Annotated in this window: 104 protein-coding genes and 2 pseudogenes (1 of these 106 cut by a window edge); 52 read left to right on the top strand and 54 right to left on the bottom strand. The window is 67.8% G+C overall.

The genetic code is table 11. The annotated features are described in order from the left end of the window. Positions 1-129 carry the start of a DUF427 domain-containing protein gene (locus HWX09_RS06005; RefSeq protein ID WP_027782710.1) on the bottom strand. The gene continues 279 nt to the left of window position 1, outside the view, so 129 of the gene's 408 nt are visible here — the first part of the coding sequence; it begins with the start codon at positions 127-129; the stop codon falls past the left edge of the window. 372 nt (positions 130-501) lie between these two features. Here HWX09_RS06005 and HWX09_RS06000 point away from each other — a divergent pair, with 372 nt between their 5' ends. Next, positions 502-2,163: an ABC transporter substrate-binding protein gene (locus tag HWX09_RS06000; protein WP_027782711.1), complete on the top strand. Its 1,662-nt coding sequence runs from the start codon at positions 502-504 to the stop codon at positions 2,161-2,163. Between the two features lie 43 nt (positions 2,164-2,206). Here the strand turns inward: HWX09_RS06000 and HWX09_RS33520 are convergent. Next, positions 2,207-2,405: pseudogene (locus HWX09_RS33520) on the bottom strand (TauD/TfdA family dioxygenase); the annotation flags it as partial. 120 nt (positions 2,406-2,525) lie between these two features. On the opposite strand from HWX09_RS33520, the gene HWX09_RS05995 reads away from it, so the two are divergent. After that, a complete protein-coding gene (locus tag HWX09_RS05995) occupies positions 2,526-2,900 on the top strand; it encodes a phage protein NinX family protein (RefSeq protein WP_027782712.1) in 375 nt (124 codons plus the stop codon). Between the two features lie 29 nt (positions 2,901-2,929). On the opposite strand, the gene HWX09_RS05990 is transcribed toward HWX09_RS05995, so the two are convergent. Together HWX09_RS05990 and HWX09_RS05985 are read right to left on the bottom strand one after the other, a co-directional pair. Then, positions 2,930-3,916, bottom strand: coding sequence for an ABC transporter substrate-binding protein (locus tag HWX09_RS05990; protein ID WP_027782713.1), 987 nt, complete (start codon positions 3,914-3,916; stop codon positions 2,930-2,932). A 163-nt stretch (positions 3,917-4,079) separates the two neighbouring features. Then, positions 4,080-4,958 carry a LysR family transcriptional regulator gene (locus tag HWX09_RS05985; RefSeq protein ID WP_027782714.1) on the bottom strand — a complete coding sequence of 293 codons (879 nt, stop codon included), beginning with the start codon at positions 4,956-4,958 and terminating at the stop codon, positions 4,080-4,082. 100 nt (positions 4,959-5,058) lie between these two features. On the opposite strand from HWX09_RS05985, the gene HWX09_RS05980 reads away from it, so the two are divergent. Then, complete coding sequence (locus HWX09_RS05980) at positions 5,059-6,630, top strand: MFS transporter (RefSeq protein WP_027782715.1); 1,572 nt, start codon at positions 5,059-5,061, stop codon at positions 6,628-6,630. A gap of 87 nt (positions 6,631-6,717) precedes the next feature. On the opposite strand, the gene HWX09_RS05975 is transcribed toward HWX09_RS05980, so the two are convergent. The 5 genes from HWX09_RS05975 to HWX09_RS05955 form a co-directional block, all read right to left on the bottom strand. Beyond that, complete coding sequence (locus HWX09_RS05975) at positions 6,718-7,149, bottom strand: DUF1090 family protein (RefSeq protein ID WP_027782716.1); 432 nt, start codon at positions 7,147-7,149, stop codon at positions 6,718-6,720. A gap of 164 nt (positions 7,150-7,313) precedes the next feature. Beyond that, positions 7,314-8,498: a LysR family transcriptional regulator gene (locus tag HWX09_RS05970; protein WP_027782717.1), complete on the bottom strand. Its 1,185-nt coding sequence runs from the start codon at positions 8,496-8,498 to the stop codon at positions 7,314-7,316. A 61-nt stretch (positions 8,499-8,559) separates the two neighbouring features. Further along, positions 8,560-9,288 (bottom strand): aspartate/glutamate racemase family protein, encoded by a 729-nt coding sequence (locus tag HWX09_RS05965; RefSeq protein WP_027782718.1) that lies wholly within the window; start codon positions 9,286-9,288, stop codon positions 8,560-8,562. Positions 9,289-9,309: 21 nt separating this feature from the next. After that, the gene (locus tag HWX09_RS05960) at positions 9,310-10,860 is read right to left on the bottom strand and encodes an NCS1 family nucleobase:cation symporter-1 (RefSeq protein WP_034185280.1); all 1,551 of its coding nucleotides are present in this window, start codon (positions 10,858-10,860) and stop codon (positions 9,310-9,312) included. 253 nt (positions 10,861-11,113) lie between these two features. Then, positions 11,114-11,362 carry a hypothetical protein gene (locus HWX09_RS05955; protein ID WP_230469084.1) on the bottom strand — a complete coding sequence of 83 codons (249 nt, stop codon included), beginning with the start codon at positions 11,360-11,362 and terminating at the stop codon, positions 11,114-11,116. 187 nt (positions 11,363-11,549) lie between these two features. Between HWX09_RS05955 and HWX09_RS05950 the strand changes: the two genes are divergently transcribed. Beyond that, a complete protein-coding gene (locus HWX09_RS05950) occupies positions 11,550-12,101 on the top strand; it encodes a DUF3005 domain-containing protein (protein ID WP_027782721.1) in 552 nt (183 codons plus the stop codon). A gap of 75 nt (positions 12,102-12,176) precedes the next feature. Here the strand turns inward: HWX09_RS05950 and HWX09_RS05945 are convergent, their stop codons facing one another. Then, positions 12,177-12,938 carry a DUF4397 domain-containing protein gene (locus HWX09_RS05945; protein ID WP_027782722.1) on the bottom strand — a complete coding sequence of 254 codons (762 nt, stop codon included), beginning with the start codon at positions 12,936-12,938 and terminating at the stop codon, positions 12,177-12,179. Positions 12,939-13,239: 301 nt separating this feature from the next. On the opposite strand from HWX09_RS05945, the pseudogene HWX09_RS05940 reads away from it, so the two are divergent. Both HWX09_RS05940 and HWX09_RS05935 read left to right on the top strand, forming a co-directional pair. After that, positions 13,240-13,565: pseudogene (locus tag HWX09_RS05940) on the top strand (c-type cytochrome); the annotation flags it as partial. 224 nt (positions 13,566-13,789) lie between these two features. Beyond that, positions 13,790-14,122, top strand: a complete 333-nt coding sequence (locus HWX09_RS05935) for a hypothetical protein (RefSeq protein ID WP_027782724.1) — start codon at positions 13,790-13,792, stop codon at positions 14,120-14,122. A 115-nt stretch (positions 14,123-14,237) separates the two neighbouring features. On the opposite strand, the gene mmsB is transcribed toward HWX09_RS05935, so the two are convergent. From mmsB to HWX09_RS05920, 3 genes are all read right to left on the bottom strand, one after another. Continuing rightward, entirely contained in the window at positions 14,238-15,128 is an 891-nt protein-coding gene (gene mmsB / locus HWX09_RS05930; RefSeq protein WP_027782725.1) for a 3-hydroxyisobutyrate dehydrogenase, read from the bottom strand. A 23-nt stretch (positions 15,129-15,151) separates the two neighbouring features. Continuing rightward, entirely contained in the window at positions 15,152-16,678 is a 1,527-nt protein-coding gene (locus HWX09_RS05925) for a CoA-acylating methylmalonate-semialdehyde dehydrogenase (protein ID WP_027782726.1), read from the bottom strand. A 119-nt stretch (positions 16,679-16,797) separates the two neighbouring features. Beyond that, on the bottom strand, positions 16,798-18,117 hold the full coding sequence (locus tag HWX09_RS05920; protein ID WP_027782727.1) for an MFS transporter: 1,320 nt from the start codon (positions 18,115-18,117) through the stop codon (positions 16,798-16,800). 158 nt (positions 18,118-18,275) lie between these two features. Here HWX09_RS05920 and HWX09_RS05915 point away from each other — a divergent pair, with 158 nt between their 5' ends. Beyond that, complete coding sequence (locus tag HWX09_RS05915; protein WP_027782728.1) at positions 18,276-19,235, top strand: LysR family transcriptional regulator; 960 nt, start codon at positions 18,276-18,278, stop codon at positions 19,233-19,235. A 90-nt stretch (positions 19,236-19,325) separates the two neighbouring features. Here the strand turns inward: HWX09_RS05915 and HWX09_RS05910 are convergent, their stop codons facing one another. Together HWX09_RS05910 and HWX09_RS05905 are read right to left on the bottom strand one after the other, a co-directional pair. Continuing rightward, positions 19,326-20,207 carry a hypothetical protein gene (locus HWX09_RS05910; protein ID WP_230469085.1) on the bottom strand — a complete coding sequence of 294 codons (882 nt, stop codon included), beginning with the start codon at positions 20,205-20,207 and terminating at the stop codon, positions 19,326-19,328. Positions 20,208-20,379: 172 nt separating this feature from the next. Continuing rightward, the gene (locus HWX09_RS05905) at positions 20,380-21,102 is read right to left on the bottom strand and encodes a haloacid dehalogenase type II (protein WP_027782730.1); all 723 of its coding nucleotides are present in this window, start codon (positions 21,100-21,102) and stop codon (positions 20,380-20,382) included. Between the two features lie 478 nt (positions 21,103-21,580). On the opposite strand from HWX09_RS05905, the gene HWX09_RS05900 reads away from it, so the two are divergent. Then, on the top strand, positions 21,581-23,830 hold the full coding sequence (locus HWX09_RS05900) for an EAL domain-containing protein (protein ID WP_027782731.1): 2,250 nt from the start codon (positions 21,581-21,583) through the stop codon (positions 23,828-23,830). Positions 23,831-23,853: 23 nt separating this feature from the next. Here HWX09_RS05900 and HWX09_RS05895 read toward each other — a convergent pair whose 3' ends face one another. The 4 genes from HWX09_RS05895 to HWX09_RS05880 all read right to left on the bottom strand — a co-directional run bounded on the left by HWX09_RS05895 (position 23,854) and on the right by HWX09_RS05880 (position 26,896). Further along, the gene (locus HWX09_RS05895) at positions 23,854-24,906 is read right to left on the bottom strand and encodes a PleD family two-component system response regulator (RefSeq protein ID WP_027782732.1); all 1,053 of its coding nucleotides are present in this window, start codon (positions 24,904-24,906) and stop codon (positions 23,854-23,856) included. 67 nt (positions 24,907-24,973) lie between these two features. Beyond that, positions 24,974-25,978, bottom strand: coding sequence for a chemotaxis response regulator protein-glutamate methylesterase (locus HWX09_RS05890; RefSeq protein WP_027782733.1), 1,005 nt, complete (start codon positions 25,976-25,978; stop codon positions 24,974-24,976). A gap of 199 nt (positions 25,979-26,177) precedes the next feature. After that, positions 26,178-26,519 carry a hypothetical protein gene (locus HWX09_RS05885; RefSeq protein ID WP_155257316.1) on the bottom strand — a complete coding sequence of 114 codons (342 nt, stop codon included), beginning with the start codon at positions 26,517-26,519 and terminating at the stop codon, positions 26,178-26,180. Between the two features lie 152 nt (positions 26,520-26,671). Next, a complete protein-coding gene (locus tag HWX09_RS05880) occupies positions 26,672-26,896 on the bottom strand; it encodes a hypothetical protein (protein ID WP_027782734.1) in 225 nt (74 codons plus the stop codon). A 267-nt stretch (positions 26,897-27,163) separates the two neighbouring features. Between HWX09_RS05880 and HWX09_RS05875 the strand changes: the two genes are divergently transcribed. From HWX09_RS05875 to HWX09_RS05865, 3 genes are read left to right on the top strand one after another with little or no spacing between them, the layout of a single operon-like run. Beyond that, complete coding sequence (locus HWX09_RS05875; protein WP_027782735.1) at positions 27,164-27,853, top strand: DUF969 domain-containing protein; 690 nt, start codon at positions 27,164-27,166, stop codon at positions 27,851-27,853. Then, positions 27,850-28,800: a DUF979 domain-containing protein gene (locus HWX09_RS05870; RefSeq protein ID WP_027782736.1), complete on the top strand. Its 951-nt coding sequence runs from the start codon at positions 27,850-27,852 to the stop codon at positions 28,798-28,800. The genes HWX09_RS05875 and HWX09_RS05870 overlap by 4 nt, the downstream gene beginning before the upstream one ends. 19 nt (positions 28,801-28,819) lie before the next feature. Continuing rightward, on the top strand, positions 28,820-29,842 hold the full coding sequence (locus tag HWX09_RS05865) for a DUF2891 domain-containing protein (protein WP_027782737.1): 1,023 nt from the start codon (positions 28,820-28,822) through the stop codon (positions 29,840-29,842). 109 nt (positions 29,843-29,951) lie between these two features. Here the strand turns inward: HWX09_RS05865 and HWX09_RS05860 are convergent, their stop codons facing one another. Next, on the bottom strand, positions 29,952-32,171 hold the full coding sequence (locus HWX09_RS05860) for a TonB-dependent receptor (RefSeq protein WP_027782738.1): 2,220 nt from the start codon (positions 32,169-32,171) through the stop codon (positions 29,952-29,954). A gap of 321 nt (positions 32,172-32,492) precedes the next feature. Between HWX09_RS05860 and HWX09_RS05855 the strand changes: the two genes are divergently transcribed. Then, positions 32,493-33,554, top strand: coding sequence for an asparaginase (locus tag HWX09_RS05855; protein WP_027782739.1), 1,062 nt, complete (start codon positions 32,493-32,495; stop codon positions 33,552-33,554). 58 nt (positions 33,555-33,612) lie between these two features. Here HWX09_RS05855 and HWX09_RS05850 read toward each other — a convergent pair whose 3' ends face one another. Next, complete coding sequence (locus HWX09_RS05850; protein ID WP_027782740.1) at positions 33,613-34,587, bottom strand: LysR family transcriptional regulator; 975 nt, start codon at positions 34,585-34,587, stop codon at positions 33,613-33,615. Positions 34,588-34,728: 141 nt separating this feature from the next. On the opposite strand from HWX09_RS05850, the gene aspA reads away from it, so the two are divergent. Both aspA and HWX09_RS05840 read left to right on the top strand, forming a co-directional pair. After that, positions 34,729-36,135 carry an aspartate ammonia-lyase gene (aspA, locus tag HWX09_RS05845; RefSeq protein ID WP_027782741.1) on the top strand — a complete coding sequence of 469 codons (1,407 nt, stop codon included), beginning with the start codon at positions 34,729-34,731 and terminating at the stop codon, positions 36,133-36,135. Positions 36,136-36,248: 113 nt separating this feature from the next. Next, positions 36,249-37,754, top strand: a complete 1,506-nt coding sequence (locus HWX09_RS05840) for an amino acid permease (RefSeq protein ID WP_027782742.1) — start codon at positions 36,249-36,251, stop codon at positions 37,752-37,754. Positions 37,755-37,828: 74 nt separating this feature from the next. Here HWX09_RS05840 and HWX09_RS05835 read toward each other — a convergent pair whose 3' ends face one another. Further along, positions 37,829-38,512: a phospholipase gene (locus HWX09_RS05835; protein ID WP_027782743.1), complete on the bottom strand. Its 684-nt coding sequence runs from the start codon at positions 38,510-38,512 to the stop codon at positions 37,829-37,831. A 259-nt stretch (positions 38,513-38,771) separates the two neighbouring features. On the opposite strand from HWX09_RS05835, the gene vapB reads away from it, so the two are divergent. Together vapB and HWX09_RS05825 are read left to right on the top strand one after the other, a co-directional pair. Then, positions 38,772-39,014 carry a type II toxin-antitoxin system VapB family antitoxin gene (gene vapB / locus HWX09_RS05830; protein WP_027782744.1) on the top strand — a complete coding sequence of 81 codons (243 nt, stop codon included), beginning with the start codon at positions 38,772-38,774 and terminating at the stop codon, positions 39,012-39,014. Then, on the top strand, positions 39,011-39,418 hold the full coding sequence (locus tag HWX09_RS05825; RefSeq protein WP_027782745.1) for a type II toxin-antitoxin system VapC family toxin: 408 nt from the start codon (positions 39,011-39,013) through the stop codon (positions 39,416-39,418). Before vapB ends, HWX09_RS05825 begins: the two co-directional genes overlap by 4 nt. Before the next feature lie 116 nt (positions 39,419-39,534). Here HWX09_RS05825 and HWX09_RS05820 read toward each other — a convergent pair whose 3' ends face one another. Continuing rightward, on the bottom strand, positions 39,535-39,762 hold the full coding sequence (locus HWX09_RS05820; protein ID WP_080681244.1) for a hypothetical protein: 228 nt from the start codon (positions 39,760-39,762) through the stop codon (positions 39,535-39,537). Positions 39,763-39,819: 57 nt separating this feature from the next. Between HWX09_RS05820 and HWX09_RS05815 the strand changes: the two genes are divergently transcribed. From HWX09_RS05815 to HWX09_RS05780, 8 genes are all read left to right on the top strand, one after another. Next, positions 39,820-42,207 carry an MCP four helix bundle domain-containing protein gene (locus HWX09_RS05815; protein WP_027782746.1) on the top strand — a complete coding sequence of 796 codons (2,388 nt, stop codon included), beginning with the start codon at positions 39,820-39,822 and terminating at the stop codon, positions 42,205-42,207. Between the two features lie 22 nt (positions 42,208-42,229). After that, complete coding sequence (locus HWX09_RS05810; protein WP_034185365.1) at positions 42,230-42,958, top strand: methyl-accepting chemotaxis protein; 729 nt, start codon at positions 42,230-42,232, stop codon at positions 42,956-42,958. After that, on the top strand, positions 42,955-43,536 hold the full coding sequence (locus HWX09_RS05805; protein WP_027782748.1) for a hypothetical protein: 582 nt from the start codon (positions 42,955-42,957) through the stop codon (positions 43,534-43,536). The genes HWX09_RS05810 and HWX09_RS05805 overlap by 4 nt, the downstream gene beginning before the upstream one ends. A gap of 22 nt (positions 43,537-43,558) precedes the next feature. Further along, on the top strand, positions 43,559-44,518 hold the full coding sequence (locus HWX09_RS05800) for a chemotaxis protein CheX (RefSeq protein WP_027782749.1): 960 nt from the start codon (positions 43,559-43,561) through the stop codon (positions 44,516-44,518). 36 nt (positions 44,519-44,554) lie between these two features. Further along, the gene (locus HWX09_RS05795) at positions 44,555-44,920 is read left to right on the top strand and encodes a response regulator (RefSeq protein WP_006486240.1); all 366 of its coding nucleotides are present in this window, start codon (positions 44,555-44,557) and stop codon (positions 44,918-44,920) included. 209 nt (positions 44,921-45,129) lie between these two features. Next, positions 45,130-45,582 (top strand): DUF3592 domain-containing protein, encoded by a 453-nt coding sequence (locus HWX09_RS05790; RefSeq protein WP_027782750.1) that lies wholly within the window; start codon positions 45,130-45,132, stop codon positions 45,580-45,582. 148 nt (positions 45,583-45,730) lie between these two features. Continuing rightward, a complete protein-coding gene (locus HWX09_RS05785) occupies positions 45,731-46,681 on the top strand; it encodes a hypothetical protein (protein WP_027782751.1) in 951 nt (316 codons plus the stop codon). Between the two features lie 114 nt (positions 46,682-46,795). Beyond that, on the top strand, positions 46,796-47,590 hold the full coding sequence (locus tag HWX09_RS05780) for an enoyl-CoA hydratase (protein ID WP_027782752.1): 795 nt from the start codon (positions 46,796-46,798) through the stop codon (positions 47,588-47,590). Positions 47,591-47,747: 157 nt separating this feature from the next. On the opposite strand, the gene alr is transcribed toward HWX09_RS05780, so the two are convergent. Continuing rightward, on the bottom strand, positions 47,748-48,869 hold the full coding sequence (alr, locus tag HWX09_RS05775; protein ID WP_027782753.1) for an alanine racemase: 1,122 nt from the start codon (positions 48,867-48,869) through the stop codon (positions 47,748-47,750). A 304-nt stretch (positions 48,870-49,173) separates the two neighbouring features. Here alr and HWX09_RS05770 point away from each other — a divergent pair, with 304 nt between their 5' ends. From HWX09_RS05770 to HWX09_RS05735, 8 genes are all read left to right on the top strand, one after another. Next, positions 49,174-49,545: an MAPEG family protein gene (locus HWX09_RS05770; RefSeq protein WP_027782754.1), complete on the top strand. Its 372-nt coding sequence runs from the start codon at positions 49,174-49,176 to the stop codon at positions 49,543-49,545. A 372-nt stretch (positions 49,546-49,917) separates the two neighbouring features. After that, entirely contained in the window at positions 49,918-50,670 is a 753-nt protein-coding gene (gene glnH / locus HWX09_RS05765) for a glutamine ABC transporter substrate-binding protein GlnH (protein WP_027782755.1), read from the top strand. Between the two features lie 66 nt (positions 50,671-50,736). Continuing rightward, positions 50,737-51,393, top strand: a complete 657-nt coding sequence (glnP, locus tag HWX09_RS05760) for a glutamine ABC transporter permease GlnP (RefSeq protein WP_027782756.1) — start codon at positions 50,737-50,739, stop codon at positions 51,391-51,393. Beyond that, positions 51,390-52,118 (top strand): glutamine ABC transporter ATP-binding protein GlnQ, encoded by a 729-nt coding sequence (gene glnQ / locus HWX09_RS05755; protein WP_027782757.1) that lies wholly within the window; start codon positions 51,390-51,392, stop codon positions 52,116-52,118. The genes glnP and glnQ overlap by 4 nt, the downstream gene beginning before the upstream one ends. A 20-nt stretch (positions 52,119-52,138) precedes the next feature. Then, positions 52,139-53,188 (top strand): C45 family peptidase, encoded by a 1,050-nt coding sequence (locus HWX09_RS05750; protein ID WP_027782758.1) that lies wholly within the window; start codon positions 52,139-52,141, stop codon positions 53,186-53,188. Between the two features lie 15 nt (positions 53,189-53,203). Continuing rightward, positions 53,204-54,538: an aspartate aminotransferase family protein gene (locus HWX09_RS05745; protein WP_027782759.1), complete on the top strand. Its 1,335-nt coding sequence runs from the start codon at positions 53,204-53,206 to the stop codon at positions 54,536-54,538. 25 nt (positions 54,539-54,563) lie between these two features. Then, positions 54,564-55,118, top strand: coding sequence for a carboxymuconolactone decarboxylase family protein (locus HWX09_RS05740; protein ID WP_027782760.1), 555 nt, complete (start codon positions 54,564-54,566; stop codon positions 55,116-55,118). Positions 55,119-55,280: 162 nt separating this feature from the next. Then, complete coding sequence (locus HWX09_RS05735; protein WP_027782761.1) at positions 55,281-56,081, top strand: hypothetical protein; 801 nt, start codon at positions 55,281-55,283, stop codon at positions 56,079-56,081. Positions 56,082-56,176: 95 nt separating this feature from the next. On the opposite strand, the gene ahpF is transcribed toward HWX09_RS05735, so the two are convergent. The 4 genes from ahpF to HWX09_RS05715 all read right to left on the bottom strand — a co-directional run bounded on the left by ahpF (position 56,177) and on the right by HWX09_RS05715 (position 59,811). Further along, the gene (gene ahpF / locus HWX09_RS05730; protein ID WP_027782762.1) at positions 56,177-57,775 is read right to left on the bottom strand and encodes an alkyl hydroperoxide reductase subunit F; all 1,599 of its coding nucleotides are present in this window, start codon (positions 57,773-57,775) and stop codon (positions 56,177-56,179) included. Positions 57,776-57,894: 119 nt separating this feature from the next. Further along, complete coding sequence (ahpC, locus tag HWX09_RS05725; RefSeq protein WP_027782763.1) at positions 57,895-58,458, bottom strand: alkyl hydroperoxide reductase subunit C; 564 nt, start codon at positions 58,456-58,458, stop codon at positions 57,895-57,897. A gap of 137 nt (positions 58,459-58,595) precedes the next feature. Continuing rightward, the gene (locus HWX09_RS05720; protein ID WP_027782764.1) at positions 58,596-58,805 is read right to left on the bottom strand and encodes a CopG family transcriptional regulator; all 210 of its coding nucleotides are present in this window, start codon (positions 58,803-58,805) and stop codon (positions 58,596-58,598) included. Between the two features lie 109 nt (positions 58,806-58,914). After that, positions 58,915-59,811, bottom strand: a complete 897-nt coding sequence (locus HWX09_RS05715) for a LysR substrate-binding domain-containing protein (protein ID WP_027782765.1) — start codon at positions 59,809-59,811, stop codon at positions 58,915-58,917. Between the two features lie 177 nt (positions 59,812-59,988). Between HWX09_RS05715 and HWX09_RS05710 the strand changes: the two genes are divergently transcribed. Genes HWX09_RS05710 through HWX09_RS05700 form a run of 3 tightly spaced genes read left to right on the top strand, consistent with a single transcriptional unit; the run spans position 59,989 to position 62,941 of the window. After that, complete coding sequence (locus HWX09_RS05710) at positions 59,989-61,155, top strand: branched-chain amino acid ABC transporter substrate-binding protein (protein WP_027782766.1); 1,167 nt, start codon at positions 59,989-59,991, stop codon at positions 61,153-61,155. Positions 61,156-61,173: 18 nt separating this feature from the next. Continuing rightward, entirely contained in the window at positions 61,174-61,698 is a 525-nt protein-coding gene (locus HWX09_RS05705) for an L-2-amino-thiazoline-4-carboxylic acid hydrolase (RefSeq protein WP_027782767.1), read from the top strand. Then, positions 61,691-62,941 carry a Zn-dependent hydrolase gene (locus tag HWX09_RS05700; protein ID WP_027782768.1) on the top strand — a complete coding sequence of 417 codons (1,251 nt, stop codon included), beginning with the start codon at positions 61,691-61,693 and terminating at the stop codon, positions 62,939-62,941. The genes HWX09_RS05705 and HWX09_RS05700 overlap by 8 nt, the downstream gene beginning before the upstream one ends. Positions 62,942-62,970: 29 nt before the next feature. On the opposite strand, the gene HWX09_RS05695 is transcribed toward HWX09_RS05700, so the two are convergent. The 7 genes from HWX09_RS05695 to pgaA form a co-directional block, all read right to left on the bottom strand. Then, positions 62,971-63,807, bottom strand: coding sequence for a cytochrome c (locus tag HWX09_RS05695; protein ID WP_027782769.1), 837 nt, complete (start codon positions 63,805-63,807; stop codon positions 62,971-62,973). A gap of 279 nt (positions 63,808-64,086) precedes the next feature. Next, entirely contained in the window at positions 64,087-65,355 is a 1,269-nt protein-coding gene (locus HWX09_RS05690) for a hypothetical protein (RefSeq protein WP_027782770.1), read from the bottom strand. After that, a complete protein-coding gene (gene glmS, locus HWX09_RS05685; RefSeq protein WP_027782771.1) occupies positions 65,352-67,175 on the bottom strand; it encodes a glutamine--fructose-6-phosphate transaminase (isomerizing) in 1,824 nt (607 codons plus the stop codon). Before glmS ends, HWX09_RS05690 begins: the two co-directional genes overlap by 4 nt. 119 nt (positions 67,176-67,294) lie before the next feature. After that, positions 67,295-67,783: a biofilm PGA synthesis auxiliary protein PgaD gene (locus HWX09_RS05680; protein ID WP_027782772.1), complete on the bottom strand. Its 489-nt coding sequence runs from the start codon at positions 67,781-67,783 to the stop codon at positions 67,295-67,297. Next, the gene (gene pgaC, locus HWX09_RS05675) at positions 67,761-69,032 is read right to left on the bottom strand and encodes a poly-beta-1,6-N-acetyl-D-glucosamine synthase (RefSeq protein WP_027782773.1); all 1,272 of its coding nucleotides are present in this window, start codon (positions 69,030-69,032) and stop codon (positions 67,761-67,763) included. The genes HWX09_RS05680 and pgaC overlap by 23 nt, the downstream gene beginning before the upstream one ends. After that, positions 69,029-71,122, bottom strand: coding sequence for a poly-beta-1,6-N-acetyl-D-glucosamine N-deacetylase PgaB (gene pgaB, locus HWX09_RS05670; protein ID WP_027782774.1), 2,094 nt, complete (start codon positions 71,120-71,122; stop codon positions 69,029-69,031). The genes pgaC and pgaB overlap by 4 nt, the downstream gene beginning before the upstream one ends. Positions 71,123-71,135: 13 nt before the next feature. Beyond that, the gene (gene pgaA, locus HWX09_RS05665) at positions 71,136-73,010 is read right to left on the bottom strand and encodes a poly-beta-1,6 N-acetyl-D-glucosamine export porin PgaA (RefSeq protein ID WP_230469086.1); all 1,875 of its coding nucleotides are present in this window, start codon (positions 73,008-73,010) and stop codon (positions 71,136-71,138) included. 166 nt (positions 73,011-73,176) lie between these two features. On the opposite strand from pgaA, the gene HWX09_RS33515 reads away from it, so the two are divergent. Then, entirely contained in the window at positions 73,177-73,533 is a 357-nt protein-coding gene (locus HWX09_RS33515; RefSeq protein WP_230469087.1) for a hypothetical protein, read from the top strand. 349 nt (positions 73,534-73,882) lie between these two features. Here HWX09_RS33515 and HWX09_RS05660 read toward each other — a convergent pair whose 3' ends face one another. From HWX09_RS05660 to HWX09_RS05650, 3 genes are all read right to left on the bottom strand, one after another. Continuing rightward, on the bottom strand, positions 73,883-74,641 hold the full coding sequence (locus HWX09_RS05660) for a hypothetical protein (RefSeq protein ID WP_027782776.1): 759 nt from the start codon (positions 74,639-74,641) through the stop codon (positions 73,883-73,885). A gap of 62 nt (positions 74,642-74,703) precedes the next feature. Next, positions 74,704-75,129: a hypothetical protein gene (locus HWX09_RS05655; protein ID WP_027782777.1), complete on the bottom strand. Its 426-nt coding sequence runs from the start codon at positions 75,127-75,129 to the stop codon at positions 74,704-74,706. A gap of 633 nt (positions 75,130-75,762) precedes the next feature. Beyond that, on the bottom strand, positions 75,763-76,758 hold the full coding sequence (locus HWX09_RS05650) for a LysR substrate-binding domain-containing protein (RefSeq protein ID WP_027782778.1): 996 nt from the start codon (positions 76,756-76,758) through the stop codon (positions 75,763-75,765). Between the two features lie 353 nt (positions 76,759-77,111). On the opposite strand from HWX09_RS05650, the gene HWX09_RS05645 reads away from it, so the two are divergent. The 8 genes from HWX09_RS05645 (at position 77,112) to HWX09_RS05610 (ending at position 88,589) form a co-directional block, all read left to right on the top strand. Continuing rightward, on the top strand, positions 77,112-77,360 hold the full coding sequence (locus HWX09_RS05645; protein ID WP_155257317.1) for a hypothetical protein: 249 nt from the start codon (positions 77,112-77,114) through the stop codon (positions 77,358-77,360). Further along, positions 77,344-78,759, top strand: coding sequence for a circularly permuted type 2 ATP-grasp protein (locus tag HWX09_RS05640; RefSeq protein ID WP_027782779.1), 1,416 nt, complete (start codon positions 77,344-77,346; stop codon positions 78,757-78,759). The genes HWX09_RS05645 and HWX09_RS05640 overlap by 17 nt, the downstream gene beginning before the upstream one ends. A 64-nt stretch (positions 78,760-78,823) precedes the next feature. Beyond that, the gene (locus tag HWX09_RS05635) at positions 78,824-79,765 is read left to right on the top strand and encodes an alpha-E domain-containing protein (RefSeq protein ID WP_027782780.1); all 942 of its coding nucleotides are present in this window, start codon (positions 78,824-78,826) and stop codon (positions 79,763-79,765) included. A gap of 8 nt (positions 79,766-79,773) precedes the next feature. After that, entirely contained in the window at positions 79,774-80,769 is a 996-nt protein-coding gene (locus tag HWX09_RS05630; protein WP_027782781.1) for a transglutaminase family protein, read from the top strand. Positions 80,770-80,862: 93 nt separating this feature from the next. Beyond that, the gene (locus tag HWX09_RS05625) at positions 80,863-84,291 is read left to right on the top strand and encodes a transglutaminase family protein (RefSeq protein WP_027782782.1); all 3,429 of its coding nucleotides are present in this window, start codon (positions 80,863-80,865) and stop codon (positions 84,289-84,291) included. Between the two features lie 202 nt (positions 84,292-84,493). Continuing rightward, positions 84,494-87,100 (top strand): circularly permuted type 2 ATP-grasp protein, encoded by a 2,607-nt coding sequence (locus HWX09_RS05620; protein ID WP_034185366.1) that lies wholly within the window; start codon positions 84,494-84,496, stop codon positions 87,098-87,100. Beyond that, complete coding sequence (locus HWX09_RS05615; RefSeq protein WP_027782784.1) at positions 87,094-88,140, top strand: transglutaminase family protein; 1,047 nt, start codon at positions 87,094-87,096, stop codon at positions 88,138-88,140. The genes HWX09_RS05620 and HWX09_RS05615 overlap by 7 nt, the downstream gene beginning before the upstream one ends. Before the next feature lie 176 nt (positions 88,141-88,316). Next, complete coding sequence (locus HWX09_RS05610) at positions 88,317-88,589, top strand: hypothetical protein (protein WP_027782785.1); 273 nt, start codon at positions 88,317-88,319, stop codon at positions 88,587-88,589. A gap of 57 nt (positions 88,590-88,646) precedes the next feature. Here the strand turns inward: HWX09_RS05610 and pip are convergent, their stop codons facing one another. Together pip and HWX09_RS05600 are read right to left on the bottom strand one after the other, a co-directional pair. After that, a complete protein-coding gene (gene pip, locus HWX09_RS05605) occupies positions 88,647-89,579 on the bottom strand; it encodes a prolyl aminopeptidase (protein ID WP_027782786.1) in 933 nt (310 codons plus the stop codon). Positions 89,580-89,721: 142 nt separating this feature from the next. Then, complete coding sequence (locus HWX09_RS05600) at positions 89,722-89,916, bottom strand: hypothetical protein (protein WP_155257318.1); 195 nt, start codon at positions 89,914-89,916, stop codon at positions 89,722-89,724. Between HWX09_RS05600 and HWX09_RS05595 the strand changes: the two genes are divergently transcribed. Next, positions 89,908-91,059, top strand: a complete 1,152-nt coding sequence (locus HWX09_RS05595) for an acyltransferase (protein ID WP_027782787.1) — start codon at positions 89,908-89,910, stop codon at positions 91,057-91,059. The genes HWX09_RS05600 and HWX09_RS05595 overlap by 9 nt on opposite strands. 18 nt (positions 91,060-91,077) lie before the next feature. On the opposite strand, the gene HWX09_RS05590 is transcribed toward HWX09_RS05595, so the two are convergent. After that, complete coding sequence (locus HWX09_RS05590) at positions 91,078-91,902, bottom strand: multidrug ABC transporter ATPase (protein WP_175888562.1); 825 nt, start codon at positions 91,900-91,902, stop codon at positions 91,078-91,080. 178 nt (positions 91,903-92,080) lie between these two features. Between HWX09_RS05590 and HWX09_RS05585 the strand changes: the two genes are divergently transcribed. Then, positions 92,081-92,884, top strand: coding sequence for a hypothetical protein (locus HWX09_RS05585; protein ID WP_027782789.1), 804 nt, complete (start codon positions 92,081-92,083; stop codon positions 92,882-92,884). A 194-nt stretch (positions 92,885-93,078) separates the two neighbouring features. On the opposite strand, the gene HWX09_RS05580 is transcribed toward HWX09_RS05585, so the two are convergent. The 8 genes from HWX09_RS05580 to HWX09_RS05545 all read right to left on the bottom strand — a co-directional run bounded on the left by HWX09_RS05580 (position 93,079) and on the right by HWX09_RS05545 (position 100,787). Beyond that, a complete protein-coding gene (locus HWX09_RS05580; protein WP_027782790.1) occupies positions 93,079-94,143 on the bottom strand; it encodes a 2-aminoethylphosphonate aminotransferase in 1,065 nt (354 codons plus the stop codon). Beyond that, complete coding sequence (aepY, locus tag HWX09_RS05575; RefSeq protein WP_027782791.1) at positions 94,143-95,336, bottom strand: phosphonopyruvate decarboxylase; 1,194 nt, start codon at positions 95,334-95,336, stop codon at positions 94,143-94,145. The genes HWX09_RS05580 and aepY overlap by 1 nt, the downstream gene beginning before the upstream one ends. Continuing rightward, the gene (aepX, locus tag HWX09_RS05570) at positions 95,333-97,021 is read right to left on the bottom strand and encodes a phosphoenolpyruvate mutase (RefSeq protein ID WP_027782792.1); all 1,689 of its coding nucleotides are present in this window, start codon (positions 97,019-97,021) and stop codon (positions 95,333-95,335) included. The genes aepY and aepX overlap by 4 nt, the downstream gene beginning before the upstream one ends. Then, positions 97,018-97,785: a phosphocholine cytidylyltransferase family protein gene (locus HWX09_RS05565; RefSeq protein WP_027782793.1), complete on the bottom strand. Its 768-nt coding sequence runs from the start codon at positions 97,783-97,785 to the stop codon at positions 97,018-97,020. Before HWX09_RS05565 ends, aepX begins: the two co-directional genes overlap by 4 nt. Positions 97,786-97,820: 35 nt before the next feature. After that, on the bottom strand, positions 97,821-98,822 hold the full coding sequence (locus tag HWX09_RS05560; protein WP_027782794.1) for an HpnL family protein: 1,002 nt from the start codon (positions 98,820-98,822) through the stop codon (positions 97,821-97,823). After that, the gene (locus HWX09_RS05555; RefSeq protein ID WP_027782795.1) at positions 98,819-99,634 is read right to left on the bottom strand and encodes a 2OG-Fe(II) oxygenase; all 816 of its coding nucleotides are present in this window, start codon (positions 99,632-99,634) and stop codon (positions 98,819-98,821) included. Before HWX09_RS05555 ends, HWX09_RS05560 begins: the two co-directional genes overlap by 4 nt. Then, on the bottom strand, positions 99,631-100,326 hold the full coding sequence (locus tag HWX09_RS05550; RefSeq protein ID WP_027782796.1) for a CDP-alcohol phosphatidyltransferase family protein: 696 nt from the start codon (positions 100,324-100,326) through the stop codon (positions 99,631-99,633). Before HWX09_RS05550 ends, HWX09_RS05555 begins: the two co-directional genes overlap by 4 nt. Positions 100,327-100,394: 68 nt before the next feature. Further along, entirely contained in the window at positions 100,395-100,787 is a 393-nt protein-coding gene (locus HWX09_RS05545; protein WP_080681246.1) for a hypothetical protein, read from the bottom strand. 196 nt (positions 100,788-100,983) lie between these two features. On the opposite strand from HWX09_RS05545, the gene HWX09_RS05540 reads away from it, so the two are divergent. After that, entirely contained in the window at positions 100,984-102,498 is a 1,515-nt protein-coding gene (locus HWX09_RS05540) for an acetyl-CoA hydrolase/transferase family protein (protein WP_027782797.1), read from the top strand. Positions 102,499-102,528: 30 nt separating this feature from the next. On the opposite strand, the gene HWX09_RS05535 is transcribed toward HWX09_RS05540, so the two are convergent. After that, positions 102,529-104,058, bottom strand: coding sequence for a DHA2 family efflux MFS transporter permease subunit (locus HWX09_RS05535; protein WP_027782798.1), 1,530 nt, complete (start codon positions 104,056-104,058; stop codon positions 102,529-102,531). 134 nt (positions 104,059-104,192) lie between these two features. On the opposite strand from HWX09_RS05535, the gene HWX09_RS05530 reads away from it, so the two are divergent. From HWX09_RS05530 to HWX09_RS05520, 3 genes are all read left to right on the top strand, one after another. Next, entirely contained in the window at positions 104,193-104,633 is a 441-nt protein-coding gene (locus HWX09_RS05530) for a MarR family transcriptional regulator (protein ID WP_027782799.1), read from the top strand. Next, positions 104,630-104,902, top strand: a complete 273-nt coding sequence (locus tag HWX09_RS05525; protein WP_027782800.1) for a hypothetical protein — start codon at positions 104,630-104,632, stop codon at positions 104,900-104,902. Before HWX09_RS05530 ends, HWX09_RS05525 begins: the two co-directional genes overlap by 4 nt. A 183-nt stretch (positions 104,903-105,085) precedes the next feature. Next, positions 105,086-105,511 carry a helix-turn-helix domain-containing protein gene (locus HWX09_RS05520; RefSeq protein ID WP_027782801.1) on the top strand — a complete coding sequence of 142 codons (426 nt, stop codon included), beginning with the start codon at positions 105,086-105,088 and terminating at the stop codon, positions 105,509-105,511. 148 nt (positions 105,512-105,659) lie between these two features. Here HWX09_RS05520 and HWX09_RS05515 read toward each other — a convergent pair whose 3' ends face one another. Both HWX09_RS05515 and HWX09_RS05510 read right to left on the bottom strand, forming a co-directional pair. Beyond that, the gene (locus HWX09_RS05515; protein ID WP_027782802.1) at positions 105,660-106,541 is read right to left on the bottom strand and encodes a helix-hairpin-helix domain-containing protein; all 882 of its coding nucleotides are present in this window, start codon (positions 106,539-106,541) and stop codon (positions 105,660-105,662) included. 182 nt (positions 106,542-106,723) lie between these two features. Next, complete coding sequence (locus HWX09_RS05510; protein ID WP_027782803.1) at positions 106,724-108,259, bottom strand: sigma-70 family RNA polymerase sigma factor; 1,536 nt, start codon at positions 108,257-108,259, stop codon at positions 106,724-106,726. 295 nt (positions 108,260-108,554) lie between these two features. Between HWX09_RS05510 and HWX09_RS05505 the strand changes: the two genes are divergently transcribed. Next, positions 108,555-108,977, top strand: a complete 423-nt coding sequence (locus HWX09_RS05505) for a hypothetical protein (protein WP_027782804.1) — start codon at positions 108,555-108,557, stop codon at positions 108,975-108,977. Positions 108,978-109,010: 33 nt separating this feature from the next. Next, positions 109,011-109,865, top strand: a complete 855-nt coding sequence (locus HWX09_RS05500; protein ID WP_027782805.1) for an SH3 domain-containing protein — start codon at positions 109,011-109,013, stop codon at positions 109,863-109,865. Positions 109,866-109,985: 120 nt separating this feature from the next. Here HWX09_RS05500 and ilvD read toward each other — a convergent pair whose 3' ends face one another. Both ilvD and HWX09_RS33445 read right to left on the bottom strand, forming a co-directional pair. Then, positions 109,986-111,845, bottom strand: coding sequence for a dihydroxy-acid dehydratase (ilvD, locus tag HWX09_RS05495; RefSeq protein WP_027782806.1), 1,860 nt, complete (start codon positions 111,843-111,845; stop codon positions 109,986-109,988). A gap of 199 nt (positions 111,846-112,044) precedes the next feature. Continuing rightward, on the bottom strand, positions 112,045-112,296 hold a 252-nt coding region (locus tag HWX09_RS33445; RefSeq protein WP_208456037.1), incomplete at its 5' end, for a hypothetical protein.

Here is a 112,296-nt window from a genome sequence, read left to right as displayed (position 1 = left end):
GCGCGTATCGGCGACAACCTTGCCGGCGACCTTCACGACCACGCGCGACGAGTGCGGCTCGATCAGGATCGGATGATCGGGGCCCGGCGACTTCACGGGACGAGAGGGCGTATCGGGGTTGATCGACATCGTGGGTCCTCCAGGAACGGGCGGCGCACCCGCGGGCGCGCCGTGCCGGCACGCGTGCGCCGGCGGATTCCCGCGCACCGGTGCCGGCGTTGGCCAACCGATACGATGCGCCAATTTCGCGGAACCTGCAGGGGGCCGGAAGGACGCCCGCCGCCGTCAGCGAATGGCGCTGCGTCATGACGCAGCGCCGGGCGCGTCGCGGCGGTGTTCGCGAGCATGTCAGCGGCGCTCGCATGGACATTCTCATGCAGGGGCAGCGGGATGCATCCGTGACGATAAGCAACGCGGAATTAATTGGTAAGCGATCGGCGGGATGCGCGCGAAGATCGACGGTCGTCATTCGCATGGCACCCTTTCTTCCCCTCCGCCACCATGAAGAATCCTTTCGTTTCGTCAGCCGCGCGCCGTACGCGCGGCGTATCGCATGCCGGCGCCGCGTTGCGCTGGATCGTCGCGTCGCTGCTGCTGGCCGGCGCCGCGACGCACGCGCTCGCGGCGCCCGCGGGCAAGACGCTCGTGTACTGCTCCGAAGGCAGCCCGGCCGGCTTCGATCCCGGCCAGCACACGACGAGCACCGATTTCGACGCGAGCACGTACACGATCTACAACGGGCTCGTGCAGTTCAAGCGCGGCACGCTCGATCTCGTACCGTCGCTCGCGACGAGCTGGGACGTGTCGCCCGACCAGCGCACGATCACGTTCCACCTGCGGCGCGGCGTGAAATTCCAGACGACCGCGTGGTTCAAGCCGACCCGGCCATTCCAGGCCGACGACGTCGTGTTCACGTTCCGCCGGATGCTCGACGCGGACGATCCGTTTCGCAAGGCCTATCCGGTCAGCTTCCCGTATTTCAGCGATCTCGGCTTCGACCGCAACATCGAGCGCATCGAGAAGGTCGACGACTATACGGTGCGCTTCTCGTTGAAGTCGCCCGACGTCGTATTCGTGCGCAATCTCGCGATGGCGTTCGCATCGGTGCTGTCGGCCGAATATGCGTCGCAGCTCGCCGCACGCCATCGCGAGTCGGACATCAACCAGTTCCCGGTCGGCACGGGGCCATTCCTGCTGCGCACGTATCAGAAGGACGCGCTGATCCGCTACGACGCGAATCCCGACTACTGGAAACCGGACGACGTGAAGCTCGCGCGCCTCGTGTTCGCGATCACGCCCGATCCGGCCGCGCGGTTGCAGAAGCTCGTGGCCGGCGAGTGCCAGGTTTCGGTGTTTCCGCGGCCGGCCGATCTCGAGACGGTGCGGCGCGACCCGAGGCTGACGCTGTTTTCGGGGACGGGCTTCAACGTCGGTTTCGTCGCGTACAACACGCAGCATCCGCCGCTCGATCGCGTCGACGTGCGGCGCGCGCTCGACATCGCGATCGACAAGACGGCGATCGTCAAGACCGTGTTCAACGGCGATGCGACGATCGCGACGAACCCGATGCCGCCCGCGCAATGGTCGTACAACCCGCGCCTGAAGGACGCGCCGCGCGATCCGGCCGCCGCGAAGGCGCTGCTCGCGCAGGCCGGCTTTCCGAACGGCTTCGATCTGACGCTGTGGGCGATGCCCGTGCAGCGCCCGTACAACCCGAATGCACAGCTGATGGCGCAACTGATTCAACAGGACTGGGCGAAGATCGGCGTGCGCGCGAAGATCGTCAGCTACGAATGGGGCGAATACAACCGCCGCGCGAAGCACGACGGGCAGCACGACGCGATCCTGTACGGCTGGTCGGGCGATAACGGCGACCCCGACAACTGGCTCGGCACGCTGCTCGGCTGCGACGCGGTGCACGGCAGCAATCTCGCGAAGTGGTGCAACAAGGACTTCGAGCAACTGGTGACGGCGGCGCGATCGAATGCGGATGTCGCGAAGCGCACGGCGCTGTACGAGCAGGCGCAGGTGGTGTTCAAGGACCAGGTGCCGTTCACGCCGATCGCGACGTCGATCGTGTCGCTGCCGATTTCCAAACGCGTACACGGGCTGACGTTCTCGCCGCTCGGCGGACACCGGTTCGACGGCGTGTGGCTCGATTGATGGGGAAAAACCGGCGCGCCCTTGCGCGCCGGCGTTCGCCGCGTCAGTCGAGCGCGACGGCCGCGGCCGTTTCGACCGGCGTGCCTTCGAGCGCGACCGACGGCCGGCCGTCGGGGCCGATCGGGACGTTGCCGGTGTCCGTCGTGCGATAGCGCTGGCGGTCTCAGTCGAGATCGAAGAGGCCGACGGGGTGCGAGATGCGCGGCCGCAAGGTTGTCCCGGAACGCGATGCCGCGGGGTTGAATTATGCTTATCGCAGTGCGACGGGGGACGAAGCCATATCGCGCATGGGACGCAGTCCTCGCCGTAGCGCACGCGACAGCCAGGATGTCGTTCAAGAGAACGGACATACGGAGACAGTCATGCAAGTCCAGGACCTGACAGGCGCGACGCTCGACTACTGGGTGGCGATGGCGCACGACCTCGTCGACCCGCGCATCGACACGTCGGCATGCACGGTGATTCGCGAACCGGGCGGCGTGCCGACGCCGTTCGCGCCATCGTCGTCGTGGGCGGACGGCGGCCCGATCGTCGAGCGGCTGCCGTTCGCCGCGTTCGAGCGCGACGGCGGGCGGGGCGCCTGGCGCGCGGTGCTGCACCGGGCCGTGCCGGCCGCGGGCGAGCGCTGCACGTTCAACCAGTCGGGGCCGACGTTGCTGATCGCCGCGATGCGCACGCTCGTCGCGTCGACGTTCGGCGACGACGTGCCGGACCTCGATATGGCGCGGCCGCGCTGAACGCGCGCGCCCGCACCGCGTGGCGCCACTCAGGCCGCCACGTTCCGGATGGCGATCGACGCGACGTCGACGCGGCGCGGCAGGATCGCGTCCGCCGCCGCGCGATCGGCGACGCGCTGCAGCACGTCGATGTCGGCGCCGCTGAGGCTGCGCTGCTCGAGCGCGGCCCGGCGCGCGATATCGGTGGCCGCGTCGGGCGGCAGGCGCGTGAGCGAGGCATAGACGCTCGCGTAGTCGGCCGGGTGCGCGAGCGCCCATTGGCCCGCACGGGCGAGCCGCGCGAGGACGTCCGCGAGCGCCGCGCGCTTGCCGCGATCGTCGAGGGTTTCGACCGGCGACGTGAGGAACGCGAGCCCCGAATTGATGCCGCTGCCGTCGCGGACGATGCGCGCGCCGCGTCGCACCGCATGCCCGTAGTACGGATCGAACGTGGCCCAGATGCCGATCCGCTTCGCCTCGAACGCGGCGAACGCGTCGACCGGCAGCACGAAGCGCACGTCGACGTCGCGCGGCGCGAGCCCGTGTTCGCGCAGCGCGCCGTACAACTGGTATTGCGAGATGCTGCCGCGCGCCGACGACACGATGACGGTTTGCCCTTTCAGGTCGGCCACCGTGCGAACCGGCGAGTCGGGCTGCACGACGATGCCGAGCGACGTCGGCGAGCCGACGCGCGTCGCGACGATCCGCAACGACGGATCGCCGAGCGCGGCCGTCAGGACGGGGAGGTCGCCGGCCGGCGCGAGATCGATCGCGCCCGCGCGCTGCGCTTCGAACAGCGGCGCGGCGCCCTGGAAGTTGGCCCAGCGGAACCGGTACGGCGTGCCGTCGAGCACGCGCGCCGCTTCGGCCAGCGCCCGCAGGCCGCCGGCCTGGTCGCCGAGCACGAGCGTGACGCCCGAGAGGTCGGCGCCGGCCGCGCGGGCGGGCAGTGCGAGGCCGCCCGCGAGCGGCGCGGCGGCGAGGGCGACAAGGCGCTGCAGCGCGCGGCGGCGTGTCGTGGCGAAAGCGTGATTCATCGGCGGCGTGTCCTCGGTGATCCGCGCGCGGGCGGCGCGGCTGCCGGGCAGGTTACGGAATCGGTTTCCGGCCGACAAACATCGAATCGTGAAATGCATATTCGCACGGGGCGGTCGGTGCGGCCCGATGGCGCGCCGACGCCCGGGCGCTTGCGCGGCCGCCTTACGCGGCCGGCGCGATCGTGCGCAGGAAGGCCCGTACGGCTGGCGCCTTTTCGAACCGCCGGTGCGCGAGCGCGAGTTCCGACTTGATCGGCTTGCCGGCGATCGGCCGGTACACGACGCCCGGCAGCGACACGCAACCGGCGAGCGCATCGGGAATCACCGCGACCCAGCCGTTCACCGATACGCACGCGAGGACCGCGAGCAGGCCGCCCGGCCGCGCGGCGACGACCGGCGCGAAGCGGCCGCGGCGCGCGACTTCGAGCGTGCCGAGCTCCTGTTCGGGCACCGCGAAGCGCGCGTCGGCGAGGTCAGCCGCGCGCACGGCCGCCATCGCCGCATAGCGCGAGTCGGCCGGCACGGCCGCGACGAACACGTCGCGCTGTAGCGTGACGATCCGCAGCCCGCCCGGTAGCGGCAGCGGCGGGCGCACGTACGCGAGGTCGAGCCGGCCCGCGTCGAGCTGGTTCGAGACGTCGTCCATCGGCACTTCGCGCAGGTTCAGCTCGATGCGCGGATGCGCGGCGCGGAACGCGCCGACGGTGCGCTGCAGCGTGCCCGAATAGACGGCCGACGACACGTAGCCGATCTCGATCCGGCCGAGTTCGCCGCGTTCTGCCAGCACGGCGAGTTCGCGGCCGCGCTGCAGATGGTCGAGCGCGGCGCGCGCTTGCGCGAGATAGGCCTCGCCGGCCGCGCTCAGCGTGACCGCGCGGCGCGACCTGTGAAAGAGCCGCACGCCGAGCACGCGCTCGGCCTCCTGGATCTGCCGCGTGAGCGCGGGCGGCGCCATGTCGAGCGCTTCGGCCGCGCGCGCGAAATGCAGGTGTTGCGCGACGCTCAGGAACGCGCGTACGTGACGGAATTCGAGCTGGCCCATGGTTGCAATTTTCGTCAATAAAACAGCGTTGAAGCATCAATGACAGGCAATACCGGGCAAGCCTAGCATACGGCTCGTTCATCCTGTTCCGGAGTGGCCGATGTCCCAGTCTTCACCGGCGTCGCGCGCGAGCGCGGCTGTCGCCCCGCACGCGCGCACCCGCCTGCCTGCGGCCGCGACCCTTGCCGTCGCATCCGCGACCTGCTCGCTGATCGTGCTCGATACGAACGTGGTGGCCGTGTCGCTGCCGAGCATCGCGCGCGGCTTCCACGCGAGCTTCGCCGACATCGAATGGGTCGTGAGCGCGTACATGACCGCGTTCGCCGCGTGCCTGCTGCCGGCCGGCGGGCTCGCCGACCGCTTCGGACGCAAGCGGATGCTCTTCGCGGGGCTCGCGCTCTTCTTCGTCGCGTCGCTCGGCTGCGGCATCGCGACGTCGGCCGGCTGGCTGATCGCCGCACGTGCGGTGAAGGGCGGCGGCGCCGCGCTGCTGCTGACCGCGGCGCTCGCGGTAATCGCGAACCGTTTCCCGGACGGACGCGAACGGGCGCGCGTGTGGGCGATCTGGGGCATGTGCATGGGGATCGCGACGGCCATCGCGCCGCTCGTCGGCGGCGCGATCACGCAATGGATCGGGTGGCGCTGGGTGTTCCTGCTGAACCTGCCCGTCTGCGTGCTGCTGGCGGCCGGCGCACGCGTCGCGATCGACGAATCGAACGATCCGCATGCGAAACGCGTGGACGCGGCCGGCAGCCTGCTGTTCGGCGCGGCGCTCGCCTGTGCGATCGCGGCGCTGATCGGCGCGCCGTCGCACGGCTGGCTGTCGGCCGCGACGCTTGGTCGGCTCGCGCTCGCGGCCGCGCTGCTGGCGGCGTTCATCGGCGCGGAGCGCTGGCAGGCGCGGCCGATGATCGATCTCGCGCTGTTCCGCCAGCCGCGCTTCGTCGGCGCCGTGCTCGCGATGTTCGGTTACGCGGCGTGCGCGCAGGTGATGATGACGTTCCTGCCGCTGTACCTGCAAAACGCGTTCGGGATGTCGGCGATCGACGCGGGGCTCGGGATGCTGCCGTTCGCGTTCGCGATGATCGCCGGCCCGTCGCTCGGCGCGGCGCTCGCCGCGCGCGTGTCGTCCAGCGGCGTGCTGGCGGGCGGGCTCGGGCTGATCGGCGCAGGCAACCTCGCGACCGCGGCGCTGGCCGCCAGCAGCGACTACCGGCTCGTCGCGCTCGGCATGTTCGTGACGGGGTGCGGCGCCGGCGTCATGAACGGCGACACGCAGAAGGCGATCATGGCGTGCGTGCCGCCGAATCGCACGGGCATGGCGTCGGGCATCAGCACGACGACGCGCTTCTCGGCGATCGTCACGGCCGTCGGCGTGCTCGGCGCGGTGCTGGCCGCGAGTACGCATGCCCGGCTCGTGAGCCTGTTGTCCGCGACCCCCGGCCTGCGCGCGTTCGCCGATGCCTCCTTCATGTCGAGCCTGCTGGCCGGCGACCTCGCGCAGGCGCTCGGCCGCGTGCCGCCGTCGGCTGCCGGTGCGCTCGCGCAGGCGGCGCCGGTCGCGTTCGCAAGCGGGTTCGCCGCTGCGCTGACGGTGAGCGGCGTGCTGGCGCTCGGTGCGGCCGTCGTTGCATACAAGTTGCTTGCGCAACCGGTGCGCGGAGGGGCGTGACGTCGCACACGCTCTGCTGCCGACGTTCGGGTTGAGCGTGTCGCTATCGGTGCTGCCCGCACTCGCGCGGCACGTCGTTTCGATCCGTCAGCCTTTCAGCGCGTCGCGATCGATCCGCGCGTCGTGCAGGTCACGTGTGGCGTTGCGCAGTTTCGCCTGCTTGTCGGCGAGCTTGCGTTGCGCGTTGTTCAGCTTCTTTGCGTCGCCGAGTGCTTCGGCTTGGTGGACGCGCGCCTCCGCGTTGCGTACTTCGTCTTCCGCGTTGCGCAGGTCACGCGCCTTGTCGGTCAGCTTGCGTTCGGCGCGTGCGAGCTGGCCGGCGTCCGTGCAGTTGGCCTTGATCCGGTCGAGCGCGGCCTGCTGGTGCATCGCCTGCTGCGTGTTGCCGAAGCGCTTCGCGTTGTCGATCTGCGTGTGTAGCGCGCGGATGCGCGTCGCGCAGTCCTGAGTGCCGGCGAATGCGCCGGTGCTCGCGAATAGCGCGACCGGGACGGCCAGCGCGATGAGTGCGTTCTTCATGTGGATTTCCTCGATTCGATACGGCGGCTACGGGCGTTCGCGAGGCGACGTCCGTCGGTACGTGTTCAAGGCGCCATTCTGACGAGTCGACGCGGCGCGGGTAAATAGGACCGGTCTGACATGCAGAGGTCGAGCGCACGCTTTCGGCCCAGGTGTGGCGCCGGTCAGTGCGACTTCGTCGCGATGCGATGGATGCGTGCCGCCTGCGCGACGCGCGCCGTGTGTGATGCGTGGCAATGCGCGGCCGGCCCGCGGCGCGTGCGGCGGGTAGGCTCGGGCGGCTCGGCCACGGCCGGCACGGTCGTCGGGGTGTCCGCATCGGCCCGGGAAGCGACGACCGCGGCGAACGCTGCGACCGCCGGCAGCATCGCCTCGGCGTCGAGCCATGCGCGCGTCGCTTCGGCAATCAGTGCGCGCAGCCACCGACCGCCTTCCGCGCACGATCCCGATTCGTTCCACGTCATCCGGTACACGATGTCCGGCGGCTCGGTCGGCAGCGCGACCGCGGCGAGCGGCAGCAGCTTCGCGTAGTGCCGCGCGAGCCGGTACGTGGTGGTGAGGATCAGATCGCTGCGCACGAGCGCATGCGCGGCGAGCTCGAAGTGCGGCAGCGTGACGACGATGCGCCGCTGCAGGCCCACGCGTTCGAGCTGCCGGTCGATCGCGCCGGACGCTTCGAGCCACGACGGCGTCGGGCACAGCTGCGGCGCCGCCGCGAACCCGGCCGCCGTCATCGCGCCGCGCCGCGCGAGCGGATGCGTCGCGCGCATCAGGCACACGACGCGATCGTCGAACAGGTCGTCCTGCCGGAAGCGCGACCGGCGTGCGGGCCGGTTGTCGATCACGACGTCGAGTTCGCCGTCGGCCAGCGCGCGCTCGTCGTCGAAGCCGTCGCCGAGCGGATGAAACACCAATTGCGCGTTCGGCGCCCGCTCGCGAAACAGTGCGACGAGCTTCGGCACGAACAGCACGTTCAGATAGTCGGGGCAGCCGACCCGGTAGGTGCGCACCGACGTGCGGGCGTCGAACGTCGGCTGCTGGATGCGGATGAAGTCGATCACGCGCAGCGCATTACGCAGCGGCTCGATCAACCGCGCGCCGAACTCGGTCGGCACCATCCCGTAGCGGCTGCGTACCAGCAGCGGATCGCCGAGCAGCGTGCGCAGGCGTTTGAGCGCGGCGCTCGTCGCCGGCTGCGACATGTTCAGGCGCACGGCCGCACGCGACACGGTACGCTCGGTCAGCAGCATGAGCAGGACGCGCATCAGCCGTGCATCGAGCACGTCGAGCGCGCCCGCGGCGTCGGACGCGTCGCGGGGCAGGGCCGGCGGGTCTAGCGGGTTCCGCATGCCGATACGCTTCCCGGCGAGACGGGGCGTGCGCGCCACGCGGCAACCGGCCGGCAGCCCGTCATTTTGCGAAGGTTCCCGGCCAGCCGACGATCCGCTTCGGGCGCGGCGGCGCGTACGTGCGGACCTTCGACGTCTTCAGCTTCAGGCGCACCAGCGACTCGGCGAGCGCGACCGCCGCCGTCACGCCGTCGACCACTGGTACGCCCGTGCATTCCTCGATCTGCCGGTCGAGGCCGGCCATCCCGCCGCAGCCGAGGCAGATCACTTCCGCGTGATCGTCCTTCACCGCGCGCTGCGCCTGGCCGACGATCGACTCGATCGCGCGGGCCGGGTTCTCTTCGAGCTCGAGCACCGCGAGGCCGCTCGCGCGCACCGACGCGCAGCGCGCGTCGAGCCCGGCGAGCTTCAGGCGATCCTCGATCAGCGGGACCGTGCGGTCGAGCGTCGTGACGACGGAGTAGCGATGGCCGAGCAGCATCGCGATGCTCGCGGCCGCTTCGGTGATGTCGACGACGGGCACCGTCAGCAGTTCCTGCAGCCCCTCGCGGCCGTGTTCGCCGTAGCCGGCCTGGATCACCGCATCGTACGGTTCGTCGTAGCTCAACACGCGATCCATCACGGCGATCGCCGCGAGGTAGCTCTCGAAGTTGCCTTCGATCGACTCCGCGCCGAAGCGCGGCGTCAGCCCGACGATCTCCGTGCCGGGCGACGCGGCGGCCTGCGCCTGCGCGGCGATCGCGTCGGTGATCGACTCGGTCGTGTTGACGTTGACTACCAGGATCCTCATCGGTGACTCCGTATGCGTGTGTCAGTGTTGCGCGCAGGCGACCGCGATGGGTTCGCCCGAGCGCGCTTCGTAGTGCCGTTTGCGATCGGCCAGCAGCCAGTACACGCTGCCCGCGATCGCGGCGCCGAGTAGCCACGAGAACGGCGTCATCGCGCTGAAGGCCGGCACGACGGCGAGCGTGATCGAGATCAGCGCGGACGGCACGAGCGCCGCGAGCGCCTTGCGGTTCACGCCGCGCGTGTAGAAGTAGGCGCCGGTCGGCGCTTCGGTGTAGAGATCGGGCACGTTCACGCGCTGCTTGCGCACGAGCCAGTAGTCGACCGTGATGATCCCGTACAGCGGGCCGAGCAGCGCACCGAGGCCGGACAGGAAGTAGACGATCACGATCGGGCTGTTGTACAGGTTCCACGGCAGGATCAGCACGGCGATCGTCGCGCTGATCAGGCCCGCGCGGCGGAACGACAGGCGGTGCGGCGCGAGGCTCGTCAGCACGAAGGCCGGCGCGACGAAGTTCGCCATGATGTTCACGGCCACCGTCACGATCAGGAATGCCAGGCAGCCGAGCACGAGGAACAGCTTGTTCGGCACCGTCGCGATGATTTCCGTCGGGCTGTGGATGATGTGGCCGTTCAGCTTGAACTGCGCGCCCGCGAGCACGAAGCTGATCGTCGCGAACACGAGGATGTTGACCGGCAGGCCCCAGAAGTTGCCGACGCGCACGGTCTTCGCGCTCGGCGACGAACGGGAGAAGTCGCAGAAGTTGAGCACCAGCGTGCCGTAGATCGCGAGCCACAGCGAGCCGCCCGCGAGGATTTGCGTCCACATCTTCAGGCCGGTCATCGGCTTGCCGATCGACATCGCGAGATGGCCGCCGGTGCGGCTGAGCATCCACGCGGCGAGCGACAGCGTCGTGACGAGGATCACCGGGCCGGCGAGCCCTTCGTACTTGCGGACCGTCTCCATTCCGTACGTGAGGATGCCGATCTGCACCAGCCAGATCGCGACGAACGTGATCCAGCCGAGCGTCGACAGCCCGAAGATCGCATTCTGGTCGAAGGCGGCGAGGGCCGGCCAGATCGCGGTGAGCAGCACGCGCAGCACGACCGACGCGAGATAGGTCTGGATGCCGAACCATGCGATCGCGATCACCGCGCGGATCATCGCGGGCAGCAGCGCGCCGTAAATGCCGAAGCTCATCCGGCTGATCACCGGGAACGGCACGCCGGTCTTCTGGCCCATGTAGCCGGTGAGGTTCATGAAGCAGTACACGAGCACCGCGCCGATCGCGAGCGACGCGAGCATCTGCCAGCCCGACAGGCCCAGCGCGAACAGCCCGATCGCGAACGAGTAGTTCGCGATGTTGTGCACGTCGTTGGTCCATAGCGCGAAGATGCTGTAGCGGCCCCATGTGCGGCCTTCGGCCTTGGTCGGCGCGAGATCGGGGTTGTGCAGCCGCGGGCTCAGCGCGGGATCGCGCGCGGCCGTGTCGGTTCGATGCGATGCGTCGTCCGCGCCGAGCCCGATGCCCGCGCGGTGGATGGCTTCCAGTTGCACGCCGTTGTCTCCTTCCATGTGCGGGGCGCGAAACCGCGCCGCGTGTGTACGCAGCGCGGCCCCGGCCGCCGTGGACGTTATGTCTCGGATTTGTTCCCGAGTATGGGCGGCGGGCCTGACGATGGGAAATTAAATATTCGGCTGGGCGTCATTCGAAAAATGAATGCGACGCACGCGGCCGCGGCGGCCGGGGACGGCACGCAAATTGCGAATCAGCGGGTTCCATCCACATCGACATCAGCGGAGGTGTCATGCAGCGATATTCATTTCGTCACGTATCGCGAGCCGTCTTCGCCGGCATCCTGATCGCGGGCCTGGCGGCAGGCGCGGGTTGCCAGAAGAAGGGCGACAACGGCGCAGCCAGTTCCGACTCGAGCGCGGCGAGCGGCATGTCGGCCGCGCCTTCGACCGCGCCATCGGGCATGCCGAGCAGCGGGGCGGCCGGCAGCAGCGGCGATACCGGTGCAAGCATGCCGGGCGCTGCTTCCGCGCCGGCCGGCGCGAGCGGCGGCTGACGCACGGTTGGCGGTCGGGCGGACGGCGCGCGAGCGTGCGGTCCGCCGGCGGTGCCGTGCCGGTGGCACGCGCGCCGGATGGCGCGCGTGCGTGGCCGTGCGCATGAAAGATTTGCAAGGACCGTTGTAGCGATTTCCGGCCCGATGGCGCTGGCGTGACGCCGGCGTCCGCGGGCCGGCCAAGGAGGTGCGATGCAGAACGCGGAAGCGAACCCTACCCCCGAAAAGCAGCGGGAACAGATCGAGAAGAGCCCGGTGAAGACGCCGGCGGCCGGCGACATGCCCGACGCGGCGACCCAGGCCGCGCAGACGGCGCGGCGTCCGCTGACGCCGGAGGCCGTCGCCGGGAAAATGCCGACCGGCCTGCCGGCGATCGACGTAAGCGCGCATGCGGTCGACAGCGGCGATCCGGTGCGCCGGGCGGCCGGCCGGATCGTCACGCTCGACAACGCGAACATGGCGATGACCGACAACACGGTCGACGTCGACGGCAAGGGCATGGAGGCCCGCACCGGCGCGTCCGAGCTGCAGGACAACGTGATCTATTCGAACGCGTCGCTCGACGAAGCGGTCGATACGCCCAACGAAGGGCTCGGCGGCATCGAGAGCCGGCCGTCCGGCAACATGCCGCAGATCGCGACGCGGCCGGGTTGGCGCGTGCGCCATGTCGGCGATGTCGACATCGAGCACGGCGACGGAACGCGCGCGGAGCATGTGATCTGCCTCGAACGGTCCGACGACTGATACCGGATTGATACCGGTATTCGACACGCGGCGGCCGATGCATGTTGCATCGGCCGCCGCAACCGTTTTCGGCCCTTACTGCGGCCCCAGTTCCTGCGCGGACGTATCGGCGTTGTTGCCCTGCGCGACGAGTACGTGAATATCGTTCGGCGTCACGTCGCCGACCCCGCCGGACGGAATCGTCAGGAGCAGCCAGTCGGCGTTGTTGCCGATGCTGACCGGCGCGGTCTTCAGGATCGGCGACTTGCTGCCGGCCGTCGTGACGATCACCTGGTAGGTGCCGCCGTTTAGGTAGACCGAATCCTGCGTCGTCGCCGGCACGGCATTCTGGTAGGCCGCGCCCGCCATCGTCGGGCTTTGCGTGGTGATGTCGGTGCCCGGCGGCACGACGTAGACGTCCACGTTCTGCGCGTTCGGCGATGCGTTGAAGCTGCGCACGCGCGCCTTGTCCGACAGCAGGCCCTTGGCGTACGGATCGTCGATGACGGAGATCAGCGACGTCGTGCTCGGCAGCGCGATCGTCGTGTAATGGTGACCGTTCGCCGCGCTGAACGATTGAGACGCAATGGTCGAGGTCGTGCCCGACACGTCGTAGCTCGCGTTCTGCGTGCCCGAATCGACGTCGTGATAGCGCGTCACGCCCTTGTACGCGACGCCCGACTGGTCGATCTTCGCATTCAGGTAGTAGTCGAGGTTCGGGCCGGCCGGCACCGCGTTGATGAAGCGCGCCTGCGGCTTCGAGATGCCGAGTTCGGTCCCGGCGTCGTCGCCGCCGCCGCATGCTGTGAGCACGGAGATGACCGAGCACAGGGCCACTATCGTTCGTATTGATTTCATGTCGTCCTCTCGTTCAGGAAACCTGCATTGCGATGCCGGACCGCCGCGCAAGGAATCGCGCGGGGCGCAGCGCCGGATGGAAGGAAGATGGCTGTCCACCGGATGGCGGGCGCGGGGATGGCGCAATCGACGTGCCTGTGCGGAGAAAAAAGCGGCGAGCGACGGCGGCGCGGAGGCGAAAAGCGCGCATGCGCAGGGATGGCGGCGTGCGTGGGACGACGCGGAGAACGTGAGGCAGGCCGCGCGATCGGCGAGATTGTAAAAAGGCAGCGGAAGCCATCGCGACGCTCGGCCTCGACAGCGGCGCGCGTGCGACGCGGCGTGCGCGGCCTGTCATGCGGAATCGGGCGGCGTCGGGCATCGCGGCGTGGGTCCGCTGATGGGACTCAACTCGACACGAGCGTCAGCCAGGCGACGCCGGACCACTTGCTGCGCGTGCTGCACCACCGGGTCGACCAGCCGGCCACCGATCGGCGCGGCTACATGCCGGGCTTCGGCGATGCGTTCGACGATCGCCAGATGGCCGAGCTTGCCGCATACATTCGCGCTCGCTACGCGCCGGGGCAGCCGGCGTGGCGAAACGTCGCGCAAGCGTCCGCGAGAATCCGGCAGGCAGGCGCGCATTGACCGTCGCGCCGGCGTGAGCGCCCGGGCCGGCGGGCGTGCCGGGCGGAATGACCTGCCGGACGAAAACGATGGCCGGCGACGGCTGTAAATCTTGCCTGATTCGGCCATCGTTTAACCATTCGAAACAATGTGTTCACTGAAAGGGGCATGATCTCCGGCGATCGAGCAGGCATACTGTCGCCTATGTTGCTCAATGCACGTCGCCCGGCGTGCGCTTGCCTTCCATGTCCATTCCAGTCTCTTTCCGAACCCTGCGATGGTTGACCATTGCGGCTGCCGCATGCTTGCTCGCCGCGTGTTCGACTGCTTCCGACGTGACCGCGACGTCGAACCCGAACGTATACACCGTGACGACGCGCACGGTCGGCGTGTCGACGACGTGGGCCGACGCCCACGAGAAGGCCGTCAGCGAAGCCACCAACTACTGCACGCAGCGCGGGATGCGCGCGAGCGTGAAGCAGGAATCGCTGACCGCCGGCCGCCGCATCGACGCACGTTCCGAACTCGCGTTCGAGTGCCATCCGACCTTCGAGACGGCGTCGAACCCGCGCGGTTGACCGAGCGGCGGCATGATTACGCCGCCCGCGTTTCCCTTCCCCGCATGCAAACCGACCCGCGATGCCGTTCAGGGCACATCGCGAGTCGGCGCACGTCCGGCGACGACCGGGCGGGTCAGGCGGGCTGCGCCTCGTACAGCTTCACGCACGCGGAGAAGTCGAGCGTGCCGAGCCCCTGCTGGCTCATCGACTGATACAGCTGCTGCGCGAGCGCGCCCATCCAGACCGGTTGATGCGCGCTGCGCGCGGCTTCGGTCGCGAGCCCGAGATCCTTCAGCATCAGGTTCGCCGCGAAGCCGCCCGCATAGCCGCGCGCGGCCGGCGCCGTGTCGCTCACGCCCGGATACGGGTTGTACGTGTCCGCGCTCCAGCAACGGCCGGTCGACGTGTTGATGATGCCGGCCAGCACGGCCGGCTCGATGCCGAGCGCGGCGCCCAGCGCCATCGCTTCCGCCACGCCCATCATCGAGATCCCGAGCAGCAGGTTGTTGCAGATCTTCGCGATCTGCCCGGTGCCGGTGCCGCCGCAGTGCACGACGTTCTTGCCCATGTCCAGCAGCACCGGGCGGATGCGCTCGAACAGCGCGCCGTCCGCGCCGACCATGAAGGTCAGCGTGCCGGCCTGCGCCCCGCCGGTGCCGCCCGACACGGGCGCGTCGGCGAGCGGAAAGTCGCGCTGCGCGGCGGCTTCGGCCACCGCGTGCACGGTGCCGGGATCGATCGTGCTGCAGTCGATCAGCGTCGCGCCGGCGCGCGCGCCGGCCAGCACGCCGTCGTCGCCGAGGTAGACGGCGCGCACGTGCTGCGCGGCCGGCAGCATCGTGATCACGACCGCACCGCGCGCCGCGGCGTCGCGCGGCGAGGCGGCCGCCGTCGCGCCGGCGCGCACCGCGGCGTCGACCGCGTGCGCGTCGAGGTCGAATACCGTCAGCGCATGGCCGGCCTTGAGCAGGTTGGCGGCCATGGGGCCGCCCATGTTGCCGAGTCCCATGAATGCAATTTCCATGTCGTGGCTCCCCATGCCTTGCATCAGCGCAGCGCGATCGTCGTGTTCACGCCGCCGGCCGTCGCGTCGTCGTCGAACCAGCGCGCGGTGACCGTCTTGGTCTGCGTGTAGAACTGCACGACCTGCTTGCCGTACGGGCCGAGATCGCCGAGCTTCGAGCCGCGCGAACCGGTGAAGCTGAAGTAGGGCACCGGCACCGGAATCGGGATGTTGATGCCGACCTGGCCGACGTCGATCTCGCTCTGGAACTTGCGCGCCGCCGCGCCGCTCTGCGTGAACAGGCCCACGCCGTTGCCCATCGGGTTGCGGTTGACGAGTGCGATCGCGTCGTCGAGCGTGTCGGCTTCGAGTACGACCACCACCGGCCCGAAGATTTCTTCCGTGTAGATCGACATGTCGGTCGTCACGCCCGAGAAGATCGTCGGGCCGACGAAGTTGCCGTGCTCGTAGCCGGGCACCTTCACGTCGCGGCCGTCGAGCAGCAGCGTCGCGCCTTCCTTCACGCCGGCGTCGATCAGCGAAAGGATGCGTTCCTTCGCCGCCTTCGACACGACCGGGCCGACGTCGGTGCCGGCCTCGGCGCCCGCGTTGACCTTCAGCGCCTTCGCCTTCTCGACGAGATCGGGCAGCCAGTCGCGTGCCTTGCCGACCAGCACGACGACCGACGTCGCCATGCAGCGCTGGCCGGCCGCACCGAAGCCCGCGCCGACGAGCGCGTTGATCGACTGCTCGCGGTGCGCATCGGGCAGCACGACCGCGTGATTCTTCGCGCCCATCATCGACTGCACGCGCTTGCCGTGCTGGCTGCCGAGGTTGTACACGTGCGTGCCGACGCGCGTCGAGCCGACGAACGAGATCGCCTTGATGTCCGGATGCGTGCACAGGCGGTCGACCACCGTCTTGCCACCATGCACGACGTTCAGCACGCCTTGCGGCACGCCGGCTTCGATCGCGAGTTCGACGAGCTGCATCGTCGACAGCGGATCCTGCTCCGACGGCTTCAGCACGAACGTGTTGCCGCACACGATCGCCATCGGGAACATCCACAGCGGAATCATCCCGGGGAAATTGAACGGCGTGATGCCCGCGCAGACGCCGATCGGCTGGCGCAGCGTGTAGGTATCGACGCCGCCCGCGACGTTCTCCGCGAATTCGCCTTGCTGCAGCGTGCCGATCGAGCACGCGTGCTCGACCACTTCGAGACCGCGGAAGATGTCGCCCTGCGCATCGGGCAGCGTCTTGCCTTGTTCGGCCGTCAGCGTGTGCGCGATCCGTTCGAGATTGCGGCGCACCAGATCCTGGAACTTCAGCATGATGCGCAGCCGCGCGCCGATCGGCGTCGTCTTCCAGGTCTGGAACGCGCGCTGCGCGGATGCGATCGCGGCATCGACCTCGTCGAGCGTCGCATACGGCACGCGGCCGATGACTTCCTGCGTTGCGGGGTTGACAATGTCGCCCCATTCGGCGCTTTGCGAATCGGCGAACGCGCCGTCGATCAGCAGCTTGGCGGTGGGCAGGGCGAGGGTGGTCTGGGGAACTGCGGCGTTCATGGAACTCTCCGGAAACGGTGGTGCGAAGAAAAACGGTGGCCTGTGTCCGCCGGGCGTGCGGCCACGGCGGACGGCAGGTCGAACTGAAATACTGAAATCGAATGAAGGCGGCCGGCGTGCTAGGCGCGCGCCGGGCGCATCAACGCGGTACATACGAGCGCGAACACGCCGAAGCCGACGAGGTACGCGATCACGTAGTGCGGCTGGCCGCCGCCGGCCTTGAGCAGCGACGTCGCGATCATCGGCGCGAAGCCGCCGCCGATCACGCCGGCCAGCTGCACCGACAGCGAAATGCCGCTGTAGCGGATTTCCGCCGGGAACTGCTGGGCGAACAGCAGCGATTCCGGTGCATAGAGAATCGGGAACACGACGCCGAGGCCGAGCACGATCGCCCACCACGCGTACGACGTCTGCTGCGTGCCGAGCATCATGAAGAACGGCGCGGCGAACGCGCACATCAGCACGAGGCCGATCGCGAACATCCGGCGCTGGCCGATGCGGTCGCTCAGATGCCCGCACAGCGGCATCGTGACGAGCGACAGCACCGCGCCGGCCGTGATCGCGTGCAGCATCTCGGCCTTCGGCAGATGCAGTTGCTGAGTCGCGTAAGCGAGCGCGAACGTGACGACCATGTAGAACCAGGTGTTCTCGGCGGCGCGCGCGCCGACGATCGTCAGCACTTCGCGCGGATGGCGGCGCAGCGCGGCCGTCACCGGCGATTTCTCGGCCTTGCCCTGGCGCTGCATCTTCTCGAAGTCGGGCGATTCCGGCACCTTCGCGCGGATGAACCAGCCGAGGCCGACGAGCGCGATGCTCGCGAGGAACGGCACGCGCCAGCCCCACGACAGCATGTCGGCTTCCGGCAGCGCGGCCACCGCGGCCATCGCCACCGACGACAGGATCAGGCCGAGCCCGACACCCGTCTGCGGCAGGCTGCCGAACAGCCCCTTGCGGCCCTTCGGCGCGTGCTCGACGGCCATCAGCACCGCGCCGCCCCATTCGCCGCCGACGGCCATGCCCTGCAGGAAGCGCATCGCGATCAGCAGCGCGGCGGCCCAGTAGCCGATGCTGTCGTACGACGGGATCAGCCCGATGATCATGCTCGGCACGCCCATCAGCAGCAGCGTGATCATCAGCATCGACTTGCGGCCGATGCGGTCGCCGAAGTGGCCGAACAGGATGCCGCCCATCGGCCGACCGATGAAGCCGACCGCGAACGTGCCGAATGCGGCGAGCGTGCCGACGACGGGGTCCAGCGACGGGAAGAAGATGCGGTTGAACACGAGCGCCGCGGCCGTGCCGTAGAGGAAGAAGTCGTACCACTCGATCGTCGTGCCGGCCATGCTGGCCCAGCCGGCCAGCAGGTAGTGCTTCGCGGTGCGCTCGGGGGCCGGCGTCGCGACTGTCGCATGCTCATCGAGGGTGGATCGGGTCTGCATGGTGTCTCCGTGGTAGTTGCCGCGGCTCGTGGTCCGCAGGTCACGGTCGAGTATAGTTATGCGCAGATTCATGATGTACCGATAAAGAAACCGGTTGGATGTGCATTTATGCATATCGATAGCCGGCCCGGAGACGCCCGCCCTTTTTTCCCTCGCCGATGCGACATGCCACCGAGCCGGTTTCCGGCAACCTGAACTGGGACGACCTGCGCTTTTTCCTCGAAGTCGCGCGCACGCAGCGCGCGAGCGGCGCCGCGAAGCGGCTCGGCGTCGACTACACGACCGTCGCGCGGCGTATCCGCGCGCTCGAGGCCGCGATGGGCACGCTGCTGTTCGACAAGTCGCGCTCCGGCGGCTTCACGCTGACGGCCGAAGGGCAGCGGCTCGTCGCGTATGCGGATGCGATGGAGACGACCGTGCAGTCCGCGTGCGACCAGGTCGCGAACACGGGCGCGGCGCTGTCGGGCCACGTGCGGATCGGGTCGACCGAAGGGTTCGGCTGCTTTTTTCTCGCGCCGCAGCTCGCGCGGTTCCGCGCCGCGCATCCGCACGTGACGGTCGACCTGCTGCCGGTGCCGCATTTCGTCAACCTGCCCAAGCGCGAGGCCGATCTGGCGATCACGCTCGAGCGGCCCGAACGCGGGCCTTACGTGGTCACGAAGCTGTGCGACTACCAGTTGCGGCTCTATGCGACGCGCGACTATCTGGCGAACCACGCGCCGATCGCGTGCACGGACGATCTCGCGCGGCACGCGTTCATCAGCTACGTCGACGATCTCGCGTTCAGCAACGAGCTGCTGTACCTGGACCGCGCGGTGCCCGGCGCGACGGCCGGGCTGCGCACGACGAGCGTGATCGCGCAGTTGTTCGCGGCGCTGCAGGGCGGCGGGCTTGCGATCCTGCCGTGTTTCATGGCGGCCACGCAGCCGGCGCTGGTGCCGGTGCTGCCGAACGACGTGGTCGTCACGCGGTGTTTCTGGCTGACGTGCCGCGAGGATCTGCGCAAGCTGCGGCGCGTGACCGCGTTGTGGGACTACCTGCGTGCGGCGGCGGACGCGAATCGGGCGTTGTTGTCGGGAGAATCGGGGATGCTGCGATTCCTCGGCGAGCCGGAATAGCGGTGGACGGGCATGTCGCGACGGCGGTGTGATGATCGAACTGGATGCGATAGCCGCGCAGGGGCAGGCGGTCGCGATGGAGTCGGCGCGTTAGGCCTTGCCCGCGGGCGCGTAGTAGATTCGCCCGATATCCGTGTCGCGCGCCTGGCCGTTGCGTTCGGCCTCGGTGCACGTAGCCAGGAAATCGACCGTGCACAGATCCGCGCGTCCCAGCGCCTTCAGGATGCTCGACGTGCGCCACGCCGGCAGCCAGTCGGACCACGACAGCCGCACGCCCAGGAGCAGCGCGAGCAGGATGCCCACCGTGAGCGGTCCGCCCAGCAGCATGGCCAGATCGAGGCCCAGGTCGGAAAAGCCGCCGTCGCTGGTCCATAGCACCAGGGCCATGATCGGTACGAGAAAGCAGTTCATGCCGATGAACGACCATTTCCACGCCAGCCCGAGGTCGCGCGTCAGGCCGGCCAGCCCCGTGTCGCTGCACGCATGATCCATGACCATGCGGTGCCGGTCGGGGGACGACAGCGCGAGCAGGCGACCGCGACGATCGACCACCGCAACCACGTCGTCGCCAACGTCGAAGCACTGGCCGCCAAGGAACCCGCGGTATGTTTTGCCGCCTGTTTCGATTTCGACCGGAAGCTTCGCGAACAGGATCTTGCCGTTCTTCCCCACGGTCACGTATGCGTTCGCCGACACGAAGGTCCTGGTCTCGCGCATGTTCGCGTACGACCACGTCGCCGGATGCTCGACCTTGTCGGCTGCGGCATTCAACCGGGCCAGGACGAGGTCTTCATCGGTTTGCTGAAACACCAGCGCATTGGCTGCGGCACCGTTGCCGGTGAGTGCGGCCATGATCGGCACGGCGCTGTGCGTGAACCAGTAACCCAGCGATTTCTTTCGGGCTTCGCGGTCGACGGGCGGTACCTGACGGCTCCCGGCACTGTCCTGGTCGGGGCGCTCGAGAAAGCGCAACGCGGTCAGTTTGCCTTCGACGAGACGCAGGGGGGATGACATGGGGCAGGTGGCCGCAAAGGGACAGGGTTTGCGGAGTCTACCAGCCGTCTGCGTTTGTGCACGACGCGCCGCTCCGCCGGCGCTGCTTCGCGGCCGGCAGCGCTCCGCGATCGCGCACCTGTCCCGGCATTCAACCCGGGCAACCCAGCCGATCCGCGAGTTCGTTCAGATCCCTGACGTCGAAATCCCACGCATCGTCGGCTTGCAGGTCGGTCGTCTGGCCGGGCCCGTGCTCGGTCGGTCGCGGCACGAACGCGGTCGACAGCCCGAGCCGGCGCGCGGCGGCAAGATCGCCGTTGTGCGCGGCCACCAGGCACAGCTCGGCCGGCGCGAGGCCGAGAATCTCGACCGCTTCGGTATAGACGGCCGGCGACGGCTTGTACGCGCGGGCAACCTCGGCGCCGAGAATCGCGTCCCACGGCAGCCCGCCGTGTTTCGCGACGTCGACCATCAGGCGGATATTGCCGTTCGACAGCGGCGCGATGATGTAGCGCTGCTTCAGCCGCTGCAGCCCGGCGACGGAATCGGGCCACGGATCGAGCCGATGCCACGCGAGATTGAGCGCGTCGATGTCGGCATCGGGCACGTCGTCGATCCCGAAACGGTCGAGCGTGCGCACGAGGTTCTCGCGATGCAGCACGTCGAGCCGCACGTAGCGGCGACGTCCGCTGCGGATTTCTTCCATCGACGGCGAATACTCGGCGCGCCACGCATCGGCGAACGCGAACGGGTCGAGCGTCGGCGCGTGGCGCTCCAGGAATGCGGCGGCGCCGCGTGCGACACCGCTTCTCCAGTCGACGATCGTTCCGAAGACATCGAAAACGAGCGCCTTGATTTCGGCAGGGTTCGTCATGGTGATCCAGTGAAGGTCGTTCGACGGGGTTCACATCGCCGTGCCGCCGGATGGCGCGACGTCGGTTCGACGGACATTGAATCACGGATACGAAAACGCGGCCCGGGAAGCCGCGATGCGTGGCGTGGTATTCCCGTCGTGGCGCGGGTTGCTGCCGCGCGTGCGCGTGCCGATCGATTTCCCGGCCGAGCCCCTCCGGAAGGATCGACGGGCGGCGGGCCCGCGCCTTCGTGCAGCGCAGCAACCTGGCGTCGCACCGGCCGCCGCCTGCGAGCTTCGCGGCGACCGAGCGTATCCCCTGATGGAAGCAGGTATGCCGATCGTCACGGATTGGTGTTAAATACATTTCGGCGCGTCCTGGCACGGCGCGCAAACGGGGCGCACCGGGCATCGGCGTAAACCCGGAGCGGGACAGGGGCACGAAATCGATAACGAATCGGGCGCATCAGACCCGATCGGACAGACGGCAGGATTCATCTTGAATACCGAACCGCAAAGTTCTCGCTACAGCCTCGGGCTCGCTGCGGAAGTCCTCGCATCCGAGCAGAGCGTACTGAGGCTGATCACACGCAACACGCCGCTGCCGGAACTGTTGTCCGAAGTTTGCCGGCGTGCCGAGGCTTTGCTCGGCGACGGCGCGTCGTGCACGATCCTGCTGCTCGATACGGACGGCGTGCACATGCGCGTCGGCGCGGCGCCGTCGCTGCCCGCACAGTACAGCGCGGCGATCGACGGCGCGGCGATCGGGCCAGCGGCCGGCTCGTGCGGCACCGCGATGTACGAGCGCCGGATGGTCGCCGTCGAGAACATCGAAACCGATCCGCTGTGGGCCGACTACCGCGCCATTGCATTGCCGGTGGGCTTGCGCGCGTGCTGGTCGGTGCCGTTCATCGACGATGCCGGCGTCGTGCTCGGCGCGTTCGCCATCTATCACCACTGGCCGTGCTGCCCGAGCGACGAGGAAACCGCACTGTTGCGCGATATCGGCAACAGCGTCGGCCTCGCGGTGCACCAGGACCGGATCGCGCGGCAGCTCGCGCGCAGCGAGGAACATCACCGGCTCGTCGTCAACAGCCTCAACGAAGGGATCCTCGTCGTGTCGCGCGACGGCGTCGTGGTCGCGAGCAATCCGAGCGCGAACCGGATGATGCGCGTGAAGCGCGACCCCGTCGGCCGCCGGCTGTCGACGGTGATCCTGCGCAAGCTGCACGAAGACGGCACGCCGATCGCGCCGGACGACTGGCCGAGCCGGATCGCGCTCCTGACGGGCACGCCGCAGCTCGGCTACACGGTCGGCTTCGGCCTCGCGGACGGCGACATCATCTGGGTGCGCGGCAACGCGGTGCCGATCGTGAAGCCGGGCGAGACGCAGGCCGACTCGGTGCTGGTGTCGTTCAACGACATCGGCCCCGTGCGCGAAGCGCAGCAGCAGTTGCGGTATCTCGCGACCCGCGACGCGCTGACGGGCCTCTACAACCGCCGCTGGCTCGGCGACCGCATGCGCGAGCTGTTCGGCGAGCACGATGCGGCGGCCGGCCCCGCGCGCGTCGCGATCCTGTTCATCGATCTGGTCGGCTTCAAGAAGGTCAACGACACGGCCGGCCACGACGCGGGCGACGCACTGCTGCGCAGCGTCGCGGCGCGGCTCGCGGCCTGCGCGGACGGCCGCTACGCGCTCACGCGCGTCGGCGGCGACGAGTTCGTGATGCTCGTCGACGACTGCGACGATCCCGAGCGTCTCGCGGTGCTCGCGCGGGAGGTCATCGAGGCGATCGCGAAGCCGTTCGCGGTCGCGAACAACGAATACTGGCTCGGCGTATCGATCGGGATCAGCGTCGCGCCGCGCGACGGCGACGACGCCGTGACGCTGATGCGCAACGCCGATTCGGCGATGTACGACGCGAAGCAGCGCGGGCGCAACCACTTCACGTTCTTCACCGCCCAGCTCAACCTGCGGCTGCAGCGCCGCTTCGCGATCGAGCAGTCGCTGCGGCGCGCGCTCACGTCGGACATGCTGCGGCTCGCCTATCAGCCGGTCGTTGATGCGCGCAGCGGCCGCACGGTCGGCGCCGAGGCGCTGCTGCGCTGGACGAGCCCCGAGCTCGGGCCGATGTCGCCGGCGGAATTCATTCCGGTCGCGGAAGACACGGGGCTGATCGTCGCGATCGGCCAGTGGGTGCTCGAAACCGCGTGCCGGCAGGCGGCCGAGTGGCGCCGCACGATCGCGCCGGACCTGATGCTGGCCGTCAACCTGTCGCCGCGGCAGTTTCACGAAGGGCTCGTCGAATCGGTCGCCCGCTGTCTCGCGCAAACGCGGCTCGATCCCTCCGCGCTCGAACTCGAGATCACCGAAGGCGTGCTGATGAACGACACGGATACCGTACTGCCGATGCTCGAAGCGCTCGCGGACATGAACGTGCGGATCTCGGTCGACGATTTCGGCACCGGCTATTCGTCGCTCGCGTACCTGAAGCGCTTTCCGCTGCACAACCTGAAGGTCGACCGCTCGTTCGTGTCGGGCGTGCCCGATCATCACGACTCGGTCGCGATCACGCAGGCGGTCGTCGCGATGGCCCATTCGCTCGGGATGAAGGTCACGGCCGAAGGCGTCGAGACGCAGGCGCAGTCGTGGTTCCTGCAGCAGATCGGCTGCGACATGCAGCAAGGCTATCTGTTCAGCCGCCCGCTGGACGCGAACGACTACGCGCGCCGGCTAGGCGCCGCATAAGCGCGCGCTCGCCTGGTGTCCCGCTAGCGCGCGCCGAACCCGCCGGCGCCCGGCGGCGGATCGATCTCGACCCGGTTCTTGCCTTCGTGCTTCGCGCGATAGAGCGCGCGGTCGGCCGCCTCGATCAGGAGTGTCGTCGGCAGGCCGGGCGCGGGCACGATGCTCGCGCCGCCGATGCTGATCGTCACGGTGTGGTTGCCCGTCGACGAATGCGCATGCCGCAGTCGCAGCGCCTCGACCGCGAGCCGGATCTTCTCGCCGAGCAGCCGCGCGGCGCCCGGCGACGTGGCCGGCATCACGACCGCGAATTCCTCGCCGCCGAAGCGCGCGGCGAGATCGCCCGATTGCCCGAGGCAGCGCTCGATCGTCGACGCGATCTGCTTGAGCACGCTGTCGCCCGACACGTGCCCGTACGTGTCGTTGTACAGCTTGAAGTTGTCGACGTCGATCATCAGCAGCGACAGCTCGCTGCGCTCGCGCGTGCCGCGCCGCCACTCGGCGGCCAGGTATTCGTCGAGATAGCGCCGGTTCGCCAGCCCGGTCAGGCCGTCGGAGTGCGTGAGGCGCCGCAGTTCGAGATTGGCCTCGAGCAGTTGCTGTTGCGACTGTCGCAGCGCACGGTAGGCTTCGTCGCGTTGCAGCAGGTTCATGTACGAGCGCGAGTGGTAGCGGATGCGCGCGACGAGCTCGATGCGATCGGGCAGCTTGACCAGATAGTCGTTCGCGCCGGACGCGAACGCGGCGCTCTTGATCACCGGTTCTTCCTGCGTCGACAGTACGATGATCGGCACGTCGCGCGTCGCCGGATTCGCGCGGTACGCCCGCACGAGGCTCAGCCCGTCGATGCCCGGCATCACGAGATCCTGGAGGATCACGGTCGGGCGCGTCTCGATCGCGGTGGCCATCGCGTCGTCCGAGCGCGGGCAGTAGTGGAAGTCGATGCCTTCCTCGTCGACGAGCGCGCGCCGCACGGCCTCCGCGACGATCGTCTGGTCGTCGACCAGCAACACCATCGCCGGCGTGTCGGCGGGCGACGCGGTCGGGCCGCCCGGCGGGCGAGTCAGGTCAATCGTCATGGGCGATGCGGATCGTTGCGGTCGTTGCAGGGGCAGGCATGGGCGTTGCGCGCGGTCATCGTCGGGCTCAGATCCGCGCGAGCGCCGCCAGCTCGCCCGCGATGCGCCCGAGCGGCAGGATCGCACGCGCCGCGCCGAGCGTCGCGGCCGCCTTCGGCATTCCGTACACCGCGCTCGTCGCCTCGTCCTGGGCGATCGTATGGTAGCCCTTCATCCGCAGCGCCTTCAGGCCGATCGCGCCGTCGCGTCCCATCCCCGTGAGCAGTACGCCGATCACGCGGCCGGACCAGTGCTCGGTCAGGCTGTTGAAGAACACGTCGACCGACGGTCGATACGGTGTGGCGGCTGGTTCCCGCGTGTATTCGAGCGTGCCGGCGCGCGTGATGCGCAGATGATCGTCGGTCGCGGCGAGCAGCGCGACGCCCGGCTGCGGGCGGTCGCCTTCGCGCGCGACGCGCACGGCGAGCCGGGTCTGACCGTCGAGCCATTGCGCCATGCCTTCGGCGAACGCGCGATCGACGTGCTGCACGATCACGATCGGCGCATTGAAATCGGCCGGCAGGCTGCCGAGGATCGACGCGAGCGCGCCGGGGCCGCCGGCCGAGGCGCCGATCGCGACCAGCGGGCCGCCGCCGCCGCGCGCGGCCGCGCCGGCGACGCGCGTGCCGCCCGGCACGTCGAGCAGGCGGCCGATCTGGTCGATCTTCGCGAGCAGCAGTTTCGTCGTGTCGCCGGCGGCGCCGTCGCCGAGTTGCGGCGTGTCGACCGCGTCGAGCGCACCGGCGCCCATCGCTTCGAACACGCGCCACGCGTTCGCGCCGATGCAGCTCGTCACGATCAGGATCGCGCACGGTCGTTCGGAGCGCATGATCCGCCGCGTCGCTTCGATCCCGTCGAACTTCGGCATGATCAGATCCATCAGCACGATGTCGGGCGGCTGCGCGGCGCACAGTTCGACGGCCTGCGCGCCGTCGGTCGCGACCCACAGCACGCGGTGCTCGGGCCGTCGCGCGATCGCGCGGCGCATCGCCTCGACGGCAAGCGGGAGGTCGTTGACGATGCCGATGTTCACAAGCGGAATTCTCCGGTCGGTTCGTAGTGTTGGAGGTGGGCCGGGTTCATGGAGGGGGCTGCCTGTTCGGCGCTGCCGGGCGGCATCGGCGGCCGGACGGCGCGGCATTCTTTTGGTTGACGACGCCCGAATGCTGTCATGCAGCGCGGGCGGCGGCAATCGAAAAATGTGCGCATGATGCCGTTTCAGTGCGTTTCCTCTATGACTGTGCCGCATTGCCTGCAAGCGGGCCAGTCGATCCTGTCCGGACAGGCCGCAAAAGTCCGCATGTTACCGTGCCGGCATCGACAAAAAGAAAGGGGAGAACCGGATGAGCGCGCCTGAAACCCTGCTCGTCGTGCGCCGCGCCCCGTTCGCACCGATCGTGATCGGGCGCGACGGCTGTTTGCTGTAGAGGATCGACGGCGAAAGCGGGCACGCGTCGTTTTATCGCGATCGTCCGGTCGAACGCGATGCGGAGCGCGAGCGTTATTTCAGCGCGATATTTGCCGGCCGCGACGAGGTCGAAGCCTTCATGACGGAACGCGATCGCGCCAGCCACGGCGCGGTGGCGAACTTGCCGAGGCGCTTCACGCAGGCCGGCTACCGACAACCGCGCGAGGGCCGGGGGGTTTCGGTACGGGCGCGGGCACGGGCGCGCCGGCCGCGTAGAGGCCGTATCGGGCCGTAGAAGGCAGCGGACGCGCCGCACCGTCAATGGCTGCGCGCGTAGCCCTGGATCAGTGCGCGCATCATCCCTTCGACCGTCGCGTCGCGCAGGTCGCCTTCCTGCTCGGCTTCCTCGACGAGCGCGGCATAAGCGGTCGCGAGCGTCACGCGGTCGACTTCATGGCGTTGCTCCATCAGCGTCACCATCCCGTCCTTCGCCAGATGAGCGGAGAACGCGCGGCTGCCGATGGTCTGGAATACGTCAATCATGGCGACTCTCCCGTACGTTGCGGATGCTTTTCAGTGTAGTCGGCGGCGCGGAGCTGCGCCACGCGGGCCGGCCCGATTCGTCCGACGAAATGCGGCCGACACACGGCGCGGGCACGGTATCCGCCGGCTTCAACGTTTACCCGAACCGGCAAATCGTCGACTTTTTATCGATAAAGTCTCGTGTTAGATTTTCGCCGACCGAGCCCGATGCAAACCGGGCCGACAGCGCGTTGCCGGCGTGCCGCGCGTCCAACACAAGGAGGGGAAATGCTGGTGCTGATTGGGGTGCCGATCGTCGTGATCGGCTTCGCGCTGCGCTTCAATGCGCTGCTGGTGGTCACGATCGCGGGGCTCGCGACAGGGCTGGCGGGCGGGTTGAATCTCGTCGACATCGTCAGCGCGTTCGGCAAGGCGTTCGCCGAGAACCGCTACATGGGGCTGATCTGGCTCACGCTGCCGGTGATCGCGCTGCTCGAGCGCAACGGGCTCAAGGAGCAGGCGAAGCGGATGATCTCGCGCGTGCATGCGGCCACCACGGGCCGCGTGCTGATGCTGTACTTCGTGCTGCGCCAGGCGACGGCCGCACTCGGTCTCACGTCGCTCGGCGGCCACGCGCAAATGGTGCGGCCGTTGATCGCGCCGATGGCCGAGGCCGCCGCGGTCAGCCGGCACGGCGAGCTGCCCGAGTCGGTGCGCCAGCAGATCCGCGCGCATGCGTCGGGCGCCGACAACGTCGCCGTGTTCTTCGGCGAGGACATCTTCATCGCGATCCAGTCGATCCTGCTGATCAAGGGCTTTCTCGAACAGAACGGCATCTCCATCGAGCCGCTGCACCTGTCGGTGTGGGCGATCCCGTCCGCGATCGCCGCGCTGCTGATTCACTGCACGCGCCTCGCGCTGCTCGACCGCCGGCTCGCGCGCGGCTTCGGCCTGGTGAAGCAGGAGGGCGCGCGATGATCGGCCTCGAATCGCTGTACACGCTCGCGGGGCTGATGTTCGCCGCGTTCGCCTACTTCAACCTGACGGACCGCACGAACCCGCGGCGCGTCGTCAATTTCGCGTTCTGGGCCGTCTACGCGGTCACGTTCCTGTTCGGCGCGCTGCTGCCGCATTTCGTCATGGGCTGCCTCGCGATCGCACTCGCGCTGATCGCCGGTTCGGGCAAGCTCGGCCGCGGCCAGTCGGACGAGGCCGGCGAAGCGGCGGCCGTGCGGCGCGAGACGCTCGCGCAACGCTTCGGCAACCGGTTGTTCCTGCCCGCGCTGCTGATTCCGGTCGTCACGCTGATCGGCACGTTCGCGCTGAAACTCGTGCCGTTCGTCGACCCGAAGAGCGTGACGCTGATCTCGCTCGTGCTCGGCACGATCGTCGCGTTCGTCGTCGCGCTCGCGATGCTGCGCGATTCGCCCGTGCATGCGCTGAAGGAAGCGCGTCATACGATGGATGCGGTCGGCTGGGCCGCGATCCTGCCGCAAATGCTCGCGGCGCTCGGCGCGTTGTTCGCCGTCGCGGGCGTCGGCGGGGTGGTGTCGGGGCTCGTGAAGGAGTGGGTGCCGATCGATTCGCCGTTCGCGGTGGTCGCGGCCTACACGGTCGGCATGGCGCTGTTCACGATGATCATGGGCAACGGCTTCGCCGCGTTCCCGGTGATGACGGCCGGCATCGGCCTGCCGCTGATCGTCCACCAGTTCCACGGCAACCCGGCGATCATGGGCGCGATCGGGATGCTGAGCGGCTTCTGCGGTACGCTGATGACGCCGATGGCCGCGAACTTCAACATCGTGCCGGCGGCGCTGCTCGAACTGAAGGACAAGAACGGCGTGATCAAGGTGCAGTGGCCGACGGCCGTGCTGCTGCTGGCCGTGAACACGCTGCTGATGTATGCGTTCGTATTCCGCTTCTGACTCGATGGACGAGATCCTCATGACCGACCGACTCACCCCCGAACTCGCGTCGAAATTCGCGTCGCTCGCGCTTGCACACCTGACCCGCGAATATCCGAACAAGCTCACGCATGCGCTCGAAGGTCCGCACGACGTGCAGGGGCCGCGCGCATTGCACCCGATCTTCTACGGCAGCTACGACTGGCACTCGTGCGTGCACGGCTACTGGCTCGTGCTGCGCGTGCTCGAACGCTACCCGGCCTTGCCGGAAGCCGAACGCATCGTCGCGATCGTCGACGCGCATTTCACCGACGCGAACGTCGCCGGCGAGCGCGCGTATCTCGCGCTGCCGCACAACGCCGGCTTCGAGCGGCCGTACGGCTGGGCGTGGCTGCTCGCGCTCGCCGCGCAGCTCGAGCGGCTCGCGCTGAAGGGCGTGCTGCCGCAGGCCGCGCGCTGGGCGAAGACGATGGCGCCGCTGGCCGACCTGTTCGTGTCGCGCTTCGAGACTTTCCTGCCGAAAGCGACCTATCCGCTGCGTGTCGGCACGCACTTCAACACCGCGTTCGCGCTGGCGCTCGCGCTCGATTTCGCCCGCGACACGCAGCGCGACGGGCTTGCCGCGCTGATCGTCGATGCCGCGAAGCGCTGGCACCTGAATGACGTCGCATGCCAGGCGTGGGAGCCGTCGGGCGACGAATTCCTGTCGCCCGCGCTGATGGAAGCCGAACTGATGCGGCGCGTGCTGCCGGCCGCCGAATTCGACGGCTGGTTCGCGCGCTTCCTGCCCGATCTGGCGCTCGGCGAGCCCGCGACGCTGTTCGAGCCGGCGACCGTCAGCGACCGCAGCGACGGCAAGATCGCACACCTCGACGGGCTGAACCTGAGCCGCGCGTGGTGTCAGCGCTCGCTGGCCGGCGCGCTGCCGGCAGGCGATGCACGGCGCGCGAAGCTGCTCGACGCGGCCGACCGGCATCTCGCGAGCGCACTCGCGCACGTGGCCGGCGACTACATGGGCGAACACTGGCTCGCGACGTTCGCGTTGCTCGCGCTGGACGCGTAGCGCGCGGAACCACGCCGGCGGCAAGGCCCTGGGCGCGCGGCTATACGCGCCGCTTGGGCCGCTCGGGCCGCATCGCGCCGCGCGTCACGCCCGCCCGTCGCCGGCGGCGTTACTGATAGAAGTTGAGCGTGACCATCGCCGAACGGCCCGGCGCCCACGTCGCGTAGATCGGGTACGCGCTCGCGTAATACTGCTTGTCGAACAGGTTCTGCACGTTCAGTTGGACGTCCATCGTCTTGTTCACGCGCCACGTCGCGGCCGCGTCGAAACGTGCATAGCCGGGCGTCCACTTCTTCGTCGTCGCCGACACCGACGCATAGGTCTGGCTCATCACCGTCGCGCCCGCGCCGAGCGTGAGCTTCGGCATCACGTCGTAGCTCGTCCACAGCGTGAAGTTGTGCTTCGGCACCATCACCATCGGCAGGCCCGATGCGCCCGGGCTGCCGGGCCCGGCGTCGGTCGTGATCGCGTTCAGGTATGAATAGCCGCCGAACACGTGCCACTTCGGTGTCAGGTTGCCCGCGAAGCCGAATTCGACACCGCGCACGCGCTGCTTGCCCGCGTTGACCGTGTGGCCGAGGCCATCGCTGACGCGCGCATTGGTCTTTTCGGTCTGGAACAGCGCCGACGTCAGCGACAGCTGATCCTGCAGCACGTCCCACTTCGCGCCGATCTCGATGTTGCGCGCGCGCTCGGGCGCGAGGTCCTGGTTGGTCGCGGTGATCTGGTCGGTGCCGCCGCCGAGGCCGCCGTTCGAGCCCGGCGGGTTCGACGACGTGCCGTACGACGCGTACAGGCTCACGTTGGTCACCGGCTTGAACACGAGACCGAACTGGTAGCTGAACAGGTTCGACGTGTTCGACAGGTCGGCGACGCCGGCCTGCTTGCCGGTCGTGTCGTAACGGTCGAAACGCAGCCCCGTGTTGAACTGCCAGCGCTCGGACAGCTTCACCGTGTCGAAGAGGTACGCGGACACGGTGTCGGTGCGCGTGTTCGTCGTCGGGCCGGGGAAGCCCTTGTCGCCGTTCAGCACGATGCTGCCGGTCCACGGCCTGTTCGGGTTCCAGCCGCCGGCGAGCGGCGTGCAGTTGCCGGCCACCGCGCATGGGCTGTTCGAGCGGATGTTGTTGCCGGCCGAATCCGACACGAGATAACCCTCGTAGCGCGCCTGCTCGTGGCTGAACTCGACGCCGGCCGTCATCGTGTGCTTCATCCCGAACAGGCTCGCGCTGCCGGTCACTTCCGTCTGGTTCGAGAAGCCGTTGAGCGCGTACTTGCCGCTCTTCGCCTGCAGCCCGAGCATGGCCGGGTTCGATGCGAGGATCTGCGGGTTCGTCGCGACATAATCGAGCGTCGAGCGGCCGAACATCGTCGTGTTCCTCAGCTTCCACGCGTCGTTGATCTTGTGTTCGACGCGAATTTCGCCGGTGTCGGTCTGTCCGTAGCGATAGTCGCGCGTGTTCAGCCCGAAGAACTGCCCGCGATCGGTCGGCACCGGCGTGCCGCCCGATGCGCGAAACGGCACGCTGAAGTCCGGCATGTCGTACGAATTCATGTGGTAATAGCTGACCGTGACCGTGGTCGGCGTGTTCAGCCCGAACACGATCGACGGCGCGACGCCCCAGCGCTTGTTGTACACGTCGTTGCGGCCGGCCTGGTTCGCGTCGTGCCCCATCACGTTCAGGCGCACGGCCGTCGTGTCGTTGATCTTGCGGTTCGCGTCGACCGTCGCACGCTTGTAGCCGTCGGTGCCGAAGCCGATGCTGCTGTTGATGAAGTTGTCGTTCTGCGGCGTCTTCGTGACGATGTCGATGCTGCCGCCCACCGAGCCGCGGCCCGCGTAGACCGAATCGGGGCCCTTGATCACGCTGATCTGCTCGACCGCGAACGTCTCGCGGTTCTGCAAGCCGGAGTCGCGCATCCCGTCGACGAAGATCGAGTTGCGCGATTCGAAGCCGCGGATCACCGGACGGTCGGCCGACGGGTTCGCGGCCGCATCGCCGCCGAGGAACGTAATGCCCGGCACCGAACGCAGCGCGTCCGCGAACGATGTGACGTTCTTTTCCTTGATCAGTTGCTCGGGGATCACCGTGACCGAGCGCGGCGTATCGAGCAGCGGCGCGGTGAACTTGTACGAGGGCGAGCGCTTCATCTGCATGTCCGACAGCGCGGACGACTGCACGGCGATGGTCGGCAGCGGCGCCGGTACGTCGGCGGCGGAAACGGAGGCGGGAGCGGTTTCGGCGGAGGCGAGCAGCGGCGTCAGGAAAACGGAGCAGGTCAGTGCCGATACGAGGGTGCGAGGCCTCGTCTTGAACTGGGCAGGCATATCGGGAAGCAGCGGAAGGTTCGGTGATCGGTGCGTTTTCTCGATGGCGGCGGGGCACGCCCGGCACATCGGAAAACGTCAATGTAAATGCGTATGATTCGCGTTTGCGTCCGCAATTCTACGGATTGGTGTCAAATATGTAAACGATTGAATGGTTTTTGTACTAAATCGGTCGGGCTTTCGTGGGGGCGACCGGCTTTGCATTGTGTGCAACACCGCTTTCCATGCCAGGGCCGACGCGCGGCGGCGACGACTCGCTACACTGCCGTACCGGTTGGACGGGCCCCGGCATCAGGCCCCGGAGCAAGGAGACAGAAGAGGATGGACACCCCACGCGCAGCGGTCGTCACGTACCGCGGCAAAGCGATCGAGAACACGCACGTCGCCCATGTGGCGGTAGTCGACGCACGCGGCCGGCTGCTGGCCCGGTTCGGCGATCCGTTCCGGATGACGCTCGCGCGGTCGGCGGCCAAGCCGGCCCAGGCGCTGTCGGTGATCGAGACGGGCGCGCCGGAACGCTTTGGCTTCGACGACGCGGACATCGCGCTGATGTGCGCGTCGCACAGCAGCGAGGATCGTCACATCGAACGCACGCGCGCGATGCTCGAGAAGGTCGCCGCGCGCGAATCGGATTTGCGCTGCGGCGGCCATCCGCCGTTGTCCGACGCGGTGTACCGGTCGTGGATCAAGCGCGACTACACGCCGACCGGCGTATGCAGCAACTGTTCGGGCAAGCATGTCGGGATGCTGGCGGGCGCGCAGGCGATCGGCGCCGCGATCGCCGATTACCATCTGCCCGACCATCCGATGCAGGTGCGCGTGAAGCAGGTGGTGGCCGACGCGTGCGGCCTGCGCGACGACGAAGTCGAATGGGGCATCGACGGCTGCAACCTGCCGACGCCGGCGTTTTCGCTGGATCGGCTGGCGCGCCTGTACGCGTCGCTGGCCGACGGCGCGGACGCGGCGGAAGCTGGCGGCGCGCTCACCGATCGCGTGCGTGCACTGGCGCGCATTCACCGCGCGATGACCGCCTATCCGGAACTGGTCGCGGGCGACGGGCGCTATTGCACGGTGCTGATGAACGCGTTCGGCGGGCAGGTGGTTGGCAAGCTCGGCGCGGATGCGTGCTACGGGATCGGCGTGCGCGCGTCGGAACGCACGCGGCAACTCGGCGCGGATGGTGCGCTCGGCATCTCGGTGAAGATCGAGGACGGCAATCTCGACGTGCTCTACATGGTCGTCAGCGAAATCCTCGAGCGGCTGCGGATCGGCACGGCCGAGCAGCGGGCGCAACTGGCCGGTTTCCATCGGCCGCCGATGCTCAACACGCAGGGCGTCGAGTTCGGGCACGCCACCTTCCCGTTCGAATTGCAGGCGGCCTGAACGCGCCCGCCGCGCCGATACCGCCGGCCCGCGATGCCGGGCCTCGCATCGGCGCGCGCTATGCGCGAGTGTCGCGAATCTTCGCCAGTTCCCGATCCGACAGCTCGCCGATCTGCGCGAGGTGCTCCGCGAGAAAATCCTTCAGCACGCGCAGCTTCGCCGAGCTGCGCCGGTTCGCCAGATACGCGATGTAGATGAATTCGCCGGTCAGCCGGTTCTGCAGCCGGTAGCGCGGCAGCACGGCTTCGAGCTGGCCGCTCGCGAGCAGGTCGCGCACCAGCCAGATCTCGAATTCCGCGATGCCGAGCCCCGAGCAGGTCGCTTCCAGCAGCAGCTCCGAATGGTCGGTGACGAGATTGCCTGCCGGCAGCACGCTGTGCTGCGTGTCGCCGTTCACGAGAGCCCAGCGCGGATCGCCTTCCGGGTGCACGTAGCGCAGGCAGTTGTGGCGCGTCAGGTCGTCCGGCGTCGCCGGGCGCCCGCAGCGGTCCAGGTAGCCGGGCGTCGCGCACAGGATGCTGTCGTTGCGCGACAGCCGGTGAACGACCAGGTTGTCCAGGTAGTTCTCGCCTTCGTGGATGTCGAGGTCGAAGCCGCCGGCCACGAGATCGTTGTGGTTGTCGGTGAGCCGCACGTCGAGCTGGATCGTCGGATAGCGCGCCAGAAACGGCGCGATCAGCGGCGCGAGATGACGGCGGCCGAACGCGACCGGCGCCGTGAGCTTCAGCGGGCCGCTCGGCTGCGCGTTCAGCTCGGCGACGACGCGCAGCGTGTCGTCGAGATCGGCGATCAGCGTGACCGCGCGCTCCAGATAGATATGACCGGCTTCGGTGAGCGTCACGCTGTGCGTCGAGCGGTGCAGCAGCGCGACCCCGAGCGCCTCCTCGATCGCCGTCACCTTGCGCGCGACGGTCGACGTCGACACATGCATCTCCTTCGCGACCGCCGAAAAACTCCCCGTTTCGACCACGCGCACGAACGCGCGCATCGCGCCCAGATGATCGATGCCGGTTTCTCTCGCGCCTTTTTTCATTCAATTCTCGCTGTTGCGTCCCACGCAAAACCGCTTTCGATAATACAGAAGGGAGCTTGTTTTTGCAAAGGCATAGAATGCGAACCCGTCGCGTCGGCAAGCGGCGAACGACGAGCGGCACGAGACATCCAGGAGGGCACGATGACCGAAAACGGCTTCCGCGTCGAAGCGGATCTTTTAGGCAAACGAAGTATTCCGGATGCCGCCTATTACGGCGTCCACACGCTGCGCGCGAAAGAGAATTTCGATATTTCCGGCCGCACCATTGCGTCGCTGCCGTATCTCGTGATGGCGCTCGCATCCGTGAAGGAAGCGGCGGCCGACGCCAATTGCGAACTCGGGCTGCTGCCGCGGCCGTACCGCGATGCGATCGCCGCCGCATGCGTCGAGATCCGCGAAGGGCGGCTGCACGACCAGTTCGTCGTCGACGTCATCCAGGGCGGCGCCGGCACGTCGACCAACATGAACGCGAACGAGGTGATCTGCAACCGCGCGCTCGAAATCATGGGACACGCGCGCGGACAGTACGAGTACCTGCACCCGAACGAGCACGTCAATCTCGCGCAGAGCACCAACGACGTCTATCCGACCGCGATCCGGATCGCGACGTGCTTCGCGGTCGAACATCTGCTCGAAGCGATGGCGCGACTGCGCGATGCGTTCGCGGAGCGGGCCGACGCGTTCGCCGGCTTGCTGAAGCTCGGCCGCACGCAATTGCAGGACGCGGTGCCGATGACGCTCGGCCAGGAATTCTCGACCTACGCGGTCATGCTGACGGAAGACATCGCGCGGCTGCAGGAGGCCGGCTGGCTGATTCGCGAGATCAATCTCGGCGCGACCGCGATCGGCACGGGCATCACCGCACATCCGCAGTACGCGGAGAAGGCGCTGGCCGCGCTGCGCCGTATCACCGGGCTCGACCTGAGCACCGCGCCGAACCTGATCGAGGCGACGCAGGATTGCGGCGCGTTCGTCCAGGTGTCGGGCGTGCTCAAGCGGATCGCCGTCAAGCTGTCGAAGATCTGCAACGACCTGCGGCTGCTGTCGAGCGGCCCGCGCGCGGGCTTCGGCGAGATCAACCTGCCGCCGGTGCAGGCCGGCTCGTCGATCATGCCGGGCAAGGTGAATCCGGTGATCCCGGAAGTCGTCAACCAGGTCGCGTTCGAGGTGTTCGGCAACGACCTGACCATCACCTTCGCGGCCGAGGCCGGCCAGCTTCAGCTCAACGCGTTCGAACCGGTGATCGCGAGCGCGCTGTTCCGCAGCTTCAGCCACCTGACGGCCGCCTGCACGACGCTCGCGCAGCGATGCGTGAGCGGCATCACCGCGAATCCGGAGCGGCTGCGCGAGACGATGGAGCGCTCGGTCGCGCTCGCCACCGCGCTGAATCCGTACATCGGCTACAAGCGCGCGACCGCCGTGGCCGCCGAAGCGCACGAGAGCGGCAAGTCGATCCGCGAAGTCGTGCTGGATCACCAGTTGATGACCGACGCGCAACTGGACGAGGCACTGCACCCCGAAGCGCTGATCCGGCCGCGCGCGTACTGATTCCGGCCGTGCGGCGCCGGCCCATGCCGCCGGCGGCCCGCGCGCGGCTGTTCCCCGCAGATTCCCCGCAGCGCCCTCGACGGGCGCGATACATCAAGAAACGGAGACACACCATGAAGCACGCCAGCGAGCGCCCGGCCGAGATGGCCGGCGGCGCGGATTCCCGTCATGCCGACCGGGATGCGATGTTCGCGTCGCACGAAGCCGGCTACGAGCAGAAGTTGAAGCCGCGCCACGTGCAGATGATCGCGATGGGCGGCGCGATCGGCACCGGCCTGTTCCTCGGTGCGGGCGGCCGCCTGCAGAGTGCGGGGCCCGCGCTGGCGCTCGTGTATCTCGTGTGCGGCATGTTCGCGTTCCTGATCATGCGCGCGCTCGGCGAGCTCGTGATGCACCGGCCGACCAGCGGCAGCTTCGTGTCGTACGCACGGGAGTTCATGGGCGAGCGCGCGTCGTTCGTCGCCGGGTGGATGTACTACCTGAACTGGGCGACGACCGGCATCGTCGACATCACCGCGGTCGCGATCTACATGAAGTACTGGGCCGTGTTCACCGACGTGCCGCAATGGGTGTTCGCGCTCGGCGCGCTGGGGATCGTGTCGGTGATGAACATGATCGGCGTGAAGGTGTTCGGCGAGATGGAGTTCTGGTTCTCGATCGTCAAGGTGGGGACGCTCGCGCTGTTCCTCGCGGTCGGCGCAGTCTTTCTCGCGAGCGGACACCCGGTCGCGGGCCAGATGCCGGGGCTGCATCTCGTCGCGGATCACGGCGGGATCTTCCCGCACGGGATCCTGCCGGCCGTGCTGATCGTGCAGGGCGTCGTGTTCGCCTACGCGAGCATCGAGCTCGTCGGCGTCGCCGCGGGCGAGACCGCCGATGCGCGCAAGGTGTTGCCGAAGGCGATCAACAGCGTGATGTGGCGTATCGCGCTGTTCTACGTCGGCTCGGTCGTGCTGCTGACGATGCTGCTGCCGTGGACCGCGTACAGCGCGCACGAAAGCCCGTTCGTGACGTTCTTCAGCAAGCTCGGTGTGCCGTACGTCGGCACGGTGATGAACGTCGTGGTGCTGACCGCCGCGCTGTCGAGCCTGAATTCCGGCCTCTATTCGACCGGGCGCGTGCTGCGCTCGCTCGCGATGGGCGGCTCGGCGCCGCGCTTCGTGTCGCGGATGAACGCGCGCGGCGTGCCTTACGGCGGAATCCTCGTCACGGTCGCGGTCAATGCGATCGGCGTGCCGCTGAACTACATCGTGCCGGCGCAGGCGTTCGAGATCGTGCTGAACATGGCGTCGCTCGGAATCATCACGACCTGGGGCTTCATCGTGATGTGCCAGATCCTGTTCCGCCGCGCGGTCAATCGCGGCGAACTGAGCCCGGTGTCGTTCCGGATGCCCGGCGCGCCTTTCACGTCGTGGCTCACGCTCGGGTTTCTGGTCACCGTGCTGGTGCTGATGGCGTTCGATTATCCGGGCGGCACGTGGACCGTCGCGATGATTCCGGTCGTCGTGCTCGCGCTTGTAATCGGCTGGAAGCTGGCGAAGCGCGGGGCCGTGCGCGAGCAGGCGGCGGCGATGTCCGCATCCGCGCGTGCCGTTGCCGAGCCTGCGCAGAACGTGTAATGCCGTGCGTCTCAGGCGCCGGTCCGTTTGCGGGCCGGCGCCTGCGGTGCGTTCGGTTCAAGTTCGGTTCCCGTTCAGCTCAAGCCGACGCGCTCGGCGACCCAACGGCCGAAATCGCCGGCCATCTCCGCGGTCAGCTCGTGTCCTGCCGCATACCGCCGCGTGTCGTGCGCGACGCCGAGCGCCGTGAGTTTCGCATCGGCCTTGTCCGCCCACGCGACGGGCAGCTTGTCGTCGAAGCGGCCATGCACAATCAGCGCGTGAAGCGGCCGTAGCGCATCGCGCGGCGCGATCAGCGGATCGATTTCCGGGAGGATGCGGCCGCACAGCACGGCGAACGCGCTCACGTCGCCCGGCGACGTGAGGCCGACGCTCGCGCTCATGATGCCGCCCTGGCTGAAGCCGGCGATCACGGTCGCCAACGCGGGGGGCGCGCCATCCCGCGCGCGGAGTGAGTGCAGCAGCGTGATCAGTTGCACGCGGCTCTCATCGGCACGCGCCGCATCGATTTCAGGGCCGTTCGGGCCGAAACGCACCGGAAACCATGCATGCTGATTGGGCCCGAACGTGAGCGGGCCGCGCAGGAACGCGATTTCGATGCGCGGATCGATGGCGTCGGCCACGTTCAGCAGGTTGGTTTCGTTGCCGCCGACGCCGTGCAGCAGCAAGAGGCGGCCGGCCGGGCGGCCGGTGGCCGGACGCGGCAGATATCGAAGGCCGGAATCGGGATCGGTGGTCAGCGGCAGGGCGTCGGTCATTGCGTGGGTCCGAAAGGGAACGATGCGACAGTCTAGAGCGGGCGGATCGGGAGGGGAATCGCCGCGAAGGGATTGATTATTTCCTCATGGGAACGAATCGGGGCTGCGGTTCGTTGCGGGAACGGATCGCGACGTCACGCGGCCAGGTATGGGCCGGACACCCCGACAATTCCTCGACAGCAGGCCGATCGGACGACTCGTCATTCTCGCGTGCAGTTGATAAAATAGATACGTTTTGTAGATACGTAAGGGCGCGACGATGGATACGGCAAAGATCTTCAAGCATGGCGGCTCGCAGGCGGTCCGGCTGCCGAAGGATTTCCGCTTCGATACGGCCGAGGTGCGCATTCGCCGCCATGGGGCGTCCGTCATTCTGGAACCGGTGCCGCAGGACTGGGCATGGCTGACGCCGCTGATCGGCCCGGTCGATGCCGACTTCGAGGCTGCCGCGACCACGCAGCCGTCCGCTCAGGAGCGCTCGGGCCTGGATGTGTTCGAATGAAGTTCCTGCTGGACACCAACGCGGTGATCGCCATGCTCAAGGGCGAGCCGGCAATGCTGGCCCGTCTGCATGCCTGGCAGCCGGCCGATTTCGGGATCCCGGCGATCGTCGCGCATGAGCTTTATTACGGCGCGTACAAGAGCCAGCGAGCGGCAGCGAACGTCGCGCGTGTCGACGCGCTTCAATTCGAGGTCGTGCCGTTCGACACCGAGGATGCACAGCATGCGGGTGAAATTCGTGCGCATCTGATCGCGGCCGGCACACCGATCGACCCTTACGACGCGTTGATCGCGGGGCAGGCACGCGCCCGGCACCTGGTGCTCGTCACGCACAACGCCCGCGAATTCGCGCGTGTTCCGCGGCTGCAATTCGAAGACTGGCTCACCGAACCGAGCGAAGGCTGAACGGCGGATCATGCAGCGGCGACATCCACGAACCTGCCGGGCGAACGCCGCATCGACTATTAAAAAATACCAAAACGAACCGGCTCGCCGATAATGCGCAAACGTTTTACCGGCATTCAATAAAACGGATTTTGCGGAGCATGAATAAAACGATGAATATCCGCCATTCCGGCGATGCGTCGAGTGCTGCGGCCATACCGGGTATGGCGGCGCGAAGTTAACGGCAAGTCCGCGAAAAACTTTAGGTTTTTCCCCTCGCAATTATTCATTTCAATTTCCTCAATGAACGATTGATTTTCGGTCATCGGACAGTCATACACCATCCCCGATAATTCGCCGCTCATATTCTTTCATTAGACCAAAGGGCGATCGAAGCCGGATCGCTGCGGGGAGCTGTACTCATGACCATCCGTCATCGCATTACGCTGCTAGTCGTCCTGACGTTCTTCGCGCTGTCCGCGATTGGCATCTATGCCGTGTACCAGACGCGCAAGAGCGCATCCGAGGTGCGTCAGGTCACCCAGGGAATCGTGCCGAGCGCGCTCGCGTCGGCGGATCTCGTCGCCGATGTGAAGAACATCCAGATCGCGACGATGACGCTCGTCTACGCGCCCGACGCGAATACCGCCGCGCAGGCGCGCGACGAGCTGAAGGCGAAGCAGGCCGCATTGCGCGCCGCACTCGACGCGCAGGCGAAATCGGCGGTCGGCCGCGCGCAGGAAGGGCTCGTCACGCAGGCGAAGGACAGCGCCGCCAATTACTTCGCGGCGATCGACGACACCGTGAAGATGAAGGCGGACGGCAAGGCCGAGATGGCGCAGGCCTACCTGTTCGCGAACGTCGCGCAGTATCGCGACGAACTCGAAAGCATCGTCGACACGCTGCGCGTCGAGAAGAACCGCCAGAAGGACGACGCGATCGGCGCGTTGAACGGGATGCTCGCGACCACGGCGACCGCGATCGCGGCCGTCGCCGGCACGGTGATCGTGCTGCTGACCGCGCTCGGCTTCGTGCTGTATCGCCAGATCACGCGCCCGCTGATCGGGATGCAGACGGCGATGAGCGAGATCGCGACGAGCCAGGATTTCACGCGCCGCGTGCCGGTGGGCCGGATGGACGAAATCGGCCATTCGATCGTCGCGTTCAACGGGATGATCGAGAAGATCCAGGAGAACGCCGCGCAACTGAAGCAGAAGACGGCCGACATCCAGGCGATGCTGCAGAACATGCAGCAGGGCATCCTGACCGTCGTCGAAGGCGGCGTCGTGCATGCGGAGTATTCGGCGTACCTCGAAACCATCTTCGAGACGAACGACATCGCCGGCCGCGAGCTGATGGCGCTCGTCTTCGACGATTCGGCGATCGGCGCCGACGCGCGTTCGCAGGTCGATGCGGCCGTGCACGCGTGCCTGGGCGAAGACAGCATGAACTTCGCGTTCAACGAGCACCTGCTCGTCAACGAAGTCGCGAAGCGGATGCCGGACGGCCGCGAGAAATGGCTCGACCTGAGCTGGTCGGCGATCACCGACGAGACCGACACGGTGGTGCGCCTGATGCTGTGCGTGCGCGACGTGACCGAGATCCGCGAGCTGACCGCGCAGGCCGGCGAGCAGCAACGGCGCCTCGAGATGATCGGCGAGATCCTGTCGATCAGCCAGGACAAGTTCCACGACTTCGTGCACAGCGCGAAGGGCTTCCTCAGCGAGAACGAGCGGATGATCCGCCAGCACGAGCGCGTCGATCACTCGATCGTCGCGGCGCTGTTCCGCAACATGCACACGATCAAGGGCAATGCGCGCACCTACAGCCTCCAGCACCTGACGAACATCGTCCACGAAGCGGAGCAGGCGTACGAATCGCTGCGGCGCGCGGACAGCGGCCCCGAATGGAACCGCGACGCGCTGATGGACGACCTGGCGCGCGTGCGCGAAGCCGTCGACCACTACGCGACGATCAACGCGGTCACGCTCGGCCGCGGCAGCGAGCCGGCGCAAAGCGGCGCCGATTTCCTGATGGTCGAGCGCGCGCACATCAGCGAGAGCTTGCGCGTACTCGACGGCGCCGATCCGGCGAACGCGTCCGACTGGCACGCGGCGCGCGATGCGGTGCGGCGCATGCTGAGCCAGCTCGGCACCCAAGGCATCGGCGAGGCGCTCGGCGGCGTGGTCGAGTCGCTGCCGTCGCTCGCGGCCGAGCTCGGCAAACCGGCGCCCGTCGTGCATATCGACAGCCACGGCCTGCGTGTGCGCACCGAGATCGTCGCGACGCTGAAGAACGTATTCATGCACCTGCTGCGCAATTCGATCGACCACGGGATCGAATCGTCCGACGCGCGGCGGGCAGCCGGAAAACCGGCGTCCGGCACGATCGACATCGCGGTCGGCGTGGGCGGCGGCGAGCTGTGGTTCGTGCTCGGCGACGACGGCCGCGGCCTCGCGCTCGACCGGATTCGCGGCATCGCGCGCGAGCGCGGCTGGATCGATGCCGACAACGAAGCGGCGCTGTCCGACGAGGATGTCGCGGAACTGATCTTCCGGCCGGGCTTCTCGACCGCGCAGGCGGTGACCGAGGTATCCGGGCGCGGCGTCGGCATGGACGCGGTGCGCAATTTCCTGAAGCGCGACGGCGGCGATATCGCGCTGCGCTTCACCGACGATCGCGTCGGCGCGCCGTATCGCGCGTTCGAGACGATCGTGTCGCTGCCGGCGCGCTTCGCGGCGGACGGTGCCGCGCATGGCGCCGGGCACGCGCAGCGGGCGCGCAGCGCGGATATCGGCGCAGCGGAGTGACGGCGTGATCGTGCAGGCGTGGATGATTCAGATGGCCGCCGCGCTGGCGGGCGGCGCGGTCGTCGCGGCGGCGGCCGCGGTCGTGTTGCGCGTGACGCGCAGGCGGCTCGTCGCGGCGCTGGCGCGCGAGGCCGACGCGTTGCGCGATGCGCTCGACGCAGCCCGCGCACGCGCCGAGGAAACGGCGTCGGCGCATGCGGAAGCGGCCGACGCATGGGCGCAACGCGAGGCGCAGCTCGAGGAGGCGCTGACGCGCGAAGCATCCGCGAACGGCGCGCAGCGCGATGCGTTGCAGACGCTGTCGGCCGACCGCGCGGCGCTCGCGCAGCACGCGATGAAGATCGCCGACGAAGCCGCGCGCCTGCGCGGGCTCGCCGGCACGTTCGAGCGCTGGCACGAGCAGATGATCTCGCTGACCACGCAGAACCAGGACATGCGCTCGAAGAACCAGGAACTGTCGGCGATCGTCGCGCACGTGTCGATCGTGTCGCTGAACGCGTCGATCGAGGCCGCGCGCGCGGGCACGGCCGGGCGCGGCTTCTCGATCGTCGCGAGCGAGGTGCGCGGGCTGGCCGCGCGCTCGCAGCAATTGTCGAACAGCTATCGCGACAGCCTGAACCGCAACGATCTCGTGACGGCCGCGACGTTCCAGGACATCCAGGCCGGCGGCAAGATGATCACGGCCGCGCTCGCGACCGTCGAGACGCTGGCCGGGCAACTGCACGCGCGAATCGAAGGAGAGGGCGCGTGATCAGCGCGCAGGCGAGGGCCGGTTTCGAGCGGATCTTTTTCGATGCCGCGCGCACGCGGCTCGCAGCCGGCGGCGCGTGCGACATCCGGCCGGCCGCCGAACACGAGCACGACGCGCCCGATCGCGCACATGCGAAGTCGCGATCGAAACCGACAGTACCCGAGCATGTCGTTGTGCTGACGATTTCGGCGCTGCATTTTCGTCTGCTGCTCGCGCTGCGCTTCAGCGACGACGACGCGACACGTCGCCATTTCGCAGGCACGACGGCGGCCACGAGCAGCCAGCGGCCGCTGACTGAAGCGTTCATGGAAGTCGCGAACCTGTGTTGCGGCGCGATCAACCAGGCGCTGACCGTGCCGTTTCCCGATCTCGGGATGTCGACACCTTATCTGCTGAGCGGCGCGAGCATCGACTACATGCGCGTGCTCGCGCCTGATTACGTGGCCGCGTACGACCTGACGCTCGACGGCGACGTGCGGGTCGGCGCGACGCTGTGCGTGTGCGCGAACGCGCCCGTCGATTTCCATGTGCCGGAAGGGGCCACGGCGGAAACCGGCGGCGAGCTCGAACTGTTCTGACCGACCATCAGGAATCCATCAGATGACCGAAGACCAACCCGTCAGCAAGGTGCTCGTGCTCGACGACAGCCGCGTGCATGCCGACGCGATCAAGCGTTTCTGCGACGAGCACAACCTGGTCGGCCTGACCGTGCGGCGCAGCCGGCTGCTGAAGGTGCTGCGCTCGAACATCGATCTCGGCGCGATCCTGCTGGCCGAGGATTACGGCGGTTCGCCGGCCGAGAGCGCGATCATCGCGACGCAGATCGACGCGCTGCGGCCCGAGTTGCCGATCATCCTGCGCCGCGAATCGCTCGCGTCGCGCGACGGGCTGCCCGATGCGCTCGCCCGTGTCGCGTGCGCGGCCTACGTCGCCGACGACATGACGCCGCTCGAGCGCGCGATCGACGAATACCTGTTCGGCCGTGACTACCCGAACGCGTTCGTGCGCGGTATCTCGGAGATCACCGAGGCGCGCATCGACAGCCTGTTCCCGGGCATGGCGATCGAGCACGACACGCCGTGCATCGTCCGCGACCAGATCATCTTCGGCGAGGTGTTCAGCCTGATCGCGCTCGAAAGCGCGTGGTGCCGCGGCTACATGCTGTTGCAGACGAGCGAGCAGCCGCTGCTCGACATGCTCGGCCGCACGCGCGACGGCGGCCGCGCGCCGGATTTCCGCGACGTGAACAGCGTGCTCGGCGAGCTGACCAACCTCGTGTGGGGAGCATTCAAGAACCGCTATCTCGGCGACGCCGAGGCGCTGGCGCGCCATCCGGTGCAGGTGCCGCTCGTCGTCAATCACAAGCAGAAGTTCATCTCGTTCGGCGGCGATTGCCCGCAGCTCTGTTTCAAGTACCGGATGACCGATCCGGCATCGGGACGCTCGGTCTGTCTCGATCAGCGTTTCGTGTTCAGCCTGAGCTGGTCGCCGGAGGACTTCCGCGAATCGGTGCAGGACGTCGGGCCGATGGTCGAATCGGGCGAACTCGAACTGTTTTGAATGTTGAAGTCAGCAACGAAGAAAGGGGAATACGACATGGCAAAGATTCTGGTGGTCGACGATTCGGGCACGGTGCGCGACGAAGTGGCCGGCTTTCTGCGCAATCACGGGCTCGACGTCGCGACGGCCGTCGACGGCAAGGACGGGCTCGCGAAGCTCAAGGCGACACCCGGCGTGCGCCTCGTGATCAGCGACGTGAACATGCCGAACATGGACGGCCTGACGATGGTCGAGAAGATTCGCGGCGAGCTGGCGAATACGGCGGTCAACGTCGTGATGCTGACGACCGAAAGCAGCCCGGCGATGAAGGAGCGCGGCAAGGCCGCCGGCGTGAAGGGCTGGATCGTGAAGCCGTTCAAGGGCGATGCGGTGCTTGATGCGCTGAAGAAGCTGGCGGGGTGACGCGCGGCGGGTGGTAGTGGGCTTGACGGAGAGCCCGCGTTCAACGCTGCGGTTCGGGTTGCGCGGCCGCCTCGTGGCCGGGGCCGGTTGCGTGCGCAATTTACAGCGCGCCGGGATGTTCGTATCCTGCCGGATGCCGAGGGCGGCGTGGCTGTGCATCATGCACCGCACGCCCGGCATTGACGAACATCAGAAACGGAACGAAACCGATGACATCCGAATCCGGGCGAGCCGCTGCGCAGCACACCGGAATGCTGGTCGCGAAGGGCGTCGTTTTTACCCTCGTGGGCACGTGCATGCTGATCGGCGTCGCGCTGAACGCGCAGTCGACGCTTGCGTTCCTGCGAACGTCGGTCGTCGTGCCGGGGAAGGTCGTCAAGCTGAATGCAGGCCCGCATCATCCGGAGATCGCGTTTACGACGCTCGCGGGCGAGCAGGTCGAATATCCGCAGGGCGGCGACGTCAGCGTGCAGGACGGCGCGGCGGTGGAGGTGCGCTATGCGCCGGACGCGCCGAGGATGACCGCGCGGATCGATACGTTCGGTGCGATCTGGGGCGGCGTGCTGACTTTCGGCGCGATGGGAGCGGCGTTTCTCCTCGTCGGCGTCGGTCAATTGCGGTCGGGCGTGCGTGTGTGGCGCAGCGGGCGCAAGCGGAAGTGACCGTCTGCTGCACACTGAACTTGTCGAATCCGGAAAGCAGAACATCATGGAACTCGCGTGACACTGCGGGCCGATCCGGTGGTCACGCACACGATTGCATGTGCGGCGTCGCAGTATGTTGCCTCGTTACTTCACAGGACATTCCAGCATGACAATTCGCTTAATGCCTTGGCTCATCGCGATCGGCGCTGCATTCGCGGGCTGCCCCGCGCACGCGGCCGGCACCGCGCATTCGCTCGACCAATTGCCCGGGAAGCTCAGTTCGCCCGAAACACGCGCCGCATATGCACGCGACATGAGCGGCGCGGAAGCGGACGGTTTCGGCGTGCACCTGCCGCCCGGCTTCACGAAGGAGGGGCTGGTGGCGCAGCTTGCCCCTGGCCAGCCGCTTGCGCGTGTCGTGCTGGTCGGCGCGAAACCGTGGCCGCAGCGCCCTGGTGCGTTCGTCGCGATCGTTTGCGTCGCACCGACCGACGAGATTGCGCGCGAGGTGCTGCGATTCCGTGCGCCCACTGATTGTGAAGGCTTCGAGAGCCACGCTGATGCCGATGAGCAGAAAGCGCTGGTCTGGCTAGGCGTGTTCGAGCGCGGTCCGGAGGGCGTGCCGCGCCTCGTCGCGCGTACCGAACAGCCGCTCGAACAGGCGATCGACTGGAGCAACACGAATCTCGACAGTCCCGACTACATCGAGCAGACGAAGCAGCGGCGCGATGTCGCGTTACGGCCCGAGCGGTGGTCGCGGTTCGATCTCGCGCCGTATGCGCTGCGTGCGGGCGATGCCGCGTTCGGGGTGCGGGCGGGCTGGTCGATCGGCTATGCGGGCGGTGGCGCGTCGTTCGAGGCGCTGTACCTGTTCCATGTCGACGGCAAGACGCTGCGCGTCGTGTTCGCGCAGCCGATGATGTTCTACCGGGATATCGCTGGCGATTGGCATCGCAACGGCACGCGGGATCACGACATCACGGAAGGCAGCAATGCGCTGAACGTGCTGTCGACCTCGACGGACGGATTCCACGACCTGCAGTTGCGCGCTCGCGGCGGCAAATGGCGTCGGACGTTTCGCTGGTCGGCGAGCGATGGCGAGTATCAGCCGCGCTGAAGCGGCGTGATCGTCGATGGGCGGGTGCATGCGGTCACGATCGCCGTTCGTGCCAGGAATGGACTATATTGAACCGCGAGCGCATCGCGATCCCGTCAATCTGGTAGACCCATCATGGATTCGAATCCCGCATCACCGGAACCCGTTTTGCTGCGCGACACCCACGACGGCGTCGTCACGCTGCGCCTGAACCGCCCGCAGCAGTTCAACGCGTTGTCCGAAGCGATGCTCTCGGCCCTGCACGATGCGTTCGATACGCTTGCCGCAGATCCGCACGTGCGCTGCGTCGTGCTGGCCGCCAAAGGCAAGGCGTTCTGCGCCGGCCACGACTTGCGGCAGATGCGCGGCAAGCCCGAACTCGACTACTACCGCACGCTGTTCGCGCAGTGCAGCCGCGTGATGCTCGCGATGCGCGCGTTGCCGGTGCCGGTGATCGCGCGTGTGCACGGCATCGCGACGGCGGCGGGCTGCCAGCTCGTCGCCGCGTGCGACCTCGCGATCGCGGCCGATACCGCGCGCTTCGCGGTGTCGGGCATCAACGTCGGGCTGTTCTGCTCGACGCCGGCCGTCGCGCTGAGCCGCAACGTCGCGGCCAAGCGCGCGTTCGACATGCTGATGACCGGGCGCTTCGTCGATGCGGCGACGGCCGCCGCATGGGGGCTCGTCAACGAAGCCGTGCCCGAGGACGCGCTCGATGCGGCCGTCGCGCGCAAGGTCGCGGAGATCGTCGCGAAGAGCCCGGCCGCGGTGCGGGTCGGCAAGCAGATGTTCTACCGCCAGCGCGAGTTGCCGCTCGACGAAGCCTACGCGTATGCGGGCGACGTGATGGCGCGCAACATGATGGAAGAGGATGCGGGCGAGGGCATCGACGCGTTCCTCGAGAAGCGCAAGCCGACGTGGCGTTCGTGATGCGTCGGCGGAAGCGGGCAGGGAACGACCCGGAAGGGCCGTAACGCGTTTTCGCCGGCGCGCGTTTCCCGTCCGCCGGAATGCGAACGGGCCGCCCGAGGCGGCCCGCAAGTGACGCGGCATGCATGGCGACGCGGCAGCGCCGCATCAACGTCGATCAGCGCCCGTAGCTGCCCGTCCGCAGCGCCGGCTGCAGGCTCGACGCGCCGGGCGGCACGATCACGACCGGCACGCGGCGCGCGAGCGCGCACATCAGCTCGTAGCCGATCGTACCGCTGGCTTCCGCGACATCGTCCACCTTCACCTGGTCGCCCCACAGCTCGACGCTCGCGCCGATGCCTGCGTTCGGACACGGCGTCAGGTCGACGGTCAGCATGTCCATCGACACGCGGCCGATGACGCGCGTCATCACGCCGTCCACCGCGATCGGCGTGCCGGTCGGCGCGTGGCGCGGATAGCCGTCCGCGTAGCCGCACGCGACGACGCCGATCCGCATCGGCCGGTCGGCGGTGAAGCGGCGGCCGTAGCCGACCGTTTCGTCGGGCGCGAGCGTCTGGACGCCGATGATCTTGCTGGTCAGCGTCATCGCGGCCGTCAGCGGCGTGTCGGCGATATGGCGCGACGCGCCCGTCGGCGAAGCGCCGTACAGGATCGTGCCGGGCCGCACCCAATCGCGGTGCGCGCGCGGATGCCACAGCACGGCCGCCGAATTCGATACCGAGCGCTCGCCCGGAATCCCAGCCGTGGTCGCGTCGAATTGCTCGAGCTGCCAGTCGACCTCGCCTTCGTCGGCGTTCGCGAAATGCATCATCAGCGTGATCTTGCCGATCGACGGCGCGCCCGCCGCGCGTTCCCATGCGGCGCGGAACGCGGCCGGCCGGTAGCCGAGCCGGTTCATGCCGGAATTCATCTTGAGCTGGATGTCGATCGGCTGCTGCGGCTTCGCGGCGATCAGCAGGTCGAGCTGTTCGTCGCAGTGCACGGCGACCGTCAGCCGATGGCGATCGGCCAGCTCGACGTCGGCCGGCTCGAAGATCCCTTCGAGCAGCAGCACGGGCTTGTCCCAGCCGAGCTCGCGCACGCGCACGGCTTCGTCGAGATCGAGCAGCGCGATGCCGTCGGCGGCCGCGAGGCCCGGGAAAATCCGTTCGATGCCGTGGCCGTACGCGTTGGCCTTGATCACGGCCCATACGCGCGATTGCGCGGCGGTGCGGCGGATGAAGTCGAGGTTGTGGCGGACGGCGTCAGGGCGGATATGGGCGACGATGGGACGGGGCATGGCAAGGGCTCGGGTCGGATGTCGTTCGGCGCACGGCGGCGCGCGGGGAAACGGCAGGCTTGGCGCGATCGCGCGTCAAGCCAGTGTCGAGCGCTATCTTATTGGTGTTCGACCAGTTTTAATTAACGTATTTGTCGATGATTTGGTGGAAATTTTGGCGTCGTTGCGAGCCGGGCGACGTCCTCCGCAGCCTGCGCGGCCGAGTCTCCCGTCTAGAAAACCGGTGCGCGAACGGCACGGCACGATGCTAAGCTCTCGGCGATCTTGTCATTGATCAATGTAATCATAACGGAGGAGACTTTTGATGACGACGTCCCAGCTGTGCCTGTTCATCGTGGCGCTGTTGCCGTTCCCGATGACGTTTCTCGCCAAGGCTCGCAAGGGTTACGACAACCGCACGCCGCGCGCGTACCTGGCGAAGCTCGAAGGCTGGCGCGCACGCGCCCAGGCCGCGCATCAGAATGCGTGGGAAGCGCTCGCGCTGTTCACGGCCGCACTGGTGGTGGCGTGGCACAACGGCGCGAACGTGCATCGCGTCGACCAGCTCGCGATCGCGTTCGTCGCGATCCGCATCGTCTATGCGCTGATGTACCTGCTGAACTGGGCGTCGCTGCGTTCGCTCGTGTGGTTCGGCGGGATGGCGTGCGTCGTCGCGCTGTTCTTCGCGACGCCGTAAGCGGCCGACCGGTGACGCGAGGCCGGCCATGCACGCCGGCCCGTCAGGCGCCGCCCGTGTCCCGTGCCCGACTGTCGTTCGATGCGGGCGCAACCTCTTCTCTCTCCGTGCCACCCCCATCGGCGCGGTGCGATCCGGCGGGGCGTTCTGCGCCGCCGTCCTCCCGTTTTCTTCCGATCTATCCGCGCTGCGAGGCCGGGTTTGTCTCGATCCAATTATCTGTTGCGGACTTTTTTGTTGTCGTAGTATCGCCATTGACAACACTTGTTGCACTAAGGTCTAATTCAACATCGCATGTTGCGGTGCGGCTTGATGTCGTCGTTCCGCCGGCCCGTCGGCCGGTTACATCGCTCAATCATGCGGAGAGAAACCATGAGTCGCCGTTCCTTCCTGAAAGCCGTCGCGGTCGTCGCCGCGCTCGGCGCCAGCCTCGCGCACGCGGACACCAGGACGCTCGTCGTCGGGACCGATACGTCGTTCATGCCGTTCGAGTTCAAGCAGGGCGACAAGTACGTCGGCTTCGATCTCGACCTGTGGGCCGAGATCGCGAAGGACCAGGGCTGGAAATACACGATCCAGCCGATGGATTTCGCGGGCCTGATCCCGGCGCTGCAGACGCAGAACATCGACGTCGCGCTGTCGGGGATGACGATCAAGGAAGAGCGCAAGAAGGCGATCGACTTTTCCGCGCCGTATTACGACAGCGGGCTCGCCGCGATGGTGCAAACGGGCAATACGTCGATCAAGTCGATCGACGACCTGAACGGCAAGGTGATCGCCGCGAAGACGGGCACCGCGACGATCGACTGGATCAAGGCGCACCTGAAGCCGAAGGAGGTCCGCCAGTTCCCGAACATCGACCAGGCTTACCTCGCGCTCGAAGCCGGCCGCGTCGACGCGGCAATGCACGACACGCCGAACGTGCTGTTCTTCGTGAACAACGAAGGCAAGGGCAAGGTGAAGGTCGCGGGCCAGCCGGTCAGCGGCGACAAGTACGGGATCGGCTTCCCGAAGGGCAGCGCGCTCGTGCCGAAGGTCAACGCGTCGCTCGTGAAGATCAAGGCCGACGGCCGCTACGCGCAGATCTACAAGAAGTGGTTCGGCGCCGAGCCGCCGAAGATGTGAGCGTGACGGCGCAACAGCGCGCGGCCTCGGGGCCGCGCGGGTCTTGAATCGAACGGGGAGCGACAAGTGAATTTCGATTGGTCGGCGATCTGGGCGGCGCTGCCGGACCTGATGGACGGGGTCCGGTTGACGGTGTTCATCGCACTTTTCGGGCTGGTGGGCGGCTTCGTCGTCGGGATGATCGCGGGCATGTTCCGCGCATACGGACCGAAGGCGATGAACGTGCTCGCACAGGTCTACATTGAACTGATCCGCGGCACGCCGATCGTCGTGCAGGTGATGTTCCTGTATTTCGCATTGCCGCTGCTCGCGCATATCCGCATCGACGGCCTGACGGCCGCGATCATCGCGATCACGGTGAATTCCGGCGCGTATCTCGCGGAGGTGGTGCGCGGCGCGCTGCTGTCGATCCCGAAGGGGCTGACGGAAGCAGGGCTCGCGATGGGGCTGTCGATGCCGCGCGTGCTGTTGAAGATCGTCGGGCCGCTGGCGTTCCGGCGGCTGATTCCGCCGCTCGGCAACCAGTGCATCGTGAGCCTGAAGGATACGTCGCTGTTCATCGTGATCGGCGTGGGCGAGCTGACGCGCAAGGGGCAGGAGATCATCGCCGGCAATTTCCAGGCGGTCGAGATCTGGAGTGCGGTGGCCGTCATTTACCTGCTACTGACCGGCGCGATGACGTTGACGCTTCGGCTCGTCGAAAAGCGGATGAAAATCTTATGAGCATGATCGAATTCCAGAACGTGTCGAAGAGCTTCGGCCATGTACCGGTGCTGAAGAACATCGACCTGAAGATCGACGCGGGTGAGGTGGTCGTCGTGGTCGGCCCGTCGGGCTCGGGCAAATCGACGATGCTGCGCTGTATCAACGCGCTCGAGAAGATCACCGGGGGCGAGCTGCTGGTCGACGGCCAGAGCGTGCGCGGCAATGCGACGACGATCCGCAACATCCGGCTCGAAGCCGGCATGGTGTTCCAGCAGTTCAACCTGTTTCCGCAAATGACCGCGCTCGAGAACGTGATGTTCGGGCCGATGCAGGTGCGCGGCGCGTCGCGCGCCGAGGCGCGCGATCAAGCGATGGCGCTGCTCGACAAGGTCGGCCTCGAATCGCGCGCGAATCATTACCCGTCGGAGCTGTCGGGCGGCCAGCAGCAGCGCGTCGCGATCGCGCGTGCGCTGGCGATCCGGCCTCGGCTGATGCTGTTCGACGAGCCGACGTCGGCGCTCGATCCGGAATTGCGCCACGAAGTGCTGAAAGTGATGCAGGATCTCGCGACCGAAGGGATGACGATGATCGTCGTCACGCACGAGATCGGCTTCGCGAAGCGGGTCGGCACGCGGCTGCTGTTCATGGACCAGGGCGGCATTGCCGAGGACGGCCACCCGGTCGATCTGATCGACCGGCCGCCGACGCCGCGCCTGAAGGAATTCCTGAAACACGTGTCCTGAACGAAACCGAAACATCCGACATGCCGCTTTCCCTTTCTCCCGTCATCGCCGGCACGCCGTTCGACATCGGCGTGCGCCTCGGCGAGCTTGCCCGCCCCGTGTTCGATACGTACATGCAGCAGAGCAGTGCATGGCAGGCCGTGCGCCGCTGGCGCGGCCATCCGTTCGTCGATGTGCTGCGGCAGGCCGCGCTGGCCGCGTACCCCGACCTCGTCGCGGAACTCGACGGGATCGCGGCGGGTGTCGGCTGGCCGGCCGAGGACATTTTTCTGTGGAATTGCCGCGGCGAGCTGATTCACAACGCACCGGACGGCTGCACGACGCTCGCCGCGCGCGGCGCGGACGGCACGCGCTGGATCGCGCACAACGAGGACGGCGATCCGTACCTGCGCGAACGTTGCCTGCTCGTCGACGTGCAACCGGCGGGCAAGCCCGGGTTCATCAGTTTCTATTACCCCGGTTCGCTGCCGGGGCATACGTTCGCCGCGAACCGCGCGGGCGTCGCGCAGGCGATCAACAACCTGCGCATCCGCACGCCGGCGCCGGGCGTGCCGCGCATGATTCTTGCGCGGGCGGTGCTCGACGCGACGTCGCTCGACGTGGCCGCCGACGTGCTGCGCACGCATGCGCGCGCGAGCGGCTTTCATCACACGCTCGGCGCGACCGGCGACACGCGCGTGCTGAGTATCGAAGCGAGCGTCGCACGCTGTTCGGTCGTCGACGTCGCATGGCTTGCGGGCCATGCGAATCACCTGGTGCATCCCGGTTGCGACGAGGAAGCGCAGATCGTCACGCAATCGTCGGCCGACCGCCAGCGACGCGTCGACGCGCTCACGCCCGGCATCGACGCGATCGACGAAGCCGCGCTGCTGCGCGTGCTCGGCGATCGTGCGCCGGAAGGACTGCCGATCTATCGCGACGATCCGGCCGACCCCGACGACGAAAACACGCTGGCGACCGCGGTGTTCGCGATTCACGACACCGCGATCGACTTCACCGTCCATCAACACGGCACGCAGCGCTTCGCGACGCGCATCGTGCCGTCCGGACGCGCACATCGCGCATCCTGATCCATGAGGCCACGCATGACGACCGTTTTTCATCGCGCTCCGCGCGCCACCTTGCCCGTCGCCGTCGCTGGCGACGGCATCGAGATCATCGATTCGACCGGCAAACGCTATATCGACGCGTGCGGCGGTGCGGCCGTATCGTGTCTCGGCCACAGCAACCAGCGCGTGATCGACGCGATCAAGCGGCAGGCGCAGCAATTGCCGTACGCGCATACGTCGTTCTTCACGACCGACGTGGCCGAGGAGTTGGCCGACCGGCTCGTCGATGCAGCGCCGGCCGGGCTCGAGCATGTGTACTTCGTGTCCGGCGGGTCCGAGGCGATCGAGGCCGCGCTGAAGCTCGCGCGCCAGTATTTTGTCGAGAAGGGCGAGCCGCAGCGGCGCCATTTCATCGCCCGTCGCCAGAGCTATCACGGCAACACGCTCGGCGCGCTCGCGATCGGCGGCAACGCGTGGCGGCGCGAGCCGTTCCTGCCGCTGCTGATCGAAGCGCATCACGTGAGCCCGTGCTATGCGTACCGCGACCAGTCGGCGGGTGAAACCGACGAAGCATATGCGCAGCGGCTCGCGGACGAGCTCGAACGCAAGATCGTCGAACTCGGCGCGGAAAACGTCGCGGCATTCGTCGCGGAAACGGTGGTGGGCGCCACGGCCGGCGCGGTGCCGCCGGTGCGTACCTACCTGAAGAAGATTCGCTCGGTGTGCGACAAGTACGGCGTGCTGCTGATTCTCGACGAGATCATGTCGGGGATGGGGCGCACGGGCTATCTGTATGCGTGCGACGAAGACGGCGTCGCGCCCGACCTGCTGACGATCGCGAAAGGGCTCGGTGCGGGCTACCAACCGATCGGTGCGACGCTGGTGAGCGAGCGCATCTACCGAACGATCGTCGACGGCTCGGGTTTCTTCCAGCACGGTCACACCTACCTCGGCCACGCGACCGCGTGCGCGGCCGCGCTCGAAGTGCAGCGCGTGATCGCGGACGAGAAGCTGCTCGACAACGTGAAGACGCGCGGCGAGCAACTGCGCGCGTCGTTGCGCGAGCACTACGGCGCGCATCCGCATGTCGGCGACGTGCGCGGCCGCGGGCTGTTCGTCGGCGTCGAGCTCGTGCGCGATCGCGACACCAAGGCGACGTTCGATCCCGCGCTGAAGCTGCATGCGGCGGTCAAGCGCGAAGCGATGCAGCGCGGGTTGATGGTGTATCCGATGGGTGGGACGATCGACGGCGTGCACGGCGATCACATCCTGATCGCGCCGCCGTTCGTCTGCACCGCGCAGCAGATCGATGCGATCGTCGAGCGGCTATCCGGCGCGATCGACGCGGCGCTCGCGTCGGCCGGCGCGTGAAACCTGATCTCAGCGAATTTTCACCATGACAGACAGACTGCCTCCTTTCGATCCCGCGTCGGCCACCGACGAACAGAAGGCCGTGCTTGCCGACATCCTCAGCGGCCCGCGCGGCAACCTGAACGGGCCGTTCCTCGGCTGGATCGCGAGCCCCGAGCTGGCCCAGCACGCGCAGAAGCTCGGCGCGTTCTGCCGCTATCGCACGGGCCTGCCGTTGCGGCTGTCGGAACTCGCGATTCTCGTGACGGCCGCGCGCTGGCGCTCGCAGGCCGAGTGGCACATCCACCATCCGATCGCGCTCGACGCGGGCGTGCCGGCTGCGACCGCCGATGCGATCCGGCGCGGCGTCGAACCTGCATTCGAATCGGACGACGACGCGCTCATCCATGCGTTCGCGAGCGAGCTGTACGACACGCGGCGGGTGAGCGATGCGACGTTCGCGCGTGCGGAAGCCCGCTTCGGGCATGAAACCGTCGTGAATCTCGTTGCGCTGCTCGGCTACTACGCGCTCGTCGCGATGACACTGAACACGTTCGGCATGCGTGCGGACGGGCAAACCGATTTGCCGTTTCCGGAGTAACGGCCGCGCGTTGATCGTGCCGGAACAGGGGCGGCGATACGTCTGACGAACGCTTTGCCGACCGCGTGCCGACGTCAATGCAACCAAATGTATTCCTGCGGGATCAACGGCCGATGGCCGCGTATGATGGCTTGTTCACGTCGATATGATCGGTGAGCAAGCATGACGAGTACCCGTAAAACCATGATGATCGCCGGCGGGCTCCTGGTAGCCGCGGCCGGCACTGCGTACGTGATGCTCCTGCGCGCGGACCATCGCGCGATCGAAGACGCCGGCATCGGCGATACAGCTGCGCCCGTTGCCGCGGCGCCCGCGAGCAACGATCACGCGGTGCAGGGCGCCATTGCGCCGCCGGCACCGGCCGCCGCGACGGCCCCGAAACAGGCGGCTGCAGCGCCGCCTCCCTCCGCACCCACGCCAGCGCCGGCAGCAACCGCGCGCGTCGGCGCCGCGCCGGCTCCGGCGGTTCCGATGGTCAGCGACAAGCCGCAACCGGTAGCGAAGCCGGCCGCACCGCCGCCGAAGGTTACCGTCGTGACGGTTGATGCGCAGGATTCGACCCCATCGGCGCCGCCGCCAGCGCCGGCGCCGGCCGCCAAGCCTGCTCAGTCGGTTGCGCCCGCGCAGGTCACGCAACGTGCGCCGCGCAAGCGCGACGGCCTCGAACGCCACGCAGCCGCCGCCCCGGCCGCGCAGACCGCGCAGACCGCGACAAAATCCGAAACGCCGGAGACGGCCGCGCTCGTCAGGGAATCGGCGAAGCTCGACCCGTCGTTGCCGCCGCCACCGATCTCATCCATGCCGTCGACGTCGGCGAGCGTCGGTTCGTACCGGCAGGGAAGTGCGTCGTCCGGCGCGAATCCGGTAGCCGCCGCGATGACCGAGCAGCTGGTCAGGGAGTCGAGCCATATCAAGACGACGACCCCCGTGCCGGCGACCGGCGGCCCGACCGCGACCAAGTAATCGCAATCGGCCTCGGCATAAAAAGGACCCCGCACGCCGACCAAGGCATGCGGGGCCAAGAGAGACAAACTTTGATGTCGTCGGGCTGACGTGCGTTACGCGGCGACCGCTTCTTCGGCCTGCGGCTGCGCGGTTGCCACCGGCGTCACGTCCTGCCGGATCAGATGGTCGAACGCGCCGAGCGACGCCTTCGCCCCTTCGCCCACCGCGATCACGATCTGCTTGAACGGCACCGTCGTCACGTCGCCGGCCGCGAACACGCCCGGCACCGACGTCGCACCGCGCGCATCGACGACGATCTCGCCGTGCTTCGACAGTTCGACCGTGCCCTTCAGCCATTCCGTGTTCGGCACGAGGCCGATCTGCACGAACACGCCTTCGAGCTCGATGCGCTGCGTTTCGCCCGAGCGCAGATCCTTGTAGACGAGCCCGTTCAGCTTGCTGCCGTCGCCGGTCAGCTCGGTCGTCTGCGCCTGCGTGACGATCGTCACGTTCGGCAGGCTGCGCAGCTTGCGTTGCAGCACTTCGTCCGCGCGCAGTTGCGCACCGAATTCGATCAGCGTGACTTCCTTCACGATGCCCGCGAGGTCGATCGCGGCCTCGACGCCCGAGTTGCCGCCGCCGACCACCGCGACGCGCTTGCCCTTGAACAGCGGGCCGTCGCAGTGCGGGCAGTACGCGACACCGCGATTGCGGTATTCGCGCTCGCCCGGCACGTTGATTTCGCGCCAGCGCGCGCCGGTCGCGAGGATGATCGTCTTCGCCTTCAGCACCGCGCCGTTCGCGAGGCGGATCTGGTGCACGTCGCCCGGAATCAGCGCGTCGGCGCGCTGCACGTCCATGATGTCGACGTCGTACTGCTTCACGTGCTGCTCGAGCGCGGTCGCGAACTTCGGCCCTTCGGTTTCCTGTACCGACACGAAGTTTTCGATCGCCATCGTATCGAGCACCTGGCCGCCGAAACGCTCGGCGACCACACCCGTCGCGATACCCTTGCGCGCCGAGTAGATTGCCGCGGCTGCGCCTGCAGGGCCGCCGCCGACGATCAGCGTGTCGAACACCGGCTTGTTGTCGAGCGATTTCGCCGCGCGCTCGCCGGCGCCCGTATCGAGCTTCGCGAGGATTTCCTTCACGCTGCTGCGGCCCTGGCCGAACGATGTGCCGTTCAGGAACATCGTCGGCACGGCCATGATCTGGCGCGACTCGACTTCATCCTGGAACAGCGCGCCGTCGATCGCGACGTGGCGGATGCGCGGGTTGATCAGCGACATCACGTTCAGCGCCTGCACGACTTCCGGGCAGTTCTGGCACGACAGCGAGAAATACGTTTCGAATGCGTAGTCGCCGTCGAGCGCGCGAATCTGTTCGATCACGTCGTCGTCGAGCTTGATCGGATGGCCGCCCGTCTGCAGCAGCGCGAGCACGAGCGACGTGAATTCATGGCCCATCGGGATGCCGGCGAAGCGGATGCCGGCCGGCTTGCCGGGCTCGCCGATCGAGAACGACGGCTTGCGCTCGGCGTCGTCGCGGCGTTCGGTTACGGTCACGCGATCCGTCAGCGACGCAATCTCGTTCAGCAGTGCATGCAGTTCCTGCGATTTCGCGCTGTCGTCGAGCGAGGCGACGAGTTCGATCGGGCGCGTGATCTTTTCGAGGTACGCTTTCAGTTGAGTCTTGAGATTGGCATCGAGCATGGCGTTTCGGATTCCGTATTGATAATTATGGTCGGGCACGTCGTGCCGGAGGAGGGCGCGGGCCGCGCGATGCGGCGGCCCGCCGTCGCGCGCCTCGTGCGAGGCGCGCGCAGCGATCGTCAGATCTTGCCGATCAGGTCCAGCGACGGGGTCAGCGTTTCCGCGCCCGGCGTCCACTTGGCCGGGCACACTTCACCCGGGTGCGCCGCGATGTATTGCGCCGCCTGCACCTTGCGCAGCAGTTCGCCCGCGTCGCGGCCGATGCCGTTGTCGTGGATTTCGCACAGCTTGATCTCGCCTTCCGGGTTGATCACGAACGTGCCGCGCAGCGCCATCCCTTCTTCCTCGATCAGCACGTCGAAGTTGCGCGACAGCGTGAGCGTCGGATCGCCGATCATCGGGTACTTGATCTTGCCGATCGTGTCCGACGTGTCGTGCCATGCCTTGTGCGTGAAGTGCGTGTCGGTCGACACGCCGTAGATTTCGACACCCAGCTTCTGGAATTCCGCGTAACGGTCGGCGAGGTCGCCCAGTTCGGTCGGGCAGACGAACGTGAAGTCGGCCGGGTAGAACACGACGACGGACCACTTGCCCTTGAAGTTCTCGTCGGAAACGGTCACGAAATCGCCGTTGTGGTAAGCGGTTGCCTTGAACGGCTTGATTTGGGTGTTGATGATCGGCATCTGGTGATTTCCTTTGCTTCAGTGGTGAGTGGAGTGTTGCCAGTATCCGGGTTCACCCTGAAGTTGTGAAATTGCTTGTTTCAATCCGGGGCATCGGAAATTCCTATCTGCTTCCGGCCCTTGATTGGGTGGGCTTTTCACCATTCCGAGCGCAGTCTGTCCAGATCGACGATCGCGCGGCCCTTCCATAGACCGAACACATCGTCAGCGAGTGTCACCGCGTGCTGGGCGATATACGCATCGATTGCATCGCGGATGATCTCGGCCGGGGAACTGTCATTGATCGCCGCGATGCTGGTCAGCGCCGCGTGCTGGTCATCCGACAGATCGATGGGAACTCTGGTCATTGCAACCTCCGTTAGGTGACACGCCCATCCTGGCTATCCGGCAGAGGAAGGGCAAGGTCGCGGCATTTCCTGATAAGCAGGCCGACAGCGTAGCGGCGGCCCGGCCTGCTCAAATCCCCGCCATCTTCCGCAACCACGCCGCGAGCCGCCGCGCGCCGTCCGGCATGTCCGCGTCCTCGCGCGTGCACAGGTAGTAGTCGCGCCCGTCGTCGAGCACATGATCGAACAGCTTCACGAGCTCGCCGTTCGCCAGCTCGCGCTCGACCAGCGGCGCGCGCAGCAGCGCGGCGCCCAGATCCGCGCGCGCGGCGCTCAGCGTGAGCTGGCCATCCTCGAACATCGGCCCCACCGCGTGCGACACGTGCCGCACACCGGCGCCCTGCAGCCAGTTGACCCATGTGCTGCGATCCTCGTCGTGCACGAGCGGCGCGCGCGCGAGATCGGCCGGCGTGCGGAACGGCCCGTGGCGCTTCAGGAACGATGGGCTGCACATCGGCACCATCGCGCCCGGCAGCAGCCGCTCGCAGCGGTAGCCGGGCCAGTCGCCGGTGCCGAAGCGGATCGACAGGTCCGACGCATCGCTTCGGTAGTTGCGGTGATGCGCGTACAGCACGGTCACGTCGACGTCCGTGTTGTCGGCCAGGAACGCGTGGAGCCGCGGAATGAACCAGCCGATGCCGAGCAGCGGAATCAGGCTGACGGTGATCTGCCGCAGCGACGAACGGTCGCGCACGAAGCGCGTCGCGCTGCGCAGCACCGAGAACGCGGCGCTGATCGAGCGGTAGTAGTCGCGTCCTTCGTCGGTGAGTGCGAGCAGCCGGCCCTCGCGTACCGTCAGCGGCGTCTGGATGAACGCTTCGAGCAGTTGCAGCTGATGGCTGACCGCCGACGGCGTGATGTCGAGTTCGCCCGCCGCCGCGGTGACCGAGCCGAGGCGCGCGAATGCTTCGAACGCACGCACCGCGCGCAGCGGCGGATCGTGCGGCAATTGTTCGATATTTTTCATGTATCGAATTTTATCGAAAAGTCAGGGTAAGCGACAACATGAAAATATCCTGCATTTACAGTGATGTACGCTAATGTGTCAGGAACGGTATAAGCATCCAACGATTGGGTATTTGGGGTTTGGGTGTTGAATATTTAATATTTTTCATGTTTTGATCCGACTCCCCGATCCCAGCACATGAAAATCGCTTTCCTTCCCGCCAGCCTCGCTTTCTCGGCGGCCGCCCTGGTCGCCTCCGTGCCCGCGTTCGCGCAGTCCGCGCCGCAGACGGTTCTGATTGGTCTCGCCGCGCCGCTTACCGGTCCGTCCGCGCGGATCGGCAAGGATCTGCAGAACGGTGCGCAACTCGCGATCGACGACGCGAACGCCAAGCATCCGACCATCGGCGGCAAGCCGGTCGTCTACAAGCTCGTCGCGGCCGACGACCAGTCCGACCCGCGCACGGCCGTCGCGGTCGCGCAGCAGCTCGTCGACCAGCACGTGATCGGCGTCGTCGGGCACTGGAACACGGGCTGCAGCGTGCCGGCGTCGCGCGTGTACCGCGATGCGGGCATCCCGCAGATCGCCCCGGCTTCCACCGGCCATCAATACACGCAGCAGGGCTATCCGACGGCGTTCCGCATCATGGGGCACGACGATGCGGGCGGTAACTTCACCGGTGCGTACGCGGTGAAGACGCTGAACGCGAAGCGTATCGCGGTGATCGACGATCGCACGTCGTTCGGCGCGGGGCTGGCCGACCAGTTCATCAAGGGCGTGCAGGCGAACGGCGGCACGATCGTCGATCGCCAGTACGTGAACGACAAGACGACCGACTTCAGCGGCGTGCTGACCGCGATCAAGGGCAAGCGCGCGGATCTCGTGTTCTTCGGCGGCCTCGATGCGCAGGCCGCACCGATCGCGCGCCGGATGCGCCAGCTCGGCGTGAACGCGCCGCTGCTCGGCGCGGGCGGCTTCGTGAGCCAGACCTTCCTGTCGCTCGCCGGCAAGGACGGCGACGGCGTGACGGCGCTCGAGCCGGGCCTGCCGCTCGACCGGATGCCGGGCGGCAAGGCGTTCGACACGCAATACCGGGCACGCTTTCACGCGCCGATCGAGCTGCATGCGCCCTTCGCGTACGACGCCGCCGCCACGCTGATCGCGGCCGCGCAGAAGGCCGGCACGACCCAGCCGGCGAAGCTGGTCGCGGCCGTGCGCGCAATCGAGCGGCCCGGCGTGACGGGACGCATCGCGTTCGACGGCGAAGGCAACCTGAAGGACCCGGCCTTCACGATCTACCAGGTGCGCGGCGGCAAGTGGGCCGTCGTCGACGTGCTCGGCGGCTCGCGCACCGCAACCAAGTAAACGATAAAGACGATCCCCATGACCGAAGCGAACCCGACATCCGCCGCCACACCCGAGGACCCGCGCCTCGGCATCCTCGCGCGGCGCCGCATCGAAGCGGAAATCATCAAGCCGATCTACGAGATCATGAAGCGCGAGTTCGGCGCCGAGCGCGCGCAAGCCGTGATCGCCGAAGCCGTGCGCGGCGCGGCCGTCGACGCGGGCCGCACGTTCGCCGCGCAGGAGCCGGGCGGCACGAGCGTGAAGTCGTTCATCGCGCTGCAGGTGCTGTGGGAGAAGGACGATGCGCTCGACGTCGAGATACGGCGCGCGGACGACGCGCACTACGATTACGACGTGCATCGCTGCAGCTACGCGGAGATGTATCACGCGATGGGGCTCGGCGAGATCGGGCACCTGCTGAGCTGCGCGCGCGACAGCTATTTCATCCAGGGCTATGCGCCGGACATCGCGCTCACGCGCACGAGCACGATCATGCAGGGCGGCAAGCGCTGCGACTTCCGCTATGCGCTGCAAGGCGCGCCGGAGAACGGCGATGCATGACACCGCCGTGACCATGCCGCGCGTCGACGGCGACCGCCTGTGGGCGTCGCTCGAACGGATGGCGCGGATCGGCGCGACGCCAAAGGGCGGCGTCTGCCGTCTCGCGCTGACCGATCTCGACCGCGAGTCGCGCGACCTGTTCGTGCAGTGGGCGCGCGACGCCGGCTGCACGGTGCGTGTCGATCGGATGGGCAACGTGTTCGCGCGCCGCGCGGGCCGCAATCCCGGCGCCGCACCGGTGATGACGGGCTCGCACGCCGATTCGCAGCCGACCGGCGGCCGCTACGACGGCATCTACGGCGTGCTCGGCGGGCTCGAAGTCGTGCGCGCGCTGAACGACGCGGGGATCGAGACCGAGCGCCCGATCGACGTCGTGATCTGGACCAACGAGGAAGGATCGCGCTTCGCGCCGGCGATGGTGTCGGCCGGCGTGTTCTCGGGCGTCTACACGCTCGAATATGGCCTGTCGCGCACCGACGGCGCAGGCCGCACGATCGGCGAGGAGCTCGAACGGATCGGCTACGCGGGCGCGGAGCCGGTCGGCGGCTATCCGGTGCACGCGGCGTACGAACTGCATATCGAGCAGGGCGCGATTCTCGAGCGGGCCGGCAAGACGATCGGCGTCGTGACGGCCGGGCAGGGGCAGCGCTGGTACGAGGTGACGCTCACCGGTGTCGACGCGCACGCGGGCACGACGCCGATGGCGTTCCGTCGCGACGCGCTGGTCGGCGCGGCGCGGATGATCTCGTTCGTCGAAGTGCTCGGCCGCCGTTACGCACCGGATGCGCGCGCAACGGTCGGAATGATCGACGCGCGGCCGAATTCGCGCAACACGGTGCCGGGAAGCTGTTTTTTCACGGTCGAATTCCGTCACCCCGACGATGCGGTACTCGATGAACTGGACGCGGCGCTGCGCGCGGAACTCGCGCGCATGGCCGACGAAACCGGCCTCGGCGCGCGGATCGAGCAGATTTTCACGTATGCGCCGATACCGTTCGCGCCGCGCTGCATCGACACGGTGCGAGACGCGGCCCGCGCGCTCGGGCTGCCGCACATGGACATCGTGTCCGGCGCGGGCCATGACGCGTGCTATGTCGCGCGTGTCGCGCCGACCGGCATGATCTTCGTGCCGTGCGTCGACGGGCTGAGCCACAACGAGGCCGAAGCGATTACGCCGGAATGGGCGACGGCCGGCGCCGACGTGCTGTTGCGCGCGGTGCTGCAGAGTGCGCAGGAAGCGTAAGCGCGACGGGCGGGTAACCGGCGCGCGGCTTACTTGCCGGCCTTGCGGCGCGCCATGTACGCGAGATACGCGACGATCTCGTCAAGCTCCCGGTCGCTCAACTGATCGGGGGGAAACGCCGGCATGCGGCGGCCCGGCCAGTCACGCACCGACGCCGGATTGCGGATGTAGCGGCGCAGCGCGGCGGGCTGGAAGTAGTCGACCGGGTTCATCGGCGCGTTCAGATCCGGGCCGGCCTGGCTGCTGCCCGCGCCGTCGATGCGGTGACACGCGAGACATTGCGTGACGAACAGGTGCTGGCCCGCGCGGGCCGGGTCGTTCGCGGGCAACGCGGCATCGACGGCGAGCGACGGCCAGCGCGCGAGCGGCGACGATTCGATCGTGATGCGCACGATCTGGTAGGGCCACTGCTCGCCGCGTACCGACGACGCGTCCGGCCCGAGCCAGACGAGATAGAACGGCCCCGCGCTGACCTGCTTGCCGGGCAGCTTCGGCCACGGATGGGCCGGATCCTCGATCGCGAGCCACGGGATCGCGCCGGCCGGCGCGCGGCGGCGCACGAGATCGAGCGGCAGTTGCGCGGCGAAACCGTCGGCCGCGCGCGTTTCGAGCACGCCGTCGGCCGGCAGCGGCGTGTCGCCGAGCAGCGCCGCGAACGGCACCGCGCGGAACGTCATCGGCCGGCCGTACGCGATGTCGCGCGGCACGTGGATGTCGGTCGCGTCCGTCCGGGCGAGCAGCGTCTGTCGGGTGAGGGCGCGGGCCGTGCCGTCGGTGTCGAGTTCGAGCGTGGACTGGGCCGACGCGCGTTGCCCGAGCAGGCAAACCGTCAGCAGCACGAGCGAAAACCACTGGCGCTTCAGCATTCGTTCTCCGGGAAGGGGCGTTCCGGCGGCGGCAGGAGGCGGGACGCCGCGGCCGATGGAAGGAATCGGGCGACAGTCTATCCGGTACGGGCGGCGCTGGCGAATTCGGCGCGCAAAGGCGCGGCGGTCATGCTCGAACAGGCCCGCAACAGCGCGCCCGGCTACCTGGCGGCTGAATGAGCGCGGTGTTGGCGTAACGCGTTCCGGACCAGGGAAGGCGGGGGGCGATGGCGACACGCGGTCTGCCCGCGTTCGCGACGTTGCGTTACCGGACCGCCGTCAGTGACTCGAACACGACACTTCGTTCTTCGATATCGGCGTGCGTTGCTCCGGTTCGAAATCGGCTTCGCGTACCCCCGACGGCGTCAACGATACGAAATGCATCGCTGTGCCTCGCGCCGGGAAACCGGCGATGCCGGTCGAGCCCCACGGAATCGGCGAGCGCTGCACGCCGCTCACCGCAATGTCCGCCGGCGCAAGCGCGAGCGTCAGCAGCCGCCCGTCGCGGGTCGGCACGTACGCGTGCGTGCCGGCGACGCCGATGCCCGATTCGCGCACCGAAGCGGGCAGGCAATCGAGCGTGGCCGTGCGGCGGCCGTCCGGGGCGATCAGCATCGCGACGCCGCGATCGTCCGCTGTCGTCGTGACGACGATGAAACGGTCGATCTCCGGCACATAGGCGGTTGAATACACGTAGTACTGGACTGCGTCGTTCAGCGATCCGAGTTTTTCCAGCTTCGCGGTGACCGGATCGAACATCGCGTATTCGAGCGTCGCGTTCGTGCTGCCTTCGATGAACTTCTGCCACACGAGCAGCGCGTTGCGCGGCGAGCCCGCGATCACGGGCCACCACTCGCGGCGGTGCGGCGCGACCGCGACATGGTTCAGCACGCGCCCGGCCGCGTCGTAGGTTTTCAGGTAGACGCCGTTGCCGCTGCCGAGGTTGTCGACCCCGCCGCCGTCGACCCAGTCGGCCGAATAAAACACGACGAAACGGTCGCCGACCGTCGCGACATGCCCCGAATGGCCGCCCGATTCGACGTCGTTCGGGTAGGGCTTGATCGGCTTCAGGTCGCGGCGGTAGACGCCGTAGCGCTGGCTGACTTCCTGCGGCGTGTCCCAGCCGTCCTCGAACGTGACGAAGATATCGCCGTGCGCGTTCTGCGCGATCGATACGGGTTCCTGCGCCTCGGGGCGGCTGATGAACGTGCGCACGTGCAGCACGCGCGGCTTGTCGGGCTGCCATTCGCCGACGTACACGTCGTGCGGCCAGTTGCCGCTGCGCAGCGCACCGCGCGGCGCGACGCCCGAGCTGCTGAAGAACACCCAGCGTTTGCCGTCGCCGGCGTCGGCCACGCCGATGCCGTGCATGAAGCGCCGCGGGTCGCCGGTGTCCTGCGGCGACGACGGGGCGCTCGACACGGTGACCGTATGCACGGCCGGCGCGCCGGCGAGAGCCGCCGGCGCGGCGCCGAGGCCGCCCGCGCCGCAGAGCGCGGCCGCGGCCAGCCGCATGACCGCCCGTACCGGGCGCGTTCGCCGCCTCATTCGACGGTCACCGATTTCGCGAGGTTGCGCGGCTTGTCGACGTCGGCGCCGCGCGCGCAGCCGACGTGATACGCGAGCAGTTGCAGCGGAATCACGTTGACGATCGGCGACAGCAGGTCGCCCGATTCGCGCACGCGGATCAGGTGCGTGTCGCGGTCGGCGTCGATTTCGAGCTGATTGCCGGCCAGCACATAGAGCCGGCCGCCGCGCGCACGCACCTCGGCCATGTTGGATTTCAGCTTCTGGAACAGGCGATCGTCCGGCGCGATCGTGACCACCGGCATCGCGCTCGTGACGAGCGCGAGCGGCCCGTGCTTCAGCTCGCCGGCCGCATAGCCTTCCGCGTGGATGTACGACACTTCCTTGAGCTTCAGCGCGCCTTCCATCGCGATCGGGAAATGGATGCCGCGCCCGAGGAACAGCGCGTTCTCGGTGCGGGCGAACTTCGCGGCCCAGCCCATGATCTGCGTTTCCAGCGCGAGCGCGTGGCCGATGCGGTCGGGCAGCGCGTGCAACTGCTTCAGGTGCGTCGCGACTTGCGCGGCATCGAGCCGTCCGCGCAGTTGCGCGAGCGTCAGCGTCAGCACGAACAGCGCGACGAGCTGCGTGGTGAACGCCTTGGTCGACGCGACGCCGAGTTCGGTGCCGGCCCGCGTCAGGAACCGCAGCGGCGCGTTGCGCGCGATCGTGCTGGTCGCGACGTTGCAGATCGCCATCGACAGGTCCTGACCCATCGCGCGCGCCTGCTCGATCGCGCCGATGGTATCGGCCGTTTCGCCCGACTGCGAGATGCCGACGACGAGCGTGCGCGGATCGGCCACCGTGTCGCGGTAGCGGAATTCGCTGGCGATCTCGACCTGGGCGGGCACGCCCGCGATGCTTTCGAGCCAGTACTTCGCGGTCAGGCCCGCGTAGTAACTGGTGCCGCAGCCGAGCAGCAGCACGCTTCTCACCCGCGACAGCTGCGCGTGCGTGCCTTCCGTCGCGTCGAACAGCGCCGGCGAGATCGTGTCGATGCCGTCGAGCGTGCTGGCGATCGCCTTCGGCTGCTCGAAGATTTCCTTCTGCATGAAGTGCTGGTACGGGCCGAGTGCGGCGTCGTCCGCGCGCGCCTTCACTTCGCACAACGGGCGCCGCGCTTCCTGTCCGCCCGCATCGACCACGGCGATGCGCTCCGGCGTGATCAGCGCGACGTCGCCGTCCTCCAGGTACACGAAGCGGTCGGTCAGGTCGCCGAGCGCCGCGCAGTCGGACGCGAGGTAGTTCTGCTTGGCGCCGATGCCGATCACGAGCGGCGAGCCGGCGCGCGCGGCGACGAGGCGCTGCGGCTCGCGCGCGCTGAGCACCGCGATCGCGTACGCGCCGTGCAGCCGTTTGACGGCGCGCACCACCGCGTCGAACAGGTCGTCGCGATAGAGGCTGTGGATCAGGTGCGCGATGACCTCGGTGTCGGTCTGCCCGCGAAACGTATAGCCGCGTTCGCGCAGCTCGGCGCGCAACGTATCGTGGTTCTCGATGATCCCGTTGTGCACGACGGCGATCGTGTCGCCCGACATAATCGGGTGCGCGTTCATTTCCGACGGCGCGCCGTGCGTCGCCCAGCGCGTATGCGCGATGCAGGTCTGCGCTTCGAGACCGAGCGTCAGCACGCGATCCTGCAGGTCCGTCACGCGTCGCAGCGTGCGTTCGCTGCGCAGGCGGCCATCACCCTGCACGGCGATGCCGCACGAATCGTAGCCGCGATATTCGAGCCGGCTCAACGCATTGACCAGTTGCGGCACCTGATTGTTCAGGCCGCTTGCTCCGACGATTCCGCACATGATTCACCTCGTCTCCAGGAAGTTGCCGGCTGGCGCGCGACGCGCGGCAGCCCGATGTCAGAAGCGGTGCCACGCCGCGCGGCCAAGCGTCGCGTGCGGCGCGGCACGTCTTCGGCGATTCATTCGCGGGGCTGCGGCCCGGCGTGCGCGACCCATTCGATGCCCGAAATCGACCCGTTCGCATCGTGCGACGCGACGAGAATGCGCGTCGTGCGCCGCGCGCCGCGCCGGCGTGCGCTCGCGACGGCGTTCGGCGGCACCGAGCGCACCTTCACGCTGGCCGAGCGCCGCAGCATCTTCGACACGCGTAACCGGTACGCGAATGGATGCACGACGCGTCCCGCGATCAGCCACATGACGATCGTGCCTGCGATCAGCGCGATGCTCGTCACGTAGAACACGATCTGCTCGATCGGCATCTCGGCCTCGTTGAACGGCAACAGGTAGCGGTACGTGTAGATGCAGATCGATGCCCATACACCCCCGACCAGCGCGGGCCGCACGAGGCGGAACCACGCGACGAGCACGGGCCCGACGATACCGCCGCGTTCGGCGATCATGTCGCGCGGTGCGCGCAGGGAAAGGTCAATAATCGGCGCGTTCTTCATGTTGAATGCCTCGGTCGGGACTGACCCAAACGGCGCGTTTGCCGCGGCCCCGCAGTACGACGGCGGGCAGGGCGACGACGGTGGTGATCATGCTGATCAGCCAGAACGCGACGGGGTACCAGATGGTGTCAAGGAAGTACATCAGGAGTTTCTCGTCGTATTGACGATCGATCATGCTGCCGATGATCAGTTGCAGGATGCAGGTCGCGACCAGCAGCATCCCGTGCCAGTGCGGCACCACGGACACATGCCAGTTCGGCGGAAGCGGGTAGACGACGTCGATCAGCGCGAGCAGCAGGATGAACGACATCGAGTACGCCCACGCGATGCCGATCAGGTATTCGGCGAACAGCGGCCACATCATCATCTGCGTGGGCCGCATCAACGTGCCCGCGTACTTGAGCAGCACCTGGATGCCGCCCTTGGACCAGCGCAGCCGCTGCCGGTAGAGCCCCTTGATCGTCTCGGGCATCAGGATCCAGCTGAGCGCGTGCGGCTCGTACACGACGCGCCAGTCGCGGCACTGCAGCTTCCAGCTGATGTCGATGTCCTCGGTCAGCATGTCCGAGCTCCAGTAGCCCACGTCGGCGAGCGCGGTCTTGCGGAACATCGTGATCACGCCCGACACCGTGAAGATGCGGCCGTACACCTGTTGCGTGCGCTTGATCAGCCCCACGATCGACGAGAATTCGCCGACCTGCATGCGGCCGAGCAGCGACGTGCGCGTGCGGATGCGCGGGTTGCCGGTCACCGCGCCGACGCCCGGATCGGTCAGGAAGTGCTCGAGCATCCAGCCGATCGCATCGTGAGCGAGCAGCGCGTCGCCGTCGATGCACAGCAGGTATTCCGCGTTGGATACCGCGGCCGCGGTCGTGAGTCCGACCGCCTTGCCCTCGTTGCGCGCATGATGGATCACGAGCAGCCGCGGGATCTCGACGGCCAGCTCGTTGAGGATGTCGCCGGTGCGATCCTTGCTGCCGTCGTTGACCGCGATGATGTCGTAGTTCGGATACTGCATCCCGTTCAGATGGGTGATCACGCTGCGCGCGTTCGCGGCTTCGTTGAAGCAGGGCACGACGATCGAGACCTTCGGGATGCCGCTCGACGCGATCGTGCGCATCGACAGCTCGCGGCCCTCCTCGAGCAGAAAGTAGTGCACGACACCGCCGATCATCCACAGATACGACATGAAGAACGGATAGTAGAAGACGAAATCCTGCAGGCGCTGGATGAGGCTGTGGGTGTTCATGGCGTCTTGGTTCCCGGCGATTGCTGCATCTGCATCAGCGCGTTGATCGAGGTGGAGTCGAGGCGCGACTTCAGCGACATCACGTCACGCATCGCGTCGAGCTCCGGCTGGCCGTTCAGGAAGTTGTCGGGGTAGTAGCCGAAATTCACGGCGCCCTCGCTGCGCAGCCGCCGCATCTGCGCAAGCAGCGTGCTGGCCGGCACGTCCTTGTGCGCGTGCCAGTCGTACGACTGCAGTTCGAACACGGTGCGCTGCAGCCCGCGCTGCTTCGTGCGCACCGCTTTCACGAGCTGGTCCAGCCAGCCCTCCGGATCCTTCGCCTGCTCCATGTACGGCATCGCCATCAGCGCGACGTAGTCGTAGGCCGCGAGGAAATCGTCGTAGTTCTGTGCATACCACGCTTCCGATTCGGGCTTGAGCACCGGCATCGCGAAGATGTTGCGCGCGGTCAGCACGTCGCCGACGTTCTGGTGGGCCAGCACGATCTGGGCGAGCTGCCGGGTCATGTCGATCAGGTAGCGCGTCTTCTGCCGCGTCCAGCGCTTCATCAGATCGGGACTCTCGCGGATCTTGCCGACGTCGGCCGGCAGCCCCCATTGCGAATAGGTACGCAGCGCATGCCGGCCCGCATCCTCGTAATCGTCGAGCACGGCGTCGTCGCTGAACAGGATGCCGCTGAACGACGCGTGCTTGCTGAGATCCTCGTAGATCTGCTGGATCATCAGCCGCGCATCGGGGTCGAACGGGCTCAGCCGGAACACGCGCGTGCCGTTCTCGCGCGCCGGCGCGCCGCCGTATGCGCTGACGGCCTCGAGCGCGCGCTGCTTGTCGGCCGGCGGCCGGAACGCGAGCACCGGCATCCATGCGTACACCTGCACGTTGGAGCGCGTATTGAGCTGCCACGCGGCACGCGAGAACAGGTCGGAGCGCATCGGCAGGTGCCGGTTCGGGAAGTACACCGCTTCGGCCACGCCCGTCCCCTTCGGGTCCGCATACGCCTGCAGGTACACCGATTTCGGCTGCATCCGGTAGATGCGCTCGATCAGCTTGCCGAGATTCGCTTCCTGCCGCGCGGGATCGGGGTCGTAGACCTGGTCGAGATCGACCTGCACGGTGCGCTCGGGCACGTCGACGTCGCCGCGATTGGACGCCGGCTCGCGCATCGAGCGCTCGAACCCGCCGATATCGACGTCGTACATCATCAGGATCCGTCTCAGCCGGTCGAGCGGCACGTCCGGCGTATTCGGGCCGGCATCGAGACTGAACTGGATGTCCATGCCGAGCGATGTCGATATCTGGCGCACGGGCTGGTTTTCCGCGCCGTATGGCCACACCATCGAGCGTGCGACGAGACCGGTGCGTTCGCGGATCTGCCGCACGCAAGTCTGCAGGTCGTCGTGCACGCGGGCATGGAATTCGGCGTCGGTTTCATAGCGTTTCTGGTCTTGCAGGTAGAGATGCGACGTGGTTGCCGGCAATTCGTTGCCTTGCGGATTCGCGATCGCGCCATGATGGAGGTTGTGGGTGTGGCAGCCGAGTTCGACGAATTCCGACTGGCCGAGCTTCTTCACCTCGTCCCATGACAGGAAGTAGTCGCGCGGCACCTGAACCTTGTCGCTGATGCGGATCGGCGTATCCGCCGGTGTGTCGATCCACGCGGTGACGAGGCCCATCACGGCCGGATACTTGAAGCGCTCGAGCAGCGGCAGCACTTTCGTGTAGTGGCTGCGGAAGCCGTCGTCGAACGTGAGCAGCACCGAGCGCGGCGGCAGCGGCTTGCCGCCGTGCCGCGACTCCTCGATCTGCTTGACCGTGATGGTGTGGTAGTTGTTGGTCTGCAGCCACGAGAAGATCGCGGTCAGCGTGCCGGTATCGACCGCGAACGGATCGACTATCGCCGTCGGCGACGAAAACGACGCCATCAGGTTGTCGCGCACGTCGTGCATGCAGATCACGCGAAACGTCTTGCCGTCGGCCGGATCGGACGGCGGCAGCAGGTCGATCATCCGGGCGTTGGTCACGCCCGGGAATAGCGAACAGGCGGCAAACGTGCCGAGGCATCCGCACATGAAGGTCCGTCTGGTTTGCATTCAGAGCTCCTTGCTAAAACGGCAGGTTGAGCGACAGGAAGCCGGTTTCGGAGCGTTCGCGCTGGCCGTCGTACGCGTGGCTGCTGATCTCGACGCCGTAGCTCAGCGTGATGTCGTGCTTGAACGTCCACGCGTGCTCGAGGCGCGCGCTCCACAGCGGGCTGGTGCCGAAGCCGCGCTCGTTGTACACGCCGCCCGACACCGACACGCGCTGTTGCAGCCCCATGTCGCCCTTCTTCCACAGCGTCAACTGATGCATGACGGTCGCGGCGGCCGCATAATCGCGACCGGGGCTGAAGTAGGGCGCGTCGTGGCGCGTGTTGCTGTCGGTACCGAGATTCAGCGACACGTTCACGAGCTGGTTCGCGGACGTGTACACGCGCTGCGTGGCGGTCGCCGCGATCTCCTGGTGCAGGTTCGAATCGCTGTAGCGGCTCACGCCGTAGCTCAGCTTGACTTCGCGCCGGTCGTTCTGGCGATACACGACCTCGACGTTCGCGGAGCGGCCCCAGATGTGCGCGGCATACGCCTTCCACGGCAGCGAGTTGTCGTTGGTGTCGAGCCCGGCGCTGACCGTCCAGTAGTCGTTCAGCGCGTACGCGATCGTCCCGCGGCCGCCGGTTCGACCGTCCGAGCCCATCGAGCGCGTGACTTCGCCCAGCACGGTGAGCGGCCCGTGCCGGTAGTCGCCGCCGATGCCCGTGCGCGTGCGGCTGAGGTGGCCGCCGTCGGTCTGCGCGAAACCGTAGAACGTGTGCGAAAACACGCGCCAGTTGTCGCCGAACGGTTGCGAATACACATAGCTGTCCGACGTGAAGCTGTTGTCGGCCAGTGCGCTGTTGCCGTGCTCGAAGCTCAGGTCGGTCGTGAACACCGGGCTGCGGTATGCGTTGTAGTCGCGTTTGAAGCCGCGCACGGCGCCGCTATCGGGAAACGTGTTGCCCAGCGTCTGGTCGACGGTCTTCGCGGTCGCGTAATCGTCCGAGGTGAGCGACGCGCGACCGAGGCCCGCGAGCATCTCGACGCTGTCCGGGTGATCGGTCAGCGACGCGCGATACATCGAGATCGCCTGGCGCGGATGTGACTGGCCCGACACCGCGTCGGCGTGCGCGGCGCGGATCTCCGCGTTGAACGGTACCTGTTTCTCGAGCTGTTCGAGCGCGGTGATCCCTTCGTTGACGTGACCCGTGAAGATCAGGTACTGCGCACGCAGCCGGTAGTAGCGCAGGTAATCGCTTTCTCCCGGACCGACGTTGGTCACTTGCTTGGCGGGCGGCAGCGACTTCTCCATCTCGTCGAGCACCTGCTTCGCCTGCGCCGCGCGGCCCTGGTCGACGTACGACCAGAACAATCCTTCCTGCAGTTCGATCGGACGCGTGCGGGAGCCGTACTGGAAGCCGCGAGTCGCGCGATCGGTCGGCGACGCGGTGGCTTGCTGCAGCGCGCGGGCGTACACGGCGTTCGCCTTGGCCGGTTCGCTCAGATACAGGTATGCGTCGCCGACGGCCGCCAGCGCGTCGATCGAGATTTCCGCGTTGGACGGAATCGTCTCGAACGTCGCGACGGCCGTTTTCATGTCGCCGCGTGCCGCGAGGGCGACTACCCGGTCGCCCGCGAGTGCGGTGCGGACCGGCGTGTACTCCGGCGTGGCCGGCATCCGCTTGTCGAGGTCGTCGGCCGCATGCAGCGCGCTGTCGATTCCGTCGAAGCGGTCCGCACTCGTCATCGAACGCGACTTGTCGCGTCCGCCGCGCACCTGCTGGCGAATCGACAGTTCTTCCAGTTGCGCGATGTCGACGGCGGAGAAGGCATCGGGCCGGGCCTTCGCTTCGTCGAGCGCCTTGACCGCGCCGCCGCTCGCCGCGAGGCCGAACACGTCGTTGCGCACCGTCGGAACATCGGCCGTGCGGAGATTCGGCGCCTGCGCGTTCGGTACTTCGACGTCGGGTCCCTGCGATCGTTGGGTCGGCTCACCGGGGAGTTGCGCACCGGGTGACTGTGAAGTCGGTTGCTGGGACGACGGCGGTTGCGAGCCGGGCGTCCCGGTCGCGGGTGTGGGCGAATTCGGCATCGGCGTGCCGGATGCCTGCGCGGTGAGCGTCGGCGTCGTGGGCGTAGCCGGCGGTGCAGTGATCGCGGTCTGGGCGAGCGGCTGCGGTGCATCGGACCTTCGCGCGCGCGGCGCAGACGTATCGGGCGGCGAGGTGTCGAATGCCTGGGCAAGCAGCATCGGTTGGTTCGACGCATGCGTGACCGCTGCAGGTGCATTCGACGACGTTGCCCCCGGCGCCGCGGCACTCGGCTGCGGAGCATCGGGATCCACGACGACCGTGGTCGGCATCGCCGGGTTCGATCCTTGTGCGATCTGCATCGACGCATCCGAGGCCCGAGCGATCGGTGTCGGCGCATGAGGGGGCTGCCCGGCCGAACCCTGGGCGGCCTGCATCGCCGTGCCCATCGGCTGCAGGTCGGGTGGCAGCGCATCCGGCGCGCCGCGGGATCCGGCGATTTCGCTCGTGCCGCGCGGGTCCGCGTCGCCTTCGCCGGCAAGGCAGGAGCCGGACGCGACGAGCAGGCACAGCAGCGGTGCATGCAGGAGGATCCGCCGATTCGACGGAGTGACGGTGGTGCATTGTTGTTGACGATTGTTGGCCACGGTGTGTCCTCACTTTGAAACGATCACATCGGTTGCACGCCCGACGACGCTCGTCGCCGGCCGTCGTACCACCGGGCAGCGACGCCCGGTGCCCTCCGACCGGTTCACAGGCGGTTGCGGATCGCTTGTCCGAGCAGCGCGCGCGATTCGCTGTTCTTCGGGTCGATGGCGAGTGCGCGGCTCGCGTTTTGTTCTACACAGCTCCATTCGTCGATCTGTGCGCACCAGCGCGCCTTGGCCAGAGCGCGGGCGCCTTCCAGTTCATCGTGCGTGACGCTGGCTGCCTCCATGTGCGACGTGCCGGCGAGATACGATTGCGGTTGCTGTCTCGGCACGGGGTCGGGGTGTTTTCTCGTGCGCGCCAGCGCCTGCGAACGTGACGTCCGATGCGCATCGCCGGGGCGCGCCGTACGACTGCCAGCCGACGCGGCGTGCGGGTCGGCCGCGAGCTTCGTCGCGGGCACATGCGCGCGGCGCGTGTGTTTCGTGTCCGAACGAGCCGTCGCAAGCGGCGGCGCGGCCGGTTCGGCCGCGGCCGACATCGCGGGCGCAGCCGATGCAGATGGCGGAACCGGCGCGGCCTGCGCGACCGTCGACGTCGAACCGGCGGGCGCCGCTGCGCGGGACGCGCCGCCTGTCGCCGCGACGATGAACTCGCGGTACTTGCCGACGGCGTTGCCGATCACGCCGGCGACATCGTGCGTCACGCTCGCATGGCCGACCCTCGCGTCTCGCTCGACATACGCGAAAGCACCGAAGATCGCGGCAAACGCGGCGATGCTGAGCGCCGCATTCTTTCCCGGACCCCACGAGGGTTTCGGTTGGCGGGCGGGCGAGTCGTCCGGTCGTTCTGCACGGGGCATTCAAGACTCCTTGATTCGATGCGTTTCACGAATGACGTGATCGATGCGGGGCGGCGCGACGTTCACCATCGCAACTGCGTCGTGAGCGTCCCCGTCTCGACGATCGCGAACTGGGTGGCGCCCTGGTAGGTTCCTTCGACCCGATAGCTCGCATCCGGCACGCTGAACAGGCAGCGCGATCCCGATGCATTGAATTCGACGAGCACGCGCCCGTGCCGGCGCAGGCGCACCTGTACGTTGGAGAGCGGCTGCCCGGTGCTCCCGGACAAGAAAGACACGCCGAGGTTGTACGGGCGGCCGTCCGGGGGAAGCGGCGCGGTACCGTCGATCCGCGCATCGCCGCAGATATACGAAATCATGTACCGGTTTGCCCCCGGCCCGGACGCCGGCGACGAGGCCGCCGGTGTCTGGGCCATGGCGTTCATGCAGAGCACGGAGAGCGCGACGCTCAGGAAAGGGCGAGCATGCTGTTGAAGCGAGGGTGACATTTCCATCTCCCGTTCGGAGTCGATGACGCGCATCGATTCCGAGTCGAATTTGCCAACGTTCTTTTGCGACACGCTATTGATACACGATGGTTTTTGAACCAACAACCGCGTGTGGCCCGAATGGGACGAGGGTGAAAGATCCTATTTAAATAGGATAAGGAGGGATTGGTGAGGATCGCTTAATGCAGAATAAAGTCGATATTGCCGAACATGAAAATTGCTCATCGGTAGCGATGATCGAGCACGCTTTGAATCACATCGGAGGTATCGACGTTCGTGCCGAAAAATAACGACTGAGAAAAGAAACTATTGCGCCTGTGTTCGACGCGAAGCAATCAAAATCGGGATACAGATCGCACATCATGAAATGAGGGTGCGACGTTTTTAGGCATTCCGACAGTTACAGGTAAATCGAAACTTGTGTAACAAGGTATTTCTGCCCGGAAAAGCGGGCTGAATGTTCTTACCTGATACGGAAAACAGTAAAAAATACGACATGAATACGCAAACGTTTGCGTTTTATCGAGATCGATTACAGACGGGGAGCGGTTTCACGGAGTGGGACGGGATGATCGATTGCAGTTTGAAAGAGCGCCCATGCGCGCCGTGGACGTCCACGGCGCGAACGCTCGGTCAGCGGCTGCCGCCCGCGCTTCGCCGCGCGCTGCGCATGGCCGGCGCGGCCGCCTCTTCATGGCCGATCGCACCGTCGATCGCCGTGCGCGGCCGGTTCATGATGTAGGCCCACAGCTGCTCGGCCGCGAGCCCGCGCTTGCGCGCCGATCGGTACAGGCGGATTTCGAGTTCGGTGATCCAGTCGCCCGTGCCCGCGCACACGAGCGTGCCGTCCGCGAGCTCCTTCGCGACGCAGCTTTCCGGCAGCCAGCCGATGCCGTGCCCTGCCACGACCATGCCCTTCAGCGCTTCGGACATGTGCGTCTCGAAACACCGGTGCAGGACATACGGTTCGGTCGCATTCAGCAGCAGCATCTCGACGATGTTGCCGAGAAAGGCGCCCGACGAATAGGCGAGCAGCGGCAACGGCGCGTCGGGCGTGCCGGGCAGCTGGAATACCGGCTTGCCGCGCGCGTCGGGCGACGACACGGGCAGGATCCGCTCGACGCCGAGGCTGACGAACGGGAAGTGGTTCGGGTCGAGCACGATCGGCAACTGCGGATGGTGATAGCCGAGCAGCAGGTCGCATTCGCCTTCGACCAGTTGCTGCACGCCTTCCGGCACGTTCACCGCATTGACGCGCGCGGTAACGTGGCCGACCTCGTCGTTGAGCTGCTTGAGCCATTCGGGAAACAGCGTGAACACGAGCGTATGCGCGACGGCGAAGCGCACGACCTGGTCGCTCGCCGCGAACTGGTCATAACCGTTCACGAGATTGCGCGCCGCATACATGCTGCGCAGGATGTCCGCGGCGAGCCCGCGGAACATCTGGCCGGCGGGCGTCAGCGCGATCGGATTGATGCTTCGGTCCACCAGCTTCGCGTCCATCCAGGTTTCGAGGGCGGCGATTCGCCTGCTGAACGCCGACTGCGTCAGGTGCCGGTGACGCGCGGCCCGGGAAAAGCTCTTGGTATCCGCAAGGCTCAGGAAATCTTCCAGCCACTTTGCTTCCATTTCGATCTTCGCTTTTTATAGTCGGGCGCCGGAAAGGCGGCGCCGTCCGCTGCACCAACGTTCTAGCGTACCGCGCCTCGCGCCGCTCGGGCCGATGTTTTTTTTCGATCGGTGTCAGTCGAAATATGCATGGGCATTGTCGGCGGGATTACGGCTACATAGCGTTGAGGGGCCGTACTGGTTAACCGGACAGTTCACCGCGTCGGACTGTTCCGGCCGGCCGGGACGGCACTTCCCCCAGGGCCGGCTGCGCCGTGTGCGTGCCGGCCCGCCCGTTCATGGCCATTCCGGGGGCCCGGGCTCGCCGCTTTTGGTGCAGTGCAGATTGCACATACGTGACACGCGGGAGAACTATGTTCGCTGGACGCGGCGCAGCATCGGCCGTGCGCGTTCGCGGCGCACCGCAAGCGCCCGTTGCGGCGCGCGTTGCACCGTTGTGGTGCGCAATGCCGCGCGGGCATGCCTGGGCGGCGCAAAAACAGGGGGATATCGAGGGGATCGAGCAAGGCACGTTCCTTGCAAAGCATTCAGTACGCCGGTCCGGCATGCGCAATGCCGGGAAAACGATCGATGGAGAAAAGATCGATGAAGCCATTCGATGAAATGCTGCAATCCGGCGACATGGTAAGGGCGCCTTACGCGCGCCTGAAGCAATGGCTCGACACGCAGAACCCTGCGAGCCTCGCCCAGAAGGCCCACGACGCGGAAGGCGTGTTCCGCAAGACGGGCATCACGTTCGCCGTCTATGGCGACGCGGAGGCCGCCGAGCGGCTGATTCCGTTCGACATCGTCCCGCGCATCATCTCGGGGGCGGAATGGAGCCGGCTGTCGCTCGGCATCGAGCAGCGCGTGATGGCGCTGAACGCGTTCCTCGACGACATCTACCACCGCCAGGAAATCGTGCGCGCGGGCATCGTGCCGAAGCACCTGATCGCGCACAACGAGGCGTTCATCCCCGAGATGATCGACTTCCGGCCGCCCGGCAACGTTTACACGCACATCATCGGCGTCGACATCGTGCGCACCGGCGAGAACGCGTTCTACGTGCTGGAAGACAACGCGCGCACGCCGTCCGGCGTGTCGTACATGCTGGAAAACCGCGAAACGATGATGCAGCTCTTCCCCGAGCTGTTCCAGCAGGTGAAGGTGCGCCCGGTCGAAACCTATCCGCAGATGCTGCGCCAGTCGCTCGCGGCCGTGTGCCCGCCGGGCGGCAACGCCGACAATCCGACCATCGCGGTGCTCACGCCCGGCATCCACAATTCGGCGTACTACGAACATTCGTTCCTCGCCGACCAGATGGGCGTGCACCTCGTCGAGGGCAGCGACCTGCAGGTGATCGACGGCCGCGTCGCGATGCGCACGACCGAAGGCTTCCGGCCGATCGACGTGCTGTACCGCCGCGTCGACGACGCGTTCCTCGATCCGCTCACGTTTCGCCCGGATTCGGTGCTCGGCGTGGCGGGCATCATGGACGTGTACCGCGCGGGCAACATCACGATCGCGAATGCGCCCGGCACCGGCATCGCCGACGACAAGGCGATCTACTCGTACATGCCGGAGATCGTCGAGTTCTACACGGGCCGCAAGGCGCTGCTGGAGAACGTGCCGACCTGGCGCTGCGGCGAGGCCGACAGCCTGAAGTACGTGCTCGAGCATCTCGACGAACTGGTCGTGAAGGAGGTGCACGGCTCGGGCGGCTACGGGATGCTGGTCGGGCCGTGCGCGTCGAAGGCCGAACTCGAGGCGTTTTCCGCGAAGCTGCGCGCACGTCCCGCGAACTACATCGCGCAACCGACGCTCGCGCTGTCCACCACGCCGATCCTGACCGACGCCGGCCTCGCGCCGCGCCACGTCGACCTGCGTCCGTTCGTGCTGGTGTCGGACCGCATCCGCATCACGCCGGGCGGGCTCACGCGCGTCGCGCTGAAGGAAGGATCGCTCGTCGTCAACTCGAGCCAGGGCGGCGGCACCAAGGACACCTGGGTGCTGGCCGACTGAGCCGGGCACGACCGCGCGCGCCGGAGCCGGCGCGCGAACCGAACGAAGACGGAGTGGACACGAGATGCTTCTGGGACGTACTGCAAGCGGTCTCTTCTGGATGTACCGCTATATCGAGCGCGCGGAGAACATCGCGCGCATCGTCGATGCCGGGCTGCGGATGGCGCTCACGCGCACGGCCGACGCGCCGGCCGAATGGTCGTCGGTGCTCGTCAGCTCGGGCGCGGACGACGGCTACCGGCAGAAATACGACGCGTATGCGGCCGATACCGTGACCGACTATCTGCTGCGCGATCGCGACAATCCGTCGAGCGTGCTGTCGTGCATCGAGGCGGCGCGCTCGAACGCGCGGATGGTGCGCACGGCGCTCACGCGCGAGGCGTGGGAAAGCGTGAACGGCGCGTGGCTCGCGCTGCGCCGCGCGCTGGCGCAGCCGGTGCCGGAAAGCGAGCTGCCGGCCGTGCTCGACGAAGTGAAGCGCGAAACCGCGCTGATCCTCGGCAGCTTCTACAGCACGATGCTGCGCAACGAGATCTTCGATTTCGCGCAGATCGGCGCATTCATCGAACGCGCGGACAACACCGCGCGGATCATCGACGTGAAGTACCACCTGCTGCTGCCGTCGGTATCGCACGTCGGCACGATCCTCGACAACTACCAATGGGAGACGATCCTGCGCTGCGTGGCCGCGCACCGTTCGTACCGCTGGGTGTACGACGTGCAGTACAAGCCGATGAACATTGCCGACTATCTGATCCTGAACGGCCGCATGCCGCGTTCGCTGCGCTATTGCTACGGGCGCGTCGTGTCGAGCCTGAACCTGCTCGCGAAGGATTACGGCGTGACACACCCGTGTCACGACACGGCCACGAAGATCCTGCAAATGCTGTCCGATACCTCGGTCGAGCGGATCTTCAAGAGCGGCCTGCACGAGTTCCTGACCGACTTCATCGGCCGCAACAACAGCCTCGGGCTCGAAATCGCCCAGGCTTACAACTTCGACTGAGGCTTGCCATGCGACTCGCCATCCGACACATTTCGCGTTACCAGTTCGACGATCAGGCCACCCATGCACTGCAACGGTTGCGGCTGCGCCCGCAGTCGGGCCCCGGGCAGACGGTGCGCGCGTGGCAGGTCACGATCGACGGCGTCGAGCCGACGCTGTCTTACGCCGACGGGCTCGGCAACCGGATCGACCTCGTGCGCCACGATCGCGGCGCGAAGGCGGAGATCGTCGTCGTGGCGGCCGGCGTCGTCGAGACGCAGGACCGCGCGGGCATTCTCGGGCATTCCGAAGGCTATGCGCCGCCGTGGGTCTTCGAGCGCGAGACCGCGCTCACGAAGGCGGGCGACACCGTGCGCGCGCTGACCGACGCGCTGCCCATCGAGCCGCTCGGACTGGACGCATTGCACTGGCTGATGACGGAAGTGCACGGCCGCATCGCGTACGCGCCGAACCTGGCCGCCGATGCCGCCGTCGATGCGGAAACCGCGCTGCAAAGCGGCGAGGGCACGAGCCGCGACCATGCACACGCGTTCATCGCGGCCGCGCGCGTGCTGAAGATCCCCGCGCGCTACATCTCGGGTTATGTGCTGGCCGACAGCGCGATGCAGCGCATCGCCGATGCGAAACAGCATGCGGGCGACGTCGAGGACGAGGAAGCGCTCGCGCTGCAGAGCGGCGACGGCATGCAGCAGGCGCTCGGCGCGTCGCATGCCATGCAGTCGCAATCGCAATCGCAATCGCAGGGGCAGCCGCAGGCGGCGCTCGGCGCGCAGCCGCAAGCCGCCACGCTGACGCAGCAGCCGGCCGGCCATGCATGGGCCGAGGCCTACGTCGAAGGGCTCGGCTGGGTCGGCTTCGACCCGTTCATGAACCGTTGTCCGGACGAACGCTACGTGCGCATCGCGGTCGGCCTCGACCATCGCGACGCGCAGCCGGTGACGGGGCTCGGCGCGACGGCCGTCGGCGTCGAGATCAGCGTCGTGCAGACGCCGGAATTCGTCTGACCCGGTGCGCGTTTTCGCCGAATCCGCCATGCCGGGCCGCCGCGTCGAAAGCGACGCGGCGTGCGCGGCCGGCCCAACCCGACTCGAGCTCCCATGTCCATCCACGTCGCGCTGCATCACACCACCCGCTATCGCTACGACCGGCTCGTCAACCTCGGCCCGCAGGTCGTGCGGCTGCGGCCCGCGCCGCATTGCCGGACGCCGATCCTCGCGTATTCGATGACGGTCGAGCCCGCGCAGCACTTCGTCAACTGGCAGCAGGACCCGTTCTCCAACTATCTCGGGCGACTCGTGTTTCCGGAGCGCACCGACCGCTTCGAGATCGCGATCGATCTCGTCGCCGAGATGTCGGTGTACAACCCGTTCGACTTCTTCCTCGAGGCGAGCGCGGACCAATACCCGTTCAGCTATGACGACGCGCTGAAGACCGAGCTCGCGCCGTATCTCGCGTGCGATTCGCAGACGAGCGCCGCGCCGCTGTTTCGCGCGTATCTCGACGGCGTGGACCGCACGCCGGCCGGCACCGTGGACTTCCTCGTCGCGCTGAACCAGCAGCTTCAGCACGACATCGGCTATCTCGTGCGGATGGAGCCGGGCGTGCAGACGCCCGCGCAGACGCTCGAACTCGCGTCCGGCTCGTGCCGCGACAGCGCGTGGCTGCTCGTGCAGCTGTGCCGCCATCTCGGCATCGCCGCGCGCTTCGTGTCGGGCTACCTGATTCAGCTCACCCCCGACGTGAAATCGCTCGACGGCCCGAGCGGCACGTCGGTCGATTTCACCGACCTGCACGCGTGGTGCGAGGTCTACTTGCCGGGCGCCGGCTGGATCGGCTTCGATCCGACCTCGGGCCTGCTCGCCGGCGAAGGGCATATTCCGCTCGCGTGCACGCCGCAGCCGACGAGCGCCGCGCCGGTGGAAGGGCTGATCGACGAGTGCGAGGTGTCGTTCGAGCACGAGATGAGCGTGACGCGCGTGTACGAGTCGCCGCGCGTGACGAAGCCGTATACGGAATCGCAGTGGGATGCCGTGCTGGCGCTCGGCACGCAGGTCGACGGCGCATTGGCCGCCGGCGACGTGCGGCTCACGCAGGGCGGCGAGCCGACCTTCGTGTCGATCGACGATCGCGACGGCGCCGAGTGGAACACCGATGCGCTCGGCCCGACCAAGCGCGGCTATGCGACCGAACTCGTGCAGCGGCTGCGCGCCGAATACGGCGACGGCGGCTTCCTGCATTTCGGGCAGGGCAAGTGGTACCCGGGCGAGCAATTGCCGCGCTGGGCGCTGTCGATCTTCTGGCGCGCGGACGGCCAGCCCGTGTGGCACGATCCGTCGCTGTTCGCCGACGAACGCGAGCCGTCGTCGTACACCACCGACGACGCGAAGCGTTTCATCGATGCGCTTGCCGCGCGGCTGAACCTGAGCGGCGAATTCATCCAGCCCGGCTACGAGGACGTCTGGTACTACCTGTGGCGCGAGCGTCGGCTGCCCGTCAACGTCGATCCGTTCGACGCGCGCCTCGACGACGAGCTCGAACGCGCGCGGCTGCGCAAGGTGTTCGAGCAGCAGCTCGACAGCGTGGTCGGCTACGTGCTGCCGGTCAAGTGCACGGATGACGAGTCGGACCGCGATCGGTCGCGCCTCGACGGGCCGCGCTGGCAGACGGGCCCGTGGTTCTTCCGCGACGAGCGGATGTACCTCGTGCCGGGCGATTCGCCGATGGGCTATCGGCTGCCGCTCGATTCGCTGCCGTGGGCGGCCCGCGCCGACCATCCGTACCTCGTCGATCGCGATCCGTTCGCGCCGCGCGACGCGCTGCCGGAAGCCGCGGCCATCCGCGCGCGCTATACCGGCCCTGCCGACGCGCCGCGCTACCTGTCCGGCGTGCATCGCGAAGCGTCCGCGCAGACCGTGATGCAGTGGCGTGCCGATGACGCGGCCGCGAGCGGCCGACCGGGCGCCGTGGACCCGTATCGCCGGCCCGAGCGCTTCGAATCGGCCGCGTGGATCACGCGCACCGCGCTGTGCGTCGAGGTGCGAAACGGCATCCTGTACCTGTTCATGCCGCCGCTCGCCGCGCTCGAGGATTATCTCGACCTGCTCGGCGCGATCGAGCTGACCGCGCACGCACTCGGCGTGAAGCTCGTGCTCGAAGGCTATCCGCCGCCGCGCGACGCACGACTGAAGCTGCTGCAGGTGACGCCCGATCCCGGCGTGATCGAGGTGAACATCCATCCGGCCGCGAGCTTCGACGAACTCGTCGACCACACAGAATTCCTGTACGACGCCGCATGGCAAACGCGGCTGTGCAGCGAGAAGTTCATGGTAGACGGGCGGCACGTCGGCACCGGCGGCGGCAACCACTTCGTGCTCGGCGGCGCGACGCCGGCCGACAGCCCGTTCCTGCGCCGCCCGGATCTGCTCGCGAGCCTGATCGCGTACTGGCACAACCATCCGTCGCTGTCGTACCTGTTCTCGGGGCTGTTCATCGGGCCGACGAGCCAGGCACCGCGTGTCGACGAGGCGCGCAACGACCAGCTCTACGAGCTCGACATCGCGTTCGCGGAGATCCAGCGCAACAAGCTGCTCTACGGGCAGGACATGCCGCCATGGCTCGTCGACCGCGTGCTGCGCAACCTGCTGATCGACGTGACGGGCAACACGCACCGCAGCGAGTTCTGCATCGACAAGCTGTATTCGCCCGATTCGTCCACCGGCCGGCTCGGCCTGCTCGAACTGCGCGCGTTCGAGATGCCGCCGCATGCACGGATGAGCATCGTGCAGCAGCTGCTGCTGCGCGCGCTGGTCGCGCGCTTCTGGGCCGCGCCGTACACGACGCCGCTCACGCGCTGGGGCACGGCGCTGCACGACCGGTTCATGCTGCCGGAATTTCTTCAGATGGATTTCGACGACGTGCTGGCCGAGCTGCGCGACGCCGGTTTCGCGTTCGATCCGGCGTGGTTCGCGCCGCACTTCGAATTCCGTTTTCCGTTGTTCGGGCAGATCGCCGTGAACGGGATGCAGCTGTCGCTGCGCGGCGCATTGGAGCCGTGGCACGTGATGGGCGAGGAGGGCGCGCCCGGCGGCACGGTGCGCTACGTCGATTCGTCGGTCGAACGGCTCGAAGTGCGCGTGACGGGGCTGAACGACAACCGGCACGTCGTGACCGTCAACGGCCGCGCGCTGCCGCTGCAGCCGACCGGCACCGTCGGCGAGTACGTCGCGGGCGTGCGCTACAAGGCGTGGGCACCGCCGTCTGCGTTGCACCCGACCATCGGCGTGCATGCGCCGCTCACGTTCGACGTCGTCGATACGTGGCTGGAGCGCTCGCTCGGCGGCTGCCGGTATCACGTCGCGCATCCGGGCGGGCGCAACTACGCGACGTTCCCGGTCAATGCGTACGAAGCCGAGAGCCGCCGGCTCGCGCGCTTCGTCGAGATCGGGCACACGCCGGGGCGGATGGATGTCGCGGCTGCCGCGCCGAGCCGCGAATTCCCGTTCACGCTCGACTTGCGGCGGCCGTGATCGATCGATGACAGGGCGGACGACGATGCGGGGTTTCCGACCTCCCGGCGGCCGCGCCGGAATGCTAGGATGCGGGCAGATCGCGGCCGCGCGCCGCGGCAGCTTGCCGCCGGTGCGGCGGCGCGCTTGCGCGGCTGCATCCTGACGACGGAACGACATCGTGCCGCCCATTGACATCGATCATCTCGCCGCCCTCGACGCGATGCCCACGCTCTTCGATTCCGGCGCCCAGCCGGACGCCGCCGAACTGGCCGCCGCGCTCGCGGCACCGGCGGCCGCCGGCCGTTACGACGAACTGCGCGGCAGCGCGGCCGGCCTGAACGCGCCTGCGCTCGCGCCCGCGTGGCGCAGCTTCTTCACGTCGATCGGCAGCGACGGCGTGGCCGACCTCGACCGCCGTGCCGACGCGCTGCATCGGCGCATGCGCGAGAACGGCCTGTTCTACCAGTTGCACGAGCAGCGCGCCGGCGACGGCGCGGTCGGCCCGTGGTCGCTCGACCTGCTGCCGCTGATCGTCACGCCCGAGGACTGGGTCGCGATCGAGCGCGGCGTGCTGCAACGCGTGCGACTGCTCAACGCGACGCTGGCCGACCTGTACGGGCCGCAGACGATCCTGCAGCGCGGGTTGCTGCCGCCCGCGCTCGTCACCGGCCACTCCGGCTACCTGCGCGCGATGCGCGGCGCGCGCGTGCCGGGCGATACGTGGCTGCACGTCGTCGCGTTCGATCTCGCGCGCGGCCCGGATGGCCAGTGGCGGATCGTCGCGCAACACACGCAGGGTGCGGCCGGGCTCGGCTACCTGCTCGAGAACCGGCTGATCGTGTCGCGGCTCTTTCCGCGCGGGTTTCGCGGGCTGCGCGTGCAGCGGCTCGCGTCCGCTTACCGTGCACTGCTGCAGAGCATGCAGTCGCTCAGTCCCGCCGCGAAGAATTCGCGGATCGTGCTGCTGACGCCGGGGCCGCACAGCGCGACCTATTTCGAGCACGCGTATCTCGCGCGCTATCTCGGCCTCACGCTCGTCGAAGGCGGCGACCTGACCGCGCGCGACAATCGCGTGTTCCTGAAGACGCTGAGCGGGCTCGAACCGGTGCACGGCATCCTGCGGCGCGTCGACGATGCGTGGCTCGATCCGCTCGAACTGCGGCCCGATTCGATGCTCGGCGTGCCGGGGCTGTTGCAGGCGGTGCGCGCGGGCAACGTGCTGCTCGCGAACGCGCCGGGCTCGGGTTTCCTCGAATCGCCGGCGATGCTCGGCTTCATGCCGCGTCTCGCGGAAGGCTTGCTCGGCGAAACGCTGACGCTGCCGGCCGTGCATTCGTGGTGGTGCGGCGAGGCGGCCGCGTGCGACGACGCGCTGCCGCAGCTCGCGCGCGGCATCGTCAAGGCGTCCTATCCACCCGACGTGCAGGATGGCGGTGCATTCGAACCGGTGATCGGCGCGCGGCTCACGCAGGCGCAACTGGCGGAATGGCGCGCGCGGATTCTCGCTCGGCCCGAACATTACACGGTGCAGGCGGATCTGCCGCTGTCGCAGGCGCCGACCTGGCCGCGAGCCGATGCGCCCGACGGCAACGGCAGCGCGCGCATCGTACCGAAGCCGCTGCTGCTGCGCGTCTTCGCGCTCGCCGACGGCGCGCAGCGCTGGCGGCTGCTGCCGGGCGGGCTATCGCGGGTCGGTACGCGCGACACGCTGTTCAACGCGCCGATGCCGCGCGGCGGCAGCACCGTCGATACGTGGGTGATGACCGAGGGCATCGTCGATTCGACGACGCTGCTGCAGACGCACCTCGGCCCCGACGACCTCGTCGAGCGGCCGCGCGCGATCGCGAGCCGCGCGGCCGAGAACCTGTTCTGGCTCGGCCGCTACACCGAGCGCGCGACCAATCTGATGCGCCTGGCGCGTGCCGCGCTCGAACGGCTGCGCGGCGAAGACGACGTCGACAGCCCCGCGCATCTGGAACTGCTCGACACGCTGTGCCGCGACACCGGGCTGATCGCGGCCGACGCGCCGCACGCCGTCGATGCGCCGCGCGCGTTCCAGCATGAGCTGGCGACGTCGCTGACGCGCGGCGCCGATCGCACGTCGGGGATCGCGTCGTGCCTGTTCGGCATGCGCGGCGCGGCTGCCGCGATCCGTGAACGGCTGTCGAGCGATCAGTGGCGGCTGATCGACGACGCGACGCAACTGTTCGCGGACAGCGCAGGGCAACCGGAGGCGGAGGAGCAGATCGGCAACGAGGCGCTGCAACTGCTGGAACGCGTCGGCCTGCTGCTCGGCGCGATCACCGGCGCGCAGACCGACAACATGACGCGCGACGACGGCTGGCGATTGCTGTCGATCGGCCGGCAGATCGACCGGCTCGACTTCCTGTGCAGCGTGCTGAAGTTCGCGTTCGACGAAGGCGCCGTGCATCGGCAGGACGGCTTCGAACTCGTGCTGGAACTGTTCGACAGCACGATCACGTTCCGCTCGCGGTTCCAGCGCGGCTTCGACGTCGCGCCGCTGCTGTCGCTCGTCGTGCTCGATACCGACAACCCCCGCTCGCTCGGCTGGGTCGTGCAGGCGCTGCGCGGACGGCTGACGAAGGTCGAGCGCGGCGAAGGCTATGCGCTGTCCGAGCTGGCCGAGACGGTTCCGGACATCCCCGCGTGGTCGCTGCACGAGCTGTGCGAGACCGCCGAAGGCGGTCGGCACGACAAGCTGCTTGCCGCGCTCGACACGACGGTGAAGGCGGTCTGGGAGCTGTCGAACCGGATCGGCGAGCGCTATTTCAGCCACGTGCGCGAGGCGGGCAGGACGCTATGGTGACGAAAGGCGTGTCGAAAACACCGGCCGGTTCCGGCAACGCACGACAGGCACCGGCTTCGGCTCCGGCCGCAACGGATGCGCCGGCCGCCGTCGCGCCGGGCCGGTTGCTGCGCGTCACGCACGACACCGAATACCGTTACGCGGCGCGCGTCGAATCCGCACAGCATCAGGCACGCCTGCAACCGCTCGCGACGCCGCGCCAGCAGGTGCTGTCGTTCTCGCTCGACATCGAGCCCGCGCCGGAATCGGTCGGCACCGAACTCGATGCATTCGGCAATGCGCGCGCATCGTTCGCGCTGAACCTGCCGCACGACACGCTGCTGGTGCGCAGCCGCAGCACCGTGCGCGTGACGCCGCCCGTGTGGTCGCTCGGCGCGCGCGGCGAGCCGCCGCCTGCGATCGCGAACCCGGACGCCGCGCATGCCACCGCATGGGAGGCCGTGCGCGACCGCCTGCGGTTCCGCGCGGGGCAGCCTTACGACCCGGCGAGCGAGTTCGTGTTCGCGTCGCCGCATGTGGCGTGCGACTCCGAACTCGCCGCATACGCGGCCGCGAGCTTCACGCCGCAACGCCCGCTCGTGCAGGCTGCGTGGGACCTGATGCGGCGCGTGCATGCCGATTTCGCGTACACGCCGAACAGCACCGACATCACGACGTCGGCTCTCGACGCGTTGCGGTTGCGCAAGGGCGTCTGCCAGGATTTCGCGCACGTGATGATCGGCGCGCTGCGCTCGCTCGGGCTGGCCGCGCGGTACGTCAGCGGCTACCTGCTCACGCAGCCGCCGCCCGGCCAGCCGCGGCTGATCGGCGCCGACGCGTCGCATGCGTGGGTCGAGGTGTACGACCCGGCGTGGCCCGAGGACGGCGGCTGGCTGCAACTCGATCCGACCAACGATCGTGCGCCGGGCGACGACTACGTGATGCTGTCCGTCGGCCGCGACTACGCGGACGTGACGCCGCTGCGCGGCGTGATCCGCGGCGGCGGGGCGGATCAGGAGCTGAAGGTCGGCGTGACGGTCGAGCCGCTCGATGCGGTTTGAGGGGGCGCCGGGCGGGGCTCGCGCGCTTTAAGTCTTCGTTAATTCTGCACGCCTAGCATGGTGATGCCGGCAAACGTTCGGACCCCGGTCCGGCACGCCGGCGGCACGCGCGGGTGCGTCGACGTCACGGCGCCGCGCCGTCGCGCGTCGCCATTTCCACGCAACGGCGGCAGACCATGATCAAGCACTTCGACTACACGCTCGGCAACGAGACGATCGAGCTTTGTGCGAGCTTCGGCGCGGGCCCGGCGTTCCGCCGCGTGCTCGTGAGCCGCGCGGATTCGATGGAGACGCTGGTCGTGCTCGACGCGCGCGGGCTGTCGGGCCTGCTGAAGGTGGCGACCGAAGAGCCGGAAGGGTTGCTCGACGATGCGATCCGCAAGGTCGGTGACGAAGGGCTCGTCGAGCAGGCGATCAGCGGCCGGACGATCGTCGAAGCCGCGCTGTGACCGGCGGCGCGTGCGTATGCCGGTAGCCCGGCAGCACGTGCCGCGTTGTTGCGCCGCTCAGGCTGCGAACCGGTCCGTCGCCGCGACCAGCGCCTCCAGAATCCCCGACTCGTTGTACGCGTGCCCGGCGCCGGGCACGATTTCGAACGTCGCCCCTGGCCACGCCTTCGACAACTCCCATGCGGTACGTGCAGGCGTCGCGATGTCGTAGCGGCCCTGCACGATCACGCCCGGAATGCCGGCGAGACGATGCGCGTCGCGCAGCAACTGGCCTTCCTCGACGAAGCCCTCGTTCACGAAGTAGTGATTTTCGATCCGCGCGAACGCGAGCGCGTAGTGGCCGTCCGCGAAGTGCGCGGCGAGTGCGGGATCGGGCAGCAGCGTGATCGTGCGGCCTTCCCAGATGCTCCACGCGCGTGCGGCTTCGAGCTTCGCGGCTTCGTCGTCGCCGGTCAGCCGGCGATGGTAGGCAGCCATCAGGTCGCCGCGCTCGGCCTCCGGAATCGGAGCGAGGAAGTCTTCCCAGTGATCGGGGAACAGCCACGACGCGCCTTCCTGGTAGTACCACAGCAGTTCCGCGCGACGCATCGTGAAGATGCCGCGCACGATCAGTGCGCTCACGCGTTCGGGGTGGGTTTCCGCGTACGCGATCGCCAGCGCGCTGCCCCACGAGCCGCCGAACACCAGCCACTGTTCGGCGCCGACCATCTCGCGCAGGCGCTCGATATCGGCAACCAGATGCCACGTCGTGTTGTTCTCGAGGCTCGCATGCGGCGTCGAGCGCCCGCACCCGCGCTGATCGAACAGCAGGATGTCGTAGCGCTCGGGATCGAACAGGCGGCGATGGTCGGGGCCGCAGCCGGCACCGGGGCCGCCGTGCAGGAACACGGCGGGCTTGCCGGCCGGGTTGCCGCAGCGCTCCCAGTAGATGCGATGGCCGTCGCCGGTGTCGAGGTGGCCGTGGGCGTAGGGTTCGATCGGTGGATACACAGGCAGGCTCCGGGTAAGGGGCGACAGGAGACGGACGAAGCGCGGGCCGGAGGGCGGGCGAGGTACGGTGCCGCGAATGCTGCTGCGCCGCAAAATTTGTTGCGTGGGCATCGGACCGGCCGCCGCCGGGCAAGGCTTGTCATTATGCCCATTCGTCGCGCTGGACGTTGGCACGCTGTGGTGCAGCGTCGCGGGCGGTATTGGTCACGCGGATTTTTGAAGCAATTTCATTCCGATATTTTTCATACAAAATCCCGGCGGCAGGTCGGCGGGCCAATCGGGCGCCGGCCGACTCCCGTTTCTTTACCGTGCCAACGGAAACCAGCCGATGAACCATCGCGTCACGCAGTTGACCGGGTTGCGCGCCGTCGCGGTCGCGATGGTCGTCGTCGGTCATGCCGAGCATGTGCTGCCCGGCGGCTATACGGGCTGGTACGCGCCGTTGCGGCTGATCGCCGATGGCCGGCTCGGCGTGCTGATCTTCTTCGTGCTGAGCGGTTTCCTGATCACCAACGTGCTGCGCGCCGAGTTCGCGCGCACGGGCGGCATCGCGCTGACGTCGTTCTACGTGCGCCGCGCGTTGCGGATCTGGCCGGCCTGCTATGTCTATCTCGCGGCCGTCGCGATCGTGGCGTTCGCCGGCTGGTTCGACGTCGATCGCCGGCAATGGCTCTATGCGGCGCTGCACCTGTGGAATTACTCGGCATGGTTCGGGCTGACCGGCGACAACGCGCTGCATCCGGACGGCGCGTGGTACCTCGGTCATTTCTGGTCGCTTGCGCTCGAGGAGCAGTTCTACTGGTTCTGGCCGCTGCTGTTCGTGTTCGGCATGCGCCGCGCCGGCACGCGCTGGCTGGCCGCGCTGATCCTGATCGTGCCGCTGGTGCGTGCCGTCACGTATTTTGCTGCGCCCGCGCTGCGCGGGCAGCTCGGGATGATGCTCCACACCGGTGTCGATCCGATCCTGATCGGCTGCTATGCGTCGCTCAACCGCGAACGGCTCGAGGCGTGGATCGGCTCGTGGCGCGGCGAGGCGCGCATCGTGACGGCGCTCGTCTTCGTCGTGCTGCTCGGGATGCCGCTCGCCGAACATCGGCTGGGCGGCTTCTGGAATGCGACGTACGGCGTGACGCTCGAAGCCGCGCTGATCGCGATCGTGATCGTCGTGCTGAATTTCCGCAGCGAGTTCTGGTGTGCGCGGTGGTTGCGCGCGCGGCCCGTCGTGTTCATCGGCACGATCTCGTTCAGCCTTTATCTGTGGCAGCAGCCGTTCGCGAACCCGGATTTGCCGGTCGCGCACGCATTTCCGCTCGGCATCGTGTGGGCGCTGCTGGCCGCGACCGCCAGCTATTTTCTCGTCGAAAAACCGTTCCTGCGGCTGAAGGATCGCTATTCGGCGCGCGAGGTGCGACGCGTGCGGGACGACGCGTTGCGGATGCCGGCGCCGACCGATGCGATCGGGCCGAAGGTTGTGGAGTAGGTGGGCGGAGTGGCGGTCTTACTTGAAGCGCTTCTTCGAAGCGGGTGAATACCAGAAGTTTCGGAACATATCGATGCCGTATGACTTGCCGTCGTAGTGGACGATCGTGCGCGCCGTGCGCTTGCCCGTATCCGAGTAATCCCCGTTCTTGCGCTGCGTCTCCGCGACGTGTGCCGTGATCGACAGATCGGCGAAGCCGTGGCTCGACGTTTTATCCACGGCGATCGTCATGCGGGCCTCTTCGCTGCGCGCATCGCCGACACCGGGGCCGCAGGCGTCGCCTTCGACGCTGACCCAACCGTAGAGGTTGGTGCCGAACACCGGGCGGATACGGCCGCCTTCGCGCACCCACAGCGTCAACTCCTCACTGGTGTTGGCATCAGGGCAACTCGGCCCGCGCGCGCTGCTGGTAAACACGACGCCGAACGCGCGCACATCGGGCGACAGCCGGTAGGGCGCCGTGTCGATGCGGTAGCTGTTCTCGCCGATCTCCGTCGCCGCATCCTCTTCGACTACCGACCGATCGGCCGCCACGACCTTGCCGCCCTCGACGAGCGCAATGACCTGCAGCTTTTTGCTTTCGTCGGGGTCTTTGCTCTTCGGCAGCGAATCGAACGCGACGGCCGCGATCGTCGTTTCCGGTGCATTCGGCATGGCCTTGCACGACGACGCGACGACGAGCCGGTCCGCATCGCGCGTGGCGATGCGTGCGCTCGCGATGCCGGCCCAGCGGGCGATGGCCGTGACGGTTGCGTCGCTACAGGACTGGCTGTCGGCGGCGTGAGCGATGGGCGTGGCAACGAATGCCAGCAACGAGGCGCAGCGAAGGATTTTTATTGTCATCATGGAAAAGAGGTGCTTCGCAGATTTTCCGGGAACGGTTGAATCCGTAGCCATTTACGACCATTGAAACATGCTTTCATGCGGACGCTCTACTGTCTACACCGCCCTGCGGATTCAACCCGTCGATGCAACCGGGCAAGCGACCACCTGGGTCTATACTGGGCACCTGGAGGAACCAATGGCTACTCACGACAGGCTGCATCCGTTACGACCGTTCCTCAAGAACTGGGTTTGGGAGCATGGTCGAATCGGTACTCGCTATCTGGATCGCACCGATGGCGAAATCAAGTTTGACGAAGGCAAGAAGTCGCACTTCGCCAACGAAGAATACTTTTACGTGCCGCTCGACAAGGATGCGGATATCGACGCCTCTGCCGACGGCCCGGTGATCCACGAGGCGGGACTTGCCCGCTTTTTGAGGGCAGCGCAGTTGGGCAAGCCGGAAGAAGCCGGCTCCATGGTGGAGGTCCAGCGCGCAGTGCAGGACTGCGTGGAACTCGGTCTGTTCAGTGCCTATCAGATCGAAGCGCAGCAGGCTTTTGCACGCTACGCGCAGGAGCCCATGTTCGACGATGAAATTCGCGCTGCGGTTATCGACGATATCCGGCGTAGCTACGTGGGCGCGCGCGAGAAACTGTTGCTGTACGATTTCAGCGTGCTTTACGGTTTGCCCATGCCGCTGCTCATCAGCGAGGCGCCGTTCGTCGACTGGCGCGTGCGGGCGAGTCCGGCCCTTCCGTTCGTGTCGCTTCCTCTCGGACCTTACTGCCTGCTGGTGGGGGCGCCGTCGGGCCGGAGCAGCCGGATTGGTCCCGTGACCTGGAAGTCCGCTGCCACATTGGGACCGTTGAAGGACCACAACCGCCAGATCGCAGAGCACTCGCGTTTGTGGCTGGTGGCGACGACGGACGACCAGCTCGTCGCCGTACAAAGCCATCTGGCTGGATCCGGTAGTTCCAAGTCCGGGGATGTCAAGCTCTGATCGAAGTCGGCGGGAAGCACGCGGCCGGGGAGCGGCCGCGAAAGACACTAATCTTCGATACACCCGCTGAGCGATTTCATCCATTCGCTGCATCCACCGGTTGAATTCGCAGTCGATAAGCGAAACCCGCAGAAATCAGAAAATAACAAAAAAGGCCCTCGCGGGCCTTTCGTCGAAGAACGTGCGGACAACGCTTACCGCGTCAGCGCCGCAAACCCTTCCAGCAACCGCTCGACATCGGCCGCCTGAATCGCGCCCATCGTCGAAATCCGGAACAGCTCCTTCGACAGCCCGCCTTGCCCCGCATAAATCACGAAGCCACGCGCCTTCAGCCCGTCGTGCAGCGCTTCGTACGTGACGCCCTGCGGCAGCCGATACGCACGCAGCACAACCGACGACGCGCCTTCCGGCAGCACCAGCGGCATCCCACGCGCGGCAAGCCCGGCCTGCGCCTGATCGGCAAGCGCCTTGTAATGCGCATGCCGCGCACGCCAGCCGCCAGCTTCATCAAACTCGCGCAGCGCCTCGACGAGCGCGTAATACGCATGCACGGACGGTGTAAACGGCGTATTCCGCTGATCCTGCAGCTTCGCGAGCCGACCGAGATCGAGGTAGTAAGTCCGGCTCGTGGCCTTCGCGAGCGCGCTGCGGCGCACGATCACGAACGCCGCGCCCGGCACGCCGTGCAGGCACTTGTTCGCGGTCGCGGCGACCGCGTCGATCACGCCGCCCGCAAAATCGATCGCTTCCGCGCCGAAACTGCTGACGCCATCGACGAGCATCTTCACGCCGCGCGCGCGACACACTTCCGCGATCGCGCCGAGGTCGTTCAGCCGGCCCGTCGTCGTTTCATGATGAATTACGGCGACATGCGAGTACCCACCCGCATCGAGCTTCGCACCGATCTGCGCGAGATCAGGCGCCTGCATCCACTCATGCTTGAGCACGTCGTGCGCGATCCCGTACTGCGTGGCGATCTGCGTGATCCGCTCGCCGTAGACGCCGTTCTCGATCACGAGCAGCTTGCCGTCCTGCGGCACGAGTGCCGCGATCATGCCCTCGACGGCGGCCGTGCCCGAACCCGTCATCAGCACGGCGGCCCATTCGGCCGGATCGAGTTCGTACGCGGCGACGAGGCGCGCACGCGCTTCATCCTGCAGATCGAAGAATTCGCTTTCGCGATGGCACAGGTCGGGTTGCAGCAGGCTGCGGCGCACGCGTTCGGTGAGCGTGACCGGGCCGGGGTTCAGCAACAGCATCAATGAGCTCCTTCAACGTGGGCTTCGGTCTGCGCGGCGCCGATGTGCCGCATCAGACGGGTCTTGACCTCGACCGGCGTGACGGTCGGGCGGGGCAGGCCGTCGGGCACGCCCGTGCGGATCGCCACGCGAACGAATTGCGCACCGTTCCCCGTTGCGGCCAGCGTTGCATCGAGCACGTCGAGCGTATCGCCTTCGACGGCCGACGCGTAACCGCACGCGGCCGCGACACCCGCGAACGACACATGCTGCGACACCGTCGCCTGGCCGCCCGTCGATTCGTGTGCGCCGTTGTCGAGCAGCACGTGCGTGAGGTTGGCCGGGCCGTAGGCGCCGAGCGTCGCGAACACGCCCATCCGCATCAGCGCGGCGCCGTCGCCGTCGACGGCCACCACGCGCAGGTCGGGGCGCGCGAGCGCGAGGCCGAGTGCGAGCGGCGTCACGCAGCCCATCGAGCCGACCATGTACAGCTGGTTCGGACGATCGTCGAGCGCGTAGAGTTCGCGGCCGCAGAAACCGGTCGACGCGAGCACGACGGTCGAATCGACCGGCGTATGCGCGATCACGCGCTGCAGCGCCTCGTGACGGGTCGGCCACGCGTCGGCCGCTGCATTGGCCGATTCAGCGCGCGACGCCGATTGCGCGGCGACGTGCGCGCGCGGCTTCGCGGCCGGGTTCGCCTTCAGTTCATACGGCGCGACGCTGCCTTTCTGCATCACGAGCGCGTACGGGCGGCCCGTCGCGTCCATGTGCGCGATTGCACGGTCGAGCGCCGGGCCGACCTGTTCCGGGTCGGTCGGGAACGTCTCCCACGGGATCTCCATCGTGTCGAGCATCGCGGGCGTGATCGGGCCCATCAGCGCGTGTTGCGGCTCGTCGGCGACGCCCGGCTGGCCGCGCCACGTGACGATCAGCAACTGCGGCAGGCGGAACGTCCAGGTCAGCGACGTGAGCGGGCTCACCGCGTTGCCGAGCCCCGAGTTCTGCATCATCGCGATCCCGCGCTTGCCGCCGAGCGTGGCGCCGGCGATCAGCGCGACCGCGTCGCCTTCGTTCGCGGCCGACACGTAGTGCAGCGTCGGGTCCTGCAGCACGTAATTGATGAACGGCGTCAGGTACGAGCAGGGCACGCCCGCGTACCAGTCGAAGCCGCGTTCGCGCGCGGCCTCGACGAACTGGGCCGCTTCGATCATTGCGCGCCCCCGTTGCCGGTGCCCGGTTCGGACAGCGGCGTCTGGCCGTGCGCGAAGTCGCCCGCGCGACGGAAGTCTTCCAGGTCGTTGACGCCGCGCCAGTGGCCGTGCACGTACTGCACCTCGATTTTTTCGCCGGCGGTGATCAGTTCGTTCAGCAGCGACGGGATGTCGAGCGTGTCGAAATCGGGGCGCGCCTGCAGCGTCGCGAGCATCGCCTTCAGGCGCTCGACGCCGGCGCCGCGCACGTTCAGCAGGCCGATCCAGCGGCCGTGCGGCGTGCCCGCGGCGACGTCGCTCGACACGCGTTGCAGGTAGGTTTTCTGGCCGAACAGGCCGCGATCGTCGGCCGCCGAGCAGAGGGCGAAGTCGCGCACGCTCTGGTTCGACGGCTCGGTCAGCGACGAATCGACCACCACGCTGAACTCGGCCTCGCTCTCCGCGAGGTCGCGCAGGATGTAGCTGCGGAACAGCAGATCGCCGTACGAGATCACGGTGTCGCCGGTCAGGCGTTCGGCCGCGCATGCGAGCGACGCGAGCTCACCCGTCTGCGCGTGGCGTTCGTTGACGACGAGCTTGATGCCCGATGTGTCGATCGCATCGGCGCGGTAGCCGCCGACCACGGTGATGTCGTTCACGCCTTGCTTCTTGAAGCCGTCGACGAGCCAGCGCAGGAGCGGCTTGCCGGCGACCGGCAGCATGACCTTGGGTTTGTCTTCGGTGACGGCCTCGAGGCCCTTGCCGCGGCTCGCGGCGAGCACGACCGCCGCGTTCGACGCGCGTGACGACGACGACAGGTAGATGCGCTCGGCCGCCGAGTACTCGTCGGCGTCCTGCAGGCGGAAGATCTCGTTGACCGACGCGACGCGGTCTTCGACGTTGATCAGCGTTTCGTTCTCGTGGATCTCGCGCGCGACGGCCTGCATCGCCGACGCGGACGCGCGGATCAGGTGGTTCGCCCAGATCACGGTGCTGATGCCGGCCTGGCGGAACACGTCGGTCGGCGTGCTGTAGTACTTGGTCGGCACGATCACGAGCGGCGCCTTGCCGCTCCATTCGCGCGCGAACTGCAGGATTTCGTCCGGGCGTGACAGCTTGCTGTGGATCAGGATCGCATCGGCGCCGGCTTCCGCATACGCGTTCGCGCGGCGCAGCGCCTCGTCCATCCCCCAGCCCGCGATCAGCGCCTCGACGCGCGCGACGATCGAGAAGTCGGGATCGGTCTGCGAATCCTTGCCGGCCTTGATCTTGCCGCAGAACTCGTCGATCTCGGCGAGCGGCTGGCGCTCGCCGTCGATGAAGCTGTTCGTCTTCGGGAACTGCTTGTCCTCGATGCAGACGCCCGCGATGCCGCGCTGTTCGAGTTTCCGCACGAGACGCCGCACGTTGTTGAAGTTGCCGTAGCCGGTGTCGCCGTCGAGCAGGATCGGCAGGTCGCTCGCGTCGGCCATGAATTCGAGCACGTCGACCACCTGGGTCCAGCTCGCTTCGTTGTTGTCGCGCACGCCGAACTGCGCGGAGATCGCGAGGCCCGACGCCCAGATCCCCTTGAAGCCGGCCTCGCGGACGATCCGCGCGGACAGGCCGTTGTGCGCTTCCATCAGGAATTCGAGGTCGCTGCTGACGAGCATGCGGCGCAGGCGCGCGCTGCGCGATTCGGTGAAGTTGGGTTCGCGTGCGTTCATCGTGCGGCTCCGGCGGTGGTGCGTTGAATCAGGGGAAGAATGTCTTGCGTCGCGCGTGCGACGTCGTTCGGGAAGTCGATCTCGATCCACGGCGAGCCGGTGACGTCGGCGACGTCGAACGAATGGCCGCCTTCGAGCAGCAGGTCGCGCACGGCTTCCTCGTGCGGCATGTTCGCGCGGCTGCCGTCGACGTAGCCCGCGACGATCGTCGCGAGGCGGCGCGCGGTGCCTTCGGTGAAGCGGAAGAAGCCGACCGATTCGCCGATCGTGTCGTAGTCGAGGTCGACCGCGAGCTGCTTGCGCAGCTCGACCGGCACGCCGTCCTTCAGGCACAGCTTGACGGGTTCGTCGCCGGCCTCGAAGTCGCGGTCGATCAGCAGGCGGTCGACCGCGCGGTCGGAATCGGCCACCAGCGCATGCAGGATGTTCTCGTCGTACAGCACGTCCGCGTCCATCAGCAGCACGTCGCCGCCGCGCGTCATCGCGTCGGCGACGGTATGCACGGTCAGCACGCTGCCGAGGTCGTAGCGGTCGTTGATCACGATCTCGGCCTGGCGGCCGAGGCGCTTCAGTTCCTGCTCGACCTTCTCGTGCTGAAAGCCGAGCCCGAGCACGATCTCGTCGACGCCCGCGGCGTCAAGCACGCGCAGATGGCGCTCGAGCAGCGAAACGTCGTCGAAGCGGAGCAGGCACTTCGGGAACTGCGCTTCGGGCGGTTGTTGCAGGCGCAAGCCGAGGCCTGCCGCAAGAATGATGGCTCGCATGGGTTCTCCAACCAAAAAGCCGGCGATCTGAACGATCAGTCGGCGAGCGGCTGCGGCGCATGGCGCCGCTGCCAGTTTCTTTCACTGAAATGCAGATAGAGCAGGCCGGGCAGGCCGAGCGCGAGTTCGCGCGCGCGCTTCGCGAGCGACAGCGCGAGCGCCGCGTCGGGCGGCAGGCCGACCAGCGGCGCGAGCAGCAGGTAGCCGCCTTCCTGCGCACCGAGCGAGCCCGGGATCGCGAAAGCCGCCCCGCGAATCGCCTGACCGACGCTTTCGAGCAGCAACGCGTCGAGCCAGCTCACCGGATGCCCGAGGAAGTGCAGCGCGAGCCACACTTCCGCGGTGCCGACGATCCAGCCGGCGAGACTCAATGCGAAGGTCTTCGCGACTTTCGCGCGATCGCGGTACAGCGCGCCGACCGCGTCGTCGATCGCGTCGGCGCGCGTGGCGAGCGACGACCAGTCGCGCGGGCCGAGCAGCTTCGACGCGAGGCGCAGGCCGCGGCCGAACAGCCCGCGCCGCTGCGCCAGATAGAACATCACCGCGAGCGCGCCGAGCACGCCGGTGGCGATCAGCGCGGGCGTACGCAGGTACGCGACCGACTCGTGCGTCGCATACAGGCTGAACGCGGCGATGCCGATCAGTGCGAAGGCCATTTGCGCGAGCGCCTGCATCGTCGTGCTGACGGTCACGGCGGCGGCCGCATCGGCCATCCGCGTGCCGCGCTGCGCGAGGTGGCGCACCATCAGCACCGGGCCGCCGATCTGCCCGGCGGGCAGCAGGCTGTTCACCGATTCGCCGACCCAGCGCGCGCGCAGCGCGTTGCCGAGTTCGGCGCCCGGCTGCCCGCGGCGGAACATCACGGAAATCGCGACGGCGTCGATCGCGAGCGGCACGACGTGGAACACGGCGACGAGCGCGAGGCCCCAGCCGGCCGCGAGGAACGTGGACGCGACCGCGCCGACGCCTTGCCAGGCCAGAAGTGCGATGAAGAGTGCGGTCCCGAGGGACAGCAGGATGAGGCCCGCGCGTGTCATGACCCGCTCGTGCGTCGCGTCGCCAGTTGCTTGAACACCTGGCGGAAACCGAAATACGCGATCGCGTCCTTCATGTTCGAGATGAAGCGCTTCCATGGCCGCATGCCGGGGTTCGTCACGTATTCGAACGTGAGCGACACGCGCATCTCGTTCTGGCCGAGCGGCGTGATGCGGTGGCGCAGCTTGTCGCCGTCGAACAGCACGATGCCGCCGTCGGCGATCTGCACGGAGCCCGGTTCGTCGGCGACGTCCGGGTTGCGCGTATGCAGCTCGTAGTCGAGCCGGCACGACGATTCGTCGATCACGCCGATCAGCAGCGTGTAGCGGCGGCCATCGTAGTACGACGTGTCGTAGTGCCAGCCGATGTGGTCGCCGGGCTTCGTGTAGTAATACAGCGCGTACGCGTGCGGATCGTCGTCCGGCGACGGCATCAGCTTGTCGCCGGTGATTTTCTCGAGGAAACCGATCAGCGCCTTCGAGCGATACAGCTCGGCGATGTACGGCGCTTGCGCGTCGATCGTATGGCGGCTCACGCTGCCGCCCTGCTTGTGGCCGGGCAGGTAATTGCGGTTCAGGCCGGCCTGCATCGCGCGGGCGGCGTTCGCCAGCTTCGCGTGCGCGTCGGCCGGCAGGAACGCATCGAGGTAGAGGAACGAGCCCTGGCGCGTGTAGTCGCCGCGCAGGCGGTCGAGGTCGAGCTGGCCGACACGGTCGGCCACGGTGCGATCGGGATCGGCCGCGGCCGCGGCCGCGCGCACGGGCGCGGGGCGTGCCGGGCTCAGCACGGAATCGTCGCGCGTGCTAGGAGTCATTTGGAAGCCTGGATTTCGGTTGGGTTCTGCGCGGCCGGGTTCTGCGGAAGGTTGCCGCGCCGCACGATGCGCCACCAGTCGATCACGACCCAGGCGGCGAACAGCGGGGCGCCGATCGACGCCGCGAGCAGGAACGGCTCGACGCCGTCGACGAGCGTCACGATCGGCAGCAGGTACAGCACGTCTTCCGTCTCGAAGCCGCCGGCGAACGCCTGCTTGGTGCCGGCCTTGCCGGCGATCGATTCGATCCGCATGCGCAGGAAGAAGATCAGCGCGACGGCCGCGCCGGCCGCCGCGCCGAGCAGCACCGGCGACGCGGCCATCTGGCCGCCCTGGGCGACGATGCCGACGCCCATGCTGACGAACAGCGCGACCGTGACGAGCGCATCGGCCGCCAGGTCGTAAAAATGACCGATCTTGCTGGACTTGCCGCTGATGCGCGCGAGCTCGCCGTCGGTGTGATCGACGAAGTTCGACAGCACGATCAGGAACGCGCCTGCATTGCTCCAGCCGAAGCCGCCGTGCGCGAGGCACCAGGCGCCGGCGAGGCCGATCAGCAGACGAAGGGTGGTGAGGTGATTCGGGGTGACCGGCGTATCGACGAGCGGTCGGACAAGCGAGCGCGCGAGCCGCGCATCCCAGGTGCGTGGCAGCGGTGGCTCGGGGCGTGTGGCGGTTTTTCTTTGGTCCATCGGCGAAATATATACGGAATTGTAATTTGTTGCTTTTTCTTCGATCAATGTCCTGACATGCGGGAGTGTTACCGCGTCTTGCGGGTATCGGCCGGTTCAAAAACGCAGGTGCGAACGGGACGGCCCATCGGGCGGCCGGACCCGTCTTCCAGTGTGGTTCGCATCGCGCGGCTGTCAAGGCCGGACGGGCCTCGCAGGCCGATACGGCAGGTTTTTTCGGGCCGGTCGGCCGGCGTAGCGCAGCGCATGCGACCTTGATCTCCGTCAGGTCCGGAAAAGCCGCATCGGGCGACAATCGGCCGCGCCGGCCGGGTATCGGCGATTACCGAACCAAATGCCGTCAATGCCGATGAAATTTCATCGATTGATGCGCGACGGTCGGCGATCGCGAACCGGCGATTCGCCCCGATGCTTTCGCACGCCTTTCGCGTGCCTTCGGCGGGGGGCGGATCGCCTGTCACGGAACGCTCGTTCGATACCCGGCAAATCCGGCAAGGATCTTTTGCATCCGGCGGACATTTCGCGGCGATGGCCTCTGCGATACTCCGGCCGTGCCCGTGGTGCCGGGCCGCCCCTCGCGGCCCCAAAGGGCTTCGCGTCGCTCAGGAGACACCCCCCGCGACGTCAACGACAGACCAAAGCGTCAAGAAACCAGCCATGTCTTCATCACGCATCCTCGCTCCCGCCCTGCGTTCGCTCGTCCGCACCGCCGACGAAGCCGCCGCGCTGATCCGCCCCGGCATGACCGTCGCCATGAGCGGCTTCACCGGGTCGGGCTATCCGAAGGCCGTGCCGGCCGCGCTCGCCGCCCACATCGACGCGGCGCACGCGCGCGGCGAGGACTTCCGGATCAACGTGCTGACGGGCGCGTCGACCGCACCGGAACTCGACGGCGCGCTCGCCCGCACCAATGGCATCTCGATGCGGCTGCCCTATCAGTCCGACCCGACGTTGCGCGACAAGATCAACGCCGGCGAAGTCGATTACCAGGACGTCCACCTGAGCCACGTCGCGCAATACGCGTGGTTCGGGCTGTACGGCGATCTCGACGTCGCGATCGTCGAAGTCGCGGGCATCCGCGAGGACGGCCTGCTGATCCCGTCCGCGTCGATCGGCAACAACAAGACCTGGCTCGAGCGCGCGAAGCACGTCATCCTCGAAGTGAATGCGCGCCAGCCGCTCGGCCTCGACGGGATGCACGACATCTACTACGGCACCGCGCTGCCGCCGCATCGCAAGCCGATTCCGCTGACGAAGAGCGACGACCGGATCGGCGAGCCGTACTTGCGCTGCCCGGCCGACAAGATCGTCGCGATCGTCGAGACCGACGCGCCCGATCGCAGCAATGCGTTCACCGCGCCGGACGAGACGTCGAAGCAGATCGCGCTGCAACTGATCGACTTCCTGCGCCACGAAGTGAAGCGCGGCCGCCTGCCGGAAAACCTGCTGCCGCTGCAGTCGGGCGTCGGCAACATCACGAACGCGGTGCTGGCGGAGCTCAGCTCGGCCGGCTTCTCGAACCTGACCGCGTACACGGAAGTGATCCAGGACGGCATGCTCGACCTGCTCGACGACGGCACGCTGAGCTTCGCATCGGCCACCGCGCTGTCGCTGAGCCCGGCCGCCGTGCAGCGTTTCGCCGATGAAATCGCGACGTTCCGCGAGAAGATCGTGCTGCGCCCGCAGGAGATCAGCAACCATCCGGAACTCGTGCGCCGGCTCGGCTGCATCGCGATGAACGGGATGATCGAGGCCGACATCTACGGCAACGTGAACTCGACGCACGTGATGGGCACGAAGATCCAGAACGGCATCGGCGGCTCGGGCGACTTCGCGCGCAACGGCTACCTGTCGTGCTTCATGTCGGCAAGTACCGCGAAGGGCGGGGCGATCTCGCGGATCGTGCCGATGGCGAGCCACGTCGACCATACCGAGCACGACGTCGCCGTCGTCGTCACCGAGCAGGGGCTGGCCGACCTGCGCGGCCTGTCGCCGAAGCAGCGCGCGCGCAAGATCATCGCGACCTGCGCGCACCCGGACTATCGGCCGATGCTCGAGGACTACTTCGAGCGCGCGTCGCGCGAAAGCTTCGGCAAGCACACGCCGCATCTGCTCGCCGAGGCGCTGTCGTGGCACGAGCGCTACGTGCGGACCGGGACGATGAAGGCCTGACGGGGCCTCGGACGGGCACATGCGTGCCCGTCAGTCCATCGCCGCATGCGCGACGTCGACGCTCGCCGTTTTCTGCGGCGGCCGGATCAGCAGCAACAACGGGATCATCAGCAGCGTCGCGACGAACATCAGCTTGAAATCGTTCAGGTACGCGATCATCGTCGCCTGCTGGTTGATCGTGCGGTCGAGCAGCGCAATGTCGACGCGGCTGCCGATCATCGCCTGCACGGCCGGGTCGAACGGCGTGACGTGGGTCGCGAGGTCGGCATGCGCGACCTGCGTATTGCGCGTCATCAGCGTCTGCACGATCGAGATGCCGATACTGCTGCCGATGTTGCGCATCAGGCTGTAGGTGGCCGTGCCGTCCGCGCGCAGGTCGGGCGGCAGCGTCGAGAACGACAGCGCGCTCAGCGGCACGAACACCAGCCCGAGGCCGAAGCCCTGGATCACGCCGGGCCACACGATGTCCGCTTCGGACAGCACGATCGTGTACTGCATCATCTGCCACAGCGCGAGCGCGGAAATCGCAAGTCCCGCGAGCAGCAGCAGCCGCGCATCCACGTATTTCAGCAGCCGCCCGACGAACAGCATCGCGATCATCGTGCCGGCGCCGCTCGGCGCGGTGACGAGGCCCGTCGTCGCGACCGGATAGCCCATCAGGTTCTGCAGCATCGGCGGCAGCAGCGCGCGCGTCGCATACAGCACCGCGCCGACCACGAAGATGAACAGCGTGCCCGTTGCGAAATTCGGGTCGCGCAGCAGTTCCGACTTGAAGAACGACGCCTTGCCGACGGTTGCCGTATGCGCGAGGAAGAATGCGAAGCCGAGCGCCGCGACGAGCGCCTCGATGCGGATCTCGTACGAACCGAACCAGTCGAGCTGTTCGCCTCGGTCGAGCATCGCCTGGAACGCGCCGATCGCGAGCGCGAGCGTCGCGAAGCCGAACGCGTCGAATTTCACGTGCGGGCGCGGCGCGCGCGCCGGTAGGAAGGTCATCACGCCGGCGAGCGCGAATGCGCCGATCGGCACGTTGATGAAGAACACCCAGCGCCAGTTGTAGCTGTCGGTGAGCCAGCCGCCGAGCGTCGGGCCGAGGATCGGGCCGACCATCACGCCCATCCCCCAGATCGCCATCGCCTGGCCCTGTTTCTCGCGCGGATTGATGTCGAGCAGGATCGATTGCGACAGCGGCACCAGCGCGGCGCCGAATACACCCTGCAGCAACCGCGCGCCGACGATCTGCACGAGCGTCTCCGACAGCCCGCACAGCGCCGACGCAACCGTGAAACCGGCGATCGACACGATCAGCAGCCGCTTCACGCTCAGCCGGTCGGACAGCCAGCCGGTGAGCGGCGTCGCGATCGCCGCGGCGACGATGTAGGAGGTCAGCACCCACGTGATCTCGTCCTGCGACGCGGACAGCGTGCCCTGCATATGGGGCAGCGCGACGTTCGCGATTGTGCTGTCGAGGGTCTGGATCAGCGTGGCGAGCATGATCGACAGGGTCAGCATCGGCCGGTTCAGCGCGGGCGAGGCGGGGGCGTCGGCGGCGGGGTTCAAGCGGGAGTCTCCGTGGGGCGGCCGCCGTGGGCGGCGATCGGTATGGCGCAAATTATAAGCGTGCTTATTATATAGCCGCTTATCGCCGCGTCGCGAGCCTCGGGCCGGTTCCGGCTTGACCCTATAATCGCCGCATGGACAAGACCTACGAGAACCGGATCGGTTACCTGATCGCCGACGTGGCCCGCCTGAACGGACGCCTGTTCGACCGGCGCGCAAAGCGCATCGGGCTGACGCGGGCGCAAAGCCGCGTGCTCGCGTACCTGACGTGGAAGGGCGAGATGAATCAGGCGCGGCTCGCCGAATGGCTCGAGATCACGCCGATCTCGCTCACGCGGCTGCTCGACCGGATGGAAAGTTATGGCTGGATCGAGCGCGTCGCGAACGACGACGACCGCCGCGCGTTCGTGATCCGGCTGACCGACAAGTCGCGTGAGATCTTTCCGCAGATGCTGGAGGTGGGCGATACCGTCGCCGACGACGGGCTGCGCGGCTTCACGCCCGACGAGCGCGATACGCTGGTGCGGCTGCTCGGGCGCGTGCGCCGCAACCTGATCGACTGCGGCGGCGAGTGACGCGGGCGCTCGGTCGGGCGTACCGCTTGCAACCACAAAAAAAGAGAACGCCGAGAGATCACCGAGGCACGACGAATCGGCCGGAAGACCGTATTGCGATCCTCATCGCGCTCGCGCTGGTACTGATCCTCGGGATCGGCACCGCTTGGCTCGGGCACGGCGATGCGCCCGCGGCGTTCGACGCGGCGATGGCGATGGCGAAGGCGAAGGCGAAGGCGAAGGCGACGCGACGCGCGGCGATCTGGATGGCGAATTCAGTGTCGCGCTGATGTACGAGCACGGCGACGGCGTCGAGCGGAATCCCGCCGAAGCCGCCCACCTCCGCGGCGGACGGCGATGGCGATGCGGCACGGCGGAATACGACGCGGGTTCAACGGTTTCATGGCGGTCCGGGCTTGTCTTCACGGAGTCGAGCAACTATCTTGCGACTTCAAGTTAACGTGAGATCAAGCATGAGCCGACTGGACATCGCGGACGTGGCGCGGCGCACGGGATTGCCCGCATCGACGCTGCGCTACTACGAGGAAAAGGGGCTGATCGTGCCGATCGGCCGGCACGGACTGCGGCGGCAGTACGACGCGTCGGTGCTGGAGCGCCTGGCGTTGATCGCGCTCGGCCGGGAGGCCGGTTTCTCGCTCGACGACATCCTCGCGATGGTCGGCGCGGACGGCCGGCCCGCCATCGATCGCGCGAAGCTCGATGGCAAGGCCGACGAGCTCGACCGTACGATCCGCCGCCTCGGCGCGGTGCGCGATGCGCTGCGGCATGCGGCCGTGTGCCCGGCCGTGAACCATCTCGAATGCCCCTCGTTCCAGAAGCTGCTGCGCATTGCCGCGCATCGTCATCCGGCGCGCCGCGCGAAAGCGGACAGTGCGTAGGCGGCGAGCCTGCGCGAGGATGGGCGTGGCGGTAGCGATTCGACAGGAGGGCGGCTACGGGGCGACGTAACGGGGTCGACGTGCCGGATCGTCAAAAGGAGATGCCGTCCGTACCGCCTTCGACGTCGGCAAACCGTTGATGCATGACTCACCCCGCGTAATACACGCGGCATTCCATCTCGCGCCCGCGCACGATCCGCTTGCCGACGAGCGCGCCGACCGTTTCGGTGAAGACGGTGCGCTGGTGCTCGCACTGCATGGCGTCGTAGAAGTAGAGCGAGACCGAGTCGGTCGGGCGCCCGGCTTCCGGCGTGCGCATGGCGGCATGCTGGCTCAGCACCGTGAAATGCCAGCCGCCCTTGGTCATGTGCATCACGGGCGGCGGCACGTATCCGTCCGCGTTCAGGCGCCGGTGCCTGAGCCTCGGCAGCACGCCGGCGGCCGCCTTGTTGCGGTACTGGCGATCGATGTAAAGCAGCAGTTCGATGGGCGGTTCCGTGCCGGGGCCGGCGTTCTGCATGTGACCTTGCCAGCGCCGCCGGCGGCTCAGCACGTCGTCGAGTGCGGCGCGGATGCCGACCGCGCGTCGCGGGCCGACACCCGCGATCGTTTCGAGCTGGCCGTTGCGGGCCGCGCGCTCGAGTTCCTCCAGCGTGTCGATGTGCAGTGCGTCATGAATGCGCAGCGCGAGCGCGTGGCCGATACCCGGCACCGCCTCGAAGGCCGATGCGCGTTCCGCGTCGCCGCGCAGGCGGTCGAGTTGGCGCCAGCGCCCCGTCACCAGCAGCTCGGCGATCGCCTGCGCGACGCCCGCGCCGATGTCGGGCAGCGCGCCGAGCGCCTCGACGCCGCCGGTTTCGAATACGCCGCGGATGTCGCGGTCGAGCGCGTCGACCGTATCGGCCGCCGCGCGGTATGCGGCGGCCCGGTACGGGTTCGCGCCCTGGGCGACGAGCCACTGCGCTGCCTCGCGCAGGCGGGCCGCGATAGGCTGGTTTTCCTCGTACGTCTGGCTGACGGTCGACTGCATGGCGAGGGACCCGGAAAGCACAAACGGAATGGACGCGGCGAGCGATGCGCCGGTCGGCTGTCAACCATTGTCGCGACGCGCGATGAAGAAAATTTGATGCGCGTCAATGGCAAACGTAGCACAGGCGCGAAGCGCACGGTCGTGCCGGAATGCGGCACGACCGTGCGCTACATGCGATACGGTCAAGCGTCGAGAAACGACTGCGCGTTTTCGGCCTCGGCGGCCGTACGCAGCGCGGCGAGCGCCCGTTTCTCGATCTGCCGCACGCGCTCGCGCGACATCCCCGCGTCCTGCGCGATCGCGTCGTAGGTGTCCGGCTCGGCGCCGCCAAGGCCGAACCGCCGGCGCAGCACGTCGGCCTCGGTCGGCGTGACCGAGCGCAGCAGCGACCGCACGCATTCGCGCATGCGCGTGTCGGCCAGTTGCTCGAACGGGCTGGCCGATGCCTGATCCTCGATCAGTTCCACGAGGCCGGTGTCCGCGTCGGGCAGCGGCGTGTCGAGCGAGACCGGCTCGGCGGGCAGCGCGAGCACCGCGCGGAGCTTGTCTTCGTCGAGACCGGTTTCGGCCGCGAGCTCGGCGGGCGTGGCCCGCCGGCCCGTGCGCTGGCGAAAGCGCAGCGCATGCCGCTGCACGCGCTGGTACTGGTCGCCGACGTGCACCGGCACGCGGATCGTGCGCGAGCGATCCGCGACCGAGCGCGCGATCGCCTGACGAATCCACCAGGTCGCATAGGTCGAGAACTTGAACCCGCGCCGATATTCGAATTTCTCGATCGCGCGCATCAGGCCGAGACAGCCGTCCTGCACGAGGTCGGACAGGTCGACGCCGCGGTTCAGGTACTTGCGCGCGATCGACAGCACGAGCCGCAGGTTCGCCTCGAGCATCGCACGCGTCGCGTCGCGCACCTTCTGCTGGCCGTCGCTCAGCGCCGCCGCGAGCGCGCGCCGTGCGACCGCGTCGAAGCACGCTGCGTCGACCGCCGACGGATCGTGGGGGGCGGCCGCGAGTGCGCGCACCGTACGGCTCGCGTCGTCGGCGGCCGGCGCGACCCAGGCGAGCGAACCGAGCAGCGCGGCCACGCGGTTGCGTGCGTCGCGGTATTCGGCCGAACGGCTGCCATGCGCATGCAGTGCGCCGCGCAGCGCCGACACCGCTGCGTGCAGCGCATCGTAGCGGGCGGGCGCGGGCGCGCCGGCGTCGTCGTCATCGGGCGAGCCGGTTGCGGCGGCGCCGCCCGTCGCGCGATGACGCGCGAGCAGCGCGTCGACCGCGGGCGGATAACCGGCGATCGCGTGCAGTACCTGATGGCGGCCCGTTTCGATCTCGCGGGCGAGCACGATTTCGCCTTCGCGCGTGAGCAACGGCACCGCGTGCATGCGCCGCATGTAGAGCGCGAGCGGATCGGTCGACGCGCTCGTGCCGCGCGCGAGGTCGCCGAGCATGGCCCGGCCTTCGTCGAGCGCCTCGCGATCGACCTCGACCGGCGCCGCGCCGGCGAACGGTGCAGGCACGGCCGGCTCGTCGAGTACCGCGATGCCGATATCGGCAAGCGCGGCGCGCACGACATCGAGCGCGTCGGGGCTGTCGCTTTCGGGCGGCAGCGCGTCGACGAGGTCGGCGTGCGTCAGATAACCCTGCTCGCCGGCGAGCGCCAGCAGCTGGATGATCGGATCGAGCGGTGTGTCCGCCCGGGAAGTGGGGCGTGGCGTAGTCATGTCGATGGCGGCGCGAGCCGCGTTCCTGTCTGGGCGGGCCGAAGCTCGCCGGTTTGCGGTTGCCGGTGGTCGCGGACGCCCGTCCGCGCCGGTCAGCCCGACATCGTTCAAGTTGAGGGCATTTGCGCCAACTTCAACGTCGGCGCCGCGGACGGGCCAGCACGCGGCGTGCCTGCTTCGGCGTCCGGGGCAGGAAACAAAAAGTAACCGATCATACGCGCGGAAATCTGCAGGGGACGTAAGCTAGAGTCAGGCGCGCGCCGGCGGCGACGCGCGGATTCTGCCGGAGTACCAGATGAACCCGATTTCCGCCGCGAGGCCCGCCGCAGTCATGCTGGTCGCACTGGCGCTTGGCGGCTGCTACTACACGAGCCCGTACGGTTATGCACCTTATTACGCGCCGGTGCCCGCCACGGTGACGCAGCGCGAGATTCCAGTCGCACCGGCCGCACCGGGGCCGGCCCCGTCGACCGTGCCCCAGGCGCAGGTCGATGCCGGCGCGGCGGTGCCGGTGTACGTCGCCCCGGCCTACGTGCCGCCGCCGTATCCGTATTACTACCCGGCGTACTACTCCGGCTGGTACGGGCCGCCCGTGACGATCGGCTTCTGGGGCCGCTGGGGTGGCGGATACTGGGGCGGGCGCGGCGGGTACTGGCATCGTCCGTGGGGCGGCGGGCATTGGGGTGGCGGTCACTGGGGCGGCGGCCATCGGCACTGACCGGCGCGCGGCGGCACGGCGCGGGAGAGCATCATGAGAAACACGATTGTCCGAAGTCTGTGTGTCGTCCTGGCCGGCCTCGCGGCCGCGCCGGGCGTCGCCGATGCGCAGAGCAGCGCTTACACGAATTCGCCGGCCGAGCTGTATGCCGGGCCTGCGCCCGATTATCCGGTGGTCGCGGAGATTCCGCCCGGCACCGCGCTGGACGTATTCGGCTGCCTGAGCAACTACGCGTGGTGCGACGTCGCGTTGCCGGGCGTGCGCGGCTGGATCGATGCGCAGTTGCTCGACTATCCCTACCAGGGCAGCTACGTGCCGTTGCTCGAGTATGGCGCGATCATCGGCGTGCCGGTGACCGGCTTCGCGATCGGCGCGTACTGGGATCGCTATTACCGGCACCGCCCGTGGTATCCCGACCGCGATCGCTGGGCGCGTCGTCCGGAGCCGAGGCTCGGCCCCGGAGGCATGCCGCCGGGGCAAGGGCGTCCGCAACCGGGCGCGCCGATGCAGGTCGCGCCGGGCGGCCCGCCGCCCGTGCATGACACGCGGCCGTCGGCGACGCGCGGCGGCTGGAATGGCGCGACTCGCATGCCGGCGCCGGCTGCGCCGACACCGATGCCGGGTGGAGCGGGCAATGCGCGTCCGGCCGGCCCGCCGCCGGCTGCGCCGACGCCGATGCTGGGTGGAGCGGGCAACGCGCGTCCGTCCGGCCCGCCGCCGGCCGTGCTGCGTCCACCGCCCGCGCCGGGCGGCGAGGTCCATACGATGCCGCCGCCGGTGCGGCAGGGAGGCGGGGGCGGCGGTTATGCGCGACCTCAAGGCGGTGGAAACGGCGGCGGTAACCACGGCGGCGGTGGAGGCGGCGGCCCCGACGAGCTCCGGCACTGATGGCGCGAGTGCCGCGGGTTCTCCGGGCACCGACGAAAAAAAGCCGCTCCTAAGAGCGGCTCTCGGATCGGGCAAGCGGGGCCGAGGCAACGCGCCACCGGCCGCCCGCAACCCGCCGCGTCAGTCGTCGAGCAGCGACAGGTCGCGTACGGCGCCCTTGTCGGCCGACATGACCAGCTTCGCGTATGCCTTCAGCGCCGCGGACACCTTGCGCGGACGCGGCTGCGCGGGCTTCCAGCCTTTCGCGTTCTGTTCTTCGCGGCGGCGCGCCAGTTCCTCGTCCGACACCAGCACGTCGATCGTGCGATTCGGAATGTCGATGCGGATCCGGTCGCCGTCGCGCACGAGGCCGATCGCGCCGCCCGCCGCCGCTTCCGGCGAGCAGTGGCCGATCGACAGACCCGACGTGCCGCCCGAGAAACGGCCGTCCGTCAGCAGCGCGCACGCCTTGCCGAGCCCCTTCGACTTGATGTAGCTGGTCGGGTAGAGCATTTCCTGCATGCCCGGGCCGCCCTTCGGGCCTTCGTAGCGCACGATCACCACGTCGCCGGCCTTGACCTTGTCGTTCAGGATGTTCTCCACCGCTTCGTCCTGCGACTCGGTCACGTGCGCCGAGCCTTCGAACACGAGGATGCTTTCATCGACGCCGGCCGTCTTCACCACGCAGCCGTCGAGCGCGATGTTGCCGGTCAGCACGGCCAGGCCGCCTTCCTTCGAGAACGCGTGCTCGTACGAGCGGATGCAGCCTTCGGCGCGGTCGAGGTCGAGGCTCGGCCAGCGCGTGTTCTGGCTGAATGCCACCTGCGTCGGGACGCCTGCCGGGCCGGCCATGTAGAACGTGCGGACCGCTTCGTCTTCCGTGCGGACGATGTCCCACTGGTCGAGCGCATCTTTCAGCGTCGGCGCGTGCACGGTCGGCACGTCGGTGTGCAGCTTGCCGGCACGGTCGAGTTCGCCGAGGATCGCCATGATGCCGCCTGCGCGGTGCACGTCCTCGATGTGGTACTTGTTCGTGTTCGGCGCGACCTTGCACAGCTGCGGCACGATGCGCGACAGGCGATCGATGTCCTTCATCGTGAAATCGATGCCGGCTTCCCGCGCGATCGCCAGCAGGTGCAGGATCGTGTTGGTCGAACCGCCCATCGCGATGTCGAGCGTCATCGCGTTCTCGAACGCCTTGAAGCCGACCGAGCGCGGCAGCACGCGTTCGTCGTCCTGCTCGTAGTGCTGGCGCGTCAGTTCGACGATGCGGCGGCCGGCGCGCTTGAACAACTGCTCGCGATCGGCGTGTGTCGCGACGACCGTGCCGTTGCCGGGCAGCGACAGGCCGAGCGCTTCGGTCAGGCAGTTCATCGAGTTCGCGGTGAACATGCCCGAGCACGAACCGCAGGTCGGGCACGCCGAGCGTTCGACTTCGGCGACGTCGGCATCCGAATACGACTGGTCGGCCGCGATCACCATCGCGTCGACGAGGTCGAGCTTCTTCAGTTCGACGGTCTTGGTGACCGGGTTCGCGAGGCGCGTCTTGCCGGCTTCCATCGGGCCGCCCGACACGAAGATCACCGGAATGTTCAGGCGCATCGCGGCCATCAGCATCCCCGGCGTGATCTTGTCGCAGTTCGAGATACAGACCATCGCGTCCGCGCAGTGCGCGTTCACCATGTATTCGACCGAGTCGGCGATGATGTCGCGGCTCGGCAGCGAATACAGCATGCCGTCATGGCCCATCGCGATGCCGTCGTCGACCGCGATCGTGTTGAATTCCTTCGCGACGCCGCCGGCAGCCTCGATCTCGCGCGCGACGAGCTGGCCGAGATCCTTCAGGTGCACGTGCCCGGGCACGAACTGGGTGAACGAGTTGACGACCGCGATGATCGGCTTCGAGAAATCGTCGTCTTTCATGCCGGTGGCGCGCCACAGCGAGCGCGCACCTGCCATGTTGCGGCCGGCGGTAGAGGTTTTGGAACGGTAAGTGGGCATTGTGGTTGCTGAAGAAATATCGCGGGAAAAGGGTGGAGGCTCGGGAATAAAGGCCTCTCTCGCGCCCGTGCGAACAACCTCTTGAGCTGCGCCCTGGGCAAACCCGACGATTATCCCACAGCCGCAGGGCCTGCGGCGCCGGCGGGAACGGGCGAGCGGCGCGGGTGGTGCCGGGCAGCGGCCAAGGGCGCCGAGTGCATCAAGCTCCCCCAGCTCCCCCAGGCTCCCCCAGGCTCCCCCAGCTCCCCCAGGCTCCCCCAGGCTCCCCCAACTCCCCCAGCTCCCCCAGCTCCCCCAGCTCCCCCAGCTCCCCCAGCTCCCCCAGCTCCCCCAGCTCCCCCAGCTCCCCCAGCTCCCCCAGCTCCCCCAGCTCCCCCAGCTCCCCCAGCTCCCCCAGCTCCCCCAGCTCCCCCAGCTCCCCCAGCTCCCCCAGCTCCCCCAGCTCCCCCAG

The organism is Burkholderia sp. BCC1208 (assembly GCF_902833095.1).
Lineage (GTDB): Bacteria > Pseudomonadota > Gammaproteobacteria > Burkholderiales > Burkholderiaceae > Burkholderia.
Note: the sequence above shows the minus strand (reverse complement) of the source record. Positions and strands in the feature narration are given on the sequence as shown.

What these genes read in the sequence shown, in the direction of transcription:
- HWX09_RS06000 (WP_027782711.1), top strand. Translation starts at nt 502, where the DNA reads ATGAAGAATCCTTTCGTTTCGTCAGCCGCGCGCCGTACGCGCGGCGTA.
- HWX09_RS05995 (WP_027782712.1), top strand. Translation starts at nt 2,526, where the DNA reads ATGCAAGTCCAGGACCTGACAGGCGCGACGCTCGACTACTGGGTGGCG.
- HWX09_RS05990 (WP_027782713.1), bottom strand. Translation starts at nt 3,916, where the DNA reads ATGAATCACGCTTTCGCCACGACACGCCGCCGCGCGCTGCAGCGCCTT.
- HWX09_RS05985 (WP_027782714.1), bottom strand. Translation starts at nt 4,958, where the DNA reads ATGGGCCAGCTCGAATTCCGTCACGTACGCGCGTTCCTGAGCGTCGCG.
- HWX09_RS05980 (WP_027782715.1), top strand. Translation starts at nt 5,059, where the DNA reads ATGTCCCAGTCTTCACCGGCGTCGCGCGCGAGCGCGGCTGTCGCCCCG.
- HWX09_RS05975 (WP_027782716.1), bottom strand. Translation starts at nt 7,149, where the DNA reads ATGAAGAACGCACTCATCGCGCTGGCCGTCCCGGTCGCGCTATTCGCG.
- HWX09_RS05970 (WP_027782717.1), bottom strand. Translation starts at nt 8,498, where the DNA reads ATGCGGAACCCGCTAGACCCGCCGGCCCTGCCCCGCGACGCGTCCGAC.
- HWX09_RS05965 (WP_027782718.1), bottom strand. Translation starts at nt 9,288, where the DNA reads ATGAGGATCCTGGTAGTCAACGTCAACACGACCGAGTCGATCACCGAC.
- HWX09_RS05960 (WP_034185280.1), bottom strand. Translation starts at nt 10,860, where the DNA reads ATGGAAGGAGACAACGGCGTGCAACTGGAAGCCATCCACCGCGCGGGC.
- HWX09_RS05950 (WP_027782721.1), top strand. Translation starts at nt 11,550, where the DNA reads ATGCAGAACGCGGAAGCGAACCCTACCCCCGAAAAGCAGCGGGAACAG.
- HWX09_RS05945 (WP_027782722.1), bottom strand. Translation starts at nt 12,938, where the DNA reads ATGAAATCAATACGAACGATAGTGGCCCTGTGCTCGGTCATCTCCGTG.
- HWX09_RS05935 (WP_027782724.1), top strand. Translation starts at nt 13,790, where the DNA reads ATGTCCATTCCAGTCTCTTTCCGAACCCTGCGATGGTTGACCATTGCG.
- mmsB (WP_027782725.1), bottom strand. Translation starts at nt 15,128, where the DNA reads ATGGAAATTGCATTCATGGGACTCGGCAACATGGGCGGCCCCATGGCC.
- HWX09_RS05925 (WP_027782726.1), bottom strand. Translation starts at nt 16,678, where the DNA reads ATGAACGCCGCAGTTCCCCAGACCACCCTCGCCCTGCCCACCGCCAAG.
- HWX09_RS05920 (WP_027782727.1), bottom strand. Translation starts at nt 18,117, where the DNA reads ATGCAGACCCGATCCACCCTCGATGAGCATGCGACAGTCGCGACGCCG.
- HWX09_RS05915 (WP_027782728.1), top strand. Translation starts at nt 18,276, where the DNA reads ATGCGACATGCCACCGAGCCGGTTTCCGGCAACCTGAACTGGGACGAC.
- HWX09_RS05905 (WP_027782730.1), bottom strand. Translation starts at nt 21,102, where the DNA reads ATGACGAACCCTGCCGAAATCAAGGCGCTCGTTTTCGATGTCTTCGGA.
- HWX09_RS05895 (WP_027782732.1), bottom strand. Translation starts at nt 24,906, where the DNA reads ATGACGATTGACCTGACTCGCCCGCCGGGCGGCCCGACCGCGTCGCCC.
- HWX09_RS05880 (WP_027782734.1), bottom strand. Translation starts at nt 26,896, where the DNA reads ATGATTGACGTATTCCAGACCATCGGCAGCCGCGCGTTCTCCGCTCAT.
- HWX09_RS05875 (WP_027782735.1), top strand. Translation starts at nt 27,164, where the DNA reads ATGCTGGTGCTGATTGGGGTGCCGATCGTCGTGATCGGCTTCGCGCTG.
- HWX09_RS05870 (WP_027782736.1), top strand. Translation starts at nt 27,850, where the DNA reads ATGATCGGCCTCGAATCGCTGTACACGCTCGCGGGGCTGATGTTCGCC.
- HWX09_RS05865 (WP_027782737.1), top strand. Translation starts at nt 28,820, where the DNA reads ATGACCGACCGACTCACCCCCGAACTCGCGTCGAAATTCGCGTCGCTC.
- HWX09_RS05860 (WP_027782738.1), bottom strand. Translation starts at nt 32,171, where the DNA reads ATGCCTGCCCAGTTCAAGACGAGGCCTCGCACCCTCGTATCGGCACTG.
- HWX09_RS05855 (WP_027782739.1), top strand. Translation starts at nt 32,493, where the DNA reads ATGGACACCCCACGCGCAGCGGTCGTCACGTACCGCGGCAAAGCGATC.
- HWX09_RS05850 (WP_027782740.1), bottom strand. Translation starts at nt 34,587, where the DNA reads ATGAAAAAAGGCGCGAGAGAAACCGGCATCGATCATCTGGGCGCGATG.
- aspA (WP_027782741.1), top strand. Translation starts at nt 34,729, where the DNA reads ATGACCGAAAACGGCTTCCGCGTCGAAGCGGATCTTTTAGGCAAACGA.
- HWX09_RS05840 (WP_027782742.1), top strand. Translation starts at nt 36,249, where the DNA reads ATGAAGCACGCCAGCGAGCGCCCGGCCGAGATGGCCGGCGGCGCGGAT.
- HWX09_RS05835 (WP_027782743.1), bottom strand. Translation starts at nt 38,512, where the DNA reads ATGACCGACGCCCTGCCGCTGACCACCGATCCCGATTCCGGCCTTCGA.
- vapB (WP_027782744.1), top strand. Translation starts at nt 38,772, where the DNA reads ATGGATACGGCAAAGATCTTCAAGCATGGCGGCTCGCAGGCGGTCCGG.
- HWX09_RS05825 (WP_027782745.1), top strand. Translation starts at nt 39,011, where the DNA reads ATGAAGTTCCTGCTGGACACCAACGCGGTGATCGCCATGCTCAAGGGC.
- HWX09_RS05820 (WP_080681244.1), bottom strand. Translation starts at nt 39,762, where the DNA reads ATGAGCGGCGAATTATCGGGGATGGTGTATGACTGTCCGATGACCGAA.
- HWX09_RS05815 (WP_027782746.1), top strand. Translation starts at nt 39,820, where the DNA reads ATGACCATCCGTCATCGCATTACGCTGCTAGTCGTCCTGACGTTCTTC.
- HWX09_RS05810 (WP_034185365.1), top strand. Translation starts at nt 42,230, where the DNA reads ATGATTCAGATGGCCGCCGCGCTGGCGGGCGGCGCGGTCGTCGCGGCG.
- HWX09_RS05800 (WP_027782749.1), top strand. Translation starts at nt 43,559, where the DNA reads ATGACCGAAGACCAACCCGTCAGCAAGGTGCTCGTGCTCGACGACAGC.
- HWX09_RS05795 (WP_006486240.1), top strand. Translation starts at nt 44,555, where the DNA reads ATGGCAAAGATTCTGGTGGTCGACGATTCGGGCACGGTGCGCGACGAA.
- HWX09_RS05790 (WP_027782750.1), top strand. Translation starts at nt 45,130, where the DNA reads ATGACATCCGAATCCGGGCGAGCCGCTGCGCAGCACACCGGAATGCTG.
- HWX09_RS05785 (WP_027782751.1), top strand. Translation starts at nt 45,731, where the DNA reads ATGACAATTCGCTTAATGCCTTGGCTCATCGCGATCGGCGCTGCATTC.
- HWX09_RS05780 (WP_027782752.1), top strand. Translation starts at nt 46,796, where the DNA reads ATGGATTCGAATCCCGCATCACCGGAACCCGTTTTGCTGCGCGACACC.
- alr (WP_027782753.1), bottom strand. Translation starts at nt 48,869, where the DNA reads ATGCCCCGTCCCATCGTCGCCCATATCCGCCCTGACGCCGTCCGCCAC.
- HWX09_RS05770 (WP_027782754.1), top strand. Translation starts at nt 49,174, where the DNA reads ATGACGACGTCCCAGCTGTGCCTGTTCATCGTGGCGCTGTTGCCGTTC.
- glnH (WP_027782755.1), top strand. Translation starts at nt 49,918, where the DNA reads ATGAGTCGCCGTTCCTTCCTGAAAGCCGTCGCGGTCGTCGCCGCGCTC.
- glnQ (WP_027782757.1), top strand. Translation starts at nt 51,390, where the DNA reads ATGAGCATGATCGAATTCCAGAACGTGTCGAAGAGCTTCGGCCATGTA.
- HWX09_RS05750 (WP_027782758.1), top strand. Translation starts at nt 52,139, where the DNA reads ATGCCGCTTTCCCTTTCTCCCGTCATCGCCGGCACGCCGTTCGACATC.
- HWX09_RS05745 (WP_027782759.1), top strand. Translation starts at nt 53,204, where the DNA reads ATGACGACCGTTTTTCATCGCGCTCCGCGCGCCACCTTGCCCGTCGCC.
- HWX09_RS05740 (WP_027782760.1), top strand. Translation starts at nt 54,564, where the DNA reads ATGACAGACAGACTGCCTCCTTTCGATCCCGCGTCGGCCACCGACGAA.
- HWX09_RS05735 (WP_027782761.1), top strand. Translation starts at nt 55,281, where the DNA reads ATGACGAGTACCCGTAAAACCATGATGATCGCCGGCGGGCTCCTGGTA.
- ahpF (WP_027782762.1), bottom strand. Translation starts at nt 57,775, where the DNA reads ATGCTCGATGCCAATCTCAAGACTCAACTGAAAGCGTACCTCGAAAAG.
- ahpC (WP_027782763.1), bottom strand. Translation starts at nt 58,458, where the DNA reads ATGCCGATCATCAACACCCAAATCAAGCCGTTCAAGGCAACCGCTTAC.
- HWX09_RS05720 (WP_027782764.1), bottom strand. Translation starts at nt 58,805, where the DNA reads ATGACCAGAGTTCCCATCGATCTGTCGGATGACCAGCACGCGGCGCTG.
- HWX09_RS05715 (WP_027782765.1), bottom strand. Translation starts at nt 59,811, where the DNA reads ATGAAAAATATCGAACAATTGCCGCACGATCCGCCGCTGCGCGCGGTG.
- HWX09_RS05710 (WP_027782766.1), top strand. Translation starts at nt 59,989, where the DNA reads ATGAAAATCGCTTTCCTTCCCGCCAGCCTCGCTTTCTCGGCGGCCGCC.
- HWX09_RS05705 (WP_027782767.1), top strand. Translation starts at nt 61,174, where the DNA reads ATGACCGAAGCGAACCCGACATCCGCCGCCACACCCGAGGACCCGCGC.
- HWX09_RS05700 (WP_027782768.1), top strand. Translation starts at nt 61,691, where the DNA reads ATGCATGACACCGCCGTGACCATGCCGCGCGTCGACGGCGACCGCCTG.
- HWX09_RS05695 (WP_027782769.1), bottom strand. Translation starts at nt 63,807, where the DNA reads ATGCTGAAGCGCCAGTGGTTTTCGCTCGTGCTGCTGACGGTTTGCCTG.
- HWX09_RS05690 (WP_027782770.1), bottom strand. Translation starts at nt 65,355, where the DNA reads ATGAGGCGGCGAACGCGCCCGGTACGGGCGGTCATGCGGCTGGCCGCG.
- glmS (WP_027782771.1), bottom strand. Translation starts at nt 67,175, where the DNA reads ATGTGCGGAATCGTCGGAGCAAGCGGCCTGAACAATCAGGTGCCGCAA.
- HWX09_RS05680 (WP_027782772.1), bottom strand. Translation starts at nt 67,783, where the DNA reads ATGAAGAACGCGCCGATTATTGACCTTTCCCTGCGCGCACCGCGCGAC.
- pgaC (WP_027782773.1), bottom strand. Translation starts at nt 69,032, where the DNA reads ATGAACACCCACAGCCTCATCCAGCGCCTGCAGGATTTCGTCTTCTAC.
- pgaB (WP_027782774.1), bottom strand. Translation starts at nt 71,122, where the DNA reads ATGCAAACCAGACGGACCTTCATGTGCGGATGCCTCGGCACGTTTGCC.
- HWX09_RS05660 (WP_027782776.1), bottom strand. Translation starts at nt 74,641, where the DNA reads ATGCCCCGTGCAGAACGACCGGACGACTCGCCCGCCCGCCAACCGAAA.
- HWX09_RS05655 (WP_027782777.1), bottom strand. Translation starts at nt 75,129, where the DNA reads ATGTCACCCTCGCTTCAACAGCATGCTCGCCCTTTCCTGAGCGTCGCG.
- HWX09_RS05650 (WP_027782778.1), bottom strand. Translation starts at nt 76,758, where the DNA reads ATGGAAGCAAAGTGGCTGGAAGATTTCCTGAGCCTTGCGGATACCAAG.
- HWX09_RS05645 (WP_155257317.1), top strand. Translation starts at nt 77,112, where the DNA reads ATGTTCGCTGGACGCGGCGCAGCATCGGCCGTGCGCGTTCGCGGCGCA.
- HWX09_RS05640 (WP_027782779.1), top strand. Translation starts at nt 77,344, where the DNA reads ATGAAGCCATTCGATGAAATGCTGCAATCCGGCGACATGGTAAGGGCG.
- HWX09_RS05635 (WP_027782780.1), top strand. Translation starts at nt 78,824, where the DNA reads ATGCTTCTGGGACGTACTGCAAGCGGTCTCTTCTGGATGTACCGCTAT.
- HWX09_RS05630 (WP_027782781.1), top strand. Translation starts at nt 79,774, where the DNA reads ATGCGACTCGCCATCCGACACATTTCGCGTTACCAGTTCGACGATCAG.
- HWX09_RS05625 (WP_027782782.1), top strand. Translation starts at nt 80,863, where the DNA reads ATGTCCATCCACGTCGCGCTGCATCACACCACCCGCTATCGCTACGAC.
- HWX09_RS05620 (WP_034185366.1), top strand. Translation starts at nt 84,494, where the DNA reads ATGCCCACGCTCTTCGATTCCGGCGCCCAGCCGGACGCCGCCGAACTG.
- HWX09_RS05615 (WP_027782784.1), top strand. Translation starts at nt 87,094, where the DNA reads ATGGTGACGAAAGGCGTGTCGAAAACACCGGCCGGTTCCGGCAACGCA.
- HWX09_RS05610 (WP_027782785.1), top strand. Translation starts at nt 88,317, where the DNA reads ATGATCAAGCACTTCGACTACACGCTCGGCAACGAGACGATCGAGCTT.
- HWX09_RS05595 (WP_027782787.1), top strand. Translation starts at nt 89,908, where the DNA reads ATGAACCATCGCGTCACGCAGTTGACCGGGTTGCGCGCCGTCGCGGTC.
- HWX09_RS05600 (WP_155257318.1), bottom strand. Translation starts at nt 89,916, where the DNA reads ATGGTTCATCGGCTGGTTTCCGTTGGCACGGTAAAGAAACGGGAGTCG.
- HWX09_RS05590 (WP_175888562.1), bottom strand. Translation starts at nt 91,902, where the DNA reads ATGACAATAAAAATCCTTCGCTGCGCCTCGTTGCTGGCATTCGTTGCC.
- HWX09_RS05585 (WP_027782789.1), top strand. Translation starts at nt 92,081, where the DNA reads ATGGCTACTCACGACAGGCTGCATCCGTTACGACCGTTCCTCAAGAAC.
- HWX09_RS05580 (WP_027782790.1), bottom strand. Translation starts at nt 94,143, where the DNA reads ATGCTGTTGCTGAACCCCGGCCCGGTCACGCTCACCGAACGCGTGCGC.
- aepY (WP_027782791.1), bottom strand. Translation starts at nt 95,336, where the DNA reads ATGATCGAAGCGGCCCAGTTCGTCGAGGCCGCGCGCGAACGCGGCTTC.
- aepX (WP_027782792.1), bottom strand. Translation starts at nt 97,021, where the DNA reads ATGAACGCACGCGAACCCAACTTCACCGAATCGCGCAGCGCGCGCCTG.
- HWX09_RS05565 (WP_027782793.1), bottom strand. Translation starts at nt 97,785, where the DNA reads ATGCGAGCCATCATTCTTGCGGCAGGCCTCGGCTTGCGCCTGCAACAA.
- HWX09_RS05560 (WP_027782794.1), bottom strand. Translation starts at nt 98,822, where the DNA reads ATGACACGCGCGGGCCTCATCCTGCTGTCCCTCGGGACCGCACTCTTC.
- HWX09_RS05555 (WP_027782795.1), bottom strand. Translation starts at nt 99,634, where the DNA reads ATGACTCCTAGCACGCGCGACGATTCCGTGCTGAGCCCGGCACGCCCC.
- HWX09_RS05550 (WP_027782796.1), bottom strand. Translation starts at nt 100,326, where the DNA reads ATGGACCAAAGAAAAACCGCCACACGCCCCGAGCCACCGCTGCCACGC.
- HWX09_RS05540 (WP_027782797.1), top strand. Translation starts at nt 100,984, where the DNA reads ATGTCTTCATCACGCATCCTCGCTCCCGCCCTGCGTTCGCTCGTCCGC.
- HWX09_RS05530 (WP_027782799.1), top strand. Translation starts at nt 104,193, where the DNA reads ATGGACAAGACCTACGAGAACCGGATCGGTTACCTGATCGCCGACGTG.
- HWX09_RS05520 (WP_027782801.1), top strand. Translation starts at nt 105,086, where the DNA reads ATGAGCCGACTGGACATCGCGGACGTGGCGCGGCGCACGGGATTGCCC.
- HWX09_RS05515 (WP_027782802.1), bottom strand. Translation starts at nt 106,541, where the DNA reads ATGCAGTCGACCGTCAGCCAGACGTACGAGGAAAACCAGCCTATCGCG.
- HWX09_RS05510 (WP_027782803.1), bottom strand. Translation starts at nt 108,259, where the DNA reads ATGACTACGCCACGCCCCACTTCCCGGGCGGACACACCGCTCGATCCG.
- HWX09_RS05505 (WP_027782804.1), top strand. Translation starts at nt 108,555, where the DNA reads ATGAACCCGATTTCCGCCGCGAGGCCCGCCGCAGTCATGCTGGTCGCA.
- HWX09_RS05500 (WP_027782805.1), top strand. Translation starts at nt 109,011, where the DNA reads ATGAGAAACACGATTGTCCGAAGTCTGTGTGTCGTCCTGGCCGGCCTC.
- ilvD (WP_027782806.1), bottom strand. Translation starts at nt 111,845, where the DNA reads ATGCCCACTTACCGTTCCAAAACCTCTACCGCCGGCCGCAACATGGCA.